The sequence below is a fragment of the Vibrio owensii genome (assembly GCF_002021755.1).
Lineage (GTDB): Bacteria > Pseudomonadota > Gammaproteobacteria > Enterobacterales > Vibrionaceae > Vibrio > Vibrio owensii.
The window spans coordinates 115,343-230,685 of record NZ_CP019959.1 but is presented as its reverse complement, the minus strand read 5'-3'; the positions used below and the strand labels follow the sequence as shown (position 1 = coordinate 230,685).

Below are 115,343 nucleotides of genomic sequence, written 5' to 3'. Positions count from 1 at the left end.
TCAGCCGCACAGTCAGGCAGAAGGCTTCGCTAAAGTTCACGGTCCTTCCGTTTGTGGCATGGCATTTCGTGTGAAAGATGCGAACGTAGCACTTAAGCAAGCGCTGGATAACGGCGGTGAAGAGTACAAAACAGAAATCGGTCCGATGGAGCTGAGCATCCCAGCAATTTACGGTATCGGTGAGAGTCTTCTTTACTTCGTGGATCGTTACGGCAAACAGAGCATTTACGATGTTGACTTCCGTTTCTATGACGATGCAGAAGAGCGCCTAGCGAAAGCAGACGTTGGTATGTACGAAATCGACCATCTGACCCATAACGTGAAGCAAGGCAACATGGACGTGTGGTCAGGATTCTATGAGCGCATTGGTAACTTCCGCGAGATCCGCTACTTCGACATTGAAGGTAAGCTGACAGGGCTTGTTAGCCGAGCAATGACCGCACCGTGTGGCAAGATCCGCATTCCAATCAATGAGTCTTCTGACGACAAATCCCAGATTGAAGAGTTCATCCGTGAATACAACGGTGAAGGTATTCAGCACATCGCGATGACCACCGATGACATCTACCAAACCGTTCAAACACTGCGTGATCGTGGCATGGACTTTATGCCAACACCAGATACGTACTACGAGAAAGTCGACGAGCGCGTAAAAGGGCACGGGGAAGATGTCAGCAAATTGCGCGATCTACAAGTTCTTATTGATGGCGCGCCAACCAAAGACGGCATCTTGCTGCAAATCTTCACCCAGACCGTAATTGGCCCTGTGTTCTTTGAAATCATTCAGCGTAAAGGCAACGAGGGCTTTGGTGAGGGTAACTTCAAAGCCTTGTTTGAATCGATTGAAGAAGACCAAATCCGTCGAGGAGTACTAAGCGATGCATAAATGGATTCCATTTCCTCATCGTGAGGGAGTGTGCTCCAAGCAAGCACATGCTGATTTCCCCGAAGAGGCAATTTACGAACGTGAAGCAGGTCGAAGTGGGTTCTTCGGTCCTGCGGCACACTTTCATCATCAACACGCACCGACAGGTTGGTCTGAGTGGGAAGGCGATTTACGTCCGCGCGCTTTCGATTTCAACCTAGTCGAAACGGCGAGTCAGATTTCGCCTTGGGCAGTGCCGCATCTTCTACACAACGCCAACTGTAAGATACGTGTATGGCGTATGGACGAGAAGATGGACTTCTTGGTGCGTAACGCCGATGGCGATGAGCTGCTGTTCATCCATCATGGCACGGCAGACCTTTACTGCGATTATGGTCATCTCAAAGTGAGCGAAGGTGATTACGTGATGATCCCACGCTCGACCAGTTGGCGATTAGAACCAAGCGAACCAATGTTTGTTCTGATGATTGAAAACACCGATGCTGCTTATTCTTTGCCAGAAAAAGGCATGGTGGGTAATCACGCTGTATTCGACCCAGCCGTTCTGGAAACACCGTCAATTAATGACGAATTCCGCGCGCAATACTCAGAAGATCAAACTCAAGTTCATGTGAAGCGCCATGACAAAGTCAGCGTGATTACTTACCCATTCAACCCGCTTGATGCGATTGGTTGGCACGGTGACTTGGCTGTGGTGAAAGTGAACTGGCGTGATATTCGTCCTTTGATGTCGCATCGCTATCACTTACCGCCTTCTGCTCACACAACATTTGTTGGTGCTGGATTTGTGGTGTGTACGTTTGTGCCACGTCCAATCGAGAGCGACCCTGGCGCACTGAAGGTGCCGTTCTATCATAACAATGACGATTATGACGAAGTCTTGTTCTACCACGCAGGGGATTTCTTCAGCCGTGACAACATCGAAGCAGGCATGGTGACTTTCCATCCGGCAGGCTTTACCCACGGTCCTCACCCGAAAGCGTTCAAAGCGGGTCAGGAATATAAGAAGAAGTTTACCGATGAAGTGGCAGTGATGATTGATACGCGCCACGCGCTCGAGTTTTCTGACGAGCTCGATAAGGTTGAAAACAAAGAATACGTCTATAGCTGGCAAGAGAAGTAAGGGGCAAGGATGAAATTAGCAACCAAGAAAAATGGTACTCGCGATGGTCTGTTGATGGTCGTGAGCAAAGACTTGAAACAATGCGTTCCGACAACCGAAATTTTCCACGCGATGCATCTTGCGCCAACCATGCAAGTGGCATTGGATAACTGGGATAAAGTCGCTCCACAACTGGAAGAGCTTTATAACGCGCTAAACAATGGTTCGGTTTCAGGAAGTGAAGCGTTTGAATCCCACTATCTAGAGTCACCATTGCCTCGAGCCTATCAATGGGCGGATGGCAGTGCTTACGTCAATCACGTAGAACTAGTGCGTAAAGCGCGCGGTGCGGAAATGCCAGAAAGCTTCTGGACCGACCCTTTGATGTATCAAGGCGGTTCTGACGCATTTATCGGTCCTTGCGACAACATCGAATTTGCCAGCGACGAGTGGGGTATTGACTTCGAAGGTGAAGTTGCCGTTATCACCGGTGACGTGCCGATGGGAGCAAGTATTGCAGAAGCACAAGAATCCATTCGCCTTATCATGCTTGTAAACGATGTATCGTTGCGTGGTTTGATTCCGGCGGAGCTGGCAAAAGGTTTCGGCTTCTTCCAATCAAAACCATCGTCGGCGTTTTCTCCTGTTGCAGTAACGCCTGATGAACTGGGTGAAGCATGGTATGAAAACAAAGTTCATTTGCCTTTGGTTTCAACTTATAACAACGCGCCATTTGGTTGTCCGAATGCAGGCATAGATATGACGTTTGATTTCGCTGATTTGATTGTCCATGCCAGCAAAACCCGTCCACTTTCTGCAGGTGCAATCATTGGCTCGGGCACCGTATCGAACAAGCAGGGCACGGAGCACGGTACCTCTATCGAAGAGGGTGGCGTAGGCTACTCGTGCATTGCAGAAGTGCGCATGATTGAAACCATTCGTGATGGTAAACCGTCGACGAGCTTTATGTCGTTTGGTGACTCTATCAAGCTTGAGATGTTTGACGCAGGTGGCAACTCGATCTTTGGCGCGATTGATCAGCAAGTCAGCCAATACCTAAAACACTGAGAGTGAGGGGAAAGGGAAGTATGAGCGATAACATCACCCTCTATGGCTATTGGCGCTCCTCGGCGGCATATCGAGTGCGTATTTGTTTGAACTTAAAAGAGCTGAAGTACGAGTCCAAATCGATTCACTTGGTACGTAATGGCGGCGAGCAACACAGCTTGGAATACCATGAGTTAAATGCCTCTGAGCTTGTGCCAGTGCTGGTGGATGGTGATATTCAGTTAAACCAATCTCTTGCCATCATTCAATATCTCGATGAGCAGTATCCACAAATTCGAGTGATTCCAGAGCCATCGCCGCTTCGTTACCATGCTTTGGCTATGGCTCAGGATATCGCGATGGAGATCCACCCACTTAATAATTTGCGCGTGTTGCAGTATCTAGAAGGGAAGCTGTCGTGTGATCAAGAGGCGAAAGTCGAGTGGATTCATCATTGGGTAAATCAAGGCTTTACTGCGTTAGAAGAGAAACTAAACCAGCATCGACAACAACATGGAAACTGTATCTACAGTGTGACTGACTCTCCCTCTGTTGTTGATATTTCTTTAGTGCCTCAAGTTTACAATGCGTTACGTTTTGGAGTGGATATGACCCCTTATCCAATTATTAGCTCGGTTGTAGAAGCATGTAATCAACTGCCTGCATTTATTGATGCCATGCCAGAGAACCAACCCGACGCGAACAGCTAGCACTATCTCTACATCTTAATGATTAACAAACGGGCTCTTAGTGGAGTCCGTTTTTGTTCTCTCAACTTGACGTAAAAATCGTGTTCAAAACGTTGGCTACTGTTATCATCACCCCGCAAAATTTATCGGTTTTGTTGCTCTGGCTAAAATTTCCATTTAGGCTTTGAGCAACTAGTTGTTTTGGGCGCACTTTATCTATGACCAACATCTTTATCATTGTTGTTCTACTTGTTGTTTTCTTCTTTATCATTCAAAAGTACGTGATCAAAAACGATGACACGCGAGACTTCCCATATCGTTCGAAAGGTCCTTTATTAAAAGGGCAAGAAGGGGCGTTTTTTAATGCGTTAAGAGCGGCGGTTGGCGATCATGCCGTGGTGTTTGCCAAAGTAAACATGGCAACGTTGATCGCACCAAAAGAGATTAAGAACAAGAAGCAGTTCTTTATTGCCAGTAACCGAATTTCACGCAGCTACTTTGATTACGTTATCTGCGACCCTAGAACGCTTGAACCACGTGTGATTATTGAGCTTGATAACGGTCAGCAGCTGCATAAAGGCAAAGTCGAGCGCCAAAAGCTGCTGATGCACGTGTGTAAATCGGCGAACCTTCCTTTGATTGGCGCATCGGTAAAACACAGCTACCAAGTAGGGCGCTTACGTCGTTTATTGGCGGCACACATTGATCTGATTGAACCGGATAAAGAAGTCCGCTTTTGTAAGAAGTGTGGCAGTCCGATGATCATCAGAATAGCAAGCCAAGGTGAGTTTAAAGGTCGACGCTTCTTCACTTGTAGCCGTCAGCCAAACTGTACCTACACAGAAAACTACAACGTGGTGTTTGATACCGAAGACGAATAAACAATTCGCTCCCAGATATTGAAATAGAGAAAGGCTTCAACTGGATTGGTTGAAGCCTTTTTTTGCGCGGTTTAATGCCTTAAGAAGAGTGAAGCGACGTAAACCGAATTAAGCGGTTGGAGCTCTGCGAGTTTTGATTTGTTTTGAAATTGATGCGATACAGCGCTTTGCAGACTCACTTACTCCGGAGAGTTGAAAGAAACCATGGATAACGCCTGAGTAGCGTTCACAATTTACCTCTACACCATGAGCAAGCATTAACTCGTGTAATGTTTCGCCCTCATCACGTAAGGGATCAAACTCCGCAGTGATAATAGTCGTAGGAGGTAATCCTCGATAGTCTGCGCTCATAAGGTTTAGGGCCGGCTCAGAAAGTACTTTAGGATCGTTGTTGGTATACAAATCAAAACCAGACAGAAGCATGTTTGCGGTAATGATGTAGTCAGAGCCGTTTTCTTTGTAGCTCTGAGAGCTGCCTTTTGGATCCAACATTGGGTAAATCAGGATTTGTTGTTCTGGCAACCAAGTTGTCAATTTTTTAAGCCTTAACGTCGTCGCTAAAGCCAACTGGCCTCCGGCACTATCGCCCACAAATACCATTCGTTCTGGATTCCCGCCATATTTGTGTCCTTGCTCCTTAATGCCAAGTACAGCTTGGTATACGTCATCGTGCGCGGCAGGATATGTGTATTCTGGTGCGAGTCGATACTTTATACAGATGACGATCGAGTTGGATTGAACGGCAATCTGTCTCAACTGAGCGTCATGCGTTTCAAAGCCACCACTGATGAAGCAACCACCATGAAAATAAATCGTGAACGGTAAGTTATCCTCATTAGTTGGTTTATACACTTTGATCCGAATGCCATTCACTACATCCAAGATTTCTCTTTCTGGTTTAGGGCTTTCACCCGCTAATACGGTGCTATTGAGATAACCAGCTCGTCGCTCAGCAATAGTTTGTTTTGAAGGGCAAGGCTTACCATTGGATTGGAATTCTTCTACTAACTCTCGAATGCCAGGCTCAAGATTTTGGATCATTTTTTAACTCTTAACGAAAAAATCGACGAATCATAGAATAATCAAAAGACATGTATATACATACAGTTTAAATGTGTGATGAAGATTAAAAATAGCATTTTGCAACACTTCGCAGCATCCGTTCTGGTAACTCCTATACTTTGATGAAGAAAGAAGAATAGGGAAGCGTTATGCGATATGGATGGATTCTTTCAGCGCTGCTACTCACGTTCAGTAGTCATGCACAGCAGTCACTCAAACCACTAGAATGCCAATTAACTGATACACCTCAGGACCATTTCTTGTTTTATCGTGAGCAGATGGTTTACCACAGTGAGCAGTTTGCGATTTTCCAAAACTTTAAAGGGCGGGTAAGTACCCAAGTGGATCTCAAAACAGGCAAATTGATTCGCACAACGTTTATTGGTGAACCGTTCGAGCCTAAATACCAAATTTTGTTTGGCGATTGCCCAAACGTATCGCAAGTTTTGCAAATTTGGATGCTCAGTGAAGTGCCTTACGACAATTAACCCAAAACACAAAAGTTAAGTAGATCACACTTTTAACCTCACTCAAGTTGAGGCTTGACGATAAAATCGTCTGAAAACGGGTGTTGAGTTTAGATTTTCGCCAAACGATTCAAAGTTAATGAATTTATGCTTGCACCCCTCATAGGATATAGCTAATATCCTTCTCGTTCTTAAGGAATGGGTCCGTAGCTCAGTTGGTTAGAGTACTACCTTGACATGGTAGGGGTCGGCGATTCGAGTTCGCCCGGACCCACCACTCCTTAAAGCCATACTAAAACCAAAGTATGCCGAACATAAAATTTGGGTCCGTAGCTCAGTTGGTTAGAGTACTACCTTGACATGGTAGGGGTCACCAGTTCGAATCTGGTCGGACCCACCAAATTTAGTTCTTCGTGAGCAAACGCAAAGCCCGCTATTTAGCGGGCTTTGTTGTATCTAGAGCCTATCACGCTGTATTCAAATCCCTTCTAGAATTCGATAAACCCTGCCAATACAAACGAAAAGTGTGATTGTCTTTTTTAATCTTGGCTTGAGACAGTTGCAGTGGCCGATTGGTCGAACCAAAGTACCTCTTTTTTGATATTTAGAGAGGGACTCGCATGTGGGAAAACATTTCTTTAGAAACACTGTATGAGAAGTGCTTGGAGCTTTTACTGACGTTTGGGCCAAAGTTTATCTTGGCTTTGATTGTTCTGTTCGTGGGCTGGTGGATTGTAGGTAAAGTCAGTCGTGCTATTGAAGTTGCGTTAGAAAAGATGAAGATAGAGCACGGCTTACGCGGTTTTCTTTCTTCCTTGGCGTCTGTTATTTTAAAGATCCTTTTGATCATTTCTGCCGCTTCTATGATTGGCGTAGAAACTACCTCGTTCATTGCGATGTTGGGTGCTGCGGGCCTTGCCGTTGGTATGGCGCTTCAGGGTAGCTTGTCCAACTTTGCGGGCGGTGTATTAATTCTGTTCTTCAAACCATTTAAAGTGGGTGATGTGATTGAAGCGCAAGGGCACATGGGGAAGGTCGTTGATATCCAGATTTTTGTAACCGTGCTGCTGACTTATGATAACCAAAAAATCATCATCCCTAACGGTTCATTGTCTAATGGAACGGTGAAGAACCTGTTTTGTGAAGAGAAGCGCCGTATCGATATTGAGTTTGGTATTAGCTACGGTGACGATATCCATAAAGCCCGCCGTGTTCTGATGCAAGTGATGGAGAATTACGAGTTGATTATCAACGAGCCCGAGCCTACTGTGCATGTGAGCCAACACGGTGACAGCCATATCGGTATGTTAGTGTGGGCTTGGGTCGATTCAGAAAACTACTGGCCGGCTTACTTTGGCCTTTATGAACGAGTGAAAGATGCCTTTGATTCAGAAGACATCACGATTCCATTCCCTCAACGAGATGTTCATATTCACAACTAACAGAAAAGGAGCGTCAGCTCCTTTTTTTGATTTACTCATTTGATGGGAAAACCATTAACGAAAATAAGCTTCCCAGTTCGCTGGCGTGCCGATGACATCTTGGACGATGTCGATAAACTCTTTGAGCAAAGGTGAATGCTGTCTATGGGTGTACATCGCGTAAATATCGCCATGTGTTGGGATATCGTAATCCGCCAATAGCTGAACTAACCCCATTGATTCCAACTCTTCATGCACCATAAACTGACCAATCTGCGCGTAGCCGAGCCCAGCTTTTGCGCTTTCTATGATCAGTTCAGGCTCATTGACGCGGTAAGCGCTCGTCATTGAATACACATCCAACTGGTCTGGCTCTGTTTTAGAAATGAACTTCAATTTGTCTGCGTTAAAGTTTCCGTTGGCATATACAATGGAAGGCAGCAAAGACAACGCTTGAGGGGTTTTCGGTTCACCATGTTTTTCAATAAACGATTGAGACGCCACAATGGCGACTTTGTTTTCTGCCAGTCTTTTCGCGACGAGGGTAGAGTCGCGCATCGGACCAATTCGAAACGCAATATCGAAGTTGTTGCCGACTACATCAACATGATGGTCATCTAAGAGAAGCTCAATCGATGCTTTCGGAAATTGCTCCAAAAAGCGCTGAATAGCGGGCTGCAAATACTGGCGGCCAAACATAGTCGAACTTGAAATCTTCAGATTGCCACTCAAATCCGTTTGGAATGAAGAGGTAAGTTGCTTCGTCTCGTCTAGTAGTGTTGAGATTTGCTCGGCTTTCGCTATCACTTGTAAGCCAATTTGAGTCATGGAAAGAGAGCGAGTGGTGCGGTTTACCAGACGAACGCCAAGGTATTCTTCAAGCTGCTTGATATGTTTGGACAGAACAGAACGGTCCATGTTCATGCGATCAGCCGCTTTGGCAAATGATCCCGCTTTGGATACTTCTAGCAGCAGTTCGAGTTTGTTTGCTAAATCCAATGGTGTGCTCCTTGAGTCGTTGGATTCACGTTATAAAGCCTTGTTTAGGTGAATGTCTAGTCCGATTTGTTTCGTCAGACTTATTGGTATCAGTTAACGCAATGAAACTTATCGATAAAGTCATAAGTAAAAAGGAACCGAGCAATATCGGTTCCTTTTTCTATTTCGTGGTGAACTAAAGCGTTAACTCTGTTTTCGACCTTTACTGACGAGCATGTAAAACACTGGGGTGAGTAGCAAACCGAAGAAGGTAACACCCACCATGCCGGAGAACACAGCAATACCCATCGCTTGACGCATCTCAGCACCGGCTCCACTACCTAACACAAGAGGAACAACGCCTGCTGTGAAGGCGATAGAGGTCATCAAGATTGGACGCAAACGCAAGCGACACGCTTCCAAAATTGCAGACAGATGATCTTTACCACTGCCTTTCAACTCGTTGGCAAACTCGACCATGAGGATGGCGTTCTTACATGCCAGCGCAACTAATACAATCAATGCGATCTGGGTGAAGATGTTGTTATCGCCTCCAACCAGCCACACACCGCCAAGAGCAGAGAAGATCGTCATCGGGACAATCAAGATGATCGCCAATGGCAACTTCAAGCTCTCATACTGCGCAGCAAGTACCATGAACACCAGCAATACAACCAATGGGAAAATGTAAACCATGGTATTGCCCGCCAAAATTTGTTGGTAAGTAACGTCAGTCCATTCATACACCATACCTTCTGACAAGTTCGCTGCTAGCACATCTTCTATGGCTTTTTGCGCTTCGTCTGAACTGTAACCGAAGGCTGGGCTGCCATTAAGCTCGGCACTCGGGTAGCCGTTGTAATGCATCACACGATCTGGGCCAATGGTCGGCGTAATCTCAAGCACTGCGCCAAGTGGGACCATCTTGCCTGATGCACTTCTTACTTTGTAAGACAAGATTTGCTCAGGGTCGAGACGATAATCAATATCGGCTTGGGCGTTTACTTGGTATGTACGACCAAACATATTGAAGTCGTTGACATACAATGAACCTAAGTAAACTTGCAGGGCGTTGAAGACTTCTTCCAACGGAATGCCTTGTAACATGGCTTGCTCACGGTCAACGTTGATATCCATTTGAGGTACCTGAATACGGAACGTTGAGTAAAGTCCCATAAGCTCTGGGCGTTTGCTCGCTTCTTGAATCACCAAGTTCAACTGCTGGAACAACTGGTCGAAGCCTTTATTACCACGGTCTTCAATTTGTAATTTGAAGCCACCAGTCGAGCCTAAACCTTGGATCGGCGGTGGTGGGAAAATAGCGACGAACGCTTCATCGATCACGGCAAATTTCTGGTTCAATGCTGCGACAATGGCATTGGCACCTAAACTTGGATCCGTGCGGTTTTCAAATGCGTCCAATGTAACAAACACAATGCCGCTGTTTGGGCTATTGGTGAAGCCATTTACAGACAATCCCGGGAAGGAAATGGTCTGTGAAACACCAGGCGTCGCCAGAGCAAGCGTCTCCATTTCTCTAATCACTTCTTCCGTTCGATCTAAGCTCGCGGCATCAGGCAATTGAGCGATGGCAACCAAATACTGTTTGTCTTGTTGTGGAATAAAACCACCAGGAACGGCGTTAAACAGTGAGCCTGTACCACCAAGCAGAACAAGGTAGGCAGCAACGACAATCGCGCTGAAACGAACCAGTTTTTTCACCAAAGCTTCATATCGGTTTGAACCATAATCAAACAGCTTGTTAAACGGCTTGAATAGGAACCTGCCAAACACGGCGTCTAAAATACGCGTTAAGCGATCGGGTTTTGCTCCCTTTTCTTTCAACAACAAGGCAGACAAGGCTGGAGAAAGAGTCAGGGAGTTGATTGCCGAAATGATGGTTGAAATCGTGATCGTCAATGCAAATTGTTTGTAGAACTGACCAGACAAACCGGTAATAAACGTTGTAGGGATGAATACCGCACACAGCACCAAGGCAATTGCGATGATGGGGCCGGTTACTTCTTCCATGGCTTTTTTAGTCGCTTCCAGCGGTTTTAAGCCATTGTGAATGTTCCGTTCTACGTTCTCGACCACAACGATCGCATCATCCACAACAATACCGATAGCCAATACCAAGCCAAACAAGGATAGAGTGTTGATTGAGACGCCAAGCATTTGCATTACAGCGAAAGTACCAACGAGAGATACCGGTACGGCAATGATTGGGATGATGGATGCTCGCCATGTTTGTAAGAACAAGGTCACAACGATAACCACCAATACAATCGCTTCAAGCAACGTGCTGATTACGGCATTGATTGAACCGCGTACGAATACAGTAGGGTCATAAGCAATCTCGTAAGACACGCCTTGAGGGAATTTCTTCGATAGCTCCGCCATGGTGTCACGAACTTCATTTGATAACTCAATCGCGTTAGCGCCCGGGCGTTGGAAGATTGGCATGGCGACCGCAGAGTTGCCGTTTAACAGTGCACGCAGAGCATAGGTGTTTTGACCGAGTTCAATACGAGCAACGTCTTTCAAACGAGTCAAAGCACCGTTATCACCCACTTGAACAATGATGTCGTTAAACTCGTCGATGTTCTCCAAACGACCTTTCACGTTGAGCAACACCTGGAACTGATTATCAATAGTAGAAGGTTGTGCGCCAAGTGAGCCAGCCGCGACTTGTTGGTTTTGTTGTCTTACCGCATTAACCACGTCCATTGCGGTTAAGTTGCGAGAGGCTAATGCGTCTGGATCGAGCCATAAGCGCATTGAGTACTCGCTGCCACCAAACAACTGAACGTCCCCCACACCGCCAAGGCGAGCGATGTCGTCTTTGATGTAAAGGTTCGAGTAGTTCGCAAGGTAGCTGACTTCTCGGCTGTTATCCGGAGAATAAATGTGTACCACCATGGTTAGGTCTGGCGATGCTTTTTCTGCGACGACACCTAAGCGCTGCACGGTTTGAGGCAAACGCGGTAGGGCGCTGTTCACGCGGTTTTGAACCTGAACCTGAGCTTTATCGAGATCAGTGCCAAGCGCGAAAGTGACCGTTAGTGTCATTCGACCATCGCTAGTGGCTTGAGAAAACATGTAGAGCATATTTTCCGTGCCGTTTATCTCTTGTTCCAACGGTGTTGCTACCGTCTCTGCGATGATCTTTGGGTTCGCACCTGGGTAGTTCGCGGTTACAACAACCGTAGGAGGCACGACTTCTGGGTATTCACTCACTGGGAGTTGGAACAAAGAAATACTACCAACAATCAGAATGAGTAGAGAGAGCATCGATGCGAAGATCGGTCTCTGGATGAAAAAATGCGCAAACTTCATTGAATCGCCTTACTCTTGTGCATTTGCCATAGGTTGAGTGCTTTTAGAAGGGGCGGACGCCAAGATCAACGGCACAGATGTCAGGTCGAGCTCAACGTTTCTTGGTTGAATTTGAGTACTAGGGCCGACCTTTGCAGGACCATTGACGGCAATGATGTCGTCTGAGTCCAAACCTTGTGTAATAGCGCGATACTTGCCGTAACGCTCACCGACTTCTACTTGCTGATATTGCAGAACATGGTCTTTGTTCATGGTCAGAACAAAGCGATTTTCTAGATCAGTACCGATGGCACGTTCTGGGATCAACACTTCTTCTTCTGGCAAGCTGGTGGTGATTTGCACGCGACCAAAAGAACCAACTCGCAGCGGTCGATTGTTTGCGTTAAACACCGCGCGAACCTGTAATGTGCCGGTATTTGGATCGATCGTATTGTTGATAAAATCGATGTAACCAAAGTAAGGGCGCTGCTCTTTGCCTGTTAACTGCAGGCGAGCTGGTGTTTTGCTTGCCGCTGTGGTGTCAGAGAAGTTGCGGTTCCATGTACGCTCATCAACGTTGAAATAAGCGTAAACCTTGTCATTGGAAACAATGTTACTGATGATGCTTTGGTTCGCCGTTACATTGTTGCCTTCAGTGATAAACGCATTCGAGATGGTGCCACTAATCGGTGCGTAGATTTGTGTGAACTCAAGATCAAGCTTGGCGGATTTCAACTGAGCCTGAAGTGCCAATACTTCCGATTTTCGTTGTTTAACTGATGTCGAGCGAGATTCCGCTTGCTCTTGGGATATGGCTCGACGCTCCACCAATTTTGATGCACGGCGCAAGTCACTCTTCGCTTGTTCTAGGGAGGCTTTCGCGCTCAGTAATTGCGCTTCAAGGCGTGCGACTTCTGCTTCAAAGGTTCTTGCATCGAGTGTTGCGAGTAGGTCGCCTTTTTGTACTGCTTGTCCATCTTCAAATTCAATGGTCTCAATCACGCCCGATACTCGTGGCATAAGAGAAACCTCTTGAGGCGCTTCAAGTCGCGTCGTAAAGGTAAACCACGATTGAACCGGTTCATATGCTACGGTCGCCACGTCTACAGGGACAAACGCAGGAGCTTGTTGTGTTGCTGGTTTGTCATCAGAGCTGCAAGCGGACAATACCGCTAGGCTAATTCCTGTAACCACTGCTTTTTTTAACATAATCAATCCTCGTCAAAAATTTGAGGAGGCGATTCTACTGAGAGGAATTGTGGAGAATAAGTGCATAGATAAAACATATAGAATTGAAAAAAATGCACGAATCAATCAATGTAAACTAAATTCTTTTTAATTTTAGAAACTTAGGAATATAAACCCTGTGAATGTTGTTGATATATATATTAGTTCGAAATGGTTTATATCAATTTGTAATAGAGAAAATGCGTCGATAAAACACAGTTAAATCAAAGTTTAAATAGCCAAATGATGCATTTTTATCATTTCATTAGTGCAAAAATAACCATAATAATTATTGATGGATTTTGTAAAATCGGCTCTTCATCACAATACTAGGAGAGGGAGTTGGATGGATCTTGCTACACAGCTTGAGTTGTTATTGGACGTTGCGGAGTTTGGTACGTTTGCCAAGGCAGCGGATAGGAACCACATTGATCGCTCCGCGCTGTCTAAGCAAATTAAAAGATTGGAAGATGATTTAGGATTGCGTTTGTTAAACCGCTCAACACGTTCTCTGTCTTTGACAAGTGCAGGTACAGAGATGGTAAAGCAAGCTAAAAAGGTGAGGGAAGTTCTTAATGAAACCAAGAAGATAGCTGAAACGTTTCATGATGAGCCTCGTGGGCATCTGAAGATTTCTAGTTCAACGTTTTTTGGTCGAACTTACATCAATCGTGCTATTGAATTGTTCATCAAGAAATACCCGGAGATCAGTGTTGAACTGGTGTTAGATGATAATCGGGTTGATGTGATCAGTGAAGGTTATGATGTCGTATTTCGAATTGGTCAAATTCGCGATTCCAATATGATCGTCAGAAAGCTTGCCTCCAATAAGTTGGCATTAGTCGCTTCAAGAGATTTTATTGAGACGTATGGTATGCCAGAAACACCAGAAGAATTGATTAAATTGCCATCAATCGTATATTCAAACGAAAGCTTTATTGCTGATAAATTACGCATCCCGACGAGTTTAGATTCGGATGAAACAAAAACGTTTACTATGAGAGGGCAATACTTAGTCAACGAAGCTGCGTCAATTATCGATTCTGTAAAATCTGGTTTAGGTTATGCGTTAATTGGCCAGTTTTATTTGCAAAAGCACATTGATGAACAAGGGTTAATTCGCTTATTACCAGATTATAAATTACCCGATTCTGGCGAAGTTTATGCGATGTACTCTCATCGTGATCAGCAACCTCTTGGTAAGCTCTTTATTGATATGGTTCAAGAGGTGATTGGTAAACCAGCTATTTGGGAAAGCTACCTATAATGTTCTAGTTTGTTTATTAGAATATAGTAATAATTTTATTTGTAAATGTTTAACAGGGAAGTTATTCGTTCAAAAATAACCATTTTAAATAGTAAAATTGTCGCTAATATAAAATAATAATTTGAGCATAATTGTCACCGCTTATTAACAAACAAGTAGTGGTAATTAAATGAAAATGAATAAAACAGCCTTCGCAGTTCTTTCTCTTATTGTAGCGAATGGTGCATCAGCAGCAGAAGTATTCTCTAACGATACAACAACATTAGATGTTCATGGCCGTATGCAGGGTATGTATTATTTCTCTGATGATAAAGACGTAGATGGCGATAACAGTTACGTACGTGTTGGCCTAAGCGGCGAATCTAAAATTAATGATGATCTTTACGCATTTGGTCTTTATGAGCTTGAGTTTAAATCAAACCGTCGTGACGTTAACGGTGTTGAAGATGATGAGTTTGATGTACGTAAAGGCTATGTGGGTGTTGCGACAGATTACGCAACGTTCAGCTACGGTCGCCAATACGGTGCTGTGACGCTGGTTTCTGATTACACCGATATCTTCCCTGAGTTTGGTAACGAAGCGGCAGGCGTGAGTGCAGACGTATTTGGCACAGGCCGTTCAGACTCTGTCTTCAAAGCAACGGCAAGCATTGCTGGCTTAAACGTTCATGCAAGCTACCAAGCAGAAAACGACGAAGTGTCGACTGACTCGAACTCATACGGTATCGCAGCGGATTACCAACTGCCGTTTGGCTTTAAAGTGGCACTAGGTTACAACGAAGGTGAAACACTTACAGGTGGCAACGACGCTGAGTTATTCACTTCTGCCATCTCTTACGAGTACGATGCATTCTACGTGGCGGCGCTGTACAGTGATGGCGAAAACTGGGCAAAAGATGGTTCTGATGTAAACGCGGACTACACTGGTATTGAAGCCGTTGCAACGTACAAAGTGACTGATGATTTCCTTGCGTTAGTAGGTTACAACAACCTAGAGCGTAATGACGTTGACACGGTAGATTACGTATCTATCGGCGCGGAGTACAACTTAACAGAAAACTTTAAAGCGCTAGCAGAATACAAAATCAATGATGTTGAAAACGAAGACGACGTATTTGCCGTTGCTGCTCGTTACTCATTCTAAGTACTGATTAACATACAAGCCGATGAAGATAACTTCATCGGCTTTTTTTGTGTCTGTTATTTCTGGCGGCTATTTTTACCATAATGAATGGATAATATAAATCGTGAGTGAATTCATGGTTTGATTTATTATTCTTTCCGTTAGCTAGTCCACTGCTAGGAAGGTTAACATTTACGTATATTTGTATTTCTTAATGTTTTGCAGCAAATTATTTGCTGCTTTTTTTTGCTTGTAATTTACACTTGTTATTATTTGTTCCCAAAATATTCCCGTTTCTCGTTTCTCGTTTCTCGTTTCTCGTTTCTCGTTTCTGCTCGATATAAAAAAGCCCCGCATAAAGCGAGGCGCAGTAGTAGCTGGCAACTCAATAATAGAAACGGGACATTTCATCGAGTGCTCTCTGCATGGTTTCGACCGGAACTCGACCCGAATGATCAATGTGTAAATCATTGAGAAGGAGTTGCGAATGCCCACCTGGGTTAACCACAAGCATGTTCTCTCTTCCTACTAGCGCGTAGTTGTAATAACTGCCAGCAATGAACCAATCACGAGATGCGTTTTCGTTAAACAGGTTATGACCGACACTGTAAGATTCGGGGCTCGTCGTCACGTCAAAGAGCTGATTCATGAGTGTAGGAACAATATCGAAATGAGTGGTTCGATAACGGATTGTCTGAGGCGCTTTCTTTGGCATATACACGTAAAGCGGAACGTGAACCTGAATCGCACTGTAGTTGCCAGTATGACCCCAGTAGTTCATATGATGGTCGTTGAATTCTTCACCGTGATCGGAAGTGATTACAACGATGGTGTTGTCTAAATCCACGTTATCCAGCACTTGTGCAATCAAACTGTCGATATAGTACAGAGAGTTCTTATAGCGATTGTGATAAAGCGTGGCATCGAAGTCATTGTTAAGTTTGATGTGGTCGACACGCTTCCAATAAGGCGTGAACTTAGCAAATTCAGGCTCAGGAAAGCTGGTTCCATGTGCTGCATCATAGAACAGAAATCCGAAGTACGGGTCGTCACTCGTTTGGTTCTTAAATTCAATAAACTCATCAGTGATTTCTTGGTCTCGCTCTACCTGCGTTTTGCCATCGCGCTTAAGCGTCAGGTTTTCAACGTTTTTGAAAACGGTGCGTGACAAAGGAGGGCTGGTGAGTGAAGCAGAACCAAAGATGCCCATGCGATATCCTTGGCCTTGTAATGCATCCATAAACACAGGTGACTTTTGGCTCGCGTAAAAGCTGTTCCAGTACGTGGCAGGTAAGCTATAAAACAAGCTGAAAATGCCGGCCTGTGTTGAGTTGCCGCCACTCATGTGTGCAGAAAAGTTGATGGTTTGCTCTGCAAATTGCGTGATATTGGGCATGATCTCGGCGGTTGCATCACTGTAGCGCCAAGCGTCAATTAAGATAAACAGGACATTCGGCTTTGTTTCTTTGGAAGAGACCGATAATGGCGCGAGGGGATAATTGAGAGCTCCACTTTTGACGGCCTTCAGTTCAACTCGGTTCTGAGCCGCGATGGTTTGATCCACCAAATGATGTTTGTAGATAAATTTACGCGCAGTGAGCGGGTAATAGAGAGGCCAGTTATTCGTGAATTGGCTTACCTCATCGTCATAGAGGGCGTTCTTATAGGCATGGATGAATTGCGTACTGAGCAATAGGACAAACCAAACACTGAACAACAGATATTTCAGACGGCTCGACGCAAGTTTGCAGCTTAACCAAACCGTTATCACTAACCCTAAAATGAGTAGCGCGATCTCTCCAGCGAAAATCAACCACGTCACCCAAGATATTTCAAATACCTCTTTTCCACCTTCAAAGAACATGCGGATAAGTAACGCGTTGATGTGGAGCTTGTACTGCTGAAAAACCAAAATGTCGACGTTCAGCATGATCAAGAGTGCGATGGCAACGAGGATCACCGCACCTTTGAATAGATGTGATGGCAAGAACGAGAGCAACAGGCAGCAAAGTAAGAATGGCAGTGCAATCAGGCCAAGCCAAGCGTATTGAGTTCCGACCAAATAATACAATTGAAGGGCGGTAAGTGGTTCAGAAAATGAGTTTGAAAAAAGAAACGGATAGCAAACGATGGATAAATAGATGGAAAAACAGGCAAAGAAAGCCATCAACCACGCGCTATTGTTCGCAGTTTGTTTGAACATAGTTTTTAGAAGTGTTGTGTCACTAGAGTGATGAGAAGACGGGAAGTTTCCCAGATGAAACAACCTCTCCACCGTAAGAGAGGGTGGAGAAGTTATCAAAAACGTGCGGAATTGAGCTTAATTGTTGCCAGAGTCGCTTGCACGATAGTTGTAGAAGACATTCACGATCGCACGGTATTTTACTTCGTCACGTTGCTCTGAATATTCTTCTACCGTTACGTAAGTGTTGTCTAAACGGATGTCGCGTGCGAATCCATGACCAATAATGCTCAGTTCACGGCGCAATTCGGTTTGAGACATGTCTTGAATCTCGTTGATAAGATCAAAGCTTGCTTCGTAAGCGGATGATTTATCGGCGAAGTTATCCGTTACAATTCTCTGTGTACCATGCTCAGTGTGGATACCTGCAAAGGCAGAAAAACTTGCGAGCATAAGAGAAGTTAGAGTCATTAGCTTTTTCATAGTGTCACCTAAAGTAATATTTGATTAAACGGTAAAGTGTCTAACGAATCCCTGTTTCTTTACTTGACGGAAGAGATTGTGCCATGAGGTTTTTGTGACGTGAATCACTATGTTTTCCATTCATTGTGGTGAAATTGTCCCGATTCTAGACTTGAGAAAACCTCATTTAAATTAGGGAATTAGACAAAGGCAATTGCCCACAAAAGCATCAAAAATGAGTTGGTTTTGATGTGGATTTAGAATGCAAAAAAAGCGATGACCTCGATAAGGCCATCGCTCTTCAAGAACAGGGTTAGACGTTGTGTTTGGTTATTTAACGGCAGTAATGATCTCGCCAGTTGCACTGTATTCCAACAGGTTTACATAGTGCTGAGCAACCTCGATAGCTGGCATGCCCGGTTCAGGATCCATACCCATTGCAACCATGGTTTCTGCGACCCATCCAGGAGACACTGCGTTGATTCGAATTCGATCAATCTCGGTGACCGCCGCTTTTATTGCCGCTTCTACTGCTGCGTTTACGGTGGTAACGATGCCACTGCCTTGGAATGGGTGCTGAGCCAAAATACCAGTAGTAAGTACAATGACACCGTTGTCTTTCACGTATTTCTCACCAAAACGAATGGTATTGATTTGTCCCATCATTTTGTTGTTGATACCGAATTCCCATTCAGAGTCCGGTGCGTCGGCCCACGGAGCCAAGTTTGCTACGCCTGCGGTACAGAAGATGGCATCAACTTTACCGACTTTCTCAAACAGCGCTTTAAGTGATTCGGGCTTAGATAAATCTACCGGATTTTCTGGGTGATTGAACGATGCGCCAATTACTTCTGCTTTGTCTTTTAGTAGCGTTTCAAATTGACGACCAATTAAACCAGTTGAGCCAAGAACGAGTACTCTTTTCATTTTTCTATCTCCGTTTCCGTTGTGTAGACACATTATTGGATAAAGAGATTTGTTCGTGTAGAGAGGTAAAGGTTGTTTTACTTGTAACTAAAAGTTGAAACTGATTGTAAAACCGTTTTCATTCAAACCACTTGTGGTTAGCTAGGCGTTAACGTAATGCATAACCAGTTAAGAGGGGTAAGACTTGAGCTTCTCAACCATAAAGTCGATGAAAAGGCGTGTACGCTTGGGCAAGTTATCTCTAGATGAGTAGTAAATCCAAACGGGTTTAGGCTCGACCCAATACGATTCTAAGATGGGGACAACGCTGCCTTGTTCTAACTCTTCTTCTACATGCCATCTTCCCATGAATGCGATGCCTAGATGTTGCATTATTGCAATTTTGGCGGCGCTAATGTTTGATAGGCTAAGGTTACCTTTTGGAATGAATTGAACGTGCTCTCCGTGGTTGTCCTTCAACGGCCAAGTGTAGGATCGACCCGACGAAAGAGGGCGATAAACGATGCAGTTATGTTGATGAAGATCTTCCACAGTGCGTGGGAGGCCAAACGTTTCAACATATTCTTTGCTCGCAAATATTCCGCTTTGCATTTGATAAATCGTTCGCGCCACCAAGCGGCTGTCTTCGTTTATCTGATTGCCAACACTCACATCGAATCCTTCATCGACGACGTCTAAGATGCGATCACTCAAGACCAAATCTAGCTCGATCTCTGGATACAAGTTCAGAAACTCGGCGATATGCGGCATAACAAACTTACGCCCAAAGCTGTCAGGCAAATTGACTTTAAGTTTGCCGGCAGGGTTTTTATTCTGCTCAGACAGACCATCAATGCTTTGTTCAATCTCCGATAGTAGCGGCGAGACGCGTTGATAAAGACTGGCGCCATCTTCTGTTAATGAAAACTGACGTGTGTTGCGATGGAAAAGTCTCACCCCTGTTTGTTTCTCCAAAGCGGCGATGCCTTTACTCACTGCCGCTGCAGAGATCCCTAGTTTGCGCCCAGCCGCAGAAAAGCTACCTTCTTGAGCAGCCGCAATAAACAAAGGAAGTTGAGTCGGAAGCATAAGTCGTGATCCTTCAATTCGAGCTTTTTTGATGTAATGCGTTAAAGCATGGAACAGATTCAACTTCTAGTTATAACTGATTCAACGTATCGAGATCTACCGTTACAAATCGAAAGGCGTATTGTGAAACGTACTGATTCAATCAAACTAATAGGCATTCAACATGACACCAACTTACCTTTATATACAGTTTAAAATTCAGGATATGGAAGCTTTCAGTGAGTATGCTGAGCGTGTTTCTGAAACCACTCAAATCTATGGTGGTCAGACGATTGCGATCAACAAATCACCAACGACATTACATGGCGATGTGGGGGCAGATGTTTGTGTCATTCAATACTGGCCATCTTTAGAAGCGGCGCATGCGTGGCATGACTCTCCTGAATACGCACCACTGAGAAAACTGCGTGACGAAAAAGCGATGAGAGATCTGAAAATTATCCCTGTGCCTGCTGTTTAAATAAGCAAGTAGATCAAATAGACAGCGCTAATATTGATATTATATTAAATTTATAATGAATTAATGGTTGGTATTTTTACAGAAAATATTAGCGTTCGTTTATTTATTAATCTCTAATTATTCACATCATCATTCTTGGAAACTGAGTCACAAAATAATCAATTATATTTAATATTTATAAATGGCGTTTTTTATTAAACTATTTGCTCTAATCTTATGCTAAATTTCTTTTGTGATGATCATTTAAGTGATTGTAAATATTGTTATTTGTTAGTTTTTTGTCAGTATGTTCTGAAATTGTCGTTTTATTTAAATTTGTGATATTTGTTCATATCGATAATCGTCAAACTTTCATTGATAGAACTTGCGTATATTATTTTTAACTGTTTACTGATTAAAACTATAAACATGAAATAAGTAACAACGGTTATAAAACATCCATTGAATCTTATTTGTACTATAAACGGTAGAGAGTGAAAAAGTGAAAGCAAATAAAAACATTCTTAAAGCAGTAGTAGGTATGGCGATGCTATCTGGCCTACCAACAGCAGCAAATGCTCACGGTTGGTCAGAGTTTCCGAGTGCTCGACAAAATACATGTTATGAACAAGGCGGAATTTGGTCGGGTAATCCACCAAATGCAGCTTGTGCTCAAGCAAAGGAAATCTCTGGTTCTTATCCTTTTGTTCAGCGTAATGAATACGCTAAGAACATTACGGATTTCAACAATATGGCGGCAGTAAAAGCTGCGATTCCAGATGGTACGTTGTGTTACGCAAATGACCCTCAGAAAAAGGGCATGGGCGCACCGCATACAGGTTGGACACGTACGGAACTAAACACAGGAACATTCGAATTTGTGTTTAACGCGACCGCACCTCACAACCCTTCATTTTGGGAATTTTACCTAACCAAACCAGGTGCAGATCTGAGCAAGGCACTTGCGTGGGGTGACCTAGATCTTATCCAGACAGAGGGTAACGTGCCAGTGAGCGGTGGTAAGTACCGCATGAACGTGACAATTCCTTCTGATCGTTCTGGTGATGCGATTCTTTTTGTTCGCTGGCAGCGTGATGATGCTGCGGGTGAAGGCTTCTATAACTGTTCAGACATCACTATTGTGGGCGGCGAGACACCTCCACCAGAGCCAACGCCACAGCCAGACCTTGTGAAAGGCGACCTTTATATTCCAGTTGATTTCGTCGGTCCAGATCTAGGCGATACGGTGAAATACGACATCATCAACAAATACGGTGAAGTAGCACGTAGCTTTGATATTGAAGTGAATGCATCAAACATCAATGATTGGGAACGTCTACTGGCTTCTGAAATCAACGGTTGGCACGCAGAGTTCAAAGACGGCGCAGTCTTCATCGGTGATTGGCATGAAGAAATGTCACACTACATGTACTTCCAGAACGATCCATCACGCAACTTCTTTAACTCAAAAGATAGCCGTGCATCTGGCATGATTTCAGTTATTGATGGTGATGAAGGCGGCGTGGAGCCACTGACTGGTGACATCTACGAGCTTGTTAAGAGTGACAAGGTTGTAAATGCTGGCGACAAAGTGGTTATTGCAACTAGCGAAGCCGCGAATCTAACGCAAACTCAAGGTTCAGCAGTTAGCATTCAGAACAATGGCACGGCTTCTATCGTTGTTGATACAACGGCAATCACACAAAATGAAACACTGTCGTTTGTTGCGAATGCAGTGAACAGCGAGCGTGCAGAGACATTCACGTTTGAAGTTATTGCAGATGACAGCACGGTAGACCCAGAGCCAACACCAGACCCAACGCCAGATCCAAGTGGTGATTCATGGGACGCTGCGAAAACTTACCTAGGTGGTGAAGTAGTATCTTACGCTGACCAAAACTGGAAAGCTCAGTGGTGGATTCAAGGTGGTGACAATCCACAAGCGACTTACCAAAAAGACAAGTGGGGTGTTTGGCGTCCAGCTAACTAATCTCACTCGTTAAAGCCAAAAGGAATTGGCTAAGGCAAGCATCAAAGCCATCGCTCTTTTAAATGGAGTGGTGGCTTTTTCATATTAGCTAAATATAGGTTGAGGTCCGTCGATAAGTGGATGTTGCACAATTGGCAAGTAGAAAAAAGTGGTGTGCTAAGATGCTTATTCTTAAAGCATTTCATGCGTTAATATCCTTTTCGAGCGTTAACTAACACCTCCTATAGTTAGACCTCACCTTATAACGACAATAATGCGAAATTAGTGCTTGAAGCCCCATGGAAGTGAGGGCTTTTTTTTTCCATTTAGGCTAGGCAAACATTTCAAAAAGCATCTTCAGACTGCCTCTTTTTCACTAAACGAAGCCAGTATTATCTGACTCGTTAACAGCGCTGCATGTCGCTTTTAACTTTCACCATTCTATATCGTGGATAGTACATTTGTGCATCAATGCTTCGTATGCAGGCCCGCTTCTTGATATGAGAGGCGGGCTTTTTTCATCTTTACGCCAAGGGAGAGATAAAGCCTTCAGGTTTTAAAGCAACCAGCGAGCAGTCGATTGATTGCAGGACGTTTTCAGCGGTATTACCAATGATTACCCCTTGGATTCCGGTACGCGCAATTGTCCCCATTACTAATACATCGATTTCTTCCTTAGTGACCCAGCGAGGGATTTGCTCATCCGCAGAATCATGAAGGTGATGAACAACAGAATCGCCAGCGATACCAGAGGTAGCAATAATGGCATCGAGCGCTTCACGGTGTGCAGTTCGGTGCGCGTTGATCTGCTGATCTAGCACATCGTCTTCGATTTGAATCCACACGTGATGCCTCAAATAGCTTTCCATCTGATATTCCCAGCACGACACGATGTGTAATTGTCGATTGAAAGAGTCGGCGATTGCACGCGCAAGTTGCAGCAATTCAACCGTAAGGACTTCTTGTTCTTTACTGGAGATAATCGGATCGATAGCAACGGCAACGCGTTTTTTCACCATTGAGTGTTTTGGTTTTCTGTTTAACCAAACTGGGCAGGGGCATTTTCTCAGAAGCTTCATGTCGAGTGCTTTGAACCCTTTGCTGCCTTCATCCAGCGGTTCAGCATCTTTAATGACGAGATCATAGCGTTGCTTAGAGACAGACTGGATGATGGAGACGCCGGGCTGATCGCCACTTTCAACATTAATAGGGAACGGCTCTACTATGTCGGAAGAGGGATCAAGATCCTGTGCCGCTTTGATATCAGAAAACAAAGTTTCGATCAGAGAGTTTTCGTAAGTGTGTTGATACTCGCTCATGTTGATTGGCATCGCAGGGCAAACAATCAAACCCGATAATCTTGCATCATGCGACTTAGCGAGTTTCATCGCTTGTTCCAGTGAATCACTTTTACCTTCTAATCCTTGGCTTACGAATAAGATGTTTTGAAATCTTTTCATATCGACCTCCTTTTTATTAAGTGTTGTATCAAGAAGGTGATATTTCCATGTTTAAATTGTGGTTAATTGCGCTAGGACAAATCCACCGCGATTTCGATTCAACGGGCAGTGGAGCTCATTGAACAAGATCTTCTAATGTACACGTCATCACCAAGTTGCTAGACTCACGCTTCGCGGCTGCACATTGAACTTTCAGTCCACTCAAAGAGAGAACATCTATGACGGTAGAAAATGTGCTTCCTGAACACTATGCAGAGCTGCTAGCTGTTTGGGAAAATTCAGTCCGAGCGACGCATGACTTCATCACAGAAGAAGATATTGAGTTTTTTAAACCAATTATCATTGAACAAGCATTTCCTACAGTCACCTTAAAGTGTGTGAAAGACCCGACAGGTGCAATACAAGGTTTTGTTGGTGTTCATGATGAAAAAATCGAGATGCTGTTTCCTCTAGACCAAGCAAGAGGAAAGGGCATAGGTAAGATGTTGCTGCAACACGCGATCAAACATCTCGGCGCAGTAAAAGTCGATGTGAATGAGCAAAACCCACAAGCCGTCGGTTTTTACCAACGTATGGGCTTTAAAATCGAATCTCGCTCGCCACTCGATGATATGGGTAAACCATTTCCGATTTTACACATGACGTTGTAACGCTCGATATGTCGTACATCCGCCTTAACCAGGTTTTGTCAGAAGAAACGCCCAAAGCTAATAACTTTGGGCGTTTCCGTTTGAGTGATTGATACAAATTTATATTCCACCATTTTTATATCTTTTCGATTGTAAGTTGCCTTGAAAGGACTACAATCGCGAAATGTTACCCCTCCTTGGTGGATCTAAAAATGATAAAGAAAACCCTCCTTGCTATGGCACTTTCTGCGAGCATTATCGTTCCGGCGAGTGCTTGTACTGGCGTCTCTCTTTCTACTGTGGCGAATGACCACATTCATGCTCGCACAATTGAGTGGGGCGAAAACGATCTCAACAGCAAGTTGATTGTTGCTCCCCGTGATTACACGTTTACCTCGACTATGCCGGACCAGAAACAAGGTTTGAGTTGGAAGAGTAAGTACGGCTTTGTTGGGATCTCCGTCAGTGACGATCGCTTCATTGGTGAAGGTATCAATGAAGAAGGACTGACTGCCGGTTTGTTTTACTTCAAAGGTTACGGCTCGCTAAAAGCGTACGACGCGAAAGACCGTGCAAACAGCATTGCGGATATGGACTTTGTTCGTTGGATGCTTTCGCAGTTCAAAACCGTTGATGAAGTTAAAACAGCGATGAAAAACATCGATATTATTCCGGTTTATATCGATGAGAAAGGACAGCCTTCACCAACTGGGCACTGGCGTGTTACGGATAAAGTGGGTAACAACATCGTGATCGAAATCATGGATCATGGCCAAGTACACATTTACGACAACGAAGTAGGTGTACTAACGAACTCACCAACGTTCCCATGGCAAGTGACCAATTTAAATAATTACATTCATTTGCAACCGGGCACTAGTGCGCCAACCAAGTTTGGTGGTGTTGAAGCGAAGTCGTTCGGTATTGGCTCTGGCTTTTTGGGTATGCCAGGAGACATTACGCCACCATCGCGATTTGTTCGTGCAGCGTTTTTCGTCAACACTGCTCCGGAATCAAAAACGGGCGAAGAGGCGGTGTCACAAGCATTCCACATTCTGAACAACTTCGATATTCCGATTGGTACAGAATTTGGGCCTGAATATCGTGAACATATCCCTGATTTGCCGAGTGCGACGCAATGGACCTCGGTGATCGATCAAGGTAACAAGGCGCTGTACTACACTACGATGCACGACAGTCGAATCAAGAAAGTTGACCTGACTAAGATTGACTTTGACAAAAAGCAAGAAGTGAAACGCGAATTGGATAACGGGACTTTTACGTTTACAGACGTGACACCTTAGTTTTCCCTCGAACGTATAAATAGCCCAAAGCGGAGAAGGTTTTCCTTCTCCGCTTTTTTATTTTCCGAAACATCATGAATTTCAAATAGAGTTTTGAAAACTTAGGTATTGATTCAGTAAATTATGAAGCATGAGTTATTGGCTAATGAATTTCATGACTCTGATTCCATATTAAACAGAATTTATGCGAGATTTTTTAATCTTCTTATTTATCAGTCGGATGAAAATAATAGTGCTGTAGTAAAAGTCTGATCTTTTCAACAATAAGAGGTTGGTTTAAAACTTATTTATTTAACTTTTATTTACATAGATATGCTGATAAATATTTACCATAATTAATGTTGCTAATGGCTTGGTTGTTTTAAGTGTTTGATAATTAAGGTTTTGTTTTGCTTTTCTTTGAGTTGTTTCATTATTGGTTTGATGGGTTTAACAGCGACATTAATTCTCGGGTGAGATACTTTAATTCATCGAAACTAATTAAGTAATTTCTAAAGTTTGAGCTAGACGTATTACTCGTACGTGTTCGATAAGGAAAGTTTTCAAGGTTTTAACCTGCTCTTTCCCAGAAATAAAAGGCTGATTTAATTAAGTTGATTTTTACAAGTGCTGGGAAATAAAAGTAATAAGCAAAGTGGTTGAAATACAAACATAAGGGAAAGGTATGAAAATAAATAAGGTCAGTATAGGGTTAAGTGTCGCTTGCGGATTATTATTCACGGGCGTTACTCACGCTCAGGTTATCCCATTCAATAATAATCAGCCGACTAATGACTTACAGGGTGATTTTGAGGCGATGGTCATTTATGCGCAAAACATCACGGTTCCTCATCACAATGATAAAGGCGATCCTAGGCCGCACCTCACTGCATTGCGCGATACTTTGCTGCTTGTTAAACCTGTCGAGCACGTACTGGACTCGACGCAAGTCAAAGTGATTGGGCGCAATGCTAAAGGTGAGCAATTAGGTGTGTTGTCACTGAACCCACCAGAGCAACTTCCGAATCACGATGGTCCAAACCTCGACATTACGTATGCGCAAGATATGTGGTCAGTGACACTGCCAGCGACTTGGGTACAGCCTGGCCTTACTCTAGAGCTCCTGAATGGAAGCACGTCAGGCATCCTCTCCGGTTTGGATATTGGTGCGCCGAACGAATTGCTGATAAACACGATGGATTTAGGGATGCTAACCAATCCAAGGGGGCGTTTTTACTTCGCAGACAATCCTGAAAGGCATAGAGACTACTTCCAAAAAATTCCGGTAAGCAAGTTGATCGTTAACCCGTACGAAACAGTGAAACTCAATGAAGTGATGCTGCCAGATGGCCGTTTGTTAACCGAGTTAGATCCGAGCACAGGTACTTGGCACAAAGGGGATATGCGTGCGTATACCACCAAGATTCTGATGTCGCACGGCATCAACCTAGCAAACTATGGCATCAACTCTTCAACGGCGGTCTCAGAGAGAGCACATCCATATACGGCGAATCAAATTACAGCGATTGCCGCCGTAGGGCGTTATCAAAATGGCGTGGTTGCCCACGGTGGCAGTGGTGGCAACGGTATGGTGACTATCGATTCATCATTAGGTAATGAATGGAGTCACGAAGTCGGGCATAACTTTGGTCTCGGGCACTGGCCGGGCGGCACCGATGGCACAACACATCGGCCATCTACAGACATAAACTCTGCATGGGGCTGGGATCAATTCCAACAGCGTTTTATTGCTAACTTTATGTGGAACAAGCGCAATGGTCAGGATCAGGTTTGTTGTACCGACGGCATAGGAATCCCGGCTTTCGAAGGCTATAAGTTCAACAGAGATGCAATGGGGGGCGGTGAGCCAACTTCACCGATTTCCAAGTACACTCTGCATACTCCGTTTGTGCTAGAAAAGATTCAGACCTTTATGGAGCAAAAAGCGGCGTTTGATGACGCATCGTCGACTGGCTTTAGTAAATGGAACGATGAAACCAAAACGATGCAAGAGTATGAACAACCAGCGCTCTTGTTGGCCAAATCTATCGCTTCGCAATCTCAACTAAATACGATTAAAGACGATACTTCAGGTTCAGTGCTGCTGGGTTACATCAATGACTTTGATATCACAAAGGTAGAAACGGGCGACGGCCGTTGGATTCGCGATATTTACTTGCCGAGTGCAGCAAATGTTGTCGCGGGTAAAGTGGTAAACGTTGCACGTTACTCGGGGTATGGTGTGACAGTTCATATTAATGGTCAGTCGGTGAATTTGAATCGTGGTGATAGCAAGTTTTACATCAGCGATGGTAAAGGTTGGCAAGAAACCAGTGAAGCTCAGGTAGCGGAAAATAACCCAACACGTATCCCTACGGTTAGCGGTGTCGCTGTTACAACGCTCGTCGGTTACTACGACCCTCAGCAGACACTTAAGAGTTATATTTTCCCAGCATTACATGGAGCGTATGGCTTTGTTTATCAGCCGACTCCGGCAGAGAGCCTAAACGCAAATGGATGTTATGTCAGAGTGTATAACGGTAGAAACTACCAAACGGACAACTACCAATTGGCTGGATTCCGTTATGACGATAACGTGATGAACAAGTTCCACATCAACCTCAAGCAAGCGGATGCACCGACAAGAGCAGAAGTTGTCTGCGATAACACGGTGTTGAGTTCGTTAGACATTGAAAAACCAAAGCAAGATCTCAAAGTCTCAATTGTTCAGTCTGATTCCTTAACCGATTCCACTCCAACGGAGAATAGCGCACCTGTTGCTCATGCTGGTGAAGATCAGTCTGTACTGTCAGGCGCAACCATCACGCTATCTGCAGAGCAGTCAGCGGATGCTGATGGCGATGAGTTAACTTACCTGTGGAAGCAAATCTCAGGTTTACCTGCGACCATTCAGTCGACCGACAAAGTTAACACCAGTGTCATTTTGCCGGAGTCTAACAAAGCGGAGTCGTACGTTTTTTCCGTCACTGTCTCCGATGGAAAAGCAAGTTCTGAAGATACGGTGATGATTAATGCTCAGCCTCAAGCAAACCAAAATCATGCGCCGCAAGTGTCTCTCCCGCAAAGCATGGAGGCAAAATCTAGTGCAGTTATTGAGATTGCCGCAACGGCATCGGACCAAGATGGTGACGTGCTTTCATATCAATGGCATACATCGGACCTAGCTTATCAGCCTGTATCAGTAGGCACTATTCGTGTGAAGGTTCCGGAAGTAACAGTCGATAGCCAATTTACGGTCCTTGTGGTCGTCTCTGATCCAGCAGGGGAAAGTGCCAGTTCAAGCACGGTTGTGAGAGTCAAAGCTAACAACAATGCCTGCAGCATCAGCGACTCAAATGCGGCGAACTACGCTGTATGGTCAGCAAGTAAATCGTACTCGGGTGGTGACCTTGTCAGCTACAAGCAGCTCGTTTGGAAAGCAAAGTACTGGAGCCAGAACAATCAACCTGATAACAGTGATGTCTGGGAGATCATCAGCGATGTAGCGCTGCCGTGGTCAACTCAAAAAGCTTATTCCGGCGGTGATCAAGTGACGTACAACGGCGTTAAGTATGAGGCGAAGTGGTGGACGCGTGGTGATCAGCCGGACGTTTCTTCTGTATGGACTGGCAAAGGTTCAGCATGCCAATAATTGATTGAGCTGCTTAGTGAACCAGGGGAGAAACAACCTCTGGTTCACTCAATAAATATTGTTTTTAGCTAAAACGATTAAGCTGAAATTCTTAAATCCAACAAATTTCATCTATTTTTATGGAATTTAATTCCATTTCAAACCAAGCCAAAAATTAGACGGAAAGCTTTATTTTCAACGTATTAATACCGCATTGAACGAGAAATCTGCGATTCTCGTAGGCATTCTGTCAGAAAAGTTCTGTCGTATGCTATCCAGACCACTATCGGTATTTGCAAGAATTCTCGGTAAATCTATAAATGTTGGTCGGGGGATCATTGTGAAAGACAAAATGGAAACGTATTGGGTGCAGCTTGTAGACAAGGCAAGTACCGCATCTGATTTATCGGATTTGACGCGCTCAAGGCTGCGAGGCTGTATTGGTAAATACGGTTTGCGTTACAAGGTACAAGATGGTGTGCTAGCGGAGCATCGCTACAATCGCAAAGGCCTCACTCCCAGTTTAGAGAGTGAAGCATAGGCTTCACCCTCATTGTTATTTTATTGAGTGTTTTTGCTGGTGGTATTTTCCAATGCAATTTGTCTAGCGTCATTACTGGTGAGCATCTGGTAAGGACGCAAGCCAAATAAAGGCATAATAGAGTAGATGTGATCGAACAAGTCCGCCTGAACGCCTTCGTAATACGCCCAGTCGGTATTATTAGTAAAAGCGTAAACTTGAAGCGGAATACCTTCTGGTGTGGGTTCTAATTGCCTAACCATGATCAGCATATATTGGTGAATATCTTTGTTCGCTTTTAGGTACGCATTAATATAAGCGCGGAACATGCCTAAGTTTGTCATCTGACGAAGGTTACCAAACGCCGGTTCATCACTCATCTCTTCATTGTATTCGTTAATATCACGCGACTTTTCATAAATATATTGGCGTAAAATTCGAATGCTTTTCAGCTTTTCAATTTCTTCATCAGACAAGAAACGAATCGACGTGACGTCGACATTAACGGAGCGCTTAATACGACGACCACCAGAATCAGACATGCCTTGCCAGTTGATAAACGCGTTCTGAACTAGCGCATAGGCGGGCAGCATGCTTACGGTGTTATCGAAGTTTCGGACTTTCACCGTCGTCAGCGAGATTTCTTCTACCGTACCATTTGCGCCATAGGCGTCCATCTGAATCCAATCGTTTAAGCTGATCATACGGTTTGCAGAAAGCTGAATGCCAGCAACAAAGCCCAATATCGTGTCCTTAAACACCAGCATCACGAAACCCGTTGCGACACCTAAACCAGATAAGAAGATGACTGGGGATTCGTTAGCGAGAATTGACATGGACACCACGACGCCGACAAAGAAGGTGAACAGTTTAATCAACTGAACAAAGCTCTTGATCGGCATTCTTTTGGTTATGCCTTTAAACGTCGCGATGTCATTCATAGCGTCGAGTAGGGCGAAGATCATCCACACAAAGATGACCAAGATCGAAATGCTTAAAATTCTATCGAAGATCGCCGCCAACCAATCGTAATGACCGACAGCAAGTGGAATGAAGACATCGAGCACCATGATGGGAATGAGCAGCGACAGCTTCTCTAAGACGTCGTACTTGGTCAAACTCTCAGCGAGTGGCTTGTTGGTTTTCATCAGAACGTTGTTAGCCGTTCTAACAATCAGGTGATGCACAATCAAATAGCTGAGAGCGGCCGCAGTAAGGCTCGCCAAAATAAAGACAGAGGTGAGTTCAATACCATAAGGGTCGCTGCTGATACCTACTGAGCTGAGCTTTTCAGAAATGAAGGTGCGAATATGATGATCGAGCAAAATGTCATCCTCAAAAAAGTAGCCTGAATGAAAGGAGTGGGAACGTCTAAAGAAAAGTCAGGCAACTGGCGTTAGAAAAGCCGCTAATCCTACTCTCCATCTCCTTGTTTTGCACTGGTTTAATCCAGCAATCTTGAAACTTATTATTCAAAAATAGCGTATAGGCGATGATGTGATACGGGTTTAACATCCATTTATGCAAACGGGACACGTATTTCTGTTAAGTCTGTGAACTCTCTATATTTTATTAGACTAGACTGAAAAGGCGGCTCGCGTTTAATTCAAGAGGCATTCAATGGAAAATTCTAATCAATCACAACAGCCTACATTCCTATCTAAAGGCTGGAAATACTTCGTTATCGTTGGCGTTATCATCTCACTAATGGGCATTGGTGCCATGAGTTTGCCTGTACTGGCAGGCGTGACGATCTCAACCATCGTGGGTGCAGTACTCTTGTTCAGTGGTCTGGTTCAGGCTTACCACACATTCTCCATCAATGTTTGGAAAGAGAAGCTTTGGTACGTGTTAAGTGCCGTACTGTATATCGTGGGTGGTCTGTTTATCTTGTTCAAACCACTGGCGGGCCTTGTCACGATTACCATGTTGATGGTGATTGTGATGATCTTAAACGGTTTGACTCGTATCTTCTTTGGTTTGAGCAACCGTAGCCTACCAAGCAGCAACGTTATTGTATTCAGTGGCGTAATTTCAGTGCTGATCGGTGGTTACTTCTTCATGCTGCTTGATGATCCTGCATTCTCAACCACGCTATTGGGCACGTTTGTGGGCATCTCGCTTCTGATTGAAGGCATCAGCTTCATCTTTATGGGCTTACAAATGAAAAAGCTCTCCCAATAAAGACGCTATTTAGCGCTAAAACTTTATGAAATAGAAAATGCCTGCCGATTCGGTGGGCATTTTTTATGGATGAAATCGGGCAGAGAATCACACAGATACGCTATGCATTGATATAAAACTCACCTAAAGTAGGGCATCACCACGATAAATTGCAGGGAAGGCAATGACGCACAAAGTATTTTGGGATGACCCATATCAAGTTGAGTTGGAATCTACCGTTTCTCGTGTAGACGGCCCATGTATCGAGCTAGAAGAAACCATCTTTTACGCCGAGTCTGGGGGGCAAGAAAGCGATGCAGGCACCATAGGTGGCATCCAAGTGATAAAGGCAGAGAAGCAAGGTCTATCCATTGTTTATACACTGGAACATGAGCCGAACTTTCAAGCTGGCGCAGTTGTGACCACGCAGATTGATTGGGCGCGTCGTTATGCTTTGATGAAACTGCATTTCGCCGCGGAAGTGATTCTTGAAGTCGTAACTCACCGTTTTCCTGAGATGACCAAAGTCGGTGCGCACATTTCTGCCGACAAAAGCCGGATTGATTTTGAATGGCACGAGAGCGTCAAACCACTGCTGCCAGAGCTGCAACAAAAAGCTCAAAGTGTGATTGATTCTCATGCTGACATCATCAGTGACTTTTCTGATACCAGCGAACAGCGTCGCTACTGGAAAGTTGATGGCTTCGCGCAAGTTCCGTGTGGCGGCACTCATTTAAAAAACACATCAGAAGTTGGGCGCATTCAACTGAAACGAAAGAACATCGGCAAAGGCAAAGAGCGCATCGAAATCAGCCTAGTAGAAGAGTGATGTTCGGCTCAACAACAGAGTCGGCTGTTGCATCATGATAATAGGCTTCGCTGTTTCGCTCACACTTCTTCTTATCCACTCGTCATCATCTTCCATCCTCTCTTACTGTTTAAACAAAGGTTATCAATAAACAAGGAGAGGATTTTGAAACCTATTCAAACTGTAGTGATTACACTTTCATTGGTGTTTAGCTCTGTATCGGCAGACACCCATTTGCCAGATTCAGTAGAGGCTGACGTAGTCCTAAGGACGACAACCAGTTGGGATGGCACTGCGCTGCCACAATACCCAAAAGGCCAACCGGAAGTCACCATTTTGAAAATTACCGTCCCGAAGGGCGTGCCGCTTCCCATGCACCAACACCCTGTCATCAATGCAGGCATTGTGCTGAAAGGGGAAATCACAGTCACGAAAAAAGATGACGAGAAGATCGTACTGAAAGCCGGAGATGCAATTGCGGAAGTCGTCGACCAATGGCATTTTGGCGCAAATACGGGTGATGAGCCGGTAGAGATTTTGGTCTTTTACGCTGGTGTGAAAGATAAGCCGATAACGGTGAAGTGAAGAAAGCAGAACCAAAAAGCCCGAGCATAAACTCGGGCGTTTGTTTTTCACGTTGCAGAGCGTTAAGACTCACAAGGCTTTGCGTGATTGATGCTGCGTTTTTGTTTAAACGACATCACCAGCTGCGGAACGAGTGACATCAGGATCATGCCAAGCATCAAGCTGTATTGAACGGGAGTGAAGCTTTCGCCCATCAATACTAAGCCAGAAACAATGCCAGCTACCGGGTTTGCGATACCACCGAAGGTAAAGTCCACCACAGACATGCGTTGCAATAGCCACACGTACATGCCGTAACCAAGTGCGGTGTTAAGGACGATAACCCACAATAAACCACCGACGTTTCTCAATGATGCGTTTTGTAGAGCATTCACATACGGCTCTGGATTAAAGCTCGCGAAGATGGCTGCGGCGATGGAAAGAATGATGCCACCTAGGATGAGCTGCCATGTTAGCACTGTCCACCAGTGCATTCTTGCTCCAAGAGACTTAGTAACGCTACTGCCAATAACGATACACATGATTGCAGATAGCATAGCGATTAAGCCAATGGGGTTAAGTGTGATCGAGCTAGGATCAAACAGGAACCACGCCAGTGCAATCAGCGCTGCGCCGCTTATCCCTTGAATCAAACTTGGCTGTCGCTTGTACACAACCCAGCCAAACAGCATCGCGAACACAGGGACGGAAATCATACCCACTCCGGAAATTGCAGAAGGCAAGGTCAACGCCATAACAAAGATGAGTCCGAAGAAGAGGGCGATATTGATCGTGCCGAGTACCAGTAAGATCTTCCAATCTTGTTTTTTTGGTAAGGATGGTTTGATAGCAAGCAACAAAAGGCCGGCTGGCAAAGCTCGCAGCGCGCCAAGCAACACTGGCGGCCAGTCTGGCAAAGTAAATTGTGTCACGGCGTAAGTGGTGCCCCAAAAGAACGCCGGAATCATCGCGAGTAAAATGTTCATGTTAAATATCTTTACGTTGAGATAATTTATTGTAAAGGTACGCTCGTGATGGCTTTTTGTAAAGTATCTTTATGTTAAAATAAATTCGTAAATCAAAATGTCTTTGGAGATGAAAGGGTAATGGACGCAATTGACAGAGTGGTAAGCCAGTGGGCTAAGGAAAAGCCGGAGCTCGACACCGAACCGATGGCGATCATGGGGCGTTTGATGAGAATCGCAAAGCACATGGAGAACCACGTCGCCGAACTGCATAAACGTTACGACCTCAAAATGGGCGAGTTTGATGTCTTAGCAACGCTGCGACGCAGTGGTCAGCCATATCGTTTAACGCCATCAGAGCTGATTTCATCCATGATGCTGACGTCCGGTGCCATGACGAATCGGCTTGATAAGCTAGAGAAGAAAGGTCTTATTGCGCGTGAGCACAGTAAAGAAGACCGTCGCAGCGTCACTGTTGAACTCACAGAAAGAGGTTTCGAGCTGATTGATTCACTGATAGAGCAACACCTTCAAGCGCAACATGAGCTGATGGGGTCTTTGAGCAGTGCAGAAAAAGGGCAGGTTAATCAGGCGTTAAAGCTTCTCTTGCCGCAGTATGAGTAGAGCCAAGTCATGGGTTTGAAAGAGGATTACGGATGAATATTAAAGAGTTAGAGCAATTTCTTGATACTTTCATGTGTGCAGAAAGCAGCTTTCCATTTGGCCCTGAAGCGCTCGTCTTCAAAATTAAAGGCAAGATGTTTGCGGTTTTAGCTGAGCGCCACGGACGAGAGTATGTGAGCCTGAAAGTAGCACCTGAAGATGGGGAAGTACTAACGTCCCAATTCACTGACATAACGCCGGGTTATCACCTAAACAAACGTCATTGGATTACGGTTTACTTCGATGGCGATGTTGAAGATGGCTTCGTGCAGGATTTGTGCGAACGCTCTTATGACCTAGTGGTTGCTAAACTAACGAAAGCGCAGCGTATTTCATTGGGATATCAGTAACATAGTTTGTGCTTGGTCACAGATACTTTGTTTATTATCAATATCTTCGGGCAAAAACTCGCACCTTTAACTCGCACCGACTATATAAATGTTATAGCGATGTTAAAGGTGAAGTTATGCGTGAACTCTCAGAATGGTTAGAAGCCTACGGTGAAAGCCATCAAAACCCAATCAATCAAAAGATTCATAAAGTGGCGGTGCCGGGTATCTTTTTATCCGTGGTTGGGTTGATTTGGTCTATTCCGCAAATTCCTTTGTTTGGATTCAATCTCAACTGGGTATGGGTTGTTGCTTTACCCGCTTGGATCTTCTACTTCCGTCTGTCTCTCAGCGTATTCATGATGATGATTGGCTACACCGTTGCGTGTATTGGGCTCATCTGGTCGATGGACATACTCGGTTGGCCAGTCTTACAGATTTCGATGCTACTGTTTGGTGTGCTTTGGATTTTCCAGTTTATCGGGCATAAAATCGAAGGGAAGAAACCATCGTTTTTTGAAGACGTTCAGTTCCTCTTAATAGGGCCAATTTGGGTGTTTCGTAAGCATTAATGAGACAAGTAAGCAGTCGAGCAAATTAGAAATTGCTAAACTTAATTTATGAATCATTATCACGAATCCCTGTTATGCCTACCGCACTGTTTGTCTTAGTCTTTGTCAGTTTTATTCCTTATGCTTTAGCCGGCCTTGGGGGCTACGCCAAAGTCCAGCAACTTGGCCATTTAGATAACCATCATCCACGTTTGCAAGAGAGAAAACTCAGTGGTCGAGCCGCAAGAACCATTGCGGCGCAGTCGAATGCTTGGGAAGCGTTGGCATTTTATAGCGCAACCATTCTTACCGTGAGTTTGAGTGGTGTTCCATGGTCTGATCTCTCCATGCCTGCGATTGTGTTTGCTTTTACCCGAATGGCACACCCTGTCATGTACATTGCGGATATTGCCATCGGCAGGACTCTGGTCGTCATCGCTGGCATTGCAAGCTGTGTCTATATGCTTTCTCTCGCGTTTTAAGTTTTGTGCCACGTTTTGCACAAAGTTATCTTGTGTTTCAGACCAGTCGCGGAACTCATGTTACTCTTTCGCCAATATTAAAAGTCCTTTCACCTTGTGAAGAGCAGAATAAAAAGTCCAAGCGAACAGTTGTAGAGAGGTAGTCGCGTGAGTGCACAAGATCATTTTCAGGGTCAGTTTGAAGTTGAATTGAAATACCGAGTGAAAGACAAGCGAGCGTTTTTAACCGCGCTAAGCAGCTTACAGCACGAGGTGATGTTCGAAGATAACCAAGAATCAGATTGGTTTTACGATACGCCGGAACGCAAACTAACCAATGAAAACAAAAGCTTGGTGATTCGTGAAATTGAACCATCTGGCATTAAGCTTTGGATTGTTAAAGGGCCGGAAGAAGATCGTTGCGAAGCGACAGACATCACCAAGTCTCACGCGGCAAAAAGCATGTTGGAGAACATGGGTTACGAGGTCATTCTTCATACTAAGAAGACTCGCAGTATCTACTTTGTCGGTGAATTCCATATCACGCTTGACCACCTTGAAGGCATCGGTTATTTCGCAGAATTTGCGATCATGACTGACGATGAAAGCGCATTAGAACGCTACAAACAGAAACTGCAAGCACTAGCAGGCATGTTTGGTTTAGATGAGTCCAACCGAGAATTGCGTTCTTACAAACAAATGTGGACCGCTCAGTAAAATCCCCGTCATTTCTTATTGGTCTGACAAGCAACTCCCTCCAATCGCACTATGATTAAAGTAGTGCGAGCTTGCCGTCTCGCATCACCATTCCATTTCGCAGACTGATGGTGACAATGTCACTTAAACGGAGGGGGAAATGTACAACCGCGAGCACAAATATGTGTATTGGCGAGAAGAGCGCAAGAAAGGCAAATGGCACTACATAATGAAGTCTTTCTTGATGATTTGCTGTGCGTTGTTGGTTGGCAAGGTTATAGGCTTGTTTATCTTTGGTGAGCTGCAAACGGTAAGGGATATTACAGAGCAGTTTCCTGCCGATGTCTTCATCATGATGCTGGTGGGATTCCCCATTAGCGTTATTGGCTGGTATCACGAAGAGTCGAAATTCTTCCGAGCCTTAAAGCGCCGAAATAAGAAATTTAAAGCGCGCTTGGAAAATCGCAAAAAAACAAACAAGCCAGTTTAGAAATATGCCGCAAGATTCGAACTTTGCGGCATTTTTGATCCCGCCAGTTTACTGCTTCCCATTCATTAGGTTCATGCGTGATTTGTATTGATGGAGTTGGTTCCCAAAGGTTAACCCTAAATGAGTATGAGAATTAACCGGTTACGTATCCTACACTTATTGATGTGAAAGCGGTGAATTCGCGCAAGGAAGCATGTGCTCATGGCAAAAAAGCTCTCTAGGTTCAGTCCGAAAGCTCTATTACTCATTTTTATTGGGATGACTGCGCTCATTTACGGAGTCATTTCACTTATTGTGTTATCTCAAGAAAGTCAGGCGACAATAAAACAACTCCAAAAGGGTAATGGTCGGTTTGAGCTAGAGTCGGCCAAGATCTTCATGGAGAAGTACTTAGAGGTAGCGGAAGATCGAATCGTACTCGCATCCCAATACCGTGGGGTTATCGATGCCGTTGTCGACAATGATGTTGAAGGGTTAGCGTTTCAGCTGGAGCGTTTTAAAGGCCAACATCAAACGATGCAATTTGCAGCAAGAGATGTAAACGGTGATTTGTTGTTCGAAGACACTTTCCGTCACCCCGCATCTGAGCAAGAAGTCGCGATTTTTAATGCGCTTTCTGAGTCTCGACTAAATGAGCGTATCGTGTATCTGCTGCACGATGATACTAATCACATCTGCTTAAAGCTTTTTATGCCCCTTGTGAATAACGGTGATTTTGTCGGAGTGTTATATGGTGAAACCGCTGTCGATTACGATGACTTTTTTGGTTCGTTCGTAACGGGAAGAGAGCGTTGGTATGAACTCAGTCAAACCATTCCGCCACTTCCTGAACTGGCTCACCTAACCGAAACACAGGCGCAAGAGCATCTCTCCCATAGCCATGAGCACGTTCCAACAGCAAGCGAAATCGACCGATGGATCATCAATAAAGAACCCTTGAGTCGAGGTAATTTGCTTTTGACTCAAGGTGTCAGCAAATCCTTCTTGGATGAGCAATTAACGAACCTCCAAAGCAGTTTGTTAAAGGGCTTAATTGGCGTGCTGATTGTGAGCTCTATTATTGTGACAGTCATAGGAAAAAGGCTGTTCGTTAACCCACACCGTGAACTCGAAAAATCCAAGCAGGAGCTAGAAGAATCTAACCTTCAATTGAATGAAAAAGAGAAGGAGAGCGAGTTACTTGCGACCGTAGTTAAAGCCGCGAGAGATGCCGTTGTTATTACAGACCACCACGGAAAGGTTGAGTGGGTAAACAAGGCGTTTGAATCCATGACGGGTTATCAACTCGATGGCATCAAAGGCCTAGCGCCGGGGGCTTTCTTGCAAGGGGCTGATACTTCACCAGAGACGATCGCAGACATAGGAAACGCGATTCGGCAGGGTGAGCAAGTTAGGACAGAGATACTCAACTATACGAGAAACAAACAGCCCTATTGGATTGACATCGATATTATCCCATTGAGGAATGAGCAAGGTGTTGTTGAGCGGTTTATTGCCATTGAACGTGATATCACAGAAGTGAAACGCTTAGAGAGTGACCTTGAAACCGAGGCATTAAAGGCAAGGCACGCCAACGAAGCGAAATCGGCCTTTTTAGCGACGATGAGTCATGAAATCAGAACGCCGCTTAATGGGCTATTGGGAATGCTACAAATACTGATCGATGACATCCGAGACCCGGAACAAAGGAAAGTGCTGCGACTCGCATTGAACTCGGGTGAACACTTGATCTCGATTCTCAATGATATCTTAGATCTAGCCAAGGTAGAGAGTGATGCGCTTGCACTCGATATTCATCCTTTCAAAATGGCAGACATCATTACTCCGGTGGAAGTGACTTACCAAAGCTTGTGTTCAGAGAAAGGTATTGTATTCAGCGTGGACAACCAATGCAGCGATGAATGCCAATATAGTGGTGATTCTGTACGTATTCGGCAGGTCTTGCTCAACCTTGTCGGGAATGCGCTCAAGTTTACTAAGGCTGGTCATATTAACGTTTCCATCAAAGCGCTAGAGCCGCCCTTCGTAGAATTTTGCGTAGAAGACTCCGGTATCGGTATTCCTCAAGATCGTATGGATTCTATTTTTAATGAATTTGAACAAGCGGAAGTGTCGACGACTCGGCAGTATGGTGGCACCGGGTTGGGCTTAGCGATTTGTCAAAAATTAGTGACTCTTATGAATGGCCAAATCGGTGTTGAGAGCGAGTTAGGAAAGGGAAGCCAGTTCCGCTTTGTGATTAGCTTACCGAGTGCTTCAGGCGAGGCAATTGAAGAGAAAACAGAGGATGTGAAGGTTGAAGATCTCTCTTCCGTTCACGCGCTGATTACGGATGACAATCGGATGAATCAAATCATCGCAAAAGTCTTTTTAGATAAGTTAGGGGCGAAAAGTCACACATGCAGCAGTGGACAAGAAGCGCTGAACTTGTTGAACGAGCAGTCTTTCAATCTCATCATTATTGATAACCATATGCCAGAAATGAGTGGTATTGAGGTCGTTAAGCGAATTCGCGAGCAAGGACTGGATGATGTCGTGATCTTCGGTTGGACTGCGGATGTGATGCAACAATCGACACAATCTTTTATCGATGCGGGTGCAGATGAAGTTCTTGCCAAACCACTCATCAAAAAGGATCTCATGGATGCTTTGTCTCGGCATCTACCAAACGCGTCAAAGGAATAAGCGTCGCATTTTTGTCTGTGAAGAAACAATACATCATCGTTGAAAACATGCCTTGGGTTCATTACTTCACCTTGCTGACAAAGTAAGACGCGAATTTCATGACTTTTGGCAAGCCTTTGTTATTCTGACTCTGCTAAATTCCAACCAAGAACATCCCCTCAACAGGAATAATAATGGATAAGAAAACCATGTTGCACAGCCAAAAAGTGTACTTCTGTAATGATGAAGAATTGGCGGCAATGCAAACCGAATGTCTTGAGATCTTATACGATTACAACCACACACGTCCTTCGGAATCAGAAAAGCGGGGCGAGATACTTGGTCGTCTGCTCGCGTCTGTTGGTGAGAACTGTTACATCGAACCGCCTTTAAGGGCTAACTGGGGTTGTCATACTTACCTAGGTGACAATGTCTATGCAAACTTCAATCTGACTTTGGTCGACGATACCTACATCTACATTGGAAATAGCGTGATGATTGGGCCTAATGTAACCATTGCAACGGCAGGGCACCCAATCGATCCCGATTTGAGACGAGACGTAGCACAGTTCAACATGCCGGTTCGAATCGGAGACAATGTATGGATTGGTGCAAACTCGGTGGTATTACCGGGTGTAACGATCGGAGAAAACTCGGTGATTGGCGCGGGCAGTATCGTAACTAAGGATATTCCTGCCAATGTGGTAGCCGTTGGTAACCCTTGTCGAGTGCTTAGAGAGGTCGGACAACACGATAAAGAGTACTATTTTAAAGACCGTAAGCTTGAACAAAATATGTTCAATGGTTAGTCTGAACCTTCTACCCGAATAGGAAAGTAAAATGATCATCCGCACAACCAACCTCTGGTGGCTCCTCCTTCCAATGCCAAGCAGTCGGTAGGTTGAGTTGTGCCTGGCTGCGAGTAGATGCAGCCAGAATCGTATTCTATCTCGTAGCCTTGTTTGAATGTTATCAGTCATCAAGGAGAGAAAATGAATACGGCATCCGATTCCAGCCCTAGTTCAGAACATCAACCCCAAAAGAAGCCTGTTAGTGCAATGACTGTTGGCGTCATGTTTGCGCTCGCTGGTACGCTGTTATTTTCGATTAAACCTGTGTTTGTCAAACTCGCGTATCAGTATGGCGGTGACGCGGTGAGCATCATGACGCTTCGAGCAATGAGTTCACTGCCTCTTTACCTTTGTATTCTCTTTTGGATGCTACGCGGCTCCGAGAACCGAGCGAAAGTGAAACACCACGGAATAAAAGCTGCCGCGATTGGTGTGCTTGGTTATTACTTAGCGAGCTATCTCGATATCACCGCACTTAACTACATTTCTGCTCAACTTGAACGTTTATTGTTGTTCTTGTTCCCGACTTTTGTCGTGTTAATTATGTGGTTTAAAGAGGGGCAATCACCTAACCGTCAGGTGCTGTCAGCCGTATTGGTCGGGTATTTGGGAGTGGGGCTGATTGTGGCGCATGATCTTTCTCACTATGGTGAGCAGATCTGGCTTGGCGGCGGGTTGGCGATTCTTTCTGCATTTGTGTTTGCCGTGTATTTGGTGTTGAGCAAAGCCAGCATCGCGAAGCTAGGGAGTACCATGTTTACCAGTATCGGCATGGGTAGTGCCGGTGTCGCCATTCTTATTCATTTATCGTTTAGCTCGTTACAGTTGAGCTCGATGAACAATGAACTCATTACTATTGGTGTGTTGCTAGGCATCTTTTGTACCGTCATTCCTTCTTATCTGATTGCGGCTGCCATGGCACGGCTGAACCCTGCGCATCTGAGTTTAGTGAGTAACATCGGCCCAGCAATGACAGCGTTGTGTGCAATTTTCATATTGGACGAAGCATTTACTTGGTTTCACGCTTTAGGGATGGTGCTAACCATCGTCTCAGTCGTGATGATCAACCGATTTAAATCATAAGTCGGTACAACGGCAAAGGACGAAAGAAGGAGTGATGTTTACAGGAGGATAATGTTTATAGAGGAAAAGGCAGGTCGATGAGTGTCGACCTGCCAAGGGTTAGAACACAAAGTTAAGCATAATGGTGTACATATTAGCGTCGTCATCGGAAGGGTTAGAGACGAACGCGCCAGAGGCGTCACGATAAGCCTTGAAGTGTTGCCACTCTGCATTGAGTGACACGTTGTAGTGAAGATCGTATCTCACACCGAAGAGGTAGCTATCGCCAACTCGATGTTCATGATCATCAAATTGTTGGCCATAGGTCGCATAAGGTGTGAACTTGTTTAAGTTGTAAGTACCTTGCACATACCATGCGGAAGCAATGTCGTTGGTTTGTCCTTCCACGGTTAACGTCAGCGCATCAAACTCGTACTCAGCACCAAGTGAGAACAGTTGAATGTTTTGGTCTTTCGCTTTGATGGTTTGATCCGGAATCTGAACGATACCCACACCAGGAATATTGGTGGTCAGGTTACGTAGCTTGGTCTCTTGATCGTAATTTGAGTCTAAATACGTAAAGTTCCAACGGTAGTAATCCCCACTCAGGATAAAGTTCACGCCGTACATTTCATTGGTTTTAAACGTTAGCTCAGTATTGGCGTTAAAGTCGACTGAACTCTCATCACGAAAGCCAATAAAAGGCGTTGTGGTTAACGTCATGCTGTCGTTGAGATCGTAGTTCCACAAGAATGAAATGCCATTAAAGGCGGTAATCCCCAAGATACTGTCGTAAACCTCGTTTGGTGGGCGCGCTGGCGTAAACGCATGTCCCACATAGTAATACTCAGAGGCCAAGAACACTGGCATTCTTAAGCGACCACCACGAAATTCAACATTACCGTAGGTGTAAGCGAGATAAGCCCATTCAAGTTGTGGATCGCTCCAGTGATCTTGCGGTCTTTTAACCACCTGGGCGGAAGCTTTAAAGGCATCGTAGTAGAAGTCGAGCTGAACTCCGAACGTGGTATCACAGTCGTAACAATTTTCGTCGTCGACAAATCGGTTCACAAGGACGGGCGTTTCATTGTCGGTGGTTGCCCAAGACGTCGAGCCAAAGCCGCTCAATGATAAGTTGTCCGTTAATTCGATTGCCGCCAAGCTCGGAAAGGCCACACTGCTAAGCGCCGCTGCTGTCATTGATGCGATGAGTGTTTTCTTCATATTATTTCTCCGAACTTACTACGTAGAGGATTTGTGCATCAGAAGGGAGGCTACTCACCGGTGCATAGCCAATGCGATTCGGCTTTTCTTTCATCCAGGCTAATAGGGCATCCATGTTGGAATTGTCGATAACTTTTGGTGGACGTGCTTTGCCAGAGAACGACAAGCTCGCCCAGTGCGCGTTCATTTGCGCGATGTTTTTGTTGAGTAAATAGCGATAAAACTCTGAGCGCTCTGAGGAAGTATCAGGCCAATCAGACAGCTCAATACGCTTACCTTGCAAACGCTTAGTCTTACCACGATAAAGCTTTCTTGCTTTGGTGATGCTGAGCTCATCAAAACCTGAGTCGAGAGAGAAAATCGCATACTGGTCTGCCGCCAATGCTTCGCTATCAAACGACATTAACAGGGCAAAGGCGATCATTGCAGTAGAGAGTGATCTCAACACTTTGTTTTTGTTCACTAAGAAATGGGTATCCATGACCATTACCTTATCCGTTAAATCACACTTTCAATTTGGTGAAGAAGTTTTTCTTTTCTCACCGGCTTTGGCACATAGGCATCCATACCTGAGTCGTAACAGCGCTGAATATCGTCGTCCACCACACTTGCCGTCAGTGCAATGATCGGAGTTTTAGGCAGACCAGAAACTCGTTCATAAGCGCGAATTTCTTTTGTCGCCTGAAACCCATCCATCACTGGCATCATGCAATCCATCAAGATGATGTCGAAGCTGTTATCTTGTTGGAACATGTCCACGGCAATTTGACCATTCTCGGCAATCTCAAATTGATAGCCCGCTTTGCTCAGCAGCAATGACGCAACCTTTTGGTTAACGGTATTGTCTTCGACCAACAAGATGCGCTCTGAACGGCTTGGTAAGGTATTCATTGCAGGCTCTTCAGGCTTGTCTGCCGGGCGTGTTGTTGCTGCGGTGCTGATTGGGGTTGGTACCGAGGTTGATGTGTCCACTTCTGGAGCATCAACGGCTTTTGCCAGTTTTTCTTTGAGGATGTTAGCTTTGAATGGTTTGGGTACATAGTCATCCATGCCGACATCAAAACACTTCTGGATGTCGTCATCGACCACACTGGCGGTTAGCGCAATGATTGGAATGCGGTAACTGCGGTTCTCTTCTTTTTCGACTTGGCGGATTTTCTCTGTTGCTTCAAACCCATCCATAACGGGCATCATGCAGTCCATTAGAATCAAGGCGTATTGGTTCTTCTTGAACATGTCGACCGCTTCTTGCCCGTTGGCGGCGAGGTCGAACGTGAAGCCTGCTTTTGTCACATGTAAGCCCGCAATTTTTTGGTTTACTGTGTTGTCATCGACCACCAAGATTTTGTTTTTGGTATTGGCTGTCGCGTTTGCCGCAGCTCGTTGAGCGGTTTGGCTAAATTTGGCCTCACAGTTTTCAAGCGCTTTCACCAAACGTTGGCCAAGCAGAGGTTGCGTGATCATTGCACTGACGCTTTCGCCGAAGTCAAATTGGTCGCTTTGCAGGTGTTTGATTAGGCAAACGCGTACATTTTGAGTCTCCAATCGGTGGAAGGTATCTTCGCTTTCCATCGCAGCATTTGGTCGCGTTTCGGCGTAGATGACGATGACGTGTTCTTTGTCGTTAATCCAAGTTGGAAGCGCGTCTAAGCTCGTCACGGATTGATGAACCGCAATGCGATAGAAGTTCAGTTCATCACGTAATGTGCTTTCCATTGCGGCATCTTCACAAACCAACCAAATTTGGCTATTGGCCGCGGCATGTTTGGCATCAAAGTCTAGCTGAACAACAGAAGGGGACAGTTGGAAGAAAAAGCGACTGCCTTGGTCTTTTTCAGATTCCAATTGAATCTTACCGCCCATTAACTCAACGAGCTGAGTACTGATTGCTAAGCCAAGACCGGTACCACCAAACTGACGTGTTGTAGAGTCGTCTTCTTGTGCAAATGGTTCGAAGATTTTCTTCTGCTGTTGTTCATCGATACCGATACCTGAATCTCGAACAGAGAATTCCATGACCGCGTTAGAGCCAGAAACACTGTGGGTGGTAACAGAAAGAAGCACCGTACCTTTTTCCGTGAACTTAACCGCGTTAGACATAAAGTTCATCACCACTTGGCGTAAGCGGTGATCATCAATCATCAAACGGAAAGGCGTGTTACGACTGATGCTCACTTGAAGATCGATGCCTTTCTCTTTGGCTTTAGGCGAAACGATAGAAGCGATGTCGTAAATAGACTCACGAACACAAGTTGAATGCGGGCTGATAAGTAGCATGCCTGATTCAATTTTTGAGAAGTCTAGAATGTCGTTAATCAAGCTCAACAGTAGTTGCGATGAAGTCTCGATAGTATCCACATAGTCGCGTTGTGTGGCAGTTAGGGAGGTATCAGATAGCACTTCTGATATACCGATAACACCGTTAAGTGGCGTTCGAATTTCATGCGACATGTTAGCGAGGAAGCTACTTTTTGCTTTGCTGGCTTTGATCGCATCGTCTTTGGCGCGCTCAGCGTCTTCTTTTGCTTGTGTCAGTTTGATGTTGGCTTGTTCACGCTCATAACTCAGTCTTTCCACTTCTTGAGCAAACTTGCTTAACTCATCTTTACCTTTAACGAGCTCTTCAAGCGGCGATTCCTCACTGTAGCTATCACGACGAAGAAATTCCAAAACCAACTGAAGATTACTCGTCACTTTACGAACCAGACGTAACGCCAAGCTAATCACCAAAATGGTAATGACAGACATAATACCGATAAACATCAAGCGCTGTTGGTTTGCAGTCGTAATTGCATGGTCCACGTCGGCTTTCAATTGCTCGGTCATCTTGTTGTCGACGTTTTTAAGCAATGCTAAGCGTCCGTTTAATGCGGTTAAACCTGCGGCAACTTCACCTTCTGGCAGAGTGCTGAGAGCTTCTTCGTTGAACAGAAAGCTTCTGAACTCTTGGCTAAGGACGAACACTTCATTGGTGAATGTTTCGATCAACAGTTCAACTTGTTGTTGGTTGGCATTAAGTGTGACGAAGCGTTCAAGGAACAATTGTTGGTTTTTGACGAGAGATTCAATCTCGCTGCTGATGTCAGCGTCATAAAATTGGTTTTGCTCAACGGAGTAAATCAGATATTGGCTAAGTCGGTTTTCTTCTTTGGACCAAAACATCAACCATTCAATCTGCATAAGGGCAGATAGGTGAGCTTGGATTTCGAATGTAGCGTCATTAAAAGGGACTTTTTCTAACGCCAATAGAATCTGCTTGTAGGTGTCTGCGCGCCACTCTGCAACGTCTAAGCGCTCATCCATGTCCGTTGTTATTGCGAGAGAAAGACTGGCTTCTTCCAGACTCGCGAGCAGATCTGCCATTTCTACGCCGTTGTCGGCAAAGATATTCTTGGCTTCATTATTGAGCGACTGCGTGACGGTTTTGATCTCCGACTCTTTGTCTGACACTTCGCTGTTATTCGGCAAGTTATACAGATAAGAGACGCTATCCATATAGTCGGAAAACAGTTGTGCTTTCTCCAGATCTTTAGCCTGAGTGGAAAGCCTGTGAACTTGTTGCCCCGCAAGAAAGAGGAGTAAAACGATGGGTAAAAAAACTAAGCTAAACAGCTTGTGCTTAACAGATAGGTTATTCCATGAAAACGATCCGACCACTGTGCACGTCCATATCCAATAAGTTGATATGAAAAGTGTAGGCTAACTATCTCAATTGTTAGAAATCAAGCAGAAAAATTCACACTTTCGCCATATAAAAATTGTGATACTCGTTACAAAAGGTCGGTGTTTGAAAGAGATAAATCTTCTAATCTATCAATAAAAATAGAGTTTCTCACTCAGTGAGAATTATTCAACGTAATGATATTTATAAACAAAAATCATTTGTCGAGTGAGTAAAATGTTTTGTCGTAAAAGGTCATAAAGTGGCTGTGTCGATATACAGGGGTGGGTATAATCGTCGGATTTTCTTGCTAATGAGACTTTGTGAAATACGTGCTTGCGATTTTCCAGAGTTGTACTTCAAACGATGCAAAGGTTAGTGGGGAAAAAGGCTTAAATAAAAAGTTAACCTCCATACGACAACAAATAACAATAACTAAATCATGAACGTATCTCGAAGTCTTCAATCGGTCACTCTGCGTTACACTGTCCCGATTGTCTTGATCGCGCTTTTCACTAACTTCACCTACTGGGCATACCAGCAGGTCGACGAAGCGAAAAACCTAGCCCGATACCATGTTAAATCTGCAGAGCTCAACCTTGGTACTATCGTCGATGGTTACCGTGATCTGCTACGTGCAATGAGTAAAGATGAGCACTTCATCGAATCAGACATCACATTGCAAGAGCGTGCGCAACGTGCGGTTCCATATAAGCAGGCCTTTGAACTGGCGGGTATAGGGTTCAGCGATGGTGTGGGGAACATGGTCAGCACACACAACAATAAAGTGCATTCCATCGCTCATCGTGACTACTTCCATCAAGTGATCCGCAGTAAGAAAGCGGTGATGACAGACGTACTCACCGACGTCTCAAACGGCAAAATTGTTTATGTGCTGTGTCGTCCTATGTTTGACGAACTCGGTGATTTGATGGGCACCATCTCGGCGTCTATTCATTTCAGTGAAATTCAAACCGCACTCCAGACCGACAATGAAAACGACATCTACAGCGTACTGTTAGATGAGAATCTTAATGTCATCAGCCATTCCAAAGATAAGCATTATGTTGGGATTAACTTGTTTAACTACGGTTACGAGAAGCTATTCGACCGTGAAAAGAGCCTTAAAGCACTGACAGAAACGGCCAATGGTGGCTTTTTCACTTACAGCAAGCCTTTTGATTTGTCATATGTTGAGTTTACTAAGATAGAAGGCACGCCTTGGATTCTGCTTTCAAAAGCGAAGTTCAGTACCTTGCTAGGTGATGGAACTTTGATGTTTGGTGCGAATGTGATGCTGATTATCGCGATTTACGTCGTTATCGCACGCTTGATGGGTAAGCAGGTGGTCGGTTTAACTCAACCGCTTGACCGATTCTTAGAAGAGAGCAAAGTAGTGTTCAACGACAGTTCGATGGAGCTAAAAGAGCACTTTGAGCAAGTTCTTCAAGCCAGCCGTAATGGCGTGTTTTGTTCACGAAGTGGGTTGCTCACGCGGGAGTATTTCTTGCGAGGGGCAGAAAAGTCGTTGTCTCTAAGTAATACACCCAAAGCCTGTATCTTCTTTGATATGGATAACCTCAAGTACATCAACGATACATACGGTCACTTAGCGGGCGATAAAGTTATCGCTCTGTTTGTGGCGGTGTTGAGAGAGAGTTTTGGCCACAAGCGCGACATCATAGGCCGATTTGGTGGTGATGAGTTTGTGGTGTTAACGCAAGAGTTTCGAACTAAGCGTGAGTTAGAACTTAAACTAGACAAGTTCCTCGCTAAATTACAAAGCACGGCAGATCGTTTAGGCATTGATATCAGTTTAACCGCGTCAATTGGGGTTGTTCTCACAGAGGGCGTGGGGCGTGATATTGATATTCTGCTGCACTGTTCCGATATGGCGGTGTACAGGGCGAAGCAGTTGGGTAAAGGGCGTTACGCGTTTTATCATACTTCGATGGTAGAAGTGCCGATATTCAGTTAGCAAAAGGGAGGTGTTCAGCCTCCCTTTTTTATTGTGTTTCAGTCACTGGCGGTGAGTTAAGCCGTAACCGCTTGAGGCTGTTTTTTCAACACATAGATGTCATGATCACGCAATAGGTAAAGAGCGAAACACGCAGCAAGCATCGGCCACGCCGCGAAGAATAATAGGTTGTTGAACGGGTCTAGGTACTTCGCGAACGAAGAAAAAGTCGAGCCTGCGTGTAATACCAGAATCGCAAGATAAGTCAGGTTCTTCCAAAGTCCAGCCACAAAAATCCCGATGAACACCAACTGGGCAATACCTAGCGCGACAGAAAATCCACTCGAAATATCTAAGCCATAGAAGCCAGAGAACACTTTCATTGCATGCTCTGGTACCAGCACTTTATCTAGCGCCCACATGATAAATACCAACGCGATACTTAAGCGCAATGCTAACAGCCCTAATCCCAACTGACGTTGAAGCTTTGGTTGGAGCGTTTCTTTCATTTTCATTCCTTTATTGAGTAGTGAAGGTTCCTAATGGCAGACCGACTCTCTCTTAAACTGATTACAACGAGATATGTAAATATTCGTGTCCCGTTCCAATTTGGATTCTTGTCAGCACAACACATAAGCCACGGAAATATGACTGAATTGGCAAAAATGAAGTATTCGCAGACTCAAGGTGGATGTAGCTCATAGAAGATGTCACTCTTTCTTTTGAGCAATGAGTCGCTACCAAGCCTAGAAGAAGGGACATATGAGCAAAGTGGATTGGCATAAAAATCATATTGAAGACAACACGTTAATTACGTCTTCCTATAAGAGCACTCAAAATGTACGTCGTTACTTCAAATCCAAATGTGGCGAAGGTTTCAAGTTTGACCGGAGCTTTATGCAGTGGATGAACGACGCAGAAGGAACAAGCATGGGTGAAGCTGCACAAGAGTGGTTACGCAGACAGCAAGCAAAGTAATGTTATGGATAGTTATCAATACCGTTTAAACAACGCTCTCTTTAATTCGTTATGGACCAAAGCGGCAGGCGAGAAGTACCCCTCTGAACTGCAGCCTTACAGCAGTTGCACTGTCCAGTTACTCGAACAACTCCAAGGTAAACTAATTGCTCTCAACCCCCAGACTGTATTGGACTTAGGTTGTGGAGCTGGTGGTTTTAGTCGCTGGCTGAACCAGACATTAAACGGTCACGTTTTAGGCATCGATCGTTCTGAATTTGCGATTGAGTATGCTCAACAACATACATTGAAAGGCTCAAACATCGAGTTTTTCAAATTAGAGTTTGAGAATTTATCCAGCCTTTCAGCAAAGTTTGACAGTGTGATCAGCATTGATGCACTGTCATTTGCAAGCGATGAAGACCAAGTGCTATCGGATATCCATCGTTTACTTAACAAAGGTGGTCAACTGCTCTTCACGACACGAGAGCCATTGGAAGGATCGCCTAAATTTAAAAAGCTCGGAAGCGCATGGCGTTTAGCGCTCGAAAAAAATGGATATGAATTAATCGAGGCCACTGAAAGAGAGGGGATTTCCGAATTTTGGCATGCGGTCTATCAAGAATGGGTGAGTCATGAAGTTCAATTAAGAAAAGTATTACCTGAAGAAGTTGTTGACGGGTTGATGTTGGAAGTCGAACAAGTTGGACCTCGTTTGTTTGATGGACGACCTTGGTGGTTGATTCATGCTAAACGTATCGAAATGGAAGTACAGAAAGAAAAATAATGAGTATTGTAAAAACGTTAACTCAACAGTTAAGTGAGATTGGGTACCCAGAGAAGCGCGTGCGTACGGGCTTGGTGAGAGTGATCTCTGCCGATGGTTTTCGAAGTTTAGACAGTAAGCAGGCAGACTTCGTTTTTGAACAGTGTGAAACTTTGCTGGCAGAGCGCGATTGGGCATTAAGCGTGATTGCGTTTGACTGGGCGTTCCGAGTGAAAAAGCAGTATGATGCCGCCACGTACGATCGATTCGAATCTTGGCTTTATCATTACATTACCGATTGGAATGATTGTGATGATTTTTGCACCCATGCACTCGGTGCGCTTATTGCTCAGGACAACAGCCTGTTTACTCGCACATTGGAGTGGGTAAAGAGTGATAACTTTGCCGTGAGACGAGCAGCCGCTGTGACGCTTATCTATCCGATCAATAAAGGTCTATATAATGGGACTGAGCCTTTTCACATAGCGGATTTGTTGCTCCAAGATGATCATTACTTAGTGCAAAAGGGTTATGGCTGGATGCTCAAAGTGCTGGCCCAAAAAGAATCAGAGCGGGTGGTGGATTACTTAAAACGTCACCATAGCAAGATGCCGAGAACGGCGTTTCGATATGCGATAGAAAAGCTGGATAAGCAAACTAAGCGAGAGCTCATGGCCCTGTAGATTACCTCTTCGGTATTTCGCTAAAGCAAACAGAGTGATACAAAAAAAGCCGACAGAATCGAATTCTGTCGGCTTTTATCGTCTTACGGGTTACTTAACAGACAAATACTCAGAAGGAGACTTATCTGGTTTCGGTAAATCCATCGACGCAACCGCGTTGAAACCAGCAGGCGTTAAACCACCAGAGTAATCAACAGTGCCATTTGGCAGGTTGGCTTTGGTTTCTGATGGGTTCCACATACGGAAGTAATCTGTCAGATCGTATCCGGTCAGGTATGAGGTACATGCCATCATGAGATCACCTTGGCTTAACTGGCTGCTTTGTGCAGAACAGTAGTTAATGCCTTGGTCGCCAATACTGTCTCCACGTGCTTTACGGTGTGCGAGTTTGAAGAAGTTCCAACCTTGGTCTTCACCAAAGATGCTCGGCTTCTCTGCTTGATTCGCATACCAATCATCGATGTTGAAATGGTCTTCTGCCCAAAGCTTTAATTGGCCGAACATCGCTAAGCGCATGCCGACATCCGCTTCACTCCAAGCATGGCCTTCAAAACGGTCGAGCCATAACGGTGACTTGGATAGATCACTCGCAATGCGGTCCATGTATGGCTTTGATTCACGCTGTTCTTGCATGTAAAGCGCAAGAATGTTGTTGGTGACCTCGGTAGAGCCTGCCATCATAAACGGCGCTGCAGCAAGGTTGTGTCCGACTTCATGCCATAGCAACCAGTCATTGGCTGGGTTTGATGGCACGACAGTCCATGTTGGCCAGTAGCTGTTACTTTGAACTGGGTAGCCTGAGTGCGCCGCACCAATCGAGATTTGCACATCATTCACGAAGCGGTGTCGGTTGGCGATCAGGGTATCGTATGTAAATCGACGGTGTTTTCCTTCTACCGTGACTTGATCACGTCCGTAAAAATCACTCGCATGGTTCGCGAATGCGTTCAGCTCATCGGCAAACTTAGGTACGTCTGTGTCCAATACGTTTTTCACTGGCGTCGTGTAGACGAAATGACCAGAATCGATTTCTGCCAATGGGACGTCAGTGTTGATTGGGTTTAACCAAGCACCGTCTTTCCACCAAGACGCACGAAGCACACCAGTGAAGTTAAACGTCACAACGTCACGAGAATCCACTTCTAACGGTTGAATATAAATCAAACCACCGTAAGGTACTTTGAAGCTCAAAGACGAACCATCATATTGGAAAGTCTTTTGCACGCGTGGCGGGCGTTTCAAGCTCAGTTCGTGGTTTGCACGGCCTGTTAAGTCATCAACCAATGCAACATTGATAGACGCTTTTACACCACCAGAGATGGTGACTTCTTCAAGTTGCGGCGCCCACAAGCCCGTCGATTGCATGCTGCCTGCCGTACCAATCACGGTTTTGTTGTCGGTATGAATCGCAACGCTCGCTGCACTGCCTGATTGAACAGGGCGCCCCGGGTAGCCTGTCGTATCAACACTGATCTCTAAATCCCAGTAAGAGCGACCCAACATCATGCGTGTTAACGGCTTTTCCATCCAGTTTAGAGGGTAAGATGGGTTCAGCTCGCCTGATTCGGTAATCATTGACCATTTAGCAAGTTGCTCTCGCGTCTCTTGACCACAAACATTACCGCCTTGATGTGCGTTGCTCGTGTAACAGTTCAGCATTTCGACCGCACGTTTGAAGCCAAGCTCATCTTGTACGTTTGGATTGAACTCGTATTGCTCATCATTCCAAAGCCAAACGGATAGGTTATCGTAGGTTGAAGTTAGCTCAGCTTGCGACAAGCGTTCACCAATTTCCCCTTTACTGCGGTAGTAAAGCTCGTGAGAAAGTAGGCGATCAATACTGGCACCTAAGTTCGCCGCTTTTACCATGCTATCCACGACTTCAGGGCTCATTTCGTAACGGGTAAAGTCTGGGCGATGGTGGTTACCACGGCTCGGAATGCCATGGCCTTCTCGCACTTCAATACAGTTTACTTCGTATTGGTAATTGTCTTTACAAACCGGAACGCCAGGAAACTCGCGTTGAAGCTCTGCGATTGCTGCTTGTTTCTCTTGTTCCGACTTCACCATGTGGAATGCATAACGTTGATGCTCTTGTCCATCAATGGAGACTTTGTATAGCGGTATCTCAAGGGTAGGCATGTCGATATTGCCCGGCCATGTCACCGTACCGTTGTCATTAATCTCAATCTTAGTCGTGTCTGCATAACGTTCATAAACCACGAGGTCGTGCTCTGCGACCGTATGCAAGTTAGGTACGTTCGGACCTGATGTGCTGTGACACCAATAGCTGTCCGTACACAGAGACTGGAATGTCTTGGCAACGTTCGCTCCACCAACAGAAACGCCTGCCGCATCCGCTAAACGAGCAATCGGCTCTGGGTTACTCTCTTCTAAAGCATCAAAGAAGATGATGCTACCGCCGTTGTTTACGTATTCGATCAGCGCTGTGACGTCGTCTGCGTCCAACTTAGGTTGGTTGATGTCAGACACGACGGATTTTGTCGCGTAGCCATCGGTTTTGATTTCGTAAGACTGAAGCAAAAGCAGTGGTGTAGAGGTTGGATCTAATGAATCAAACTGACCGCTGCTTAATACGTCCATTTCACCCAATTTATAACTTGGATTGACAAAGAAGTCGTAGATTTGACCTTCTTTGCGATCCCAACGGAATGCGTGACCCTTGTTGATGTTGGTAGCAATCGTGACAGATTCTTGCGTTGCATTCGGCACTAACCAATCGATCAAGTTGCCGAACATGATATGCATGCTGCCGTGATCAGTACGAGTATCCGCATCTTGCGCTTCTTGGTTGTGAGGAGTGTTATAACGACATTGCTGCGCTTGGCTGTCGATGCCCAGATCTGCGCCTGCCCAGTAGTTTTCTGGACAAGAGAAGATAGAGGTGTACATCGCGTTACCCAAGAACACCACTTTACCCGAGCCAATCATACCTGCCGTCATGGTTGGTAGATTAAAGGTCGCGGTTTGTTTGGAAATTACTTCTGGGCGCTGCATAACCACCGTTGAGTTTTCATCAATGGTTGTGGCATCCACAATGTAGGCTTTTTGATCTTTGCCAGAACCACGAGTCCATGCCGCTTCTTCACCAAACGGGAGCCAGTAGCTGTTGTCGTTACGTGGCATCAGAACAGGGAAGGCTTCGTTAGTTAGGTTGAAGTTACGCATCGCACGTGTGTAACCAGAGCCACCCCAACCATGGTTATCATGGAAGACGTGTACGCTATCCACACCAGCATAAATCTGATGCAGAGACTGGGTGACATAATTGCTACCAGAAGCACGAACCGTACGCAGCATAGGTGCAGCAAAGCCTGACCATTGAGGCGTCTGCTTTAGTTGCCCATCAATGATTTGTGTTAAACCTTGGCTGAATTGCGCTTCGAACTCATTTGGCGTGGTGAAGTTCGTGCCTTCAATTTTTGCGCCGTTTGGTAGGCTCAAATTGATCAGCTCGTTAATAACGTTCGGGTATTGTGCAAACACCTGACGAACGGTATCGCTGATCTCAATGTGGTTGCCAGAAGACACACCATAGCGATGAACGAACGCATCAAGGTTCTGTTTCACCAATGGGCTGTCGCTTAAATCCGCAAGTTGGTAATTGACCTTATTGCCTTTCACTTGGCCTAGAGTAAAGGTGTCGATACCAAAGATCAGGTTCTCACCCCAAAGGTATTCAAATTCACCGTTGGCATCCGTGATTCCGCGTGCGGATTGGCTAAAGAACTCGACGCCAGCAAGCGCATTTCCTTGCGAGTCGGTCAAACGGCTTTTGGTCAACGGTTTGTTGGCTGCACTTGGTTTGTATTCGTAAGTCGCCTCTGCATTAGCAGATACGAACGAGCCTGTTAAGTTGTTGCTAGCGCCCGGAGTGACTTCTGGTTGAAGTTCTGGGTCAACGTGCGCGCTTGGTTGTTCACCTTCGTTTGCGACACTTGGATTGAGAAACTCATCAATCGCAGCTTGATCGTCACTTTCGTATAAGTCTTGGATGTCATAACTGTTGATTTCATCCAAACACACTTGTGCGTCCTGAGTAGGGCACGTGTCGACCTTGTTTAACAGCTTAGTGGCGTTGTTTGCGTGTCGACCGAGAACGTCTTTTAGGTCATAGGCTTGCGTTAATTCAGCTGGCTGTGAACCCATACGAGTTTGCTCAGGGATCTGGTAACTGAACTCACCTAAAGTCACACCACCAAATTGACAATCAAACTGGCCTTCTGAAGCAGCGTAGGTGAAGTAGCCAGACTCACTGATGTCTTGCCCATCACACTGAATATCACCAGTGATCTGTTTACCGTTAATGAACAGCTTACCTTGGTAGGTCGTTACGCCAATATCGGGTTGATCAGGCGGTAAATCTGGTTCGACCGTTGGAGGTGTGGTACTTGTTGAGTGTTTGTCTTCATCGCCTCCGCAGCCAAACAGCAGCGAAGCGACAAGGATTGAAAGAAGACTTCTTTTCAAAGACTAAACCCTTATGAAATGCCATCGTCGTCTGGATGGCGAGTTGGTTGAGATTAACTTTATCGAAAAGCTCACAGATATTGAGATTTGATTTATAAGTGCCTAACTTTTAGTGACTTTTTAGGGCTCAATAAATGCGCGCGCATTCTAGTTTCAAATGCGGTAGGAGGGAACAAAAATTAATGGCGCATCGCGATTATTTACACAAATGGGAGCAGGATTCCGAGAATGGCAAAACCTTGTGGTTGCTTTCGCTTTCTTTTCTATAAAAATAGCGTACAGTTTGCTGGTTTTTCACTGAAATCATCCCATTATGTCTAACGCGAAACTTGTTCTAATCCGTGGTTTACCGGGCTCTGGTAAGACGACACTTGCCAAGAAATTGTCCAAACAGCTCAAAGCAAAACATTTTGAAGCTGACATGTATTTTGAGAATGAAATTGGCGAATACCATTTTGATGGCACAAAGCTGGCTGATGCGCACGAGTGGTGCTTTCAGCAAACTCGCAAATGGCTAAGCAAAGGAAAGACTGTGATTGTCAGTAACACGTTTGTGCGCCATTGGGAGATGAAACGGTATTTGAAGCATTGTGAGAAAAAACAGATTGAAGTTGAAGTGCAGGTTTGCCGAGGTGAGTATGAGAGCATTCATGGTGTGCCATCAGCGACGATAGAGAATATGCGCCGCCAATGGCAAGAGTAACGGTTCTTCATTCTTTGATTGTTTCTAATCAGTGAAGCCTCTATGGTTTACTGACCGCGACCGTCGATCATCACCACTAGCGTTTTGCTCATGATGGCAATGTCCATGGAAATCCACGAGTAGAAAGAACTCAAGCTCAGTGCGTAACTGTGGTCAAAACCTACCTTGCGACGAACGTCTTCAATACAAGAATCATAACCTTGGTTTACTTGCGCTAGACCTGTGATGCCAGGTAGCACACCGTATGTGCGTTCAACAAAATAAGGGATTTCGTCTTCCAGCTTTTGATAGAAAGCAGGGCGTTCTGGACGAGGTCCAATCAAAGACATTTCACCTTTTAGCACATTGAACAGTTGTGGAAGCTCATCCAAGCGAGTTTTGCGTAGGAAGCGCCCAACCGGAGTGATACGTGGGTCGTTCTCAGAAGCCCATACCGCACCAGAGCGTTGCTCTGCATCCACATACATGGTTCGAAATTTCATAATTTCAAACAGATCCATTTTTTCCGGTGTGCAGCGTCCAACACGAAGCTGACGATAAATCACAGGGCCTTTTGAGTTCATCACAATTGCTAACGCAATCAAAGGCATAATCGGCATGGTGATTAGCAAGATGAGCAGTGAAACAACTACATCGAAAGCGCGTTTTGCTAGATGAATATTTGAGTCGTAGCGTGAAGTTTTCATGATGCTTTCCTTATTGATTAACGCGCTTCCAGCGTCCGTTTTCCATTCCAAGTAGGTAGCGTAGTCCGCCTGCGAAGTTAGCTATGTGTCCAACCACTAAGTAACTGATTAACTTAAATGGCTTAAACAAATTTAATACTGGTACTAAGTAAGTGATGAGAGCAACTGAGTAGACTGCCAGTTGTGCCAGCATCAGAAATTGAAATGCTGGGTAGTGAATCAGCAGTAATGAACTCACCAAACACATAATCATTAGGTAAGGAGTCGCAAGACGCAGTACCTTTCCCGATAGAAATGCAAATGCAGTGCCACGATAGCGGGGTAATAACAGTTTTTTCAATTTCAAGAACTGCTGCATGTTACCCGCCGAGATACGTAGGCGACGTTTGAAGTCCGAACTGTCTGAGCTTTCTTCCAGCTCGATGGCTAACATTTTTGGTTCATAAACGGAGTCATAACCTTGAAGCACAATGCGCATTGGCAAAATGAAGTCATCGTTAATGATCTCAGGCTCTAATGGCGCAAACAGTTTGGTTCTGAAGGTATAGAATGCGCCGTGAGAACCAATGGTTGAGCCGATCAATGACTCTTTGTACTTCACGTTCGATTGATATTGCCAGTAAGCTGCTTCGCCTTGGTTCTGTGTCGCCATGATTTGATAGGTTGCGTTCACCACACCCACTTTCTCATTTTGATAATGCTGACTGGCCAATAAGAGCGAGTCGCAAGAGACGAGGGCAGACACATCACTTAATGCAGTAATATCTGAAGTTACGCTCTCCATTTCCATGTTGATTAATCCGACTTTACCGCGGTTTACCTCATGGTCATGAACAATGAACAGAGTATCTGCACAAATCGCTTCTTGAATCGTATCTTGTGCAATCGCAGCGGTGTTATCTGTACAGCCATCGCACGCTATGACGACGGCCAGTTTATCTCTCGGGTAGTCTAGGCTTGCTAGGTTACGGATTTTTTCTGCTATCCATTGTTCCTCATTGTAAGCAGGAACGATCACCGTGACACTTGGCAGTGTGCAGTCACGCTTTGAAGCTTTGTAGCAGCGCTCTTTTGCTTTTTGTTTTCTTGCATTCTTTTTCGCTTTTCGTTGTTCTCTGCGTGCCGATAACCAATTCAAAACCAAAGGATAACCGACGTGATGATAGATAATCAGTAGCGCAGACAAAACAAAACCAGCCGTCCATAGTAGATCAATCATGCGTTCTCTCCCTGAGCCAATGTCGCGTAGCGGTTCACCATATTGCGAATGTCAAAATGCTTAAGAATGTGTGCTCTCGGTGATTGGGGTGTTTGTGATAATTGCTGCGATAGCGCATCTGCCAACATTGGCACTTTGTTCGGTTCGACGAGCGCTCCGATTTGTGGGCACAGTGTTTCTTTTACCGCGCCAACATCGCTTGCAATGCAAGGTACGCCACAAGCCTGTGCTTCTAGTGTGGATAGAGGGAAACCTTCTTGAAGTGAAGGAAGGCAAAACACGTTTAGGCTCTGATAAAAACGAGGCATGTCACTTACTAATCCGAGAAAAGTCACTCGGTCTTCTAACCCGAGCGTGCGGACTTGTGCTTCTAGAATGCCTCTTTGGCTACCGCAACCAGCAATTGCAAGATGGGTGTTTTGTGGCAGATGAGAAAAGGCTTTGATGAGGATCTCTTGTCCTTTCACCGTTTCTAAGCGACCCGCAGTGCCTACAATGAACTTGTCTGTAGGAAGAGCGAAAAACTCACGCGCTTTTTGTGGATTACCATCGGTGAATTTCTCGCAGTCGATTCCATTATGGATGGTGCTTACGCGCTGATATCCCAACTTATTCGTGATTTGGTCAGCGACAAATTCTGCGTCTGCTACGACTTGAGGACGAAGCACTTTAAGAAGCGTCGATTGCAGTCTCGCGGCCTTTTTATTGTTTAAATGCCACGCATCATGCTCAGTGTGGATCAGGGTTTTGATGCCATTCAAACGAGCTGCGGTGCCACCGTACAACAAAGGCCCAATGTGATGTGTATGGACGACGTTTGCATTCAGTTGTTTTAGTTTTGCTTTCAAAACCTTGAAGGTTGAAAGATGCAAGCCAGACGGTTTGTTTAGAAAGTGGAGTTGGTCTTCAAAGTCCGCCAACTTCTCCCAATGATTTAGCGCAGTTTGTTTGTTTCCCTCTAGGCTGATAACAAAAACGGAGTCTTCGGCTTTGGCAAAGCGAAGCATCTCAAGCACCAAAGTTTCCAAACCGCCTGGAGCAAGGTGCTGAACGATGTGAACGATCACGTTGCCATTATTGCTTGAGTTTCTAGTCTCTGAGTTTTTCATTCCTGAGCCCTCGACGCATTTCCCTTAATTTTGCTTATCCAGTTCATTGCAGTCTGTATGCCAGAAATAAACCTGTTAAAATTCAGCCACTTAAGCTTTGTCTTTCAAGGTAAGTCAAAACGAGAAGGGTAGATTCTCAAATTGAGATTCAAATTTCGTCATATCAAGAGGAGCGAGAATTCGTTTGCTTAGCAGCTATTTGGAATTTAATTGATAAGTTTTGTGAATCTTTTATTTCAAACCATCAGTTCTTCACAACTGCTTCACATATGGTTTTCTACAGTGCTTTCTGTCAGCGAAAAACCTGACCAAATACGCAGGGCGTTGATACCACTAAGTCGGAAATCGAGTTGAAAAACGCATCTCTACAGATGGTAGAAATGGAGAATTCTTATGATTATGTTGAGTCAGGCTTACCGTATTGCTTCGGCTAAGCGAACTTTTGTAACCCGTCGTGTTCCCCTTGAGCTTATGCAATCTCTCGTTGGAGGGAATGGGGCAAGCAAGCCAAAATCTGGTGATCTTGTATTGGCGAAAATTGTGCAGATTGGTCATCACAAATTCGGAGAGAGAACGGACGGACGACGTGCCGCGTTGTTTGAAGGGGACGAGATTATCTTGGCGTATGGGCATCGTTATGCGCCGGATCAGTTTGAAGCTGTTGTACCAGGTTCACTCGAAGAGTGCCATATGGTGGCAGCGGGTGGGATTGCTGCCCAAGCGATCTCTTGGCATTCAAAAACCAAATCGCCAACGGTCATTCAACCTGTTGGTCTTATTGCTGACTACTCGGGCAAAATCATTAATGTGTCTGATTTCGCTGTGGATGAATCGAACTTGGTTGATCTCGTCCCGAGCGTAGCGGTAGTTGGTACTTCTATGAACGCAGGCAAAACGACTTCTGCTGCGCACATCATCAGAGGTCTGAACAAGGCCGGTTATCGTGTTGGCGCGATGAAAGTGACGGGAACGGGGGCAGGCGGCGACCTTTGGTTAATGAAAGACTCCGGTGCTTATATCGCGCTTGATTTCACAGATGCAGGCCACGCCACCACCTTTAAAGTAAACAGTTTTGACCTGATGAATATTGTCGATCGTCTGTCTCAAGAGTTGATTCGATTTGGGTGTAACGCCATTGTGGTTGAGATAGCCGATGGGATCTTCCAGAAAGAAACCAGAGAATTGCTTGAGAATCGAGAGTTTAAAGCCCGCTTCCCAAACGTCGTTTTTGCGGCGAGAGAGTCATTAGGTGCAACGGCGGGTGTCCAGTGGTTGAGTAATCAAGGTTATTCTGTCTCCGCGGTTAGCGGTATTGTGTGTGCGTCACCCTTGTCTACCCGTGAGATTACACAACAGATAGACACGCCGGTCTATGGCTTAGATTTGCTTATTGAGCCCAGTATTTCGAAGTCTTTACTGTACTTTCCAAGCATGACACCGGAGCTCGAACTCGCATGAAGCTGCACGCCCTTTTTTCCGGCGTGAGAAAACGCTGGCTGGTTCAGTTAGTGATACTAGGATTGATCATCTCCGCACTCAACGTCGGGAATGTCTTGGTGCTCGACACGCTTTGGCATCATGCGGAATTTAACAACTTAGTGCTTTTCTTGCTGTTGGGAATTGGGGCGTACTTGCTGACGATAGTCGAAAGCTATTTGGGCGAGAAGCTTGGTCAGCATTACTTAAAAGACATACGACATCAACTCTATACCGAGTTGATGTCGCCTAAGAACGAGCAACCTCCAAGAAGGCTTGGTGTGTCGATGAGTCGAATGATCACCGACAGTAACAACATCAAAAACTGGGCGAGTTTAGGGGCGGCGACGTTAGTCACCAGCGGATTTTCATTTATTGGCTATCTCGTGCTTATCTTCTACTTGTGGCCGAGTTTCAGTTGGCAAGTGTCTTGGGTGGTTGCTGGGCTTTTCTCGTTGTCTTTGGCGCTGACGCCACGCTTAACCGAGCTTGCTTTAACACTGCGCACTGACCGAGGTCGCTTGAGCGGGCATTTATGCGAGCGCATTATGGGCTACCAAAGTGTGAATCAGTTTCGTCAGATTAAACGCGAAGGGCGACGCCTTAATCGCTGCAGCGAGATGTTGGGTGATACATCAAAGCAAAATAGCGTTTTCCAAGCTATTCTCACCCAACAAACGGCAATGTGGTTCTGTATTCTTCTTGCGTTATTGTTCACTCACCAAGTTTGGCAAGAGCATCCGGTGGAGCAAAATTTTGGCACTTTGATGCTTATCATCGGTTTGTTATTTAACGCGCTAAGAGACATCACCATCAGTTGGGGCTATGCCATCACTTACTATGTCGCCAAAGAGCGATTGGAGTTAGCGATGAATCGCACGCGGGGTAATTACAAGCGTCAAATTCATCAAATCGATACTGATCTTGCTTTGTGTTTGTGCATTAAGAACTTCTCCGTTCCGTTCTCCGGTGAAAACTTATCGGTCAATATCTTCAAAGGGCGTTCGATTGATCTGTCGAGTATCGACCCAATCAACAAAACCGCGATTTGCACTGTATTGAGTGGGATCGTGACCGACTACATGGGGGACGTGGCGCTGGAGAAAATGGACATTCGAACCATCAACAATTCTTCATTACGTAGGTATGTTTATATCATCGATGACCAATGCCAGCTGTTTCGAGGTACGGTTTTAACCAACATTCGATATGGCAATCGTCGAGCCTCTGAAGAGGAGATAAGCAGTGTGTGTCTGTTTGTCGGCATCAGTCCAGAGCGTTTAGATTGTGGGGTTGCTGAGTTCGGACGCCATTTAGACAAAACGCTGTATAACCAGATTCTGATTGCACGTGTTTTGTTGTCGAAACCTAAGCTCATCGTGTTGAATCACCACAGTATCGGACAAGATGTTGTATTGATGCGTTTGCTTAAGGTGAATGCAAGTGTCGAAACCTACACCTTGCTCAGCTTGGTGCGAATGGAGTAACACCATCGCACCAAGGAGCAATCAAGTATTCGTCTAAAAGGCTATTTTTGGAATGGTCGTAATCACTGGCACCCCAAGGTGTTTCTCGAGTGTTTTACGAGAGCGAATGGAGTTGTCGGCTAATTCAGCAATGGTTGCTAAGCCAATTCCCAAGCCTGCGCCGCCAATGAATCCCAAAATGACAAATACAAACGCTGGCAGGTTGGCAGGAATCGTTGGTGTGTAAGGTTCATCAATGACTTTCACACGTTTGTTTTCCTCAAACACACCTAAAGATCCGGTGAGCTGTGCCATTTCATAACGTTCAACCAGTTCGTCATACAACTCGCGTTTTACTGTCACGTCGCGAGCTAGACGGTTGATTTCAGTTGCGGTACTACCAAAACGGTTTGCATTGACTTCTAGTTCCTGAATCATACTTTGTAGGCTAATGGTTTCTTCCTGAAGCGATTCGTATCGACCGCGCATGATTTGCAATTGATGAAGCTGAGAAACAAGCAGAGGTTGCGCATCACCAATGTTGCTTACTGTTGCTGTACTGGCGATATCCCAAAGCTGGTTACTGTTCATCTCTGGTTGTTTTGAGTTGAGTAGAACAGAACGCTCTTGCTCTAAGCGATTTAGCTCACGCAGCTTACCTTGAACCATGCTGTGTGCTTCTGTGTACTTGGCGCGAAGTAGGGTTAATTCACTGCGGATCTCGATGATTTGTTCCTCAATCTTACCAATCACTGGATTGGTCTTTGAAAGCTGTTGGTCCAAGCTACCCAAGCTTCGTTTTACACCTGCTAGTTCCGCTTCTTTCTCTGCCAATGTCTGCTTTAGGCTCGCTAAACGAGTCAGGCTTTGTGCTTGCATCTCTGGTGTCGCGTGCGAGTAGGCGTTTTTGTACTCCGCAAAAGCTTGCTCGGCTTTATCCAATTCTTCGCGGCGCTTATCGATGTGAATAGTGAGAAAGTGGCTTGAATCTTTAATTGAAGAGCGCTCTGGTGCAAGCAACTGTTCCACAAAATGGTCGCTGACGGAACCAAGCACTTCTTCCATCCCTTCAGATTTACCACTGGTTAACTGGATTTGAATGAAATCTTTGCCCAGCTGTTGAACCGTTAGACGATTAGCAAGATCTTTAATGATGAACTCTTGCTCTTTCGGACCCATGGTGTCGTAAATCAAGCCTTGCTCCTGAGCAACCGAGTACAGTACATGACGACTTTTAAGTAGGGTACTTAGCGCGCTCAAGCGGTCTTTCAGCATGGTCGAGACGGCAAGGTCCTCAAGGAACGGGTTCATTTTCGCTGTTTCTTGAATCAACATGCTCGTGTGCGCCACATATTTCGTCGGCATCATTTTACTGACGACAAACCCCAAGATTGGTAACACCAACATCGGAATGACAATCAGGTAACGACGTCGCCACGCACCGTGCAGTAATAGGGTGATGTTGTCTCTTAAATCGTTCATAACGCCCTCACTAGTTGCTCAACTTGACGTGCTCTTGATTGCCAACTTTGTTGTTGGATGATCGAGAGTGATCCTTCTGGAGGTGGGAGTAAGTGATTGAGGCTGGCACAAACATCATCCACGTCCGCTACAACATGCAACATGTGTTGGTAGGGCTTAAGTGCTGGGAAGGCCGTACTGATGACTGGTGTACCTGTTGCGAGGTATTCCAACAGTTTAAGTGGATTACAGGCTTGAATTTGCGCGTTATCGACGAATGGCAGCCAGCTCGCATCCCAATGTTGTGAGTAGCTAGGTAAATCTTGATGTGCTCGCGGTCCTAGGTAATGGACGTTGCTTCGTTGTGGCAACGGGTTGTGAGGAAACTCATTTGGACCAATAAAGACCAAGTCCCAATCTGGCGCTTGATCGGCCACTTGTTCTATCAAACGGTAATCTAACCATTCTGATAGGCTGCCGTAAAAACCAAGGACCTTACGACCATTGTCTGGCATATCTTGCGCTTTTGCCGCTGGCTCTGAGAACAAGTTGAAATCCACGCCATGTGGTAGGGTAACGGTTTTCTCTTTTGGAAACTCAGCGGCAAGTTTGTCACTCGCGGCCAGAATCAGGTCTGCACTATTAACCAGGTCTGCTTCATGTTCCAAAACGGTTTGATGATCCACACCTGCTAGCGCGCCAAAGTCGTCTCCACAGTAATAAACAATGCCTTTGGTGCTCATTTCTCGACAAATGTCCGCAGCGGTAGGCAATGATGTCCAAAAAACGGCATGTTGAAAGCCAAGCTCATTCAGCTTTTTGCTCAGTTGATGTTTCATCATTTTCGTCGCTACGCTACGTGCCCATTTCGATTTGGGAGCAGGAATCGTCAACAGAGTAATGGTGTGAATGTTTGCGTCTTCTTCACGACCGAAAGGCGTTTGGACTTTGTCTTGTTGTTTAACCGAACTGGTCAGTTTGGTGACGAGGCGTTTAGCGTCTTTCGGCGTAAATTTTGGCTGCCTTAAGCCAATAGAATTGACCCAAAGAATACGATGGTTGTTCGCTAGGTGCTTTATCAGATGTTGAGTGGAAGATGGCAAGCCGCCGAAGTCTTCTCCAAATACTACGATATCTGTCATCGTTCTCTCCTTGAGCCAATTGATTCGTTGTTGTTACTCAAAGACGTATCACGATGCGTGCCAAGGAGTTAAGTATTATTAAAACAATAAGTTAGGTTATTTCTTAATTTGAGAGAGTGAAGGTTTCTCATTTTGACAATCAGTTTGAACGATGCGATTTATCACTATGGTTAGTGCGGCAAGTATGTAAATCGGCCAAGTGAAGCCTTGAGTGAGGAAGGTCCCCGAGACTATGGTGCCGATAAGTCCGCTCAGTACCGCGTTTGCACCTACAGAAAGCGTGAAGTGGGATTTTTCAGTCAGAAGTGAAATGGAACTCAATGACGTTTTTACCAGAGAAACGATCAGAGTAGTGAAAACCGCTAAACCAACAAAACCGGTTTCAGCCAGTACACCAAACCAAGTACTGTGCACCGCATGGTTAATGCCATCCCAATGTGGGCTATAGAAGAAGTAGTTGTAGTAGAAGTTCTCTAAACCAACGCCTGTTATTGGGTTATCGAGTGCCATTTTGAAAGCGGCTTCCCACGCGTACAAACGTCCCATTGCCGAGGCATCAATACCGGCTTCTGCAGCGCCGCCCGATGCTCGCCCAGAGATCCCAGCGACAGCATAAAGAATCAAAGCTGCGACTAAGCCTAGGAAGACAACCAATGCCTTACTCTTGATGTGTTTGAACGCGAAATACGCAAAGACTGACAGTGCTCCCAACAAACCTCCGCGGCTTTGTGTCTCAAGGATCGACATAAACAAGATGATACAAGTGAGCAGTGCAAAACCTCGCAACCACATAGACGACCGTTTCTCGACCAATTGGCTCACCGTAAAGGCGAGAGGGAACATTAAAACCAGCGCTAAGTCATTGGGGTCGCCTAATACAGAGCCGAACGAGCGACCAATCGACACACGCGTTCCTTCGACAATATCAATGCCGTTCGTGGCGTTGTAGAGCGCAACGAGTCCGACCAACAGCCCAGCAACGATAATCGCTTTTGACATTTGTGCGAGCTGTTTGGGTGTGGTGATTAGCCAAGTGATCGCCAGTGTCATCACAATGATCTTCCAATACGTATTCTTGAAAACGGTAATCGCGATGTCGCGTGCTGAGGCGAACACAATACCGATGATAACTAACGCCCAGAAGATGAACAGCCACTTTAAAGAAGGATGCCAGAAGACCGATAGCTGACGACTGATCAATAGATGAAACGATAACGCGCCAAGTGCACCTAAAGACAACAACAGCGGGATTTTGAAGTTGTAGATAACGGGAAACGCTTCGTGAATTCGGAAGAAAGAGAAGATAACGAACAGAGTCACAAGCCAAAAGGTTTGGTTGAGCACAAACAAGATGGCAAGCGGAGCAAAACAAATTGCGACAATCAAAATCGGATGCGGCATCACCAACCACGCTAAAGCGATAACCACAGTAATGGTTATCGCAGCGATGATTTGGGTTGGTCTCACATCCGTGGCATTCATAACGTCACTCTTTTCGCTTCCGTTCTTAATCTCATCACAAGATTGTTACGTGTTTCCTTAGACATGTATCGGAAGGCGATGCCTGCAAGCAGTGTGCATGTCAAAATGCAAATCACGATGGCGCTTCCGATGGATTGAGTAGAGTAAAGCAGGAACAGTGCCACTCCTGAGATGATTTGTAATGCGACCATCAAACTTAGGTGGAAAGGAAGCTGCATGCACTGTTGTCCAATCACGAACGTCATCGCCAGTTTGGCTAGTTGCGCGTAGTAAAGCGCGATGAACACGCCATAAATACCAAGAGAAGAAAGCGCAAATAGAAGAGTAATGGCAACGCCAGCGGCAACGACGTTTATTCCCAGTAACCAGCGAGTGCGACGTTTGTAAAGAATCGCGATGTTCAGCAGCTCGCTCCATTCTTTGATCATGGCGATTGGCAGAAGGAACAATGTGTAAAGCGCGGCTTCTTGATACGTTTCTGGTAGAAACTGGCTGATCATAATGAAGGCAAGGGTCGCGACTAGAACCGTGAGTGCTGCAATATAGATCATGCCGAAGTGAGAAATTCTCACGGCTTCTTTGCCACGATTACGCTCCAGATACGCAAATCGACGTGGCATCCACCACATACCGAATGGTTGAACCAAAATACACATGCCAATGGCAAACTTCACTGCAATCGCGTAAACACCAAGTGTTGCTAGCGAAGCGTTCGCACCAATGAACCAACGCTCGGCACCATTCAAGCAAAAAGCAACCAGCGCAGACATCATAACAGGGATGCAGTAATGTAGATGTTGCTTTGCGATCGCCATGTCAGGCATGACAACTCTGTATTTATTGATAATGTGCAGCCAGGTAAATTGAATAACGGCAGCCAGTAGACCACCAAGTAAGACAGAAATGACGTGTGGGTGAATCATCAAAGCGGCGACAATAAATACAACTTGAAGCACGGTGGTAGTCACCATCACGCTAAGCAGGGTTTTCGCTTTATCATCCTGCATGCGCAACCAGGCAGTACCGATACCAATCGCGCCTTCCAAGATAATTGCTAACATCAGCACGATGAATTCAAATTGAGAAAACGGACTAGGAATCGGAGCAACGATAATTGCAAACAGCAGAACCAAGCCAATCGCTGCTGCGATCCAGACAGAAAGCGAGTAGATTTGATTGAGCATGGTCACTTTCTTATCGCCATCTTTCTCTACACCAACAAAGCGGTACAGCGCCTCGTGCATTGCCATGCTCGCAAGTAGGGCTGTTACAACACCAAAAGAGGTTAGTAACTCAAGTTTGCCCATTTGCTCAGGTGAGAGAAACTGAGGAAGCACTGGCAGCATGATTAAGCTGATGCTTTTGTTGATCACCAACGCAATGGCGAACAGTGACATATTGGTCATGGCTTTAGACATGGTCATATCCTTTGACGTTGTCGCGCTTCTTTGCGCTGTCTTGAGCTTTATTAGTCGGGTCAGTACAAAGCTGTTGGGTAATATCGAAGTAACAACGTTCTGCGGTGTATAAACTCGCAACGTTCAGTGCTTCCATCCCCATGGTGACTTTTAGCCAAGGTGCTTCGTTTAAAAGTCGAATGGCATTGTGAAGAGAAGCGGCGTCTTTCGGTGTGTACTTGATGCAGTTCTTGCCATGGGTTAACACTCTATCCCAATAGCTGTCGTCATGTGGAATCACGACACACATACCAGCGGCTAACGCCTCTAAAATTGATAACCCAAAAGGTTCGTTCTCACTGGTCGACACAAACACACCACACTGTGCACGTAGCTCGTCAAGGTTGTCTGGCGATTCGTGCCATTCAATGTTTGCCTGAGTGAAATCTGGCTGCGAGCATTCAACGCCTTCGATGTTAGGTTTGATGTAACAGATGGTCGCATTTAGGTTTGCTGACTCATCCAACTTCATCGCGTCGAGCAACAGATCAACGTTCTTCCATTTCAAGAGGCTGGCAGCCCAGAACACTCGATTGGAAATTGGGTTCGCTTGCTTTGGTGCGCGTTCTGAAGACAAGCCGTTAACAAAAGAAGAGGTGTTTAAGGTTGTCCAAAAGCGTTCTACCGCCGGTTTTGGCATTTTTAAATAGGCAGCAAGCGCATCAATCATGGAAGCACGAGTGTTCGATAAATAATGAATCGCAGACGCTTTTACTAAGCAGTAGCCAGATGAGCGAGACACGCCGACTGGACCATGCACCATTTGCACGATAGGTTTGCGATTGAACAGACGAAGCAGGTACAAAGGCATGTCGTTGTTTGGTGAAGACAAACCCATAAACCAGTCGAGTTTTGGTAGTTTGAACGTCACCAAAATCAACTGCACCAGGTAAAAACAGTTCATCAACCAATAAGCGATACCATGATGAGACGTGATTGGAGAACGCTTGATTTTCAATACCTGTACGCGAGGGTTTGAGCTGAATGTGGCAGTCCAGTGTTCTGGATTTGTCGTCGCGACATAGCTAATCACGTCACGTTGGTCACACTGTTTAATCAACTCAGCGTTGGCAATTTTCGAACCGCCTTGCATTGGGATGGCGTCAAACATCAATACACGTTTCATGGTGAGCTCCTTAGTTGATGTTTAACCAGCGCGAAATTGGTTTCATGCAGTGGCTGACAGGCATGGGTGTCAGTTCTTTCTGCGTCAGTTCATCGCGGTAAATGTCTTCAATCGCTTTGACTGAGGCAGAAACCGTCAGATGCTGATTCGCGTGTTGATGCGCATTCTCGGCTAGCTTATTTCGTAGCGGCGCATCTTGAATCATCTGCTGAATCGCATTTAACAGACTTGCCATACCGTGATTGGCGAACAATAGGGCACTGTGGTTGTGCTCAAACAATTCCGGGATACCACCTGTTTTTGGTGCAATGATTGGCAACTTCGCGAGTGCCGCCTCACCAAGAACAAGACCAAATGCCTCTTCGTAAGCCCCACTGATGAAGGCATCTACATTACCCTTCATCCAATCTCCGGCGTTGTGTTGTTCACCAACAAAATGCACACGATCCTCCACACCCAAATCAACGGCTAACTGCTTCAATACGATACGTTCTTCACCATCACCAACAATCACCAAATGTGGATTATGTTGGTGGTAGTTGTGCATACGCATGGCTTGGATTAAGCGGTCAAAGCCTTTGCGCTTAATGAGAGATCCAATCGAAATAAAGGTGAACGCTTGGTGGGGAATGCCCAAACGATCTTTGACATCGATAGGTGCATCGTGACTCTCCAACGACACGCCGTTATGAACGACATGAAGATGTTCTTCTGGGTAACCATCTTTGAGAATCTCGTGACTCACGTCTTTACTCACACAAATCAATTTTGGAGAAAGGTGCAGACCCAGTGAGAAGCGGTCACGCAAGGTGTAGTGGCAGTGAAGTTGCGTTACCAAAGGGATGTGATTCATACGAGCAGCTAGGCACATCCACTGACATGGGCCGCCACTGTTTACGTGGACAAGGTCAATGTTGTGCTTTTCGATCAACGCTGTGCCTTGTTTGATCAAATCGTTCCAACCACTGATGTCCCAGCGAGGCGTGTTCCAACCGCCAACAAGGCTGAAGTTTGAATGTTCTGCTTCGATGCCCAAGGATTGGCATTTCTCAATCAAAGGCTCGCAGTTTGACCAGACAATCGGTTGGTACTGGTCGCGGTCAATATTTGTGATGAGGTCAAGCAGTACGACTTCGCTGCCGCGAATCCAGTTATCACCATAATGAACGTAAAGAATGCGTTTTGGAGTAGTCATAGTCGTTACCTCGGTTAGCCAATCTGTTTGGATTAGCTATTGCAACCGAGATGCCAAAATATGCCATTGATTTAAGTGTATGTTTTTAAATGGGAAATGCAGTGGGCGTAAAAATCAGATACGAAACTTCTCAAATTGAGAATGGATATGCATCAAGTGTGATTCTCAATTTGGTAGCGTTCAATCAGAATAGGAATGATGCTGCGAGAGGAATAGTGCGCTTTGATGGTCTCAATCGCTTTGTGGCGCATTGGGTATTGTTCGCTATGACTCATTTCCAACCAGCTATTGATCTTGTCGGTTAGCGCTGGAATATCGTGGGCGAGGAATCCATTTTGACCATCTTGGATCAAATCAGGAAGACGACCAACGTCAAGGCTTATCACAACGATACCACGAGCCATCGCCTCTAACGCCGCCATTGGCAAGCCCTCATAGCGCGATGAAATGACGAGAACGCTGATATTGCGCCAAACGGCATCCATGTCACTTTGATGGCCGTGAAATATCACGTTGGTTGGTGCACTTTCTACGAGTCTCGGTTTTTCGGGGCCGTCACCATAAATTGAGAACTCGACATCAGGAATTTGGCGGGCAATATCGATGAAGCGGTCCGCGCCTTTCTCATAGCTTAGGCGACCAACAAATGCGATTTCTTTGTAGCGACAATGCTGTTCGGGAATCGTAACAAAGTTATTGAGCAATTCTGATTGAGTGGGGAGCTTGTCTTGAATGGCCTGACTCACCGCAAAGCTGTGATCAGAGAGCCGCGCGGAATATCGATCGAGCCAGTCGTACGCCCAAACTTTGCCCGTTGGTGTTTCACCGGCGTGGTAGGTGGAGATTAAACGGGGGAAAGTACGAGTGAATAGCTTTGCGCTTCTAGCTAACAGTGCCGCTTTGTAACCATGGGTGTGAATAACGCTGGGTTGATGCTCGGCCACCGCGCCAGTGATTTGTTTGACTGGAATGGTTTTTGAGCGTTCTGACTTTGGGCACAGGTGCCATAAATAGCTCACAGGGATTTGAGCTTGGTTTAATTTGTCGATAAGTGGTGCTGGTGGATCGTATTCCACCACCAACACAACTCGTACGTTAACATGAAAGGACTGCAACCCAGTGGCGAGTTCGACTACATGGCTTTCAATACCACCATAAATGCGGCTATCTAGCAGTATCCAAACTTCGCCAACAACTGGGATCTCAAGATTGTTCGAGATTAGCTTCATCCGCTTCCCACGCTTGTTTTTTGCGATACACGGTGGAAGGGCTAAGCTCCAACATCACCGCCGCGTTAAGCACATTACCATCACAATACGCAATGGCGTTTTGAATCGCCTCTCGCTCAACTTTCCACATTGGACGAATGGTGCCATCGGAATTGAAGTAAGGTGATGACACTTGCGCCGCAGGGCTTGCTGGAGGCGCTTCGTTCGTAACCATAGTTGAGGAGAACTCCGGTTGCGCAGATGTTTCTACAGGCGCACTTTCTAATGGTTGTGATTGCATTGACGTTGCAGCGGTGACTGGATTTACCGCGGTTACTTGAGCACTTTCAACATGAGGTGGTGTGACAGTGCGTGCTTTTGACGGTTTGCGAGTCAGTTGAGCGGGTAGGTGTGCCAGCGTCACTTTGTCATCGTCATTCAACACAACTATGTTACGAATGATGTTTTGCAACTGACGCACATTGCCGGGCCAGTCATAGTGCTTAATCACATGTTGGGCTTCGCTGTCGATATTGCTGAACTTCTTCTTATCCTGCTTCGCGTATGTGGTTAAGAAATGCTTAGCTAGCGTGACAATGTCACTACCACGTTCGCGGAGTGGCGGCATATCGATTGGCACAACGTGCACACGATAGTACAAGTCTTCACGGAAACGGCCTTCTTCCACTTCGGTTAATGGATCTCTGTTGGTTGCACAGATAATCCGTACATCCACCTTCATCTCTTTGGTGCCGCCAAGCGGGGTGTAGGTTCCTGTTTGCAGAAAACGTAGAAGTTTTTTCTGCATCTCAAGTTCCATTTCACACAGTTCGTCTAGGAACAATGTGCCGCCGTGGGCAAGCGTTGCAGCACCTTTACGGTCGGTGGTTGCGCCGGTAAACGCGCCTTTAACGTGACCGAAAATTTCACTTTCCATCAAATCGCGTGGGATAGCGCCACAGTTAATGGCAATAAAAGGTTTGTCTCGACGGTCACTTTGTCTGTGAACCGCTTCCGCACACACTTCCTTACCCGTACCACTTTCACCAACGATAAATACGCTTGCAGAGGTTGGAGCAACCGCATCAATGGTTTTGTATACCGCCTGCATCGGTAGGCTAGAGCCAATAAAACCATGGTAGTTGTGGCGATCGAAGGTCGATTGAATATTTTCGACGAGATTTTCTAATTTCGCGCGTTTTAAGTGAAGAGCGACTGAGGTTTTTAAACGGTCCGCATTGATGGGCTTCTCTAGGAAGTCTTCTGCGCCTTTCTGGATCAGATTGACCGCAAGATCGACACTGCCGTGCGCCGTTGCGATGATTACGGAGGTCGGGATCTCGTTTTCATTGATCCAGTCCAACACGTCTTCGCCCGACATGTCCGGAAGTTTAAGGTCGAGAATGATAAGTTGCGGTTTGCTACGCTCAATGAATTGAATCGCCTCACGTCCAGTTTCTACGTGGAAGATGTCGTAAGGCTCATCCTTGACGTATTGCTTATAAAGTATGGCTAGTGAAGTAGAGTCTTCTACCAGTAACACCCTTGGTCTCATAATCCTTTCCCAACTTTCCTCAATTCGTTGTTTTAATGCGTTAAGTCGGCTTGAGGTTCATGCTGTCATGATAAGTTCGTTTTTCTTGTCTCAAGCTGATGGCTTCTTTTCGATTCTCATTTTGAGAATCTTTATATTTAAGTATTAGCACACGCTGTGAGGATTGCAGAAAATTCTTTATTTTTTAGTTAATTAAATCCCTGAAATTTGTTGTTAGTCTTCAAACCCTTGCTCTTTTCTTTGGTTTAGCGCGGTAAAAGACTGTTCTGCCAGTTCTGGTAAGGATTGGCAAAGCTCAAAAGCTTGTTTTGTATCACCTTCAACACAGTATTTCTCGATGGTGCGAGCGTGACGCGATAGAGTACGATTGCCTAAGGCAAGCGCAGAGCTACCAAGCGTGTGGACTTCAAACTCCATCGCTTCTTTGTCCTGGCTGTTGAGGGCCTGCTGGATCTTTTCGACGCGCTCACGAGATTCCTCAATATAGTGCTCGATTAAGGTAGGCATGATTTCCGCACAGGTATCTTTGATCATTTGCTGAAGAATCAACTCATCGACCAATTCTTGCTCCAACGTTACATCAGTTTGAGTATTCATAGTGCGCGCTCCCTATAAGGTAAATAATTCGCTGTTCTTTATTTGTTTCGATATTTTCGCTTTCAGCTTCTCTGGCAAAAAGCGCAGTTTTTTCACCTGACGAATCAGTTCGTCTTTTAAACCTGCGTTGTGCTTCATGTTGAGCACAGCGCCTAGCAGATTGGCATTGCTGGTTTCTAATAGCTTTTTAGCTTGGTCGATTTGGCTCGTAGTCGTTGAGCCGTAACTGGCAACCAGTACACAAGTATCGCAAACGCCTGCAACGGCTTGGGCAGGAATGTTGCTGCGGTTCATGCTCAGTAGCGGTGAAGTGTCAATTACCACTCGGTCGTATTGCTCAAGCCACTTATCGACCGCCTTTCGCAACATGGTTGGGTCGCGATAGGCGAGTTGTGTGCTCGCAAGGGAAGGGACGGTTAACCCTACCAGCGTTTGATGGTCTTCCTCACGAGAGATCAATTGTCCGACTTCTTCCGGTTCTTCTTCAAAAGCATGAACTGTGCTGTAAGCAGGCTTGAACAGGTTCAAGTCGACATAAAGTGTTTTATGACCTGCAAGAATCAAACGCTCTGCCAATGCAGAAGCCACAGACGTAACCCCATCTTCAGACTGACAAGCCACGACACTGATTGACCTGTAGCCCTTGAGTTCGCTTTGAAGATAGATTTGCTCAATCTCAGCATGTGTTGCAGGAATAGTCATTACAGCGCTCCTATTAACACTATGGTGGTGGTGATTTGTAGCAAGTCACGTAAACCAGCACGGGCTTTTTCGGCAAAACTTTCGTCTTTGTGCGGCACGTAAATCGTATCACCGGCACGAATCACAGGCAGGTCGTAAATGTTGGCGGTTTTGCTGAATTCAACCAAGTTAAACACACGCGCCTGACCTTGGCAGCAAGACATGTTAACCACACTGATCTTCTCAACGTAAGCACTGTCACTCGGTCCACCAGCTTCAGCAAGCAGGTCAAGAATGGTCATGTTGTCATTGAAGACATAGCGACCCGGTGCATGTACTTCACCCAGTACGCGAACTGTGGATTCTTTAGAGCGATCAAGCCAGTTCTTGTCTTTCTCTGGAATGTAGATGGTATCGCCAGGGCGTACATCTGGCAGAATTGATTCATCGCCAGTTTCAAAGTAAAGCGACAGGTTAAGTTTGCTCACTTTTGCGTAACCTAAACCACGATGCGTCACTCGGATGTTATGAATATCAGCATCTTTGGTTGGGCCATCAGCCGCAGACAAGATATCTAGGAAATGCATCTCTTTAGTAAAGCGGTAACGACCCGGCGCGTTGATCTGACCGAACACGTAAATCGATGCATCAGAGCTTTGGCTGACCCACTGTGATTTGTTGTCTGATGGATCGTCTGGTAGCGCATGAACACGAACCACTGTGCCAGCGGAAACCCTTGGCAACTTAGAATGTGGTGAGCCTTGTAGGATGTATTTATCCAAATCAAACTTGGTGACTTTACCGTTGTTGGAGATTTCAATCTTACTGGTGTCCGCACGGCGAGTAGGGCCGCCCACATGAGCAATCAAATCGATCAAGTCCATTTCGTCTGACCATTCGATACGACCGGGACGAACCACTTCACCCATTACAGCGACCGCACGACTTGGTGCAACCTTCAGCCATGACTTTTCATTCATGTCGGTTTTTTCAGGGACGAAGATAGCGTCACCTGGGCCAACCGTCGGTACTTTTTGCTTAGACAACCCTTCGGTGTGAGCGGTTAAGTCGAAATTGATAACACCACCATCCGCTTTGATCACGCGGATTTGGCGAGATTCTGCGAAACGCGTTGGACCACCTGCGTTAGCAAGAATGTCCATAAAGCTCGCACCTTTTTTGCCTTCGTAGGCACCAGGGTGAGCTACTTCACCCATCACGTAAACCACGTTCGCGCCCGCTTTAATTTCTTCTTCCTGCTTTGGCACAAAGATGGTTGCACCTGGTAGGATCTCAGGCAGCAAGCTCTGGTCACCTGTATCTAGGTAGCGCTTAAGGTTAAACATAATCGGTGTGTTGTTGGTGATAACGCGGATTTGTTCCACACTAGCGTAACGGGTAACACCGCCAGCGCGCATGACCACATCGACAAGTGTCGTGTTGGGTTTGTAGGTAAATGAGCCCGGTGCGTTTACTTCACCAAACACTTTAATTGCGCGGGCAGAATCGGCACTGTCGCCCGAGTTTGCCAGTTTTGCTGCATCGAATTCTTGTTCAATATTACCCACCAATGGTGAAGCAGGGACGAAGAGTACGTCCAATGATTCTAGAGTGGGCAGTTTTGAATCGTCGCCGGTATCGAGGAAGCGTTTGTAGTCGAACTCAATGTTCTTGTTGCCACGCTTTACGATGATTTTATCAAGCTGAGCACCGGCACGTAGACCGCCAGCTTCGTACAGGAACATTTGAATATTGGAGCCAGATGGAAGCGTATATTCGCCCGGCTTAACCACGTAGCCCTGTACTGAAATCAATAGCTGTTGTTGTTTAATGAATACACGTGCGTTACTTACATCGCGGAACACAGTTTTAAGGTTATCGGTGATGACATTTTGAAGCTGAGCCTCGTTGTAACCCGCAACAAAAACCGGCCCGATTTCTGGCAGATTGATGCGGCCACGTTTATCAACTTGGAAACCTTTATTCAGCGATGCTTCACCAGGCAGGTTGATTTGTACCAAGTCGCCGACTTTAACCACGTCATCTTCCGCTGCCCACGCTGTATTGATGGTGATTAAACACAGCATCAGTAGGGTGGTAATGGCTTTGAGGATTCTCATAGTGTGCCTCCCATTTCTGCGCTTGTGTCTGAATTAGCATTCAGAACTTCGATGCTCACACGGCGATTAGTCAAACGAACCGCTGGTGTTTGCCCTTCGTAAAGAGGCAGTGTTTCGCCCACAGATTTGGTTTGCACACGGTCAGAGGTGATGCCGAATACGTTCAAGTAACGCTTAACTTGCTCAGCTCGGTCTTGAGCCAATTTTTGGTTGTATTCCGGTGTGCCCGTTGCGTCTGCATGTCCGGTTACGACCAGAGATAAAGATGGATGGTCACGAAGGATATAAGCCGCCTCAGCAAGATGTCCCATGTACTTTGGGTTGATCTCCGCAGAGTCGACAGCGAATTGGTTATCTACGTTCAGTAGGTCATAGATGTCTGCAACGATGTTTAGGTCGCTGCGCAATGCTTCTATGTCTTGTGGTGGTTTACACGTAGTTTGCGATAATACGTAATCGAGTTGTTGCTCAAGCTGGTTTAGGCGTCGGCGCTGAATCACGATGTCGTTAGCTGCATCAAGAAGTAGTCCACCTTCCAACTCACGAGCGATACGGTTTTGTTTCTCAAGTGCCTGCACGACGGCTGCAGGGAAACACCAGCGTGCGCCTTCTTGAATCAAAGCATCCAAGTGCAGTTTAGTTAACTGCCAATCGAAACGTAAACCGTGCTCAGGGCCAAGAGGCTCGTCGGGCATCACTGGTGAAAACTGATAATTCTCGATAGAAATATCTTGGTAGCTTTCAGCCATGCCACCCTTGCCGTGATCAGGGTAGTTAAACGTTGAGCAACCAAACATGCCGACAACGAGACTACAAAACACACTTTGTCGTAAAAGATTCACCATGCCAACCTCCGTATCAACCGGTATTTTTTTAATGACCTTTTGAATTGACCGGGATAGCGTGATTGATGCGTAACAGGCTCATGATCTCCAATGGCTGTCCTGATACGTTTTCAATAACCATGCTACGCTCACGTTCAACTAGGCGCTTATATAGATAAACAATGGCACCAATCCCAGAAGAATCAAGAAATTGGACGTGTTGTAGGTTGATTTCTACTTCCTTGTGATCGTCACTGTGAATCACCTCATCAATTTGATGTTGTGCTTGACGGCAGCCTTTTGCATCTAGGTCGCCAAAAAATTCGATAGTTAGCGTGTTTGGGGTAGTTTCAAGTTTACGTAGTTCCATGATGCTTTCTCCATTTACTCGATTTCCTGATTTGGATAGAGCAGGGAACGTGCCAAATAAAAAATCCTTTAATTACAGGGTATTAAATAAGTGTAGAACGATGTTTCATATTGAGAATCTGGTTTTTCTCAATATGAGAATCAAAAAAGTGAATCGTTTTAGGGGTTTATAAATGCTAATTTGATCTGATCTTTATGTATGTAGTTGCACTTATTTGCTTATGAGTGTTGCGTTGAGTCGTAGAACGTAAAATGTGGGTTAGGCGTTTAAAGAGAGGTACGGTTCAATAGAGGAGCTTTTTCGTACAAGGTTCCCGCATGCCATTAAGAATGACATTGATTGCCCTCGCTGTAATATCTTCCGCCCAGCCTCAAGCTGATCCCAACTTACTACCACCTGTTTCACTTGCTGATTCCTATCAAGACGGAATAGACGTATCCCAGTACTGGTATAGCGAAAAGCTCGATGGCATTCGGGCGTATTGGACGGGACAACATCTAGTGACACGAAATGGGAATCGCATTTACGCGCCAGATTGGTTTATCCGAGTGTTACCTGATTACCCATTAGATGGCGAATTGTGGGCAGGGCGAGGTAACTTCCATCTTGTTCAGCAGACGGTTTTAGACAGAACGCCGGTAGACAGTGCATGGCAAAGAATCGATTTTATGCTGTTTGATATGCCGTATTCGGCGGGTGATTATAGAAAACGTTACTACAACATTCAGGACTTGGTGTTTGCGATTGACGCGCCTCATATTAAGTACGTTGAGCATCGTGCAATTCAAGATGAGAAACATTTGTTCGAACAACTCGACCAAATTTCGCAATCTGACGGTGAAGGTGTCATGTTGAGAAAGGTATCAAGCCGTTATCAGGCAGGAAGAGGCAGTGATTTACTCAAGCTCAAACGCTTTGAAGATGCAGAAGCCTTAGTGGTCGGTTACAAACCAGGGACGGGACGTTTACTGGGAATGATGGGAGCGCTGCTGGTGCGTTTGAGCAATGGCACAGAGTTTTACATTGGCAGTGGCTTTACCGATGATGTAAGAAAGTCTCCGCCACGAATCGGCTCAACAGTCACGTTTCGCTTTAACGGTTATACCCATAATGGAAAACCACAATTTGCACGATTCCTAAGAGAGCGAGTTCCTCAATAAATCGAAGCTACTGATTGCCAACACTCACACCGCAGCGTTCAAATAAGTCTTTCCAGAATTGCACATGCTCCAATGTCTTTTGTCGAAATTGGTCATGTGCTTTTTCAATACCGTAGTTTGCGCCATGTGCGGCCATTCTTTGTTCGATTAAGTTAATCCCGCCACCGAGCTGCTGATAAGTACTGTCGACAAACGCCATGTAAGGTTGAACCTCACCGACATAAATGGACTGAAAGACGTTTCTCAAATAGCGAAACTTCGTGGTGTCTCGGTTAGCACCACAAATAATTTTGTCTTGGTTTGCTTCGAGCATTTGTGTGGTTTGTTCTAGCCAATGGGTCGCATCAATCAAGGTGTAATACAGTCGTCCAACGAGACGTGTTTTTTCAATCTCTTCTTGATAGTTCACTATCGTCACGTCGGGTAAGCGAGAAAGGGTGCGATAGGGCGTTTGGTACATTTCATCCAAAGCTAGGAAAGCGTCTCGTACGTGGGCAACTTGGTCTTTGCTCTCCATCGGCAACCATTCAGACCCGGTTAATTGCTTGCGCATGGCATCGCTAGTCAGCAACATATTGTCGAGATGTACGCTTAGATGATGCCATTTCTGATCGTACAATCCGTTAAGTTTTGTGCTTTCTTCGTCACTCAATGGGTAATCGCTCAAGCATCCATTCAGCGTTCTGAGCAGATTGGTTTGATAGTCGAAATCGTAAAAGGCGTCTTGAACCTTACCTAGTTGCGAGTTCTTTTCTGCGAGCAAGTTGAATAGACCACATTGACGCAATTGATAGCTTTCTAGTAGGCCAAGTGAAAGGCGAGGGAGCTCTTGAAAAAGTTCTCTTTTCTCAGGAACAGTGACAGCAGGAGAAGCCTCTAGATCAGATTCTGATGTGTCTAACACGTTAGCCAAGCGCTGATTGTATTTTTCGAATACCGCTTTCTCTGGGTTAAACCATTCGTTACACCCAGTGAGTAAGCTTGTCGATAATAAAAGCGCCGTAGCAACAAGTGAACTTCTCACAGCATTTCCTTTTTAATCACTTAGATAAGTATACTTTGTGACGAGCGGGAGAGATCAAAAAAGCCAGCGTTCGCTGGCTTTAAGATTTGATAGTCGAAGTTTGAACTACTGCTGAGAGAAATTCAATTGCACTTCAGGGTCTTGGCGGTGCATCCAACGCAAGCGAATACCTAGTAGGAATGCCGCCGACGATAGACCAATGATAAATCCTAACCAGAAACCTTGTGCGCCCATAGGCTCAACAATCCAGTCTGTACGACCTAACACGTAGCCGATTGGCAAACCAAGCAACCAGTAGGCAATAAAGGTACGGTTGAAGATCGCGCGCATGTCTTTGTAACCGCGCAGAGCACCTGCCGCAATAACTTGTACCGCATCGGTACATTGGTAAATCGCAGCAAACAGCAATAGCACCATCGCCAGTTTGATAACTTCAGGGTTATTGGTGTAAAGCAGGGCAATTTGCTCACGGAACACAACAGTTAGAATTGCCGTCATCATCGCAAGAGCAAGACCAACCATCACACCTACGCGAGAAGCAACACGTGCGCCATCGACGTTTTCTTCACCCAAGCGGTGACCAACGCGGATACTCACTGCAGCACCCACACTCATTGGTAACATGAAAACAAGTGAAGAGAAGTTAATCGCAACTTGGTGCGCGGCAACAATGATCGAACCGAGTGGAGAGACCAAAAGCGCAACCACGGCAAACAACGTCACTTCAAAGAACAACGCCGCAGCGACAGGGAAGCCCAGTTTGAATAGGCGAATTTGAGCCTTTAGTTGAGGCTTGTGGAACTCGCCAAACAGGTTGATGCTTTTTAGTCGTGCAGAAGTGGTTACGTATAGAAGCAGTAAGCCAAACATCACCCAGTAGACGATCGCGGTTGCAACACCACAGCCCACACCACCTAGTGCAGGTGCGCCGAATTTACCGTAAACGAAAATCCAGTTAAGTGGGATGTTCAGCATCAAGCCGATAAAGCCGATGAACATTGCAGGCTTCGTTAGCGACATACCATCAGTAAAGCTGCGTAAGGTTTGGAATAGCAAGAACGCTGGTACAGCAAAAATAACCGCATGGATATAGCCAATGGTTTTCTCTGTCATTGCTGTTTCGACATCCATTAACCCAAGAATGAACTGGGTTTGGAACAACACTCCGATGATTGGAATGCTGATCAGTAGGGCAAGCACAATGCCTTGTTGGATCTCAAATGGGATTTTAACGCGGCGACCGGAACCGTTAAGTTGAGCAACCACTGGTACAAGCGCCATCAATAAACCCACACCAAATAGAATTGATGGAAGCCAGATACTTGCAGCCACAGACACCGCAGCCATGTCGGTCGCGCTGACGCCACCTGCCATTACGGTATCGACAAAGCCCATCCCCGTCTGCGCGACAGAAGCGATCAACACAGGGGTAGCTAATTTAATAAGACTCGATGCTTCTTCTTTATAGCGATGCACGAAATACTCCAGAGCGGAACAATATATTGTAAAAGAAATAATTTGAATCGAAAGAGAGTGCTCGAGGACAAAAGATGTGATGAACTGATCTGATGGTTGATTTTAGTCACTATAAGGTGAAAAAATGCCTCGGTGGAACTCCGCGCAGATGATAAACAATTGTATGCTCAGATACCATACCCACAAGATGTGGATTTTTGGTTAATTGATAGACGATTGTAAAAACACTCGGCGGACGTTTAGCTTGGCTATCAGTCGCTTCTAACAAATAGGTAAAAAGAATGTTTACAGGAATCGTTCAGGGTACGGCTAAAGTCGTTCATATCGACAAGAAAGATCGCTTTCAAACTCACGTTGTTGAACTGGAAGGCGCATTAAATGAAGGTCTTGAAATTGGCGCGTCTGTTGCGCACAACGGTTGTTGCCTCACCGTAACGAAAATCGAAGGATCGCAAATCAGCTTTGACCTAATGCAAGCGACACTTGCGCTGACTAACCTAGGCGAATTGGTGGCAGGCGACAGCGTCAACATTGAGCGCGCAGCAAAGTTCGGTGATGAGATCGGCGGTCATAGCATGTCTGGTCACATTAGCTTAATGGCAGAAATTGCAGACGTCATTGATACGCCAAACAACCGCACGATTTGGTTTTTGCTGCCAGAAGAATCAATGAAGTACGTGCTTGCGAAAGGCTACATTGGCTTAGATGGATGCTCACTGACCATTGGTGAAGTCGAAGACAACCGTTTCTCAGTACACTTAATTCCGGAAACGCTCGAAAGAACCTTATTTGGTCGTCGCCAAGTGGGTGAAAAAATCAACGTAGAATTCGATCCACAAACGCAAGCAATTGTTGATACGGTAGAACGTGTATTGGCAGCGAAGCAGCTGTAGTTCTGCGAGGAATAGCTACTCTGTTTAACTAGGCAAAAGTAACAGGGTAAAAATAATAAAGGAGCACTTGAGGCTCCTTTTTTGTTTCTTCTGTTTTTAGGGGGGGATGTGAGTTCCTACTCGTAGTTGTCGTCAATGAACAATTCGACCTTTTGCTGCAACTCATCAACTTTCATGTTGAGGTGAATCGCATGACAACAAGCCGGACAGTCATCATAGAACTCTTGGTTACCATTACTTGCATCGAGAGTGATGCCGATTGAGTGCCCGCAGTGGGGACATTTCACATGTCTTTCAGTGTAATTTTGCATACAAAAACTCCTAGTATTGCAGGGCTTTTAATACTTTATTGTAGAGAAAATACAGCCCTTATTTATTCGCTTGTCTCTTAGGGTTAGAGATACAACGTAAGCCGAGTTACTTAGAATATTAGGTGCTCTTGTTGCTAATTGAGTCGAAATAAGTACAAAAGTTGACCCCAAACCCAACGTTGGGCTTGGGGCCTTTCTCTAGAGTGATATGCGTCGAAAATTTACACTCGGCAATGATCTTTTCCTTCCAAATCAATAAGAAATTATCTTCTTAATTATCGATTGCGCTTGCTCCAGATAATGTCCGCCAAACAGGTTGCAATGGTTGAGAACATGATAGAGATTATAGATATCTTTACGTTCTTCATAGCCAACCGAAAGTGGTGCAACTGATTCATATCCTTGATAAAAATCAGGTTGGAAACCCCCAAATAACTCGGTCATGGCGAGGTCACATTCCCGGTCTCCCCAATAACAGGCTGGATCAAAACTAATAGGTCCTGCAGGGGTCAGTGCAACGTTTCCATTCCACAGGTCACCGTGCAGAAGAGAAGGCTGAGGTGAGTGATTTGCTAAAAGCTGTTTCACGACGTCAATAAAGTCATCGATATCAACCAAAGATACGCCTTTTTCCTTCAGCAATTGTAATTGCCATCCAATGCGCTGTTCAGCGAAGAAGACGCACCATTTCTTGTGCCATTGATTTGGTTGAAGTGTAGACCCGATATAATTATCGCTGTCGAAACCGAACTCTTTCTGTTCGCCCCATAAGTGAAGGCGCGCCAGTTGTTGGCCAAACTTAAAGCTGTTGCTGGCATCTTCAAGCGGTTTGGTTGGGAGGTAATTAAGAATAATAAAGGAGTGCGTTTTAGTTTTACCGACTAAAACGACTTCAGGGACAAATAGAGTAGAGGTTTCACGTAAAAGGTGAAGGCTTTCCGCTTCTACTTCAAACTTGGCTAAGAAATCCCGATCATTAAGTTTGACGAAATAGCGTTGCTCTCCGTCATTGATCATGTAGCTTTCGCTAATGTCGCCGCCTGAAAGTTTCACTTTCTCGGTGATTTGATATTCAAACATTAAGGTATCAGAAAGCTGTTGCGATATTGCTTGCCACATACAAAACCTCGCTCATCTATTTGACCAACAATAGTTTAGGATAAACGGCGGAAGATTGACGCGCACTTGAGCAAACTTCGACAATAAATACGTCGGTCATAGTGAAAAATGTGCATAAGTGTGAATCATGTCGCCTATAACTCTATGATTTATCGACTTAACATATGGAGCTATTGAGATACAACGAGTATTATAATTTTTTTGACTTTAGTTCCATTGGTGGCATGAAAATACTGATTTGTGATGATTCGGCAGTCGCACGAAAGTTGATTTCCCGATCCATCGTACAAGATACATCATTGCACCTTCTCGAAGCCCAAGATGGTCACGAGGCGTTAAAAGTCCTAGCGGAACAAAATATTGACGTTTTGTTTCTCGATTTGACGATGCCGATAATGGACGGATTCGAGGTACTAGAGTCTCTGCCTGTTAGCCAACATCAAACCAAGATCGTCATCGTTTCGGGTGACGTTCAGCAAGAAGCCAAACAACGTTGTTTAGATCTTGGTGCAATAGACTTTATTGCGAAACCACTCTCTGAAGAACAAGTCGTTCCTTTGTATGAAAGTCTGGGGTTGCATTACGCCTTTAGTTCTAGTGTTGAAATTGAACCAACGCCAAATATAGAAATTACCCCATTGTCTAAGTTCCGAGAGGTAGCCAATATTGCGCTAGGTAAAGGTGCAGCAATCATGGCGGACCATTTGCGCGAATTTATTCAACTTCCAGTGCCTCATGTAGGACCTCTTTCTTATGGCGAGCTTCATATGACACTGGTGGATGTGATCGGGCGTGAGAGTTCTGTGGCGGTTGCCCAGCGATTTGTTGGTGGTGGTATCCACGGTGAAGCACTGGTTTGTTTGCGCGGTAAAGACATCAACCAAATCGGTGAGCGGTTGGGGTACTTACTAGAGTTTACGCCACACAATGAAATCATCTTAAATGTGTCTAACTTGTTGGTTTCTTCTTTCCTAACGTCTTTAGGTAACCAACTGGATAAGCAATTCTCTCTGCGTCAGCCAGGTATCATTGAAACCATTACGCCTTTCAGTGAAGAAAAGGGCGAAGCTGGCCAACTCTTTACCATCGAATACACCTACATGGCAGAGGCACTCGACTTTGAGTGTGAAGTTCTGTTTTTGATAGATAAATCATCCGTAGAAATCATCTATGAAATCATGGAGTTAATCTAATGTCCGAAATCACGCTGGACATAGCAGACTTTCACTGGGTTACCCAAATTCTGGATACCATGGACTCTGGACTTATCGTACTCGACCAAGAGTATAAAGTCTGTGTGTGGAACAGTTTCATGCAGTCGTACAGCGGTATCTTGTCGCAAAACATCTTAGGTGAGTGCTTATTTGATCACTTTGAAGATCTACCACGAACATGGTTAGAGACAAAGTTGAAAACGTCGGCTGATTTAGAGACGCGTTCATTCTCTAGCTGGGAAAACCGACCATATCTTTTTAAGTTCAACAACTTCTCGCCGGTTTCAAACAGCAGCAACCTGATGTTCCAAGACATTGTGATCACGCCATTACGCTCCCTCTCAGGAGAAGTGAGCCACATTGCGATTCAAATCAACGATGTCTCAGAAACCGCGCGTAACCGTATTCACTTGAGAGAAACCAACCAGCACCTTTCTGAAATCAGTCGTAAAGATGGCCTCACGGGGTTATTTAACCGTGCGTACTGGGAGCAGTCATTGAAAGAAGAGTTTGCCCAACTCAAAGTCATTGAAGGGGCAAGCTCGTTGGTGATCTTTGATATTGACCACTTTAAAAAGGTCAACGACACCTATGGCCACCACACTGGCGATGAAGTGATTCGTCGTACATCTAGCTTATTGCGCAAAACTGCACGCAGCAGTGATGTTTGTGGGCGTTTCGGTGGGGAAGAATTTACTGTTCTACTACCGCATACCAATCAAGAGCAGGCGAGCTATTTTGCAGAGCGTTTAAGAAAGCGAATCGAGCAAGAAATCGTGAAAGTTGAAGACTTTTTGATTAACTACACGATAAGTATCGGCGTTTGCGAGTATAAATCGTACTTCGAGAGTCACACACAATGGCTTAAGAGTGCCGATGCTGCGTTATATCGTGCTAAAGAAAATGGACGAAATCAAACCTGTTGTCACGAAGATGACTAACCTAATTGGTTGAAAACCATTCAGTTAACGCATCAATGCTTATTAATATGAAATAAGTTAATGAAATTTTCTCGGCATGTCTTACTATTGAAACTATTTCGCTTTCAGCTTCGAAGGCTTGCACTAAACGGAGAAAAACAGTGGTTGTAGAAACCGATGGATATCTCGCTCTAATCGAGCACTTGTCACTTAACTTAGATATTTTCACGTCTGAAATCGGTGACACAGGATCAGAAAGCATTGAAGATGTCGTGACTGACATGGTTGCGTCGAACATCATGGCGATATTCGAACAAAACCCAGAATTGCATTCAAGTGTGCGCTTTAAGTTACTAAAAGAAGCTGATGCGGTAGTAGAAGATTTGGGTGAAGTGCTTGCGGGTGTGTGGACGAAAAAAGCGACCAATGAACAGATCGCTTTTTTAGATGAATACATCGCGTTGGTGAAGAACTTGTTTGATACAGCTGTCGCGACCTACGACTGATTCCAATCTCTCGTCATTCCTATTCAAAGAGGAGTTACATTGTAACTCTTCTTACTTGCCAAAATTTCGATGCCCAATACGGGTTGTCGATTCTTGAAATGATCACGCCTTTCGATGTGGAAGCGTGCATAAACTGCTTATTACCCAAGTAGATACCGACATGGTATGTGCTTCTTCTGGTCTTAAAAAACACCAAGTCGCCTTGCTGCGCATCAGACCAACTCATCTCAACACCTTGTTTAGACTGTTGGCGCGTTGTTCGCGGTAATGACATTTGGTATGCCTCGACAAAGGCTTTTTGTACAAACGCAGAACAGTCTATGCCTGATTTTTTTGTACCGCCTAAACGATAGGGCGTGCCTTCCCATTCATTAAAAAACTGAAACAAGTCCTGATTGTCGGACAGAAGTTGGTTGACTGGAAGGGAGGCGTTTACTTGCGTTACTGGGTCTGGACCAGAAGAACACGCACTAAGTAGCGTACTGATTATTAAAGGGAAAAATATACGACGTACTTTGTACACAGGTCATCTCCATGACTTAAAACTGAAATATTAGTGTCATAACCAATGCCTACTATGGGCTGAAAATCACGTTTTTGTCTCACTTATGTGACGAACAAACGGAAAGTTGATTCAAAACCAAGAAAGAACATAAATTGATTATGACAGAGCGCAAACGTTTACGCCTTTCTCTTTCACTGATTCAGACTATCAGTGCAACATTTTTAACTATCATCGCACTTGTTATAGCCCTTTCTGTCTCAAGTTTCAAAGGAATGGAACAGATTGGCGAACAATTTGAAGAGTTGTCTCAAAAAGCGTTACCCATGGCAATGGCAAATGCGACACTCACAAGGAACGTTTTAGAGCAGGTCAAACTGCTGAACTATGGAATGCAAATAACCGATCCGAATGAACTTCCTCTAATCACTTCGCAAATTGAAGAGCTAGCTCAGCAAAGTGATGGGCTCATAGCGCAAACTTCCGGTGTTGCTGAACACCTATCAAGCATGCTCAAAGAAAACGTTGCTGAGTTGCATCAAGTCACCAATTCCATTTTATCGAAACAGTCTGCGGTGATTCAGATGCAAAGCGACATTAACTCGGCCGTCGGTGGGTTTCGATATGGCTTAAGTTCGATTGGTCCGGAGATGAACCGTATCAGCTCGTTTCTAAGCAACGATAACCCTGAATCGAGTGATGCGGCAAATCGCTTCATTGCATCCGCAAGCTCGATGGAAAGCACCTTCTTGGTCATGATGATGCAAACCGAGTTAGAGAAAGCGGAGCAAGAATACAGAGAAATGCGAAACCGTATCGCTGGTATCAACCTCGCTTACGATGACTTCAAAGAATGGCATCCGGAAGTGACAGAGTTCGCCAGCCTAACTGCGCCTTATGAGATGGTACAGGCAGGCTTCAAAGATGACGGGGTTTTGCGTTTGATTCTGGCGAAACTTGAGCAGAGCGAACAGCAAAAGGTCGAGTTTCAGCGTGCCTCTCAGCTCTCAAACGAAACCATGTATTTGCTCGACCAAGTATCTGAATCTGCCTCAGCGCTGATTGATGAGCGTGAAACCATTGTCCACAGCACCATTCAAAACGTCAGTTTGATGGTTGTTGTTGCCGCTGGCGTTATCTCGCTTGTGGTTTTAGTGACTTGGTTTGGCCTTCGTACTTGGATTAATCGAGGATTGAAAAACATCCTTACTCGTCTCTCCGCGTTAACGGAACATGATTTCCGAGATAAAGCGCAAGAGATTGGCCCGTTTGAACTTAAAGAAGTTGCACGCAAACTCAACCAAGTTATCGATTCAACACACGATTCGATTTCTACCGTCACGCGTAACTGCGAAACCTTGTATCAAACCGCTGAGATAAGCCACGATGCGGCAGAGCAAACCAATCAAAGTTTAACGGTGCAAAATGAAGCACTGGCGAGCATGGTGACGACCATTACTCAGTTAGAAGCATCGATTAGAGAGATCGCGACGGTGACGAATGCCTCTTCCGAAGATTCGCATTTAGCGACGGAACACACAGTGACAGGCGTTGCTGTGGTAGAGCAAAACCGTCAGCGTTTGGAGTCATTAGAAAGCTCACTCAACATCAATGAACACTCCATGATTGAACTCGACCAACGAGTAAAACAGATTCGTGAGATGGTGGATATGATCAGCGGCATTGCCGATAACACCAACTTACTTGCTTTGAATGCGGCGATTGAAGCGGCGCGTGCAGGGGAACAAGGGCGAGGTTTTGCAGTCGTTGCCGATGAGGTTCGTAAGTTAGCCTGTGATACTTCGCAGCAGACCACCAATATTCGTGAAATGATGAATGAGTTAATCGCTGCGGCAGAACGATCACGCAAAGCGGTGAATGACTCACGTGAGGAAATGTCTTACGCATTGCAGTCGAGTGATGAAGTGAAATCGGCATTCTCAGACATTAACGCAGCGGTTCAGCATATCCAACAGCGTGTCGAACAGATCTCTGTTGCGACAGAAGAGCAAGAACGAGCAACGGCGGACGTGTCGCAAGCCATTACACACATTTCTGACCAAGGTGAACACACCAAACTCCAATTAGAATCCATGGTCGAAAGCTCAGAGCAAGTCGCAGACATCGCGGGCCACCAACAAGCGATGTTGCATAAATACGAACTGCATCAAGTGAGTTGATCCAGTATTAGGTAAGAGCAACCGAACTTCCAATACGACCAAAGGCAGGGCAATCGCTCTGCCTTTTTATTTTTTGACTCCAAGAGTGAGTGACCCAAATCGCAAATTGATTAATGGCACAAGAGAAATGTGCTGCCAGCATTTGTTAATTCTTTGTTATCGCCTCAAGGTTGTTAGAATGTTCCGCTAAATCAAGGGAGTGAGATGAATGCCGAAGCGAGCAAGTTTGATATTAATAAACGAGCACCGAGAAGTTTTATTGATTGAACGAGTGAAGGGCGACAGACACTATTGGGTGTTTCCTGGCGGTAGTGTAGAGGATGGAGAAATTCTTTCTGAAGCGGCGAAACGCGAGGCACTGGAAGAAACCTCTATAGAGCTGACATCGCTCACACCTGTGTTTCAGATTCAAAATCAAGGCCGAAAGGATCATTACTTCTTATCCCATATCGGCTCAGCCACCCCTACGCTAGGTAATGGCCCCGAACAACAAAGGCAATCGGCTTCCAATCAATATATTTTGAGATGGGTGAATTTTACTGAGCTAGCCATGTTGCCTCTCTTTCCAGTCGAAGCGAAACAAATATGCCTTCAGAGCGAGGAGGTATTCTTTGGTTGATAAAGTGTGTCCTCTGGTGTTACGAAAACAAAACCGCGAGATTCTTCTTTTCAAACATCCTCTTGCGGGCGTTCAATTGGTGAAAGGCACTGTTGAACCTTTCGATTGCGACTTCTTAAGTGCGGCAAAAAGAGAGTTGGCAGAAGAGTCGGGCATCGAATTGGTCAATCACACAACCTACTTAGGGGCTTGGGAGAGTGGATTTCAGGAGCAACGTTGGCATTTCGTTTTGTGTGAATGTGAAGTGTTGCCGGAACATTGGGTCTTCCACACTAAAGATGATGGTGGACATGATTTCGAATTATTTTGGCATGAAGTTGCGAAAGACATTTCTTCCCATGCGCACCCTGTCTTTCAGCGTGCTTTAGAGCAAGTTCGTCAGCTTATCCGCCTTGGAGCAATTAAGTGAAAGTTGAAATCGGTAATCACACGAATGCAGAGTTGCTTCAAGAACTCAAAGATCAACGCATTCAATTCAATCCCTTTGCCTTACAGCTGTTTGAAGATCAATTGATACAAACCAAACAGCATGCTCAGACTTTGTCTTTATCGATAGTAACGCCTTCGGAATTAGGTGCTTCATTTGGAGCAACGTTGGCTGAGCTTCTTATTCATGGAGCTCTGAAAGGGCTAGAGCCTTGTTCGCTCGCCGTTGCACCATACTTGTTACTTCAAGGTATTTTGCTCACAAAAGACGAATACATAACGCTCGCTTCTTTGCCTCTTGCTCAGAAAGACACCTATCCCAGAGGTTTGTATCTGCGTAAGCGGGATGATGGTGTGTGGCTAAGAGGTTATCGATGTGATGATGCTTTTATCTTTCCTCCTTCGATGAAGTTTGTGTTCATTGATGCGAAGGCGAAAGAGATGGAGCAATATTGACGTTCGACTATTGCTCGTTCCCGACAATTTCACCGGAGATTTGTTGTAGCTTCTAAACCACATCCAAACGTCACATCTCACGTGTATCAGCAGTAAGCAAAGAAATAAGTAAATCATTCTCACGAAGGAAATACAGAAAAGGAAAGTTCATGAAAAAACGACTCGTCATATTGGCAGCCATTGCGTCGCAAGGTTGTGCAACGATAGAGACCCTAAACCCAACAAACAATCATGTGAGAATCGCTCATGAGGGGAAGCAGAGCTACTGCAAGGAAATTCCAAGAGTTTATAGTGGAGTGAATTACAACATGTGTTTGTTGAATGGTGAGTCTAGCTATTCTGAAAACACGGGTCCCAAACTGGATGGGGTGCCTTTCTTTGTGTTTGATACTGCTTTTTCAGCGTTGGCTGATACTTTATTCCTACCATACACAATAACGATGCAGGCACAGAAAGGGCCAATAGAGGTTAACTAAGCTTTCAAGCGAACCATCAAACCAAACGCTATGCTTTTATCAGGAGCGAAATGATAAGGAAGAACAGCCATTGTTGTTCTTTCAACCTCTCACGTACGGTTTAAAGGCACTGTCGCTCTCAAAAATGGCGTCGAAATTACAATTATTTAGCTGATTTCTATATGCTTTGCGCATTCATTCAGATAAGGAAAGGTAACGATAATGGATAAATTCGTACTGTTTCTCCTATGCCTTTGCCTGACAGTGGGTGGTGTCATCCACATTTACGACAATATTGTCGATGGCTTTTTGCCTTACGATTTTGCCCCAGGCTGGTTAAACATGTATTGGAGCGCGCTTGGCCTCCTTGATTTACTCGCCGTTTATTTGCTGATTAGGCACCGCCGGACTGGGCTGGTTTTACTGTTATTGATTATGTTGAGCAGCGTAGGCTTTAACTCTTATGCGCACTATGGATTGGGCGTATTGGAGAGCAGTGGACAACTGCAATGGCAAACGTTGTTATTAGGGTTTTCTATTGGAGTATCAATTTGGCTGTGGAATTCGCAAAAGCATCGCCACTCACGTCAGATATTCCGGTAATTGTTTTATTCGATATTACGTATTTTTAAACAGGGAAGTGTTATGGATAACTTTAAGGAGCTGGCGAGCTTCGGTGTTTTTGCCGCGCTATCGGGCTTTAGTTTTGGCGCAATCTTTTTTGGTATTGCGTTTGTGTACGCGGCCATCAACAAGCAACAAGATGTGAGCGTGTTCGCCATCTCTTCAATTGTTCTTGGGATTATCGGTTTGTTTGTTGGTGTGACCCAATCAAACAAAAAACGCGAATTGATTAAAGCTTAACGGTTTTTATTCAATCCGAAATACATTGGGATGAGTTGCGGTCGCGTGTTCGTGATACATATCATCTAGGTAGGTCAGTAACTCGTCCTCATCGAGAAAGGGCGGCACTACAAAGTCTCTGATTGGGCGCTTTATCGAAGTTTCCGAATCGATATAAAGCGTCCAAATCCCATCTTTGCATTCAGCAAGCATGATTTTTCCAAACACATTCACTTTCATTGAACTGCTCATGAGGAAGACTTTTCCTTATAACGAAATGGCTGGGTGATCAGTTTATCCAATCTTTGCTCGTCTTTGTCGCGAATCTCTGGAACACCAATCACAACATCATCATGACCTAATTCCGGTTGAGCGCGATAAGTGCCAAACAAACGATCCCATATCGACAAGAAGAAACCAAAGTTTGAATGTGTCTCGCGCACGATGACAGAGTGGTGAACGCGATGCATGTCTGGTGTCACTACCAATTTACGTAACTTCGCATCCCAAGGTAGTGAAAGCTTTGCATTGCTATGGTTAAACATCGCGCTAGCGTTCAATACGATTTCAAACACTACGATGGCGATAGGAGACACGCCTAAAGCAAACACCGCAGCGATTTTTACAATCATTGAGAGAATGATTTCTATCGGGTGGAATCGCGTTCCGGTTGTGACATCGATATCTAAGTCTGCATGATGCATGCGGTGAAGTCTCCACAGCGGTTTAACGTGATGGAAAACTAAATGCTGTAGATAGATGATGAGATCGAGTAACACAACGGCTATCAGCACATTTAACCAAGTCGGCAAGGCAATAGCGTTGAGCAGACCCCATTGGTTTTCATACTCAATGATGGCAGCTTGGAAAGCGGCAATAGGCATGACAACGGCAATAACGACACTATTTAGCGCGACCAACGTGAGGTTGTTAAACCAGCGAAATGAACGGTCGACGGTCAACTTCTTTCTCGGTAGCTTGTTTTCCCACAGAGTACACAGCAACAAAACACCAATAAAGATGCTAAGTCGTAGCCAAGAAGGGTCGTTAAATGCTGTTTCGGTCACGCTAATTTCCTTGGTTGATTCGCTTATTTGTTAAGACCTTAAGACTCCAACGTATCTTTCACCGAGAAGAAAGGAATGTGAATGTCCGTCCGTTTACGAGCATTTCTTGAGACTCACTGGCGATGCAAGTAGAATCGCGCTCTACTTTATACATGCACTTATTCTAACTGGCACTTTCTATCCATGAGAATCCACGCTTTCCATCGTTTATACCAGCACCGTCAATCTATCTCAACGAAGCCGTTTAACGCTCGTGGCTGTAAAGTGGTTCGCTGTCCTTATTGTCAGGTTTCTGAGCAATATTGTTTGTGCGACATTCAGCCTAACATCGAATCCAATATTGCCTGCATGCTGATCGTATCGGAAAACGAAGTATTCAAGCCGAGTAATACCGGGCGTCTAATTGCTGATACGATTCAAGAGACCTACGTGTATCAATGGAATCGTACTGAGCCTTCTCAAGAGATGCTGGCACTGCTAGAAAACGATGCTTATCAACCAGTGGTTGTCTTCCCAGCAGATTACGTGGATGAGCCTGAGCGTTTATTGGATGGTTTGAATCCAGAGCGTTTGAAGGCATCCGATGGTTCAGACAAAAAATGGTTACTGATCTTCATTGATGGCAGTTGGCGTGAAGCGCGTAAGATCTTCCGCCGTTCCGAGTTCTTGAAGTCTTTGCCTGTGCTTTCTATTGAGCCGGAATCATTGTCTGAATACATCATGCGCCGCTCGGACAATGAGCAGCACCTGTCTACTGCAGAAGTCGCGACGTTAGTATTCAAACAGGCAGGTGAAGAGCGAGCTTCCGAGTGTCTGCAATTGTGGTTTGAAGCCTTCCGCGAAACCTATATGCTGACGAAAACTCGCGTAAAAACCGACTGGTCTCGACCGCATCTGAAACGTTTCAAAGAGTGGGCTAAAATCGAGAGCTAACTCTAAGGAATGAACTTTTGTTGATGGCTTGTTGTTCAACTGGCTTCAATGAGGGGATAAATCTGCATTCGGTCACGGTTTGCAGGCGTACAGATATGGATAATGCTCGGAGTTTATCTTTTTTGACTCCAGCATTTTTTTGGAGTCGTTTGAGCTTTTTAGGAGAGAATTGCATGTATTACGGCTTTGATGTCGGTGGCACTAAAATTGAGTTTGGTGCGTTTAACGAAAAACTTGAGCGTGTAGCAACTGAACGTGTACCAACACCAACAGACAACTACGATTTGCTAGTAGAAACTATCGCAGGTCTGGTTAACAAATACGATGCGGAATTTGGTTGTGAAGGTACGATTGGCCTTGGTCTTCCTGGGATGGAAGATGCTGATGATGCAACTGTACTAACGGTTAACGTACCTGCAGCAAAAGGCAAACCACTTCGCGCTGATCTTGAAGCTAAAATCGGTCGCAGCGTAAAAATTGAAAACGATGCAAACTGTTTCGCGCTTTCTGAAGCATGGGATGAAGACCTTCAAGATGAACCATCTGTACTAGGTTTGATCCTTGGGACTGGTTTTGGCGGCGGCTTTATCTACGAAGGTAAAGTATTCTCTGGCCGTAACCACGTAGCGGGTGAGGTAGGTCATACACGTCTTCCTATCGACGCATGGTTCCACCTAGGCGACAACGCACCTCTACTAGGTTGTGGTTGTGAAAAGAAAGGTTGTCTAGATAGCTATCTATCTGGTCGTGGTTTCGAGCTTCTTTACGCGCATTACTACGGCGAAGAGAAGAAAGCGATCGATATCATTAAGTCACACGCAGAAGGCGAAGCAAAAGCGGTTGAGCACGTTGAGCGCTTTATGGAGCTTCTAGCAATCTGCTTTGCGAACCTATTTACTGCGACTGACCCACACGTTGTTGTACTAGGCGGCGGTCTATCTAACTTCGAACTGATTTACGAAGAGATGCCAAAACGTATTCCTAAGTACCTGCTTTCTGTCGCGAAATGTCCGAAGATCATCAAAGCAAAACACGGTGATTCAGGCGGCGTACGTGGTGCTGCGTTCCTAAACATCAAATAGTCGTCTGAGTTTTCGGTAAGCCAAAACACATAAGACCAACATTGAAAGCCTCGTTTTCCTTTAAGGTGAAGCGAGGCTTTTTTATTTTTGTCGCTCCATACTGCTGCTTTGTATAACTGAGCTGCCATCTTTACCCAGCTTTACGCTTCGTTTACGTCCCTTGAACTCTCGATTGATAAGCTGTTTTTATTGATTCCACGAACAGTAGGAATGAAGATGTTCAACTCATCAAAATTACGCTATGGCGTTCTTAGCATCGCCTTAGTTGGTATGGTTTCACCGACGTTTGCCAAGCCTCCAGCACCTAAGCATGGGAAGAAGGTAGTGGTGGTAAAGCCTGTCTACCGTCCCGTTTATAAAGCGCCAGTTCATCGTGTATACCATTACAATAAAATTCCGAGAACCGCGACTTATCTAGTGATTGCGGGGATCACTTATGCCGTCGTGGATAATGTTTATTACAAGCGAAGTGGCGATCAGTATATTTATGTGGAGCAACCTCCGGTATCTGTACAGAGCGAAGTGAATACAACGGATACCACTGTCGTAACAAATAAGGGAATGGCAGGTAAGATAGTCGATGTGTTGCCGAATGAAGCAACCACGGTGACCGTTAATGGGGCGACTTTCTACGTTCAAGGCAGTGACTGGTATGCGCCAATTGCGGGAACGAACCAGTTTGTGATTGTAGAGCCTCAGCTATAGTGTGTTGTCTTTAGATTGCATGCATAAAAAAACTCGCGACGAATCGCGAGTTTTTGTTTTGGTCTGCTTAGCTTAGCTTATTTTTTCTTTTTGCCTACGCCCAAGTTTTCTTTTTGAGCTAGAGTGATCTTGCTAAAGCCAAGTTTTCTGAAATGATTATCGCGGTAGTTGCGCACAGCCTTCGTGTCAGATACTGCTTCGATTTGCTGCTCCATCTTTAGGTACTCAGTGATATCGATACCTTCCGCCTCTGCAACTGCTTCTTGAATGTTGCGGTGTTGCTGGTATGAGAACGTCAGTTCTTTGTCTTGGTCTTTGTAAGTGTAAAGAATGGTGCGAGCCATAGCTGTCTCTCTGAAAAATTTTTCTGTTATCAATAAAAAGGCCAGACATACTGACCTTTGAATTCTGAATCGGCCTAGATTCTGCCTTGAAGTGGGATAATTGTCACGCTTTCTCCCGATTTTACTGTATCAACAGCAGGGGATATTTCGATCAAACAGTTCGCCTCACTCATAGAGCGCAGAATGCCAGAGCCTTGTTTTCCTGTTGTGCGAACGGTTAGGCGACCTGTTTCGTCTAGCTCGTAAACACCACGGCTAAACTCGGTACGACCTTGGCGAGAACGGAGGTTTTCTGTGGCAATGGCATTGACTTTGAGTGGCTTCCAGTCTTGCTCACCTTGCATCTTACGCAGAGCAGGTTCAACAAAGTTGATGAATGAAACCATCACAGCCACAGGGTTACCCGGCAAACCAAAGAAAGGCTTATCGTTGATTTGACCGAACGCAAGCGGACGACCAGGGCGCATGTTGATACGCCAGAAATCAATTTGACCGAGCTTATCCAATGCCAGCTTAATGTAGTCGGCATCGCCAACGGAAACGCCGCCGGAAGTCATGACTACGTCGGCTTGCGCAGAAGCATTTTCGAGCGCTTCAATCATCAACTGCTCGTTATCTTCTAGAATACCGAAATCCAAAATCTCGTAACCTAGCTTCTCTAACATGCCCATGATAGTGAAACGGTTTGAATCGTAGATTGAATTCGCTTTCTGTTCTGTGCCTGGCGCTTGAACTTCGTCACCGGTAGAGAACACTGCAACTTTCAACTTGCGGAATACATTCGTTTCGCCAAAACCAAGAGAAGCAATCATACCCATCTCAGGGGAGGCTAGACGGGTGCCTGGAGTAAACACATCGCTACCAATTGCTAAGTCTTCACCTGCTTGGCGAACGTTTTGACCAGTTTTGATGCTCGCGCCATTGAACGTGACTGTATCGCCATCTTGGGAAGCTTGTTCACGCATAACAACGGTATCACCATTGATAGGTGTTGGGGCGCCCGTCATGATCTTAACCGCTTGACCAACTTCCAAAGGCTGATCGTAAGCATGACCCGCCATCACTTCAGCAACCACTTGGTAGCTTTCACGCTCGACGTCATCACCGCGAATCGCGTAACCGTCCATCGCTGAGTTTGTGTATTGCGGAACATTCACTGGTGACACAACATGATCTGCAAGCACACGACCATACGCATCTTCAATCTTGCATGCTTCGGTTTCAGCAACCGTGTTTATCAAAGAAAGGATCTTTTCTTGTCCTTGAACGACAGAAAGGAAAGCTGGAGAAAGGGTATCGCAGCAAGCGGCTTCTTTCTCTTTACTCTTTGGTGCTTTCGCTTCTTGAACATACTGAATAACGAACTGGGCAATCGCCTCAAGATCGTTGATGTTCATTTGTGGCAGTTCAGAGTCTAGTTCGCCGCTGTCTGAAGCAATCGCGATGATGTTTTCATCGTTTGGATAAAGCCAAGGCTTACCGACTTCTTCACGGTGCAACTCGATCTTAGGAAACGCAATGTTTTTGCAGCCTTCCACTAGAACTACGTCTAGCTTATCTTCATCGAAACGCGTCAAAAGGTAATCAAACTCAGATTCTGACGCTGGTGTTTCTGTCATCAGTGCGAAGCGGTTACGAGAAGAGATCAGCATTTGCGATGCGCCCGCTTTACGTAGGCGATGGCTGTCTTTGCCCGGTTGGTCGACATCGAAGTTATGGTGTGCATGCTTTAGCATACCGATGCGTAAACCTGCTTCGGTCAACTTTGGTAGCAATGCTTCAAGTAGCGTAGTTTTGCCAGTGCCTGAGTAGGCAGCAAAACCAAGAATAGGGATGTTTAGCGTGTGTTTCATGATTCAAGTTGTCCAAATTGCGCCAGTTCTTCAGGCGTATTTAAGTTGACGAAACAGTTTGGTGAGTCGCTAAAGTCAACGTAACTGGTGTTGCACTCTTTGTAGAGTAGGATGATCTTACGATCGCCACGTTCTAAAAACGCGGTCAGCTTTGGCAGTACGCGCTTGTGGTAAAGCGTGAAGACAGGCTGCTGGTGGTCGCCATCATGAGCAACCAAAATATCGGTGTCTTCTTCTACTGCGCTGCAAAAACGTTCAACAAGATCAGTGTTGATTTGAGGGCTGTCGCAAGGGACGAAGCCAACCCAATCGGTTTCTGCATGAACCAAGCCCGCGTGGATACCGCCCATCGGACCTGGAAAATCTTTAAATTGATCGCTGAAGACGAAACCAAACGCACGGTAGGCGTCTTGGTTTCGGTTCGCATTGATTAGAATGCGTGGTGTTTGCGGAGATAGACGTTCGATAACGTGTTCGATGAGTGGCTTCTGATTCAGTTCGATCAGACCTTTGTCTTTTCCACCCATACGGCTGGCTTGACCACCAGCCAAAATGACCCAACTAGTTTGTGTTGGCTGAAGCATATGCGTTCTCTTGGGATGTTTCTTTTGGTATGACATACAAGAGTGGAGACTCTACCAAAGTCTTGTCTTTAATCCACCACTGTTTTTTACATAAATCCGTCAACGCGTTCGCTTGGTGGCTCGTCACAACAATACTAGAACCGCGATCAAGCAGATCTTTTGCCATGATAACCAGACGTTCAATCGACTCTTGGTCGAGAGAGGCACTTGGTTCATCCATCAACAAAATCGATGGTTTTAAGATCCAAGCTCGTGCCATTGCTACGCGTTGCTTTTCACCGCCGGACAATACAGAGATGTGTTCGTCGGCTAAGGTTTCTAACCCTACCATGCGTAGCGCACTAATAACTTGAGCTCGCTTATCTTTTGCCGTGTCTTGTTGATATTTAACTCCATAAACGACGTTTTCATACACAGTGCCGTCAAAAAGGTAAGGAGACTGATGGAGATAAATCACGTCAACACGACCATTGCGGCGCGTCCACTTCTTCAACCAAGTATCTTTCGGTGCCACCACTTTACCTGTTGAAGGCTTGAGCAAACCTGCAAGGATCTTGAGTAGGGTGGTTTTACCAACGCCATTGTCACCTTTTAGGTAAATCGCGTCGTTTGGACCAATGGCCAACTCAGGGATGTGGAAAAGCACACGCTCTTTAAAGCGCATGGACAATTGCTCGGCGGTAATTTTTATAGTCATAATTCACCCTTACATTGGGTCGATGGCGAGTCGATTGCTTGCTTCATGTTCTTAGATAGCCTTTGCCTCTCATGCTCGATAAGAGGAAGTTGAGCGCTAACGCTAACGATAGTAATACAATTCCTAATGCAACTCCTTGCGCAAAAGCACCTTTACTACTTTCCATAGCAATGGCCGTCGGAATATTACGGGTTACGCCCATAATGTTGCCACCAACCATCATTGAACAGCCTACCTCTGTGACGATTCGTGAGAATCCCGCAATGATAGCCGCCAATAAAGGAAAACGTGTCTCCCAGATCATAGTAGCAGCGATACGAGGTATTGACGCACCTAACGTAATCGCTGTTTCAACTGCGCGACGGTCACTTGATTGAAGCGCACCGTGCATCATGGAAACCAGAACCGGAAAACAAACGATCATTTGCCCTAAGATCATGGCTTTTTGCGTAAACAGCATTTGCCAATCACCTAAAGGGCCTGCTCTTGAAAGCATCATGTACAACAGCAAACCGATTACGACCGTTGGCACCGCCTGTAAGGTGTTCACAATGGACAGCAAGAACCACTTACCACGAAAGTCGGTGTAGGCGAGGACAAAGGACATCAAAATAGACGGCAATACCACCAAAGATATTGCCGTAATAGAAACACTAAAGGAGACCGCAACGATCTCCCATAGGTCTGCATCAAAATTCACCAGTAAGCGCAGGGCTTCTAGTGTTGTATCAGCAAGATTCATATTGCGTTATTTGCTCTCAGCATTCGCAACGAACAATTGTTTACCATTCAGACGGAAGCCATTGATCAGCTCTTGGCCGCGTGGGTTCACCAACCAGTCACTGAAAGCCTTCGCGCCTTGGTAGTTGATGGTTGGGTAACGCTCTGGGTTAACCAAAATCACTTGGTACGGGTTAAACAGTTTTTCGTCGCCTTGGAATAGAATCGCAAGATCCAATTTGTTTTGGTAAGCCAACCAAGTACCACGGTCAGTCATGGTGTAACCTTGCATTTCTGACGCCATGTTTAGAGTAGGGCCCATGCCTTGGCCTACACTACGGTAGCCGCCAAAGTTTGGTTCCATCTTAGTTTGCGCCCAAATGCCCAGTTCTTTTTTGTGTGTACCAGAATCATCGCCACGAGAGATGAAAGTTGCGTCTTTGTTCGCAATCTCTTTGAATACGTCGAGTACTGACGCATCGTCTTTTACTTGCGCTGGGTCAGCTTTAGGGCCAACGATAACGAAGTCGTTGTACATCAGTTTACGTGGAAGGACACCGTAGCCGTTCTCAACAAACACACCTTCTGCCTTAGGAGCGTGTGTCATAACCAAATCAACGTCGCCGTTTTCACCCATCTTCAGCGCTTTACCAGTACCAGCAGCGATGATATCCACTTTGTAGCCAGTGTCTTTTTCAAATTGAGGAAGTAGGTAGTCCAGTAAGCCAGAATGGTAAGTACTTGTTGTTGTCGCCAGACGAATGTGTTCGCCATCTTGAGCTGAAAAAGCAGAGTAGCTTACAAGAGTGATTGACGTTGCAGCTAGAGTCAGCGCAATTTTTTTCATTTTAGTTGTTTCCTTTCCAATGATTCTTTGGCTTCTTAAGTCTTGGGTTACTAAAGAAGTCGCCAGAGCGTCAGAGAGCGCTCAAATCACAAGCCACCTTAGGGTGAGGGAGCGAGAAGCGATGGTATTGCATTGATGTCTCCCACATCCTGAGGTCACTTGGACACTCCATATAGCAAACAAGATGCCAACATTTTACAAGCTCAAAATGTTTGATTTATGCGCTAATTCATGGACTTATTTGCATAAAAATTTGCGTTGGTACAAAATGTCGCACTTTTTGTAGGGTATCTCTGTTCAAACTTGGTACACTCTGTCCCATTCCAATCCAACTGGGGTAAATATGTCTACTCAATCCCATATTAGTACAAACCAACAATACAACGCTTTTTCAGTACTGGTCGTTGATGACGAACTCGGTATGCAAGCCATCCTTAAAAAGGCTCTGGGCAAGTTGTTTTCGCAAGTCGATACAGCGGGCAGCATTGAAGAAGCGGAAGAGCTACGTAACTCACGCCACTACGATTTGATTCTGTTGGATATCAACTTGCCGGGGCGTTCAGGGATTGAATGGGAAGAAGCGTTTGAAGATGACGACAAACGCGCGGATGTCATTTTTATGACCGGCTACGCGGATTTGGAAATTGCGATTCGAGCACTGCAGCTTGGTGCGTCGGACTTTATCCTCAAGCCTTTTAACCTAGAACAGATGCTGAAAGCGGTCAGTCGTTGTATGGATCGTCGTTTGAATGAGCGCATGCAATACGCGATGAAGCGTGACTATCAGCGTCACAACACCTCAGAGATTATTGGCGGCTCGGAAAAAACTCGTCAGCTCAAACAGTTGATCACTCAATTTGCACCGTCTCGCGCATCTGTATTAGTCGAAGGCGAGTCGGGTACTGGTAAAGAGTTGGTAGCGAGAGGCATTCACCAAGCAAGCGGTCGAACAGGTCCATTCGTCCCACTTAACTGTGGCGCGATTGCACCAGAGCTTTTAGAGAGTGAGTTATTCGGTCATACCTCGGGGGCTTTTACTGGCGCAAAGAAATCTCGCGAAGGTCTTTTTCGAGTAGCCAATGGCGGCACATTATTCCTCGATGAAATCGGTGAAATGCCTTTATCCATGCAGGCGTCACTGCTGCGTGTGTTAGAGCAACGTACGATTCGTCCGGTAGGTTCTGAGCGTGAAATCAGTATCGATGTTCGTATTGTCGCGGCGACCAACCGCAACCTGCAAGAAGAGGTCAACAAAGGTAACTTCCGTAGCGACCTTTATTACCGTTTAAACGTTTTGAAGATTGAAGTTACTCCTCTGCGTGAGCGTAAAACTGACTTGTTTGAACTGGTTCCTTACTTCAGCAACATGCTGACAAGTGAACTGGGTATGCAAGCACCGAAGTGGGCGCATGAAGACATGGAAGCGATGAGCGAGTACGAATGGCCAGGTAACATTCGCGAACTTAAAAACCTCATCGAGCGTTGTATTTTGTTAGGTAAACCGCCTGCGCATCACTGGCGTGAACTCAATGGCGGTCATGCTTTACCTAATGTCTCCATTACCGTGTCACACAGCGAAGAATTGCCAACCTTCAAAGAGGGCAAAGAGTTCTCTGGTGAAGGCTATCCAAACACTTGGACACTAAAAGAAGTGGAAAAAGCGCATATCCAACAATTGGTTAATTTGCACGAAGGCAACAAGTCGGCGGCGGCTCGAGATTTAGGAGTGGCACGAAAAACGCTAGAGCGCAAATACAAAGAGTGGGATTCTGAGGACGAGGATTATGCCGAGTAGTAGTTGGCAGCAACACAAAGGATTGTCTAAATGGACGTACCGATTCAAAACCATGGTGCGCTATCGACTGTTGATTTTGACATCTGCGCCAATCTTCTTAACGCTGATAGCCCTTATTGGCATTACGATCTATTGGTCGATTCACTATACGTGGCAAAACGCGTTATTAGACGTTTCGGAGCGTTTGGGGGTCGCTAATAACAGCATTACGCTGCTGCAACAAAAGCAGGCGAACTACGTCAAATCGTTCGCGGACTCTTATGATTTCCGTACCCGAGTGAACCAAAATGTCCCACAAGCAGAGTTGCAAAAGTGGGTGACTGCGCAGAAAAAACGCTACGGTTTGGACTTTTTGTCCTTCCAACGTGTTAATTCGATGGAAAACAAATTCCGCTTTATGGATTTAACTAAGCGCGAATCTTTCTTCGATGTTCTGGACAGAAAAGAACTCGAAAAGCTAGACCCCGAACTTGCCAAACGCGCTGAAGTACCGATTCTAAAGAATGGTGGTGTGGAAGCGCGTGGCTTGGTGAGTCGAACCGTGATCCCGGTTTACAGCCAGCAGAACGACTTAATTGGTTTCTTAGATGGCGGTTTGTTGCTTAACAACAGCACGGTGTTGGTCGATCAAATTCGTGATCTTATCTATTTGAGCGATAACGACACCCTCCGTCCAGTCGGGACTCTGACGGTATTTTTGGATGATCTTCGCGTCAGTACCAACGTTCCGTTAGACAGCGACCAACGTTTGGGGCGCGCTATCGGTACACGAGTAAGTTCTGAGGTATACAACAAGGTATTGGCGGAAGGTGAGCAATGGGTCGACCGCGCGTTTGTTTACGATGCTTGGTACATCACCGCTTATCAACCAATCAAAGACCAGTACGATAACGTCATTGGTATGCTCTACACCGGTTACTTGATGTGGCCATTCGTCAAAGCGTATATGACCAATATCGTTGAGATCAGCTTGATTACCTTAATGTTGCTCTTAGTTTCTGGCGTGATGGTGTATCGCGGCTCACGTGATCTATTCCGTCCAATCGAGCGCATCTACAAAGTCGTGAAGCTTGTCCAGTTGGGTAAAGAAAAGCGTATTGGTCCATTAGGGTTGGATGAACATCACGAGCTGGCTCAACTAGCGCGTCAGTTCGACAACATGCTTGATGCTTTGGAAGATCGCAAAGTCGAGCTGAAGAACTCCGCCATGGAACTGGAAGGTAAAGTTCAACAACGCACGGCGAGTTTGAAAGACAAAACTGAAGAGCTTGAACTGCACATTCAACTGCTCAACCAAACCCGTGACAAACTGGTCGTCAACGAAAAGCTTGCCGCACTGGGTGAGTTGACTGCTGGGATCGCCCACGAAATTAACAACCCAACCGCAGTGATTCTGGGTAACGTTGAATTGATTCAGTTTGAGCTCGGTGAAGAGGCAAGCCGCGTTCAGGAAGAGATTGATGCGATTCACGCTCAGATTGACCGTATTCGGAATATCACACGCAGCTTGCTGCAATACAGCCGTCAGGGTGGTGTACAAGACGAAATTACGTGGCAGCACGTGAATCCAATCATCGATGAGAGTATTACGCTGGTTAAAACCGGTACTAAGAAGCGCGACATTGAGTTTGTCACCGATTTACAAGCTCATACTTCGGTTGAGATCAATCGCCACCACTTGTTGCAGATTCTGGTGAACTTGCAAATGAATGGCATTCACGCGATGGACGGCAAAGGCAAGCTAACTGTCGTGAGTGAAGATTGGATTGAAGACGGTGAACTGAAAGGTGCAGCGATTCATGTCACTGATGAAGGTTGCGGCATTAAGCCAGAAAACTTAAGCCGTATCTTCTCTCCGTTCTATACCACAAAACGCGATGGTACGGGTCTAGGGCTTTCGGTTTCTCAAAGTATTCTTAGTCAAACAGGCGGCGAGCTAAAAGCCGAATCGGAATGGGGCAAAGGCAGTACGTTCAGTATCTACCTGCCAAAGAAAGCCGAGCTGCTGCTTGAGGTAACGAATATCGCTTAACCGACGATTCCAATTCGTAACGCGCAAAGAAAAGGGTCAGTGTAATCACTGACCCTTTTTGTATCTGTCCTTCTTCAAAGGCGAGAGAAATACGTTGAATTAACCGGTATGCACTGCAATCTTAGGAGGATTGATTCCGTGCTTCTTGAACTCTTTCATCACACGCAGAGTAATGTCGGTTTCAAACAGCTTCTCGTAGGCGGTATCTACTACATAAGCTTTACACGTTAGCTGAATCGCCAAATAGTTATCCGTAATGGTCTGTTTGACGAGAACCGTTACTGGCTTAGGTAGGTGGATATAACGGCTTGAAGACGCCGCTTCCTGAATCAAGTCACGCGCTAACGTAATGTCTTCATTCATGCCCACATAGAACGGAATCACCACCTGCATATCCAGCGCACCATAGTTACCGCTGACCACAACTTCACTCAAGAACTTGTTGTTTGGAATCGTAATGATGTCATCGGTTAGGGTACGCATACGCACTGAGCGCAAACCAATCGCAATAATATCACCGTAGTTACCTTCGAACGTGACGCGGTCACCCACTTGGAACGGGCGATCCACCATAACCGTCATACCCGCGATGAAGGATGCGGCTAGGTCTTTCAATGCGAAACCAACCGAAACCGCTAACGTACCACCAATCAAAGCAAGGATTTGATCGTTAATACGGAAGCTCATCATAAACACGACAGAGCCAGCGGTTAAGTAGATAAAGAACTGCAAGAAAGATTGAAGCTTCTGTAGCACCATTCGGTATTGCACGAACTGGCTACCAATACTTTCTACCATTGAGTTCATGAACTTAAGCAATAGCCAAGTCGATGCAATCACAATGATGGAGAAGAACACGCCGCTCCAGCGAATTAGGCTGGCAATCTGCGAGATATTATCCACACTCGCGATCTCTTCAGTCGCCAATGCAGAGGTGCTTAATAGCGATAACGCTAATACGGTGAGTAGTTTTTTCATCGTTATTTCACCAATAAATGTTGACGGTCGAGAACGTTGGTAATGTGACGGAACCAGTGATCCGACACGCGAGCTTTGTCTTCGCTCCACTCAATAAATCCACGGCTTTGGAAGTAGCGCAGAGTACCAATCACTTCCGCAATACTCAGCTGAGTACACTCAGACAGCTCTTCCGGCGATGCCACCTCAAGCTGAACGATCGAGCGCAGCACGGCCAGCATTGGCTTCGGCATTTTCTCTAGCTCTTGAGACTCTGGTGCGTGGAACAATCGAACCACCACTTGCTGCGTCTCTTTATCCTGACGCAGAGACAAGCGGAAAAAGCGCAAGCCCACTGTCGGGTTACCATCAGAGTAATGCCACAGAATACGGTAGAAACCTTGCTTAGCTCGTTCTTCTTCTGTGATGTCTTCTTGGTCCCATTGTTTAGGCACGACAAGACCATCAAACGTTACTGGGTTCTCAATCTCTTGGTTAATACGCGTATCAAACAACGCAGAGAGTTGTTTTTCACTCCAGCGCGGCATAAACGCCACCCAGTCAAACAACAAACGTTCACCACGAGCACGGTCGACGAAACGCCAGCTTGCTTTCTCAATCGCCATGACAACGCGGTGGTTCTTCTTAGAACGACGAAGTAGGTTAGTCAGTTTAATCAAACCGCTTAAACCGCCTACCATTGGCTTAACCAAGCGCTGAGCGTTATCAACTGCGATAAGGTAAGGCGTGTCACTTTTACGTAAATGCGCAAGAACCTGAATTTCAGAGGCGTCTTCTTCCAACCCAAGTTGTAGAGCCAGTTCTTTTAGTAGCTCACTGTAACCTGCGTATGGACAGTTCAAATAAAGTGGCTCGGCGTTCTTCACTTTGTTCAGGATAGTGCGAAGGAAGGTCGTTGTACCAACGCCACGTTCACCGGAAATTACACATACCGCAGGGCTATCTGTCAGCAGGTATTTAGACAGTTGCTTGATTTCGTCAGAGGCATACTCGACCAACTCACTGTCTTCGCTACCTGGAAGAATATATTCGAACGTTTGCTCGCCTTTGATTCTTACGAGATTGGTATCACCACCGTTATTACCCGTTTGTTTGGCAACTTCGATTCGGAACAAGTACGCCAACGCTTGGCTAAACATGGTGTAGTTAGACAGCATTGCGACGATGCGATGTTTAAAGCTGTGCAGCATAATCCACACAGCACAAATTGCCGTACCGATGATGCTTAGCAACAAGGTATCTTTACGACGGATAGACCAGTTAACCCAAACAGGACGATCAGAGAGCTTCTCCGCGACTTCAAATACCTTTTTACGCCATAGGCGCAATACCGACAGCGTCACCAATACAAACCAGAAGAACAGCGCGCTGTAGATCCACGAGTAGATGGTGCCTTTACCCAGCGTACGAATCGAGATTTGCAGAATTACGCCAGCAACAATGGCGCTCCAAACGTAACGACGAATGGTTGAAAGGCGTAGCGCTATCACCTCTTGGCTAGTGCTGCGGCTGTTGCGATAAGTAAACTCGAGAATAAAGCTAATCGCGATAGAACCACCTAGAACCCACCATGTGAAGATTTCTAGAATGATCAAATGCTGCAAGCTTGGGATTTCTGATAGCACTCGAAGCGAGAGCGTAATCGCAATCAACCAAGCAATTGCTCTGTGCGCGCGGCTGATATACCAAATCAAGCGAACCCAGATTGGCGGTTTAGCGACGTTATCTAGCTGCGTTTCGCGGAATAGGGTAATGATGCGCTTGCTGTTGGTTAGCCACCACACCAAACCGAAGTAGATAAACAGCACTTTGATGCCAGCCCAAACGACCGGAATCGGTGAAATCAGAATTTCTTTGATCAGAGATTGGAAAGAACGAATCTGGAAGAACACCAAGTATTCAACGTTAAGCTGAGTTTGACGCCACTCTTGCTTAAACTGCGTAACACCATAAGGACCAAAACCGGTCAGTTTGTCGTGCGTGATAGGGTCGGTTAGCTCTAATAAACGTTCTTTGCTTTGACCTAGGCTGTTGACCGTAAGGTAACTGGATTGCGTCTCAAACCATTCTTTGTCTTCACCAGACTCACGGAATGTCTTTAAGTGTTGATCAAAGATAAGGGTTTGTTTGCGCTGCTCACTCATTACTGCATTGAGCAATTGGTTGACCTTACGTTTGTCTTGGTCAGACATAAACAAAGGCTCTGGCAGCTTGTTGATCTCCTGAGTGATCTCTTGCGCCACAGGGAGGATTTGAGGCTCAGGTTGGAATTCGTACTCCCACTCAGCGTGAGCAGGTAAAGAAAGCACGAGACCGACTAGCATTAAAATGCGCGCCATGAAATGCATAAAATTCTCTTAAAACTTATAAGGTTAGAGTTAGTGTAGTTGCTTTATCGCGATATGCGAGTTTTACCCAATGACCGTGCGTGATGTTGCGATTTCCTTTGAGAAACGGGTGCTTAATAAAGGAATAACGTACGGAATTGATAAAAGGGGACGCACTATAAACCCAATTTTATGTGGTATGTCAATGGTTAGTCATGACGGATTTATGTCTCAGTTTTGAGTCGGTTAGAGCTAGAAACCTTAAAAATGGCGCGGTTTATGTTAGCCAAATCTCAAAATTCAGCCCGCTAAAGAATGCTTTTTCTCATTAATTAATAAAAACAAAACTTGAAGTGTGTAGCCTTAAGCAGTAACGTTGCGCGGTTTTTCCCAATAAACTTGAATTGCTAAGGTAAAGGTTTTGATTTCCACAGCGAATATTACTCAACAATTTGGCGCTAAGCCGCTATTTGAAAACATCTCAGTTAAGTTCGGCGAAGGTAACCGCTACGGCTTAATCGGGGCTAACGGTTGTGGTAAATCAACCTTTATGAAAATCCTGAGCGGTGAGCTTGAACAAACAAGCGGTAACGTAAGCTATGATCCTAACGAGCGCGTTGCAAAACTGAACCAGGACCAGTTCGCGTACGAAGAATTCACTGTAATCGATACAGTAATCATGGGTCATAAAGAGCTATGGGAAGTGAAGCAAGAGCGTGACCGCATCTACTCACTTGCTGAAATGAGCGAAGAAGACGGCATGAAAGTGGCTGACCTAGAAGTTCAGTTCGCGGAAATGGACGGTTACATGGCAGAAGCAAAAGCGGGTGAGCTTCTTCTTGCTGTAGGTATCCCAATGGAGCAACACTTCGGCCTAATGAGTGAGGTTGCACCGGGTTGGAAACTTCGTGTGCTTCTAGCGCAGGTTCTATTCGCAGACCCTGACGTTATGCTTCTTGACGAACCTACCAACAACTTGGACATGGACACTATCCGTTGGTTGGAAGACACGCTAAACGCGCGTAACTGCACAATGATCATCATCTCGCACGACCGTCACTTCCTAAACTCAGTATGTACGCACATGGCTGACTTGGACTACGGCGAGCTACGTGTTTACCCAGGTAACTACGACGAGTACATGACTGCAGCTTCTCAAGCTCGTGAACGTCTACTGAACGACAACGCGAAGAAGAAAGCACAAATCGCTGAGCTACAAACGTTCGTTGCGCGTTTCTCTGCAAACGCATCGAAAGCAAAACAAGCAACATCTCGTGCGAAGCAAATCGACAAGATCAAACTAGACGAAGTAAAAGCGTCTAGCCGTCAAAACCCATTTATTCGTTTTGAACAGTCTAAAGAGTTATTCCGTAACGCTCTGATTGTTGAAAACCTAAGCCAAGGTTTTGAAGAAGACCTGTTTGCTAACTTCAATGCAATTTTTGAAGTGGGTGAGCGCGTTGCAATCATCGGTGAGAACGGTGTGGGTAAAACAACCCTACTGAACACACTTGCTGGCGTACTAGAACCACGAACTGGTGAGTTCAAATGGTCTGAAAACGCGAACATCGGTTACTACGCGCAAGACCACGCACACGATTTTGCTGAAGACATGAACCTAACAGATTGGATGGGTCAATGGCGTCAAGAAGGCGATGACGAGCAAGTCGTTCGCAGCTTCCTAGGTCGTATGTTGTTTGGCCAAGACGACATTAAGAAGTCAGTAAAAGTACTGTCTGGTGGTGAGCAAGGTCGTATGCTGCTTGGTAAGCTAATGATGCACAAACCAAACATGCTGCTGATGGATGAACCAACCAACCACATGGATATGGAATCGATCGAATCATTGAACACGGCACTAGAGCAGTACAAAGGCACATTGTTCTTCGTATCGCACGACCGTGTATTCGTAGACTCGCTAGCAACACGTATCATCGAAATCCGCGATGGTAAAATCACAGACTTTAAAGGCACTTACTCTGAGTTCCTAAAATCTCGTGGTATCGAAGGTTAATCCTTCTTCCGAATAAAGAAAAAGACCTCATCACGAGGTCTTTTTTTATGTCTATTCTTTGTGAGCGATAATTCTTTGCTAGCGCTAGGTTGTGGCGTTCAATCCTTAAATTGCCTCATTAGATAAGCATAAATCCCAACGAGCCCGAAGGTAATGATCATCGAAACGATGATGCCGCTTGGGGTGAGTAGATAATTCCACAGCTGATCGTTGTTCATAGTTCACATCCTTTGTGAATCCACATGATAGTTTAAGTCTAACTCATCTGATGACTTAATGAGAGGTTATTGATTGCCTTTCACGTCAAAATCAATCTTCTCTGCTCCAGTAAAGACTTGGAAGCGTAAGCCTTTCGCACGAGCGATGGTGGTGATGCCAAACTTTTTCGCCAGATCCAAACCCATTTGAGTTACGCCCGAGCGAGAAAGCAAAACAGGGATACCCATCTGCGCCACTTTAATCACCATCTCTGATGTAAGGCGACCAGTTGTGTAGAAAATTTTATCTTCACCGGTTTCTTGGTTAAGCCACATTTCACCCGCTAGCGTATCAACCGCGTTGTGACGACCAACATCTTCCACAAAAGACAGTACTTCGTTGCCTTTACACACTGCACAGCCATGCACAGCGCCCGCTTTTTTGTAGGTATCGTTGTAATGCGTCAACGCTTCAAGCGCCGCGTAGATTTCAGATTGCTTCAAAGGCACTTGTGGCACTTGGTAATCTTCAAGCTGCTTCATCACGTTGCCGTACATAGTGCCTTGACCACAACCAGACGTCACCGTCTTCTTCTTCAGCGCGCCTTCTAAGTGCTCAGTATTTTCTTTGGTGATAACCGCAGCTGAGTGCGTTTCCCAGTCAATAATGACAGATTCAATCGCTTCAGGATCAGACAAGAAGCTCTGGTTCTTTAAATAACCCAACACAAGCGCTTCAGGACGAGAGCCAAGCGTCATTAGCGTAACGACTTCCTTCCAGTTCAACATCACCGTAAGAGGGCGCTCACAGGCGACTTGCTTAGTCAGCTTCTCACCGTATTCGTCAAACACTTCTACTTCGATGGTCTGTAGGGGATTTTCACTGGTTTTAATAATGTTTGGTTTTACCACAGTCATGTCCTAATGAATGAGAGAGCCGATACACGCTCTCATTAATGGGTCTATTCGTCTTAACTCTGCTTACAAAGCAATTCTCATTCCAAAATAGCCGTTATGCGAGAAATTGCGAGGCTTTAGGTCAATTCAATGCAAAAACCGCGATATCGCAGTAATGACACAGATATCGGTTTGCGTATCGACTAGTTTTGATCTTGGGGAGAATTTGAGTTTGATTTGGCGCGTTTATTGCTTTGTACCGCTAAAATGGTTGAAAGCAAAGTACAAAATGTCCTTTTCTGTCTTAAAGCCAACATAGAACAAATTGGGTGAGTTATGTCGGATAAGAAACAGTTCGAGAAAAATGAAGATTCATGGCCGGTAGGTGTGGATCTTGTGGAGCATGAGATCAGTACCGGTATTTGGGTTACGACCCAATGGCAACTGACGGGATTTGAAATTAACCCAACCGAAGACACTCAACACGTGTGCTTGCTGCAATTGCACAAAGACGAGCGCACCGATTACCGCTTTAACCTGAGCTCGCAACAACCAAAGCTTTTCTTGGTTATGGACAATGTCGATTCTGGTGATACACCGACGATTCAATTGCTTACGGCGTCTCAAACTGTCGCTGCGCAATATATGGATGGCGATAACCTAGTATTATCTAATGATATGCCGTTAGCCATTCAAGCTTGGATGGAGGCCTTTATTGGGCGCCACGGTGAGTTGTTAGAAGTAAGACGTAAGAAACGCAAAGGAGCGGGCAGAGCAAATGGCAACTAGTCTTTTTAGCCGTTGGTCGAAACGTAAATTAGAAGAAGCTACTACCGAGCCTACAGATGCTAGGGCATTGGACTCTGTTGAATCTACTGAACCAGAAACCGCACAAGCTCATGAAGAATTAAGCACTGAAGCGCGAGCATTGGGTACTGAGGCTTCTGCGACAGAGACTGAATCTCAACAGACATCAAGCGAAACTACTGATCCTGAAGAGATGTCCGTAGCGCAGCTATTGGTGTCTGAGGCTTCAGAGAGCGTTAAGAAAGCTGCACTACGTAAGATGTTCTTGTCAGAAGAGTTTAACGTTCGCGATGGTTTGGATGATTACGACGATGACTACAGTAACCTCAAGTCGCTTTCTGAAGGGGTGGCTGAAACACTTCGTGATTGGGTGAAAGAGAAGACGGAAGAAGAACCAGCAGAAGAAACCACACAATCAACTGAATCTCATGAAGAAAGTGATATTGAATCGGCTGATGTAGAACTTGCTGAAGGTGCCGAAATTCTCGAAGAACAAAAAGAACTGGATATAAATACAGTATCTAATGAAAGTGATATTCTAGAGACAAAATTAGCCCCTGAAGAGGTGGGACAAAATATACCACACAAAGAATAGGTACATTTTGACTAAACGCTCAATGAACCGGCTGAGACAAAATGTCCCAGTCGGTTTTTTTATCCCTACAATTTCTAAGATAAATGGCTAACTTATTGAAAATTAGCTAATATTTAATTGGCACGACATTTGCTATCTGTTGCTCATTACCATTCTTGTTGAAGTTAGACCATTTGCCCAATAGGCAGTGATAACCCGCGTGAGACTACCTAAAAGGGGTAGTTACTGACGAGTTAATCAGCAGAATCGCCTGCGCTAACTACAATGAAAGATGGAAGAAACTATCCATGCGTATAAATGGAACTGAGCAATGTTGAAACAACTATTAGAACAAGCAACTTCCAATAACGGTAAAGCGCGTCTGTATGCGTTTGAGAATACCGTAGAGTTGACCAATCTTATTCCACCAACGGTGAGCTACGAGAGTGGCGGTAATACACTGATTGTTGGACCGACTGCCATCATTGAGAGTACAGCCGCGCAGCTATCTCAAATGAATAGCCTGACACTTCTTTCTACAGACGGAGAGAAAGGCACCAATCCAGAACTGTACTTTGCAAACTCTGTTCAGGTTTCTGGTTTCCTAGGCACGTTTGAAGTGCTTATCGAAAATAACGGTCTAACAAGCAACCTAGCAAAAGTCGCTATCAATAGTGATTGTTTCGATGTTGTTCTCGATCTTTGTCTAAGCAGCTGTATGTCAGAAGAGGTTCCGGTTCCGGGTTACTACCCAGTGGGACGTGGTTATCCAAAACTGGCAGAAGCGCTAGAAGAAATCCCAACACTAATGGGTACGTTTGATAAGCCAAAATTCTTCCGTCTGGACACTGATCTATGTGCACACAGTTCTCGTGGCGTAAAAGGCTGTGAGCGTTGTGTGGATGCTTGTCCTGCTGGTGCACTATCAAGTGAAGGCAGCGATAAAACGGGTCATCGCATCGAGATTAACCCATACCTATGTCAGGGCGTGGGTACTTGTGCAACGGCTTGTCCGACAGAAGCGATTCACTACGCACTACCTAATCCTGAAGATACGCAAAAATTCATTGAACGCACGCTAGCGAACTACGAGCAAGCGGGCGGTCTGGATCCTATCGTTCTTATCTGTAGCTCTCGTCACGAGACTTACAACGTGATGGCACTGAAAGCGCTACCAGATAACGTGATTCCAATTGTGGTTGAAGAGCTTCCTTCTATCGGTATCGATACATGGTTTGCAGCTCTAGTTAATGGCGCGACGCAAGTGCTATTTGCAGCTTCTCGCTTTATGCCTGCAACCATCATTCGTGTTCTAAATAACGAAGTAGGTATCGCGCAAGAGCTATTGGACCAACTTGGTATCGCAAAAGAGACCATCGATATCCTTTACTTGGAATCGCTTCGTGAAGGTCCTCCAACACTATGTACAGATTCATTCGACCTTGCCCTTGGCGATCTTCAAGGTAACAAGCGTCAACGTTTGTTTACTGCGCTTGATGCGATGTCTTCTTCTCGTATTCCGGTTGAGAACATTGTTGAACTGCCTGCGAACGCGCCTTACGGCAATGTTTCTTGTGAAAGCAAAGATTGTACGTTGTGTATGAGCTGTGTGGCGGTTTGTCCAACACGTGCACTTCATACCGATGGTGAATCTCCATCACTTAAATTCGTTGAACAAGATTGTATTCAATGTGGTTTGTGTGAAAAGGCATGTCCAGAGAAAGTTCTGACTCTAACGCCACGCATGAACTGGGTGAAAGAAGAGCGCCAAAAAGCGGTTGTGATTCACGAAGAGAAAGCAGCGGAATGTGTTCGCTGTCATAAGCCATTCGCACCTCAGTCTATGATCGACATGCTACAAAGCAAGTTACGCGGTCACTCTCATTTCTCCGATGAGGCGGCGATCAATCGTATCGCAATGTGTGAAGACTGCCGTGTGATCGATATGTTTGAGTCGATGGCAGAAGACCCAATGAAACAACTGAAATACTAGGAGCTCGCAGTGGATACACAACGAGAACAAGAACAAACACTGAGAACAGAGATCTACTTGGTTTTGTCAGCGCTTTTCCGTAGCGCACCAAGTGAAGAGATGATCGAGTTCCTGACTTCTCTAGAAGTTGAACCATCAGAAAGCGCAATGCAAAAAGCGTGGATTGCACTTCAGCAAGCGGCAAAAGATTCCAACCGTGAAGCGCTAGAAGATGAATACCAAGATCTTTTCATTGGTATCGGTCGTGGTGAAGTGATGCCATTTGGCTCATGGCACATGACGGGTGCAATGATGGAAAAACCACTGGCTGAAATTCGTCACGATTTGGAACTGCTTGGTTTCGAGCGAGATGAGAATGTGAAAGAGCCGGAAGACCACATCGCAGCACTTTGTGAAGTGATGTCGATGCTAACGGGTGAAGAAGAAGATCTTCAACAAGCGGTGTTTAACAAACACATCGCACCTTGGTTTAACTCTTTCACTCAGCAACTAGAAAACGCAGAGAGTGCGAGCTTTTATAAGCCAGCAGCTCAACTGTGTGAGGCGTTCTTAACACTGGAACAAGTGCGCTTTAGCGTGAACACCAAAAGCAGTAAGCACAAATTAAAAATTGATGTGAAAAACGTCACTGATTACGAGTAATCGAGCAGTACTTGGTCATATCGATAGAGGGGCAATAGCCTCCAAAGATCTACCGTAAGGTAAGGAAGCAATGATGAAAGATAATAAAGAAATAAACACAAGCCGTAGGGATCTCCTGAAAGGCTTAACGACTGCAGCCGTAGCTGGTGCGGTTGTCGCTGGAACAACAAAAGTGGCAAGCGCTTCAGAAACGGTTGATCCTTCTGAAAAAGACGTGAAGAAGAAAGGGT

Annotated in this window: 105 protein-coding genes and 2 tRNA genes (2 of these 107 running past the window's edge); 59 read left to right on the top strand and 48 right to left on the bottom strand. The window is 45.3% G+C overall.

Features of this window, described 5'->3' with window-relative positions:
- The 5 genes from hppD to A9237_RS00985 all read left to right on the top strand — a co-directional run.
- Window positions 1-886 carry the 3' portion of a 4-hydroxyphenylpyruvate dioxygenase gene (gene hppD, locus A9237_RS01005; protein WP_005427851.1) on the top strand. It extends 188 nt beyond the left edge of the window, so the window shows 886 of its 1,074 coding nt (coding positions 189-1,074); its start codon lies off the left edge, out of view; it ends in the stop codon at window positions 884-886.
- Window positions 879-2,009, top strand: a complete 1,131-nt coding sequence (locus A9237_RS01000; protein ID WP_078607226.1) for a homogentisate 1,2-dioxygenase — start codon at window positions 879-881, stop codon at window positions 2,007-2,009. The genes hppD and A9237_RS01000 overlap by 8 nt, the downstream gene beginning before the upstream one ends.
- Before the next feature lie 9 nt (window positions 2,010-2,018).
- The gene (locus A9237_RS00995) at window positions 2,019-3,056 is read left to right on the top strand and encodes a fumarylacetoacetate hydrolase family protein (protein WP_078607224.1); all 1,038 of its coding nucleotides are present in this window, start codon (window positions 2,019-2,021) and stop codon (window positions 3,054-3,056) included.
- A gap of 20 nt (window positions 3,057-3,076) precedes the next feature.
- A complete protein-coding gene (gene maiA, locus A9237_RS00990; RefSeq protein WP_078607222.1) occupies window positions 3,077-3,745 on the top strand; it encodes a maleylacetoacetate isomerase in 669 nt (222 codons plus the stop codon).
- 197 nt (window positions 3,746-3,942) lie between these two features.
- A complete protein-coding gene (locus A9237_RS00985; protein ID WP_078607220.1) occupies window positions 3,943-4,605 on the top strand; it encodes a DUF2726 domain-containing protein in 663 nt (220 codons plus the stop codon).
- A 108-nt stretch (window positions 4,606-4,713) separates the two neighbouring features.
- Here the strand turns inward: A9237_RS00985 and A9237_RS00980 are convergent, their stop codons facing one another.
- Window positions 4,714-5,646, bottom strand: a complete 933-nt coding sequence (locus A9237_RS00980) for an alpha/beta hydrolase (RefSeq protein ID WP_078607218.1) — start codon at window positions 5,644-5,646, stop codon at window positions 4,714-4,716.
- A gap of 170 nt (window positions 5,647-5,816) precedes the next feature.
- On the opposite strand from A9237_RS00980, the gene A9237_RS00975 reads away from it, so the two are divergent.
- From A9237_RS00975 to A9237_RS00960, 4 genes are all read left to right on the top strand, one after another.
- Entirely contained in the window at window positions 5,817-6,155 is a 339-nt protein-coding gene (locus tag A9237_RS00975) for a hypothetical protein (protein WP_009697431.1), read from the top strand.
- A gap of 179 nt (window positions 6,156-6,334) precedes the next feature.
- Window positions 6,335-6,411, top strand: a tRNA-Val gene (locus A9237_RS00970).
- 46 nt (window positions 6,412-6,457) lie between these two features.
- Window positions 6,458-6,534, top strand: a tRNA-Val gene (locus A9237_RS00965).
- Between the two features lie 220 nt (window positions 6,535-6,754).
- Window positions 6,755-7,576, top strand: a complete 822-nt coding sequence (locus A9237_RS00960) for a mechanosensitive ion channel family protein (RefSeq protein WP_009705994.1) — start codon at window positions 6,755-6,757, stop codon at window positions 7,574-7,576.
- A gap of 54 nt (window positions 7,577-7,630) precedes the next feature.
- On the opposite strand, the gene A9237_RS00955 is transcribed toward A9237_RS00960, so the two are convergent.
- The 3 genes from A9237_RS00955 to A9237_RS00945 form a co-directional block, all read right to left on the bottom strand.
- Entirely contained in the window at window positions 7,631-8,554 is a 924-nt protein-coding gene (locus A9237_RS00955; protein WP_078607216.1) for a LysR family transcriptional regulator, read from the bottom strand.
- Window positions 8,555-8,737: 183 nt separating this feature from the next.
- Window positions 8,738-11,872, bottom strand: coding sequence for an efflux RND transporter permease subunit (locus tag A9237_RS00950; protein ID WP_078607214.1), 3,135 nt, complete (start codon window positions 11,870-11,872; stop codon window positions 8,738-8,740).
- 9 nt (window positions 11,873-11,881) lie between these two features.
- On the bottom strand, window positions 11,882-13,060 hold the full coding sequence (locus tag A9237_RS00945; protein ID WP_078607213.1) for an efflux RND transporter periplasmic adaptor subunit: 1,179 nt from the start codon (window positions 13,058-13,060) through the stop codon (window positions 11,882-11,884).
- Between the two features lie 364 nt (window positions 13,061-13,424).
- Between A9237_RS00945 and A9237_RS00940 the strand changes: the two genes are divergently transcribed.
- Both A9237_RS00940 and A9237_RS00935 read left to right on the top strand, forming a co-directional pair.
- A complete protein-coding gene (locus A9237_RS00940) occupies window positions 13,425-14,345 on the top strand; it encodes a LysR family transcriptional regulator (protein WP_078607211.1) in 921 nt (306 codons plus the stop codon).
- Window positions 14,346-14,514: 169 nt separating this feature from the next.
- Window positions 14,515-15,489 carry a porin gene (locus A9237_RS00935; RefSeq protein WP_009705999.1) on the top strand — a complete coding sequence of 325 codons (975 nt, stop codon included), beginning with the start codon at window positions 14,515-14,517 and terminating at the stop codon, window positions 15,487-15,489.
- A gap of 364 nt (window positions 15,490-15,853) precedes the next feature.
- Here A9237_RS00935 and A9237_RS00925 read toward each other — a convergent pair whose 3' ends face one another.
- The 4 genes from A9237_RS00925 to A9237_RS00910 form a co-directional block, all read right to left on the bottom strand.
- Complete coding sequence (locus A9237_RS00925; RefSeq protein WP_078607207.1) at window positions 15,854-17,671, bottom strand: DUF3413 domain-containing protein; 1,818 nt, start codon at window positions 17,669-17,671, stop codon at window positions 15,854-15,856.
- A 117-nt stretch (window positions 17,672-17,788) separates the two neighbouring features.
- Window positions 17,789-18,133, bottom strand: a complete 345-nt coding sequence (locus tag A9237_RS00920; RefSeq protein WP_033006832.1) for a DUF3316 domain-containing protein — start codon at window positions 18,131-18,133, stop codon at window positions 17,789-17,791.
- Between the two features lie 309 nt (window positions 18,134-18,442).
- Window positions 18,443-19,039, bottom strand: a complete 597-nt coding sequence (locus A9237_RS00915) for a short chain dehydrogenase (protein WP_009706002.1) — start codon at window positions 19,037-19,039, stop codon at window positions 18,443-18,445.
- A 168-nt stretch (window positions 19,040-19,207) separates the two neighbouring features.
- On the bottom strand, window positions 19,208-20,107 hold the full coding sequence (locus A9237_RS00910) for a LysR family transcriptional regulator (RefSeq protein ID WP_078607205.1): 900 nt from the start codon (window positions 20,105-20,107) through the stop codon (window positions 19,208-19,210).
- A gap of 163 nt (window positions 20,108-20,270) precedes the next feature.
- Between A9237_RS00910 and A9237_RS00905 the strand changes: the two genes are divergently transcribed.
- The gene (locus A9237_RS00905) at window positions 20,271-20,567 is read left to right on the top strand and encodes a DUF1330 domain-containing protein (RefSeq protein ID WP_078607203.1); all 297 of its coding nucleotides are present in this window, start codon (window positions 20,271-20,273) and stop codon (window positions 20,565-20,567) included.
- Between the two features lie 481 nt (window positions 20,568-21,048).
- Window positions 21,049-22,536 carry a lytic polysaccharide monooxygenase gene (locus A9237_RS00900; RefSeq protein ID WP_078607201.1) on the top strand — a complete coding sequence of 496 codons (1,488 nt, stop codon included), beginning with the start codon at window positions 21,049-21,051 and terminating at the stop codon, window positions 22,534-22,536.
- Between the two features lie 503 nt (window positions 22,537-23,039).
- Here A9237_RS00900 and A9237_RS00895 read toward each other — a convergent pair.
- A complete protein-coding gene (locus tag A9237_RS00895) occupies window positions 23,040-23,975 on the bottom strand; it encodes a universal stress protein (protein ID WP_078607199.1) in 936 nt (311 codons plus the stop codon).
- A 218-nt stretch (window positions 23,976-24,193) separates the two neighbouring features.
- Here A9237_RS00895 and A9237_RS00890 point away from each other — a divergent pair, with 218 nt between their 5' ends.
- From A9237_RS00890 to A9237_RS00875, 4 genes are all read left to right on the top strand, one after another.
- A complete protein-coding gene (locus A9237_RS00890) occupies window positions 24,194-24,625 on the top strand; it encodes a GNAT family N-acetyltransferase (RefSeq protein ID WP_078607197.1) in 432 nt (143 codons plus the stop codon).
- A gap of 191 nt (window positions 24,626-24,816) precedes the next feature.
- Window positions 24,817-25,908, top strand: coding sequence for a linear amide C-N hydrolase (locus A9237_RS00885; protein ID WP_078607195.1), 1,092 nt, complete (start codon window positions 24,817-24,819; stop codon window positions 25,906-25,908).
- A 664-nt stretch (window positions 25,909-26,572) separates the two neighbouring features.
- Window positions 26,573-29,539 (top strand): M66 family metalloprotease, encoded by a 2,967-nt coding sequence (locus A9237_RS00880; RefSeq protein ID WP_078607193.1) that lies wholly within the window; start codon window positions 26,573-26,575, stop codon window positions 29,537-29,539.
- A 331-nt stretch (window positions 29,540-29,870) separates the two neighbouring features.
- Window positions 29,871-30,059, top strand: coding sequence for a hypothetical protein (locus tag A9237_RS00875; RefSeq protein WP_020197357.1), 189 nt, complete (start codon window positions 29,871-29,873; stop codon window positions 30,057-30,059).
- Window positions 30,060-30,079: 20 nt separating this feature from the next.
- Here the strand turns inward: A9237_RS00875 and A9237_RS00870 are convergent, their stop codons facing one another.
- Entirely contained in the window at window positions 30,080-31,363 is a 1,284-nt protein-coding gene (locus tag A9237_RS00870) for a mechanosensitive ion channel family protein (protein ID WP_078607191.1), read from the bottom strand.
- 295 nt (window positions 31,364-31,658) lie between these two features.
- On the opposite strand from A9237_RS00870, the gene A9237_RS00865 reads away from it, so the two are divergent.
- The 3 genes from A9237_RS00865 (at window position 31,659) to A9237_RS00855 (ending at window position 33,594) form a co-directional block, all read left to right on the top strand.
- Window positions 31,659-32,222: an HdeD family acid-resistance protein gene (locus tag A9237_RS00865; protein WP_038896879.1), complete on the top strand. Its 564-nt coding sequence runs from the start codon at window positions 31,659-31,661 to the stop codon at window positions 32,220-32,222.
- 163 nt (window positions 32,223-32,385) lie between these two features.
- Window positions 32,386-33,030 carry an alanine--tRNA ligase-related protein gene (locus tag A9237_RS00860; protein WP_078607189.1) on the top strand — a complete coding sequence of 215 codons (645 nt, stop codon included), beginning with the start codon at window positions 32,386-32,388 and terminating at the stop codon, window positions 33,028-33,030.
- Window positions 33,031-33,174: 144 nt separating this feature from the next.
- On the top strand, window positions 33,175-33,594 hold the full coding sequence (locus A9237_RS00855) for a cupin domain-containing protein (RefSeq protein WP_078607187.1): 420 nt from the start codon (window positions 33,175-33,177) through the stop codon (window positions 33,592-33,594).
- 62 nt (window positions 33,595-33,656) lie between these two features.
- On the opposite strand, the gene A9237_RS00850 is transcribed toward A9237_RS00855, so the two are convergent.
- Window positions 33,657-34,559, bottom strand: coding sequence for a DMT family transporter (locus A9237_RS00850; RefSeq protein WP_078607185.1), 903 nt, complete (start codon window positions 34,557-34,559; stop codon window positions 33,657-33,659).
- A gap of 120 nt (window positions 34,560-34,679) precedes the next feature.
- Between A9237_RS00850 and A9237_RS00845 the strand changes: the two genes are divergently transcribed.
- From A9237_RS00845 to A9237_RS00805, 9 genes are all read left to right on the top strand, one after another.
- Window positions 34,680-35,162, top strand: a complete 483-nt coding sequence (locus A9237_RS00845) for a MarR family winged helix-turn-helix transcriptional regulator (protein WP_039840949.1) — start codon at window positions 34,680-34,682, stop codon at window positions 35,160-35,162.
- 32 nt (window positions 35,163-35,194) lie between these two features.
- On the top strand, window positions 35,195-35,551 hold the full coding sequence (locus A9237_RS00840; RefSeq protein WP_078607183.1) for an MmcQ/YjbR family DNA-binding protein: 357 nt from the start codon (window positions 35,195-35,197) through the stop codon (window positions 35,549-35,551).
- 116 nt (window positions 35,552-35,667) lie between these two features.
- Entirely contained in the window at window positions 35,668-36,102 is a 435-nt protein-coding gene (locus A9237_RS00835) for an Mpo1 family 2-hydroxy fatty acid dioxygenase (RefSeq protein ID WP_009706035.1), read from the top strand.
- A 74-nt stretch (window positions 36,103-36,176) separates the two neighbouring features.
- The gene (locus A9237_RS00830) at window positions 36,177-36,563 is read left to right on the top strand and encodes an MAPEG family protein (protein ID WP_078607181.1); all 387 of its coding nucleotides are present in this window, start codon (window positions 36,177-36,179) and stop codon (window positions 36,561-36,563) included.
- A gap of 147 nt (window positions 36,564-36,710) precedes the next feature.
- Window positions 36,711-37,259: a class IV adenylate cyclase gene (gene cyaB, locus A9237_RS00825; RefSeq protein WP_078607179.1), complete on the top strand. Its 549-nt coding sequence runs from the start codon at window positions 36,711-36,713 to the stop codon at window positions 37,257-37,259.
- 139 nt (window positions 37,260-37,398) lie between these two features.
- The gene (locus tag A9237_RS00820; RefSeq protein WP_009706038.1) at window positions 37,399-37,728 is read left to right on the top strand and encodes a hypothetical protein; all 330 of its coding nucleotides are present in this window, start codon (window positions 37,399-37,401) and stop codon (window positions 37,726-37,728) included.
- A 201-nt stretch (window positions 37,729-37,929) separates the two neighbouring features.
- Complete coding sequence (locus A9237_RS00815; RefSeq protein ID WP_078607177.1) at window positions 37,930-40,413, top strand: PAS domain-containing hybrid sensor histidine kinase/response regulator; 2,484 nt, start codon at window positions 37,930-37,932, stop codon at window positions 40,411-40,413.
- 173 nt (window positions 40,414-40,586) lie between these two features.
- Window positions 40,587-41,201: a sugar O-acetyltransferase gene (locus A9237_RS00810; RefSeq protein WP_020197365.1), complete on the top strand. Its 615-nt coding sequence runs from the start codon at window positions 40,587-40,589 to the stop codon at window positions 41,199-41,201.
- A 183-nt stretch (window positions 41,202-41,384) separates the two neighbouring features.
- Window positions 41,385-42,326 carry a DMT family transporter gene (locus A9237_RS00805; protein ID WP_078607174.1) on the top strand — a complete coding sequence of 314 codons (942 nt, stop codon included), beginning with the start codon at window positions 41,385-41,387 and terminating at the stop codon, window positions 42,324-42,326.
- 99 nt (window positions 42,327-42,425) lie between these two features.
- Here the strand turns inward: A9237_RS00805 and A9237_RS00800 are convergent, their stop codons facing one another.
- Genes A9237_RS00800 through A9237_RS00790 form a run of 3 tightly spaced genes read right to left on the bottom strand, consistent with a single transcriptional unit; the run spans window position 42,426 to window position 47,186 of the window.
- On the bottom strand, window positions 42,426-43,529 hold the full coding sequence (locus A9237_RS00800; protein WP_020197367.1) for a porin: 1,104 nt from the start codon (window positions 43,527-43,529) through the stop codon (window positions 42,426-42,428).
- A 1-nt stretch (window position 43,530) separates the two neighbouring features.
- Window positions 43,531-44,010, bottom strand: coding sequence for a hypothetical protein (locus A9237_RS00795; protein WP_009706043.1), 480 nt, complete (start codon window positions 44,008-44,010; stop codon window positions 43,531-43,533).
- 17 nt (window positions 44,011-44,027) lie between these two features.
- The gene (locus A9237_RS00790; protein WP_078607172.1) at window positions 44,028-47,186 is read right to left on the bottom strand and encodes a response regulator; all 3,159 of its coding nucleotides are present in this window, start codon (window positions 47,184-47,186) and stop codon (window positions 44,028-44,030) included.
- A gap of 446 nt (window positions 47,187-47,632) precedes the next feature.
- Here A9237_RS00790 and A9237_RS00785 point away from each other — a divergent pair, with 446 nt between their 5' ends.
- Window positions 47,633-49,168 (top strand): diguanylate cyclase, encoded by a 1,536-nt coding sequence (locus A9237_RS00785; protein ID WP_020197370.1) that lies wholly within the window; start codon window positions 47,633-47,635, stop codon window positions 49,166-49,168.
- A 56-nt stretch (window positions 49,169-49,224) separates the two neighbouring features.
- Here the strand turns inward: A9237_RS00785 and A9237_RS00780 are convergent, their stop codons facing one another.
- On the bottom strand, window positions 49,225-49,656 hold the full coding sequence (locus A9237_RS00780) for a hypothetical protein (protein ID WP_078607171.1): 432 nt from the start codon (window positions 49,654-49,656) through the stop codon (window positions 49,225-49,227).
- Between the two features lie 253 nt (window positions 49,657-49,909).
- Here A9237_RS00780 and A9237_RS00775 point away from each other — a divergent pair, with 253 nt between their 5' ends.
- The 3 genes from A9237_RS00775 to A9237_RS00765 are packed head-to-tail and all read left to right on the top strand — an operon-like array spanning window position 49,910 to window position 51,553.
- Complete coding sequence (locus tag A9237_RS00775) at window positions 49,910-50,125, top strand: DUF6434 domain-containing protein (RefSeq protein ID WP_078607168.1); 216 nt, start codon at window positions 49,910-49,912, stop codon at window positions 50,123-50,125.
- A 4-nt stretch (window positions 50,126-50,129) separates the two neighbouring features.
- Window positions 50,130-50,891, top strand: coding sequence for a class I SAM-dependent methyltransferase (locus A9237_RS00770; protein ID WP_078607165.1), 762 nt, complete (start codon window positions 50,130-50,132; stop codon window positions 50,889-50,891).
- Complete coding sequence (locus tag A9237_RS00765) at window positions 50,891-51,553, top strand: DNA alkylation repair protein (protein ID WP_078607163.1); 663 nt, start codon at window positions 50,891-50,893, stop codon at window positions 51,551-51,553. The genes A9237_RS00770 and A9237_RS00765 overlap by 1 nt, the downstream gene beginning before the upstream one ends.
- Window positions 51,554-51,643: 90 nt before the next feature.
- Here the strand turns inward: A9237_RS00765 and A9237_RS00760 are convergent, their stop codons facing one another.
- On the bottom strand, window positions 51,644-56,044 hold the full coding sequence (locus tag A9237_RS00760) for an SslE/AcfD family lipoprotein zinc metalloprotease (RefSeq protein ID WP_078607160.1): 4,401 nt from the start codon (window positions 56,042-56,044) through the stop codon (window positions 51,644-51,646).
- A 313-nt stretch (window positions 56,045-56,357) separates the two neighbouring features.
- Here A9237_RS00760 and A9237_RS00755 point away from each other — a divergent pair, with 313 nt between their 5' ends.
- The gene (locus tag A9237_RS00755; protein ID WP_078607157.1) at window positions 56,358-56,747 is read left to right on the top strand and encodes an ATP-binding protein; all 390 of its coding nucleotides are present in this window, start codon (window positions 56,358-56,360) and stop codon (window positions 56,745-56,747) included.
- Window positions 56,748-56,794: 47 nt separating this feature from the next.
- On the opposite strand, the gene A9237_RS00750 is transcribed toward A9237_RS00755, so the two are convergent.
- Genes A9237_RS00750 through A9237_RS00740 form a run of 3 tightly spaced genes read right to left on the bottom strand, consistent with a single transcriptional unit; the run spans window position 56,795 to window position 59,761 of the window.
- On the bottom strand, window positions 56,795-57,433 hold the full coding sequence (locus tag A9237_RS00750; protein WP_020197377.1) for a sugar transferase: 639 nt from the start codon (window positions 57,431-57,433) through the stop codon (window positions 56,795-56,797).
- A gap of 10 nt (window positions 57,434-57,443) precedes the next feature.
- Window positions 57,444-58,652 carry a glycosyltransferase family 2 protein gene (locus A9237_RS00745; RefSeq protein WP_078607155.1) on the bottom strand — a complete coding sequence of 403 codons (1,209 nt, stop codon included), beginning with the start codon at window positions 58,650-58,652 and terminating at the stop codon, window positions 57,444-57,446.
- Window positions 58,649-59,761, bottom strand: a complete 1,113-nt coding sequence (locus A9237_RS00740) for a glycosyltransferase (protein WP_078607153.1) — start codon at window positions 59,759-59,761, stop codon at window positions 58,649-58,651. Before A9237_RS00740 ends, A9237_RS00745 begins: the two co-directional genes overlap by 4 nt.
- Window positions 59,762-60,154: 393 nt before the next feature.
- Between A9237_RS00740 and A9237_RS00735 the strand changes: the two genes are divergently transcribed.
- Complete coding sequence (locus A9237_RS00735; RefSeq protein WP_078607151.1) at window positions 60,155-61,219, top strand: molybdopterin guanine dinucleotide synthesis B family protein; 1,065 nt, start codon at window positions 60,155-60,157, stop codon at window positions 61,217-61,219.
- Window positions 61,216-62,724, top strand: coding sequence for an ABC transporter transmembrane domain-containing protein (locus tag A9237_RS00730; protein WP_078607149.1), 1,509 nt, complete (start codon window positions 61,216-61,218; stop codon window positions 62,722-62,724). The genes A9237_RS00735 and A9237_RS00730 overlap by 4 nt, the downstream gene beginning before the upstream one ends.
- A 33-nt stretch (window positions 62,725-62,757) precedes the next feature.
- Here A9237_RS00730 and A9237_RS00725 read toward each other — a convergent pair whose 3' ends face one another.
- The 13 genes from A9237_RS00725 to A9237_RS00665 all read right to left on the bottom strand — a co-directional run bounded on the left by A9237_RS00725 (window position 62,758) and on the right by A9237_RS00665 (window position 77,921).
- Complete coding sequence (locus tag A9237_RS00725) at window positions 62,758-64,185, bottom strand: GumC family protein (protein ID WP_078607147.1); 1,428 nt, start codon at window positions 64,183-64,185, stop codon at window positions 62,758-62,760.
- On the bottom strand, window positions 64,182-65,306 hold the full coding sequence (locus A9237_RS00720) for a glycosyltransferase (protein WP_078607145.1): 1,125 nt from the start codon (window positions 65,304-65,306) through the stop codon (window positions 64,182-64,184). The genes A9237_RS00725 and A9237_RS00720 overlap by 4 nt, the downstream gene beginning before the upstream one ends.
- 96 nt (window positions 65,307-65,402) lie before the next feature.
- Entirely contained in the window at window positions 65,403-66,788 is a 1,386-nt protein-coding gene (locus A9237_RS00715; protein WP_078607144.1) for an O-antigen ligase family protein, read from the bottom strand.
- The gene (locus A9237_RS00710; RefSeq protein WP_078607142.1) at window positions 66,785-68,206 is read right to left on the bottom strand and encodes a lipopolysaccharide biosynthesis protein; all 1,422 of its coding nucleotides are present in this window, start codon (window positions 68,204-68,206) and stop codon (window positions 66,785-66,787) included. Before A9237_RS00710 ends, A9237_RS00715 begins: the two co-directional genes overlap by 4 nt.
- Window positions 68,199-69,371 carry a glycosyltransferase family 4 protein gene (locus A9237_RS00705; protein WP_078607139.1) on the bottom strand — a complete coding sequence of 391 codons (1,173 nt, stop codon included), beginning with the start codon at window positions 69,369-69,371 and terminating at the stop codon, window positions 68,199-68,201. The genes A9237_RS00710 and A9237_RS00705 overlap by 8 nt, the downstream gene beginning before the upstream one ends.
- Window positions 69,372-69,381: 10 nt before the next feature.
- Complete coding sequence (locus tag A9237_RS00700; protein ID WP_078607137.1) at window positions 69,382-70,566, bottom strand: glycosyltransferase; 1,185 nt, start codon at window positions 70,564-70,566, stop codon at window positions 69,382-69,384.
- A 152-nt stretch (window positions 70,567-70,718) separates the two neighbouring features.
- Window positions 70,719-71,795 carry a glycosyltransferase family 4 protein gene (locus A9237_RS00695; protein ID WP_078607134.1) on the bottom strand — a complete coding sequence of 359 codons (1,077 nt, stop codon included), beginning with the start codon at window positions 71,793-71,795 and terminating at the stop codon, window positions 70,719-70,721.
- Entirely contained in the window at window positions 71,770-73,329 is a 1,560-nt protein-coding gene (locus A9237_RS00690) for a sigma-54-dependent transcriptional regulator (protein ID WP_078607132.1), read from the bottom strand. Before A9237_RS00690 ends, A9237_RS00695 begins: the two co-directional genes overlap by 26 nt.
- 213 nt (window positions 73,330-73,542) lie before the next feature.
- Window positions 73,543-73,926: an Hpt domain-containing protein gene (locus A9237_RS00685; RefSeq protein ID WP_005440949.1), complete on the bottom strand. Its 384-nt coding sequence runs from the start codon at window positions 73,924-73,926 to the stop codon at window positions 73,543-73,545.
- A gap of 12 nt (window positions 73,927-73,938) precedes the next feature.
- Entirely contained in the window at window positions 73,939-74,628 is a 690-nt protein-coding gene (locus tag A9237_RS00680) for an AAA family ATPase (protein ID WP_078607130.1), read from the bottom strand.
- Window positions 74,628-76,727: an SLBB domain-containing protein gene (locus tag A9237_RS00675; protein ID WP_078607128.1), complete on the bottom strand. Its 2,100-nt coding sequence runs from the start codon at window positions 76,725-76,727 to the stop codon at window positions 74,628-74,630. Before A9237_RS00675 ends, A9237_RS00680 begins: the two co-directional genes overlap by 1 nt.
- Complete coding sequence (locus A9237_RS00670) at window positions 76,724-77,572, bottom strand: OmpA family protein (protein WP_020198006.1); 849 nt, start codon at window positions 77,570-77,572, stop codon at window positions 76,724-76,726. The genes A9237_RS00675 and A9237_RS00670 overlap by 4 nt, the downstream gene beginning before the upstream one ends.
- Before the next feature lie 28 nt (window positions 77,573-77,600).
- Window positions 77,601-77,921: an STAS domain-containing protein gene (locus A9237_RS00665; protein ID WP_078607126.1), complete on the bottom strand. Its 321-nt coding sequence runs from the start codon at window positions 77,919-77,921 to the stop codon at window positions 77,601-77,603.
- Between the two features lie 317 nt (window positions 77,922-78,238).
- On the opposite strand from A9237_RS00665, the gene A9237_RS00660 reads away from it, so the two are divergent.
- Window positions 78,239-79,081, top strand: coding sequence for a DNA ligase (locus A9237_RS00660; protein WP_078607124.1), 843 nt, complete (start codon window positions 78,239-78,241; stop codon window positions 79,079-79,081).
- 7 nt (window positions 79,082-79,088) lie between these two features.
- Here A9237_RS00660 and A9237_RS00655 read toward each other — a convergent pair whose 3' ends face one another.
- Together A9237_RS00655 and A9237_RS00650 are read right to left on the bottom strand one after the other, a co-directional pair.
- Entirely contained in the window at window positions 79,089-80,105 is a 1,017-nt protein-coding gene (locus A9237_RS00655; RefSeq protein ID WP_078607122.1) for a DUF3080 domain-containing protein, read from the bottom strand.
- Between the two features lie 105 nt (window positions 80,106-80,210).
- Window positions 80,211-81,581 carry an MATE family efflux transporter gene (locus A9237_RS00650; protein WP_078607120.1) on the bottom strand — a complete coding sequence of 457 codons (1,371 nt, stop codon included), beginning with the start codon at window positions 81,579-81,581 and terminating at the stop codon, window positions 80,211-80,213.
- Between the two features lie 281 nt (window positions 81,582-81,862).
- Between A9237_RS00650 and A9237_RS00645 the strand changes: the two genes are divergently transcribed.
- Window positions 81,863-82,474, top strand: a complete 612-nt coding sequence (locus A9237_RS00645) for a riboflavin synthase subunit alpha (protein ID WP_078607118.1) — start codon at window positions 81,863-81,865, stop codon at window positions 82,472-82,474.
- Between the two features lie 116 nt (window positions 82,475-82,590).
- Here the strand turns inward: A9237_RS00645 and A9237_RS00640 are convergent, their stop codons facing one another.
- Together A9237_RS00640 and A9237_RS00635 are read right to left on the bottom strand one after the other, a co-directional pair.
- Window positions 82,591-82,785: a CPXCG motif-containing cysteine-rich protein gene (locus A9237_RS00640; protein WP_005427574.1), complete on the bottom strand. Its 195-nt coding sequence runs from the start codon at window positions 82,783-82,785 to the stop codon at window positions 82,591-82,593.
- Between the two features lie 252 nt (window positions 82,786-83,037).
- Window positions 83,038-83,904 carry a fructosamine kinase family protein gene (locus A9237_RS00635; protein WP_039840916.1) on the bottom strand — a complete coding sequence of 289 codons (867 nt, stop codon included), beginning with the start codon at window positions 83,902-83,904 and terminating at the stop codon, window positions 83,038-83,040.
- A 224-nt stretch (window positions 83,905-84,128) separates the two neighbouring features.
- Between A9237_RS00635 and A9237_RS00630 the strand changes: the two genes are divergently transcribed.
- The 3 genes from A9237_RS00630 (at window position 84,129) to A9237_RS00620 (ending at window position 86,544) form a co-directional block, all read left to right on the top strand.
- Window positions 84,129-85,097, top strand: a complete 969-nt coding sequence (locus A9237_RS00630) for a response regulator (protein ID WP_078608691.1) — start codon at window positions 84,129-84,131, stop codon at window positions 85,095-85,097.
- The gene (locus A9237_RS00625) at window positions 85,097-86,059 is read left to right on the top strand and encodes a GGDEF domain-containing protein (protein WP_020197995.1); all 963 of its coding nucleotides are present in this window, start codon (window positions 85,097-85,099) and stop codon (window positions 86,057-86,059) included. Before A9237_RS00630 ends, A9237_RS00625 begins: the two co-directional genes overlap by 1 nt.
- Window positions 86,060-86,199: 140 nt before the next feature.
- Window positions 86,200-86,544: a DUF3802 family protein gene (locus A9237_RS00620; protein WP_005427720.1), complete on the top strand. Its 345-nt coding sequence runs from the start codon at window positions 86,200-86,202 to the stop codon at window positions 86,542-86,544.
- 34 nt (window positions 86,545-86,578) lie between these two features.
- Here A9237_RS00620 and A9237_RS00615 read toward each other — a convergent pair whose 3' ends face one another.
- Window positions 86,579-87,067 carry a C40 family peptidase gene (locus A9237_RS00615; RefSeq protein ID WP_078607116.1) on the bottom strand — a complete coding sequence of 163 codons (489 nt, stop codon included), beginning with the start codon at window positions 87,065-87,067 and terminating at the stop codon, window positions 86,579-86,581.
- Between the two features lie 140 nt (window positions 87,068-87,207).
- Here A9237_RS00615 and A9237_RS00610 point away from each other — a divergent pair, with 140 nt between their 5' ends.
- The 7 genes from A9237_RS00610 (at window position 87,208) to A9237_RS00580 (ending at window position 92,046) form a co-directional block, all read left to right on the top strand.
- Entirely contained in the window at window positions 87,208-89,226 is a 2,019-nt protein-coding gene (locus A9237_RS00610) for a methyl-accepting chemotaxis protein (protein ID WP_078607114.1), read from the top strand.
- A gap of 208 nt (window positions 89,227-89,434) precedes the next feature.
- Window positions 89,435-89,845, top strand: coding sequence for an NUDIX hydrolase (locus A9237_RS00605; protein ID WP_078607112.1), 411 nt, complete (start codon window positions 89,435-89,437; stop codon window positions 89,843-89,845).
- Window positions 89,838-90,254, top strand: coding sequence for an NUDIX hydrolase (locus A9237_RS00600; protein WP_078607110.1), 417 nt, complete (start codon window positions 89,838-89,840; stop codon window positions 90,252-90,254). Before A9237_RS00605 ends, A9237_RS00600 begins: the two co-directional genes overlap by 8 nt.
- Entirely contained in the window at window positions 90,251-90,727 is a 477-nt protein-coding gene (locus tag A9237_RS00595) for a hypothetical protein (protein ID WP_078607108.1), read from the top strand. Before A9237_RS00600 ends, A9237_RS00595 begins: the two co-directional genes overlap by 4 nt.
- Window positions 90,728-90,876: 149 nt before the next feature.
- Window positions 90,877-91,203, top strand: a complete 327-nt coding sequence (locus A9237_RS00590; protein WP_078607106.1) for a YceK/YidQ family lipoprotein — start codon at window positions 90,877-90,879, stop codon at window positions 91,201-91,203.
- Window positions 91,204-91,404: 201 nt separating this feature from the next.
- Entirely contained in the window at window positions 91,405-91,785 is a 381-nt protein-coding gene (locus A9237_RS00585; protein WP_020197396.1) for a hypothetical protein, read from the top strand.
- Window positions 91,786-91,827: 42 nt separating this feature from the next.
- Window positions 91,828-92,046 carry a hypothetical protein gene (locus A9237_RS00580; RefSeq protein WP_061008641.1) on the top strand — a complete coding sequence of 73 codons (219 nt, stop codon included), beginning with the start codon at window positions 91,828-91,830 and terminating at the stop codon, window positions 92,044-92,046.
- Between the two features lie 6 nt (window positions 92,047-92,052).
- Here A9237_RS00580 and A9237_RS00575 read toward each other — a convergent pair whose 3' ends face one another.
- Complete coding sequence (locus A9237_RS00575) at window positions 92,053-92,277, bottom strand: DUF7661 family protein (protein WP_050566735.1); 225 nt, start codon at window positions 92,275-92,277, stop codon at window positions 92,053-92,055.
- The gene (locus A9237_RS00570) at window positions 92,274-93,092 is read right to left on the bottom strand and encodes a sterol desaturase family protein (protein ID WP_078607104.1); all 819 of its coding nucleotides are present in this window, start codon (window positions 93,090-93,092) and stop codon (window positions 92,274-92,276) included. The genes A9237_RS00575 and A9237_RS00570 overlap by 4 nt, the downstream gene beginning before the upstream one ends.
- A gap of 183 nt (window positions 93,093-93,275) precedes the next feature.
- On the opposite strand from A9237_RS00570, the gene A9237_RS00565 reads away from it, so the two are divergent.
- The 3 genes from A9237_RS00565 to A9237_RS00555 all read left to right on the top strand — a co-directional run bounded on the left by A9237_RS00565 (window position 93,276) and on the right by A9237_RS00555 (window position 95,812).
- Entirely contained in the window at window positions 93,276-94,025 is a 750-nt protein-coding gene (locus A9237_RS00565) for a tRNA-uridine aminocarboxypropyltransferase (protein ID WP_078607102.1), read from the top strand.
- A gap of 173 nt (window positions 94,026-94,198) precedes the next feature.
- Window positions 94,199-95,107, top strand: a complete 909-nt coding sequence (nagK, locus tag A9237_RS00560; protein ID WP_009706081.1) for an N-acetylglucosamine kinase — start codon at window positions 94,199-94,201, stop codon at window positions 95,105-95,107.
- Between the two features lie 216 nt (window positions 95,108-95,323).
- On the top strand, window positions 95,324-95,812 hold the full coding sequence (locus tag A9237_RS00555; protein WP_078607100.1) for a hypothetical protein: 489 nt from the start codon (window positions 95,324-95,326) through the stop codon (window positions 95,810-95,812).
- A gap of 77 nt (window positions 95,813-95,889) precedes the next feature.
- Here the strand turns inward: A9237_RS00555 and A9237_RS00550 are convergent, their stop codons facing one another.
- The 6 genes from A9237_RS00550 to A9237_RS00525 form a co-directional block, all read right to left on the bottom strand.
- Window positions 95,890-96,156, bottom strand: a complete 267-nt coding sequence (locus A9237_RS00550) for a DUF2960 domain-containing protein (protein ID WP_005441547.1) — start codon at window positions 96,154-96,156, stop codon at window positions 95,890-95,892.
- A 74-nt stretch (window positions 96,157-96,230) separates the two neighbouring features.
- On the bottom strand, window positions 96,231-98,009 hold the full coding sequence (locus A9237_RS00545) for a bifunctional molybdopterin-guanine dinucleotide biosynthesis adaptor protein MobB/molybdopterin molybdotransferase MoeA (RefSeq protein WP_078607098.1): 1,779 nt from the start codon (window positions 98,007-98,009) through the stop codon (window positions 96,231-96,233).
- Window positions 98,006-98,593, bottom strand: a complete 588-nt coding sequence (gene mobA / locus A9237_RS00540; RefSeq protein WP_078607097.1) for a molybdenum cofactor guanylyltransferase MobA — start codon at window positions 98,591-98,593, stop codon at window positions 98,006-98,008. Before mobA ends, A9237_RS00545 begins: the two co-directional genes overlap by 4 nt.
- Window positions 98,571-99,290 carry an energy-coupling factor ABC transporter ATP-binding protein gene (locus A9237_RS00535; RefSeq protein ID WP_005441550.1) on the bottom strand — a complete coding sequence of 240 codons (720 nt, stop codon included), beginning with the start codon at window positions 99,288-99,290 and terminating at the stop codon, window positions 98,571-98,573. Before A9237_RS00535 ends, mobA begins: the two co-directional genes overlap by 23 nt.
- A gap of 43 nt (window positions 99,291-99,333) precedes the next feature.
- Entirely contained in the window at window positions 99,334-100,032 is a 699-nt protein-coding gene (locus tag A9237_RS00530; protein WP_005427748.1) for an ABC transporter permease, read from the bottom strand.
- 6 nt (window positions 100,033-100,038) lie between these two features.
- Window positions 100,039-100,857 (bottom strand): ABC transporter substrate-binding protein, encoded by an 819-nt coding sequence (locus A9237_RS00525; RefSeq protein ID WP_005441551.1) that lies wholly within the window; start codon window positions 100,855-100,857, stop codon window positions 100,039-100,041.
- 343 nt (window positions 100,858-101,200) lie between these two features.
- Between A9237_RS00525 and A9237_RS00520 the strand changes: the two genes are divergently transcribed.
- A complete protein-coding gene (locus tag A9237_RS00520; protein ID WP_039840901.1) occupies window positions 101,201-102,652 on the top strand; it encodes a sigma-54-dependent transcriptional regulator in 1,452 nt (483 codons plus the stop codon).
- Complete coding sequence (locus A9237_RS00515; protein WP_017190154.1) at window positions 102,642-104,684, top strand: sensor histidine kinase; 2,043 nt, start codon at window positions 102,642-102,644, stop codon at window positions 104,682-104,684. The genes A9237_RS00520 and A9237_RS00515 overlap by 11 nt, the downstream gene beginning before the upstream one ends.
- A gap of 99 nt (window positions 104,685-104,783) precedes the next feature.
- Here the strand turns inward: A9237_RS00515 and A9237_RS00510 are convergent, their stop codons facing one another.
- Entirely contained in the window at window positions 104,784-105,662 is an 879-nt protein-coding gene (locus tag A9237_RS00510; protein ID WP_005427576.1) for a mechanosensitive ion channel family protein, read from the bottom strand.
- A 2-nt stretch (window positions 105,663-105,664) separates the two neighbouring features.
- Complete coding sequence (locus A9237_RS00505) at window positions 105,665-108,010, bottom strand: ATP-binding protein (protein WP_041055827.1); 2,346 nt, start codon at window positions 108,008-108,010, stop codon at window positions 105,665-105,667.
- Window positions 108,011-108,410: 400 nt separating this feature from the next.
- On the opposite strand from A9237_RS00505, the gene A9237_RS00500 reads away from it, so the two are divergent.
- Window positions 108,411-110,003 carry an ABC-F family ATPase gene (locus A9237_RS00500; protein WP_039840898.1) on the top strand — a complete coding sequence of 531 codons (1,593 nt, stop codon included), beginning with the start codon at window positions 108,411-108,413 and terminating at the stop codon, window positions 110,001-110,003.
- 284 nt (window positions 110,004-110,287) lie between these two features.
- On the opposite strand, the gene A9237_RS00495 is transcribed toward A9237_RS00500, so the two are convergent.
- A complete protein-coding gene (locus A9237_RS00495) occupies window positions 110,288-111,112 on the bottom strand; it encodes a formate dehydrogenase accessory sulfurtransferase FdhD (RefSeq protein ID WP_078608690.1) in 825 nt (274 codons plus the stop codon).
- A gap of 321 nt (window positions 111,113-111,433) precedes the next feature.
- Here A9237_RS00495 and A9237_RS00490 point away from each other — a divergent pair, with 321 nt between their 5' ends.
- The 5 genes from A9237_RS00490 to A9237_RS00470 all read left to right on the top strand — a co-directional run.
- Window positions 111,434-111,886 carry a DUF3305 domain-containing protein gene (locus A9237_RS00490; RefSeq protein ID WP_005441569.1) on the top strand — a complete coding sequence of 151 codons (453 nt, stop codon included), beginning with the start codon at window positions 111,434-111,436 and terminating at the stop codon, window positions 111,884-111,886.
- On the top strand, window positions 111,876-112,499 hold the full coding sequence (locus tag A9237_RS00485) for a DUF3306 domain-containing protein (RefSeq protein ID WP_078607095.1): 624 nt from the start codon (window positions 111,876-111,878) through the stop codon (window positions 112,497-112,499). Before A9237_RS00490 ends, A9237_RS00485 begins: the two co-directional genes overlap by 11 nt.
- Before the next feature lie 310 nt (window positions 112,500-112,809).
- A complete protein-coding gene (locus A9237_RS00480; protein ID WP_078607093.1) occupies window positions 112,810-114,471 on the top strand; it encodes a 4Fe-4S dicluster domain-containing protein in 1,662 nt (553 codons plus the stop codon).
- Window positions 114,472-114,480: 9 nt separating this feature from the next.
- Window positions 114,481-115,113 carry a TorD/DmsD family molecular chaperone gene (locus A9237_RS00475; protein WP_009706093.1) on the top strand — a complete coding sequence of 211 codons (633 nt, stop codon included), beginning with the start codon at window positions 114,481-114,483 and terminating at the stop codon, window positions 115,111-115,113.
- A gap of 73 nt (window positions 115,114-115,186) precedes the next feature.
- Window positions 115,187-115,343: the 5' portion of a twin-arginine translocation signal domain-containing protein gene (locus tag A9237_RS00470; RefSeq protein ID WP_078607091.1), read on the top strand. The gene runs 44 nt beyond the window's last position; only the first 157 of its 201 coding nucleotides appear in the window; the start codon lies at window positions 115,187-115,189; the stop codon falls past the right edge of the window.

Coding starts and splice junctions, on each gene's coding strand:
- A9237_RS01000 (WP_078607226.1), top strand. CDS start 879: ATGCATAAATGGATTCCATTTCCTCATCGTGAGGGAGTGTGCTCCAAG.
- A9237_RS00995 (WP_078607224.1), top strand. CDS start 2,019: ATGAAATTAGCAACCAAGAAAAATGGTACTCGCGATGGTCTGTTGATG.
- maiA (WP_078607222.1), top strand. CDS start 3,077: ATGAGCGATAACATCACCCTCTATGGCTATTGGCGCTCCTCGGCGGCA.
- A9237_RS00985 (WP_078607220.1), top strand. CDS start 3,943: ATGACCAACATCTTTATCATTGTTGTTCTACTTGTTGTTTTCTTCTTT.
- A9237_RS00980 (WP_078607218.1), bottom strand. CDS start 5,646: ATGATCCAAAATCTTGAGCCTGGCATTCGAGAGTTAGTAGAAGAATTC.
- A9237_RS00975 (WP_009697431.1), top strand. CDS start 5,817: ATGCGATATGGATGGATTCTTTCAGCGCTGCTACTCACGTTCAGTAGT.
- A9237_RS00960 (WP_009705994.1), top strand. CDS start 6,755: ATGTGGGAAAACATTTCTTTAGAAACACTGTATGAGAAGTGCTTGGAG.
- A9237_RS00950 (WP_078607214.1), bottom strand. CDS start 11,872: ATGAAGTTTGCGCATTTTTTCATCCAGAGACCGATCTTCGCATCGATG.
- A9237_RS00945 (WP_078607213.1), bottom strand. CDS start 13,060: ATGTTAAAAAAAGCAGTGGTTACAGGAATTAGCCTAGCGGTATTGTCC.
- A9237_RS00940 (WP_078607211.1), top strand. CDS start 13,425: ATGGATCTTGCTACACAGCTTGAGTTGTTATTGGACGTTGCGGAGTTT.
- A9237_RS00935 (WP_009705999.1), top strand. CDS start 14,515: ATGAAAATGAATAAAACAGCCTTCGCAGTTCTTTCTCTTATTGTAGCG.
- A9237_RS00925 (WP_078607207.1), bottom strand. CDS start 17,671: ATGTTCAAACAAACTGCGAACAATAGCGCGTGGTTGATGGCTTTCTTT.
- A9237_RS00920 (WP_033006832.1), bottom strand. CDS start 18,133: ATGAAAAAGCTAATGACTCTAACTTCTCTTATGCTCGCAAGTTTTTCT.
- A9237_RS00915 (WP_009706002.1), bottom strand. CDS start 19,039: ATGAAAAGAGTACTCGTTCTTGGCTCAACTGGTTTAATTGGTCGTCAA.
- A9237_RS00910 (WP_078607205.1), bottom strand. CDS start 20,107: ATGCTTCCGACTCAACTTCCTTTGTTTATTGCGGCTGCTCAAGAAGGT.
- A9237_RS00905 (WP_078607203.1), top strand. CDS start 20,271: ATGACACCAACTTACCTTTATATACAGTTTAAAATTCAGGATATGGAA.
- A9237_RS00895 (WP_078607199.1), bottom strand. CDS start 23,975: ATGAAAAGATTTCAAAACATCTTATTCGTAAGCCAAGGATTAGAAGGT.
- A9237_RS00890 (WP_078607197.1), top strand. CDS start 24,194: ATGACGGTAGAAAATGTGCTTCCTGAACACTATGCAGAGCTGCTAGCT.
- A9237_RS00885 (WP_078607195.1), top strand. CDS start 24,817: ATGATAAAGAAAACCCTCCTTGCTATGGCACTTTCTGCGAGCATTATC.
- A9237_RS00880 (WP_078607193.1), top strand. CDS start 26,573: ATGAAAATAAATAAGGTCAGTATAGGGTTAAGTGTCGCTTGCGGATTA.
- A9237_RS00875 (WP_020197357.1), top strand. CDS start 29,871: ATGGAAACGTATTGGGTGCAGCTTGTAGACAAGGCAAGTACCGCATCT.
- A9237_RS00865 (WP_038896879.1), top strand. CDS start 31,659: ATGGAAAATTCTAATCAATCACAACAGCCTACATTCCTATCTAAAGGC.
- A9237_RS00860 (WP_078607189.1), top strand. CDS start 32,386: ATGACGCACAAAGTATTTTGGGATGACCCATATCAAGTTGAGTTGGAA.
- A9237_RS00850 (WP_078607185.1), bottom strand. CDS start 34,559: ATGAACATTTTACTCGCGATGATTCCGGCGTTCTTTTGGGGCACCACT.
- A9237_RS00845 (WP_039840949.1), top strand. CDS start 34,680: ATGGACGCAATTGACAGAGTGGTAAGCCAGTGGGCTAAGGAAAAGCCG.
- A9237_RS00840 (WP_078607183.1), top strand. CDS start 35,195: ATGAATATTAAAGAGTTAGAGCAATTTCTTGATACTTTCATGTGTGCA.
- A9237_RS00835 (WP_009706035.1), top strand. CDS start 35,668: ATGCGTGAACTCTCAGAATGGTTAGAAGCCTACGGTGAAAGCCATCAA.
- A9237_RS00830 (WP_078607181.1), top strand. CDS start 36,177: ATGCCTACCGCACTGTTTGTCTTAGTCTTTGTCAGTTTTATTCCTTAT.
- A9237_RS00820 (WP_009706038.1), top strand. CDS start 37,399: ATGTACAACCGCGAGCACAAATATGTGTATTGGCGAGAAGAGCGCAAG.
- A9237_RS00815 (WP_078607177.1), top strand. CDS start 37,930: ATGGCAAAAAAGCTCTCTAGGTTCAGTCCGAAAGCTCTATTACTCATT.
- A9237_RS00810 (WP_020197365.1), top strand. CDS start 40,587: ATGGATAAGAAAACCATGTTGCACAGCCAAAAAGTGTACTTCTGTAAT.
- A9237_RS00805 (WP_078607174.1), top strand. CDS start 41,385: ATGAATACGGCATCCGATTCCAGCCCTAGTTCAGAACATCAACCCCAA.
- A9237_RS00800 (WP_020197367.1), bottom strand. CDS start 43,529: ATGAAGAAAACACTCATCGCATCAATGACAGCAGCGGCGCTTAGCAGT.
- A9237_RS00795 (WP_009706043.1), bottom strand. CDS start 44,010: ATGGATACCCATTTCTTAGTGAACAAAAACAAAGTGTTGAGATCACTC.
- A9237_RS00785 (WP_020197370.1), top strand. CDS start 47,633: ATGAACGTATCTCGAAGTCTTCAATCGGTCACTCTGCGTTACACTGTC.
- A9237_RS00780 (WP_078607171.1), bottom strand. CDS start 49,656: ATGAAAGAAACGCTCCAACCAAAGCTTCAACGTCAGTTGGGATTAGGG.
- A9237_RS00775 (WP_078607168.1), top strand. CDS start 49,910: ATGAGCAAAGTGGATTGGCATAAAAATCATATTGAAGACAACACGTTA.
- A9237_RS00770 (WP_078607165.1), top strand. CDS start 50,130: ATGGATAGTTATCAATACCGTTTAAACAACGCTCTCTTTAATTCGTTA.
- A9237_RS00765 (WP_078607163.1), top strand. CDS start 50,891: ATGAGTATTGTAAAAACGTTAACTCAACAGTTAAGTGAGATTGGGTAC.
- A9237_RS00755 (WP_078607157.1), top strand. CDS start 56,358: ATGTCTAACGCGAAACTTGTTCTAATCCGTGGTTTACCGGGCTCTGGT.
- A9237_RS00750 (WP_020197377.1), bottom strand. CDS start 57,433: ATGAAAACTTCACGCTACGACTCAAATATTCATCTAGCAAAACGCGCT.
- A9237_RS00745 (WP_078607155.1), bottom strand. CDS start 58,652: ATGATTGATCTACTATGGACGGCTGGTTTTGTTTTGTCTGCGCTACTG.
- A9237_RS00740 (WP_078607153.1), bottom strand. CDS start 59,761: ATGAAAAACTCAGAGACTAGAAACTCAAGCAATAATGGCAACGTGATC.
- A9237_RS00735 (WP_078607151.1), top strand. CDS start 60,155: ATGATTATGTTGAGTCAGGCTTACCGTATTGCTTCGGCTAAGCGAACT.
- A9237_RS00730 (WP_078607149.1), top strand. CDS start 61,216: ATGAAGCTGCACGCCCTTTTTTCCGGCGTGAGAAAACGCTGGCTGGTT.
- A9237_RS00725 (WP_078607147.1), bottom strand. CDS start 64,185: ATGAACGATTTAAGAGACAACATCACCCTATTACTGCACGGTGCGTGG.
- A9237_RS00720 (WP_078607145.1), bottom strand. CDS start 65,306: ATGACAGATATCGTAGTATTTGGAGAAGACTTCGGCGGCTTGCCATCT.
- A9237_RS00715 (WP_078607144.1), bottom strand. CDS start 66,788: ATGAATGCCACGGATGTGAGACCAACCCAAATCATCGCTGCGATAACC.
- A9237_RS00710 (WP_078607142.1), bottom strand. CDS start 68,206: ATGTCTAAAGCCATGACCAATATGTCACTGTTCGCCATTGCGTTGGTG.
- A9237_RS00705 (WP_078607139.1), bottom strand. CDS start 69,371: ATGAAACGTGTATTGATGTTTGACGCCATCCCAATGCAAGGCGGTTCG.
- A9237_RS00700 (WP_078607137.1), bottom strand. CDS start 70,566: ATGACTACTCCAAAACGCATTCTTTACGTTCATTATGGTGATAACTGG.
- A9237_RS00695 (WP_078607134.1), bottom strand. CDS start 71,795: ATGAAGCTAATCTCGAACAATCTTGAGATCCCAGTTGTTGGCGAAGTT.
- A9237_RS00690 (WP_078607132.1), bottom strand. CDS start 73,329: ATGAGACCAAGGGTGTTACTGGTAGAAGACTCTACTTCACTAGCCATA.
- A9237_RS00685 (WP_005440949.1), bottom strand. CDS start 73,926: ATGAATACTCAAACTGATGTAACGTTGGAGCAAGAATTGGTCGATGAG.
- A9237_RS00680 (WP_078607130.1), bottom strand. CDS start 74,628: ATGACTATTCCTGCAACACATGCTGAGATTGAGCAAATCTATCTTCAA.
- A9237_RS00675 (WP_078607128.1), bottom strand. CDS start 76,727: ATGAGAATCCTCAAAGCCATTACCACCCTACTGATGCTGTGTTTAATC.
- A9237_RS00670 (WP_020198006.1), bottom strand. CDS start 77,572: ATGGTGAATCTTTTACGACAAAGTGTGTTTTGTAGTCTCGTTGTCGGC.
- A9237_RS00665 (WP_078607126.1), bottom strand. CDS start 77,921: ATGGAACTACGTAAACTTGAAACTACCCCAAACACGCTAACTATCGAA.
- A9237_RS00660 (WP_078607124.1), top strand. CDS start 78,239: ATGCCATTAAGAATGACATTGATTGCCCTCGCTGTAATATCTTCCGCC.
- A9237_RS00645 (WP_078607118.1), top strand. CDS start 81,863: ATGTTTACAGGAATCGTTCAGGGTACGGCTAAAGTCGTTCATATCGAC.
- A9237_RS00640 (WP_005427574.1), bottom strand. CDS start 82,785: ATGCAAAATTACACTGAAAGACATGTGAAATGTCCCCACTGCGGGCAC.
- A9237_RS00635 (WP_039840916.1), bottom strand. CDS start 83,904: ATGTGGCAAGCAATATCGCAACAGCTTTCTGATACCTTAATGTTTGAA.
- A9237_RS00630 (WP_078608691.1), top strand. CDS start 84,129: ATGAAAATACTGATTTGTGATGATTCGGCAGTCGCACGAAAGTTGATT.
- A9237_RS00625 (WP_020197995.1), top strand. CDS start 85,097: ATGTCCGAAATCACGCTGGACATAGCAGACTTTCACTGGGTTACCCAA.
- A9237_RS00610 (WP_078607114.1), top strand. CDS start 87,208: ATGACAGAGCGCAAACGTTTACGCCTTTCTCTTTCACTGATTCAGACT.
- A9237_RS00605 (WP_078607112.1), top strand. CDS start 89,435: ATGCCGAAGCGAGCAAGTTTGATATTAATAAACGAGCACCGAGAAGTT.
- A9237_RS00590 (WP_078607106.1), top strand. CDS start 90,877: ATGAAAAAACGACTCGTCATATTGGCAGCCATTGCGTCGCAAGGTTGT.
- A9237_RS00585 (WP_020197396.1), top strand. CDS start 91,405: ATGGATAAATTCGTACTGTTTCTCCTATGCCTTTGCCTGACAGTGGGT.
- A9237_RS00580 (WP_061008641.1), top strand. CDS start 91,828: ATGGATAACTTTAAGGAGCTGGCGAGCTTCGGTGTTTTTGCCGCGCTA.
- A9237_RS00575 (WP_050566735.1), bottom strand. CDS start 92,277: ATGAGCAGTTCAATGAAAGTGAATGTGTTTGGAAAAATCATGCTTGCT.
- A9237_RS00565 (WP_078607102.1), top strand. CDS start 93,276: ATGAGAATCCACGCTTTCCATCGTTTATACCAGCACCGTCAATCTATC.
- nagK (WP_009706081.1), top strand. CDS start 94,199: ATGTATTACGGCTTTGATGTCGGTGGCACTAAAATTGAGTTTGGTGCG.
- A9237_RS00555 (WP_078607100.1), top strand. CDS start 95,324: ATGTTCAACTCATCAAAATTACGCTATGGCGTTCTTAGCATCGCCTTA.
- A9237_RS00550 (WP_005441547.1), bottom strand. CDS start 96,156: ATGGCTCGCACCATTCTTTACACTTACAAAGACCAAGACAAAGAACTG.
- A9237_RS00545 (WP_078607098.1), bottom strand. CDS start 98,009: ATGAAACACACGCTAAACATCCCTATTCTTGGTTTTGCTGCCTACTCA.
- mobA (WP_078607097.1), bottom strand. CDS start 98,593: ATGCTTCAGCCAACACAAACTAGTTGGGTCATTTTGGCTGGTGGTCAA.
- A9237_RS00535 (WP_005441550.1), bottom strand. CDS start 99,290: ATGACTATAAAAATTACCGCCGAGCAATTGTCCATGCGCTTTAAAGAG.
- A9237_RS00530 (WP_005427748.1), bottom strand. CDS start 100,032: ATGAATCTTGCTGATACAACACTAGAAGCCCTGCGCTTACTGGTGAAT.
- A9237_RS00525 (WP_005441551.1), bottom strand. CDS start 100,857: ATGAAAAAAATTGCGCTGACTCTAGCTGCAACGTCAATCACTCTTGTA.
- A9237_RS00520 (WP_039840901.1), top strand. CDS start 101,201: ATGTCTACTCAATCCCATATTAGTACAAACCAACAATACAACGCTTTT.
- A9237_RS00515 (WP_017190154.1), top strand. CDS start 102,642: ATGCCGAGTAGTAGTTGGCAGCAACACAAAGGATTGTCTAAATGGACG.
- A9237_RS00510 (WP_005427576.1), bottom strand. CDS start 105,662: ATGAAAAAACTACTCACCGTATTAGCGTTATCGCTATTAAGCACCTCT.
- A9237_RS00505 (WP_041055827.1), bottom strand. CDS start 108,010: ATGCATTTCATGGCGCGCATTTTAATGCTAGTCGGTCTCGTGCTTTCT.
- A9237_RS00490 (WP_005441569.1), top strand. CDS start 111,434: ATGTCGGATAAGAAACAGTTCGAGAAAAATGAAGATTCATGGCCGGTA.
- A9237_RS00485 (WP_078607095.1), top strand. CDS start 111,876: ATGGCAACTAGTCTTTTTAGCCGTTGGTCGAAACGTAAATTAGAAGAA.
- A9237_RS00480 (WP_078607093.1), top strand. CDS start 112,810: ATGTTGAAACAACTATTAGAACAAGCAACTTCCAATAACGGTAAAGCG.